The sequence below is a fragment of the Frigoribacterium sp. VKM Ac-2859 genome, assembly GCF_013204925.1.
Classification (GTDB): Bacteria; Actinomycetota; Actinomycetes; order Actinomycetales; family Microbacteriaceae; genus Frigoribacterium.
Genome location: NZ_JABMLC010000002.1, coordinates 1,116,936 through 1,230,728, shown reverse-complemented (window position 1 = coordinate 1,230,728; position 113,793 = coordinate 1,116,936). Strand labels below are relative to the sequence as shown.

At 71.6% G+C, this 113,793-nt stretch carries 108 protein-coding genes and 6 tRNA genes (2 of these 114 running past the window's edge); 62 read left to right on the top strand and 52 right to left on the bottom strand.

Annotation, left to right across the window (positions count from 1 at the left end; all coding sequences use genetic code 11):
* From gnd to HQQ78_RS13610, 8 genes are all read left to right on the top strand, one after another.
* Positions 1–177, top strand: the 3' end of a protein-coding gene (gene gnd / locus HQQ78_RS13645) for a phosphogluconate dehydrogenase (NAD(+)-dependent, decarboxylating) (protein ID WP_056044222.1). The gene continues 711 nt to the left of window position 1, outside the view; the window shows 177 of its 888 coding nt (coding positions 712–888); its start codon lies beyond the left edge, outside the window; its stop codon occupies positions 175–177.
* A 17-nt stretch (positions 178–194) separates the two neighbouring features.
* Positions 195–1,439, top strand: coding sequence for a DNA replication/repair protein RecF (gene recF / locus HQQ78_RS13640; protein ID WP_173154049.1), 1,245 nt, complete (start codon positions 195–197; stop codon positions 1,437–1,439).
* The gene (locus HQQ78_RS13635) at positions 1,436–1,990 is read left to right on the top strand and encodes a DciA family protein (protein WP_173154046.1); all 555 of its coding nucleotides are present in this window, start codon (positions 1,436–1,438) and stop codon (positions 1,988–1,990) included. The genes recF and HQQ78_RS13635 overlap by 4 nt, the downstream gene beginning before the upstream one ends.
* Positions 1,991–2,156: 166 nt before the next feature.
* Entirely contained in the window at positions 2,157–4,130 is a 1,974-nt protein-coding gene (gene gyrB, locus HQQ78_RS13630; protein ID WP_056044219.1) for a DNA topoisomerase (ATP-hydrolyzing) subunit B, read from the top strand.
* A 77-nt stretch (positions 4,131–4,207) separates the two neighbouring features.
* Complete coding sequence (gyrA, locus tag HQQ78_RS13625; protein WP_056044217.1) at positions 4,208–6,895, top strand: DNA gyrase subunit A; 2,688 nt, start codon at positions 4,208–4,210, stop codon at positions 6,893–6,895.
* Positions 6,888–7,295, top strand: coding sequence for a DUF3566 domain-containing protein (locus HQQ78_RS13620; RefSeq protein WP_043595295.1), 408 nt, complete (start codon positions 6,888–6,890; stop codon positions 7,293–7,295). The genes gyrA and HQQ78_RS13620 overlap by 8 nt, the downstream gene beginning before the upstream one ends.
* A gap of 73 nt (positions 7,296–7,368) precedes the next feature.
* Positions 7,369–7,442, top strand: a tRNA-Ile gene (locus HQQ78_RS13615).
* An 83-nt stretch (positions 7,443–7,525) separates the two neighbouring features.
* Positions 7,526–7,598: transfer RNA gene (locus HQQ78_RS13610), tRNA-Ala, on the top strand.
* 246 nt (positions 7,599–7,844) lie between these two features.
* Here HQQ78_RS13610 and HQQ78_RS13605 read toward each other — a convergent pair.
* Entirely contained in the window at positions 7,845–8,381 is a 537-nt protein-coding gene (locus HQQ78_RS13605) for a hypothetical protein (RefSeq protein WP_173154043.1), read from the bottom strand.
* Positions 8,382–8,518: 137 nt separating this feature from the next.
* Here HQQ78_RS13605 and HQQ78_RS13600 point away from each other — a divergent pair, with 137 nt between their 5' ends.
* Positions 8,519–9,058: a peptidylprolyl isomerase gene (locus HQQ78_RS13600; protein ID WP_173154040.1), complete on the top strand. Its 540-nt coding sequence runs from the start codon at positions 8,519–8,521 to the stop codon at positions 9,056–9,058.
* Entirely contained in the window at positions 9,059–9,907 is an 849-nt protein-coding gene (locus tag HQQ78_RS13595; protein WP_173154037.1) for a rhomboid family intramembrane serine protease, read from the top strand. It abuts the gene before it with no gap.
* Positions 9,908–10,068: 161 nt separating this feature from the next.
* Here the strand turns inward: HQQ78_RS13595 and HQQ78_RS13590 are convergent, their stop codons facing one another.
* Positions 10,069–10,302 carry a cell division protein CrgA gene (locus tag HQQ78_RS13590; protein WP_043595289.1) on the bottom strand — a complete coding sequence of 78 codons (234 nt, stop codon included), beginning with the start codon at positions 10,300–10,302 and terminating at the stop codon, positions 10,069–10,071.
* A 152-nt stretch (positions 10,303–10,454) separates the two neighbouring features.
* Between HQQ78_RS13590 and HQQ78_RS13585 the strand changes: the two genes are divergently transcribed.
* Genes HQQ78_RS13585 through HQQ78_RS13575 form a run of 3 tightly spaced genes read left to right on the top strand, consistent with a single transcriptional unit; the run spans position 10,455 to position 12,030 of the window.
* On the top strand, positions 10,455–11,231 hold the full coding sequence (locus HQQ78_RS13585; protein WP_173154034.1) for a class E sortase: 777 nt from the start codon (positions 10,455–10,457) through the stop codon (positions 11,229–11,231).
* Positions 11,232–11,233: 2 nt separating this feature from the next.
* The gene (locus HQQ78_RS13580) at positions 11,234–11,395 is read left to right on the top strand and encodes a hypothetical protein (RefSeq protein WP_173154031.1); all 162 of its coding nucleotides are present in this window, start codon (positions 11,234–11,236) and stop codon (positions 11,393–11,395) included.
* On the top strand, positions 11,392–12,030 hold the full coding sequence (locus HQQ78_RS13575; RefSeq protein WP_123571112.1) for an aminodeoxychorismate/anthranilate synthase component II: 639 nt from the start codon (positions 11,392–11,394) through the stop codon (positions 12,028–12,030). The genes HQQ78_RS13580 and HQQ78_RS13575 overlap by 4 nt, the downstream gene beginning before the upstream one ends.
* A gap of 117 nt (positions 12,031–12,147) precedes the next feature.
* Here the strand turns inward: HQQ78_RS13575 and pknB are convergent, their stop codons facing one another.
* The 7 genes from pknB to HQQ78_RS13540 form a co-directional block, all read right to left on the bottom strand.
* Positions 12,148–13,854, bottom strand: coding sequence for a Stk1 family PASTA domain-containing Ser/Thr kinase (pknB, locus tag HQQ78_RS13570; protein ID WP_173154027.1), 1,707 nt, complete (start codon positions 13,852–13,854; stop codon positions 12,148–12,150).
* A gap of 155 nt (positions 13,855–14,009) precedes the next feature.
* Complete coding sequence (locus tag HQQ78_RS13565; protein WP_173154024.1) at positions 14,010–15,785, bottom strand: protein kinase; 1,776 nt, start codon at positions 15,783–15,785, stop codon at positions 14,010–14,012.
* On the bottom strand, positions 15,782–17,257 hold the full coding sequence (locus HQQ78_RS13560; protein WP_173154021.1) for a penicillin-binding protein 2: 1,476 nt from the start codon (positions 17,255–17,257) through the stop codon (positions 15,782–15,784). The genes HQQ78_RS13565 and HQQ78_RS13560 overlap by 4 nt, the downstream gene beginning before the upstream one ends.
* Positions 17,257–18,612 carry an FtsW/RodA/SpoVE family cell cycle protein gene (locus HQQ78_RS13555; protein WP_043595278.1) on the bottom strand — a complete coding sequence of 452 codons (1,356 nt, stop codon included), beginning with the start codon at positions 18,610–18,612 and terminating at the stop codon, positions 17,257–17,259. The genes HQQ78_RS13560 and HQQ78_RS13555 overlap by 1 nt, the downstream gene beginning before the upstream one ends.
* An 85-nt stretch (positions 18,613–18,697) precedes the next feature.
* Positions 18,698–19,945, bottom strand: coding sequence for a PP2C family serine/threonine-protein phosphatase (locus tag HQQ78_RS13550; protein WP_043595276.1), 1,248 nt, complete (start codon positions 19,943–19,945; stop codon positions 18,698–18,700).
* Positions 19,946–19,951: 6 nt separating this feature from the next.
* Positions 19,952–20,473, bottom strand: a complete 522-nt coding sequence (locus HQQ78_RS13545) for an FHA domain-containing protein (protein ID WP_043595274.1) — start codon at positions 20,471–20,473, stop codon at positions 19,952–19,954.
* Complete coding sequence (locus HQQ78_RS13540) at positions 20,470–21,183, bottom strand: DUF3662 and FHA domain-containing protein (protein WP_043595272.1); 714 nt, start codon at positions 21,181–21,183, stop codon at positions 20,470–20,472. The genes HQQ78_RS13545 and HQQ78_RS13540 overlap by 4 nt, the downstream gene beginning before the upstream one ends.
* A gap of 108 nt (positions 21,184–21,291) precedes the next feature.
* Between HQQ78_RS13540 and HQQ78_RS13535 the strand changes: the two genes are divergently transcribed.
* Positions 21,292–21,375: transfer RNA gene (locus tag HQQ78_RS13535), tRNA-Leu, on the top strand.
* Positions 21,376–21,469: 94 nt separating this feature from the next.
* Positions 21,470–22,069: a hypothetical protein gene (locus tag HQQ78_RS13530; protein ID WP_173154018.1), complete on the top strand. Its 600-nt coding sequence runs from the start codon at positions 21,470–21,472 to the stop codon at positions 22,067–22,069.
* A 32-nt stretch (positions 22,070–22,101) separates the two neighbouring features.
* Here the strand turns inward: HQQ78_RS13530 and HQQ78_RS13525 are convergent, their stop codons facing one another.
* The 10 genes from HQQ78_RS13525 to HQQ78_RS13480 all read right to left on the bottom strand — a co-directional run bounded on the left by HQQ78_RS13525 (position 22,102) and on the right by HQQ78_RS13480 (position 29,925).
* Positions 22,102–22,560 (bottom strand): hypothetical protein, encoded by a 459-nt coding sequence (locus tag HQQ78_RS13525; RefSeq protein WP_173154015.1) that lies wholly within the window; start codon positions 22,558–22,560, stop codon positions 22,102–22,104.
* Positions 22,557–23,048 carry a hypothetical protein gene (locus tag HQQ78_RS13520; RefSeq protein ID WP_173154012.1) on the bottom strand — a complete coding sequence of 164 codons (492 nt, stop codon included), beginning with the start codon at positions 23,046–23,048 and terminating at the stop codon, positions 22,557–22,559. Before HQQ78_RS13520 ends, HQQ78_RS13525 begins: the two co-directional genes overlap by 4 nt.
* A gap of 892 nt (positions 23,049–23,940) precedes the next feature.
* Entirely contained in the window at positions 23,941–24,465 is a 525-nt protein-coding gene (locus tag HQQ78_RS13515) for a T6SS immunity protein Tdi1 domain-containing protein (RefSeq protein WP_148053679.1), read from the bottom strand.
* A 54-nt stretch (positions 24,466–24,519) separates the two neighbouring features.
* Positions 24,520–25,002 carry a hypothetical protein gene (locus HQQ78_RS13510; protein WP_173154009.1) on the bottom strand — a complete coding sequence of 161 codons (483 nt, stop codon included), beginning with the start codon at positions 25,000–25,002 and terminating at the stop codon, positions 24,520–24,522.
* On the bottom strand, positions 24,992–27,430 hold the full coding sequence (locus HQQ78_RS13505; protein WP_173154006.1) for a DNA/RNA non-specific endonuclease: 2,439 nt from the start codon (positions 27,428–27,430) through the stop codon (positions 24,992–24,994). Before HQQ78_RS13505 ends, HQQ78_RS13510 begins: the two co-directional genes overlap by 11 nt.
* Positions 27,430–27,786, bottom strand: a complete 357-nt coding sequence (locus tag HQQ78_RS13500; RefSeq protein ID WP_173154003.1) for a DUF6507 family protein — start codon at positions 27,784–27,786, stop codon at positions 27,430–27,432. The genes HQQ78_RS13505 and HQQ78_RS13500 overlap by 1 nt, the downstream gene beginning before the upstream one ends.
* A complete protein-coding gene (locus HQQ78_RS13495) occupies positions 27,783–28,157 on the bottom strand; it encodes a hypothetical protein (protein WP_173154000.1) in 375 nt (124 codons plus the stop codon). Before HQQ78_RS13495 ends, HQQ78_RS13500 begins: the two co-directional genes overlap by 4 nt.
* 4 nt (positions 28,158–28,161) lie before the next feature.
* Positions 28,162–29,253 (bottom strand): DUF6177 family protein, encoded by a 1,092-nt coding sequence (locus HQQ78_RS13490; RefSeq protein ID WP_173153997.1) that lies wholly within the window; start codon positions 29,251–29,253, stop codon positions 28,162–28,164.
* Positions 29,254–29,262: 9 nt separating this feature from the next.
* Positions 29,263–29,571, bottom strand: a complete 309-nt coding sequence (locus HQQ78_RS13485; RefSeq protein ID WP_043595262.1) for a pore-forming ESAT-6 family protein — start codon at positions 29,569–29,571, stop codon at positions 29,263–29,265.
* Between the two features lie 12 nt (positions 29,572–29,583).
* Complete coding sequence (locus HQQ78_RS13480; protein WP_307785006.1) at positions 29,584–29,925, bottom strand: WXG100 family type VII secretion target; 342 nt, start codon at positions 29,923–29,925, stop codon at positions 29,584–29,586.
* A gap of 356 nt (positions 29,926–30,281) precedes the next feature.
* On the opposite strand from HQQ78_RS13480, the gene HQQ78_RS13475 reads away from it, so the two are divergent.
* Genes HQQ78_RS13475 through HQQ78_RS13450 form a run of 6 tightly spaced genes read left to right on the top strand, consistent with a single transcriptional unit; the run spans position 30,282 to position 38,355 of the window.
* Positions 30,282–31,205: an FHA domain-containing protein gene (locus HQQ78_RS13475; protein WP_173153994.1), complete on the top strand. Its 924-nt coding sequence runs from the start codon at positions 30,282–30,284 to the stop codon at positions 31,203–31,205.
* The gene (locus HQQ78_RS13470) at positions 31,202–31,531 is read left to right on the top strand and encodes a hypothetical protein (RefSeq protein WP_055975719.1); all 330 of its coding nucleotides are present in this window, start codon (positions 31,202–31,204) and stop codon (positions 31,529–31,531) included. The genes HQQ78_RS13475 and HQQ78_RS13470 overlap by 4 nt, the downstream gene beginning before the upstream one ends.
* Positions 31,528–32,850: an EsaB/YukD family protein gene (locus HQQ78_RS13465; RefSeq protein WP_173153991.1), complete on the top strand. Its 1,323-nt coding sequence runs from the start codon at positions 31,528–31,530 to the stop codon at positions 32,848–32,850. The genes HQQ78_RS13470 and HQQ78_RS13465 overlap by 4 nt, the downstream gene beginning before the upstream one ends.
* Positions 32,847–33,833 (top strand): hypothetical protein, encoded by a 987-nt coding sequence (locus tag HQQ78_RS13460; RefSeq protein ID WP_173153988.1) that lies wholly within the window; start codon positions 32,847–32,849, stop codon positions 33,831–33,833. The genes HQQ78_RS13465 and HQQ78_RS13460 overlap by 4 nt, the downstream gene beginning before the upstream one ends.
* On the top strand, positions 33,830–37,777 hold the full coding sequence (gene eccCa, locus HQQ78_RS13455; protein ID WP_159828335.1) for a type VII secretion protein EccCa: 3,948 nt from the start codon (positions 33,830–33,832) through the stop codon (positions 37,775–37,777). Before HQQ78_RS13460 ends, eccCa begins: the two co-directional genes overlap by 4 nt.
* Positions 37,774–38,355: a hypothetical protein gene (locus HQQ78_RS13450; RefSeq protein WP_173153985.1), complete on the top strand. Its 582-nt coding sequence runs from the start codon at positions 37,774–37,776 to the stop codon at positions 38,353–38,355. The genes eccCa and HQQ78_RS13450 overlap by 4 nt, the downstream gene beginning before the upstream one ends.
* 81 nt (positions 38,356–38,436) lie before the next feature.
* Here the strand turns inward: HQQ78_RS13450 and HQQ78_RS13445 are convergent, their stop codons facing one another.
* Positions 38,437–39,120 carry an SOS response-associated peptidase gene (locus HQQ78_RS13445; protein WP_173153982.1) on the bottom strand — a complete coding sequence of 228 codons (684 nt, stop codon included), beginning with the start codon at positions 39,118–39,120 and terminating at the stop codon, positions 38,437–38,439.
* A 94-nt stretch (positions 39,121–39,214) separates the two neighbouring features.
* On the opposite strand from HQQ78_RS13445, the gene HQQ78_RS13440 reads away from it, so the two are divergent.
* Positions 39,215–39,733 (top strand): universal stress protein, encoded by a 519-nt coding sequence (locus HQQ78_RS13440; RefSeq protein WP_173153980.1) that lies wholly within the window; start codon positions 39,215–39,217, stop codon positions 39,731–39,733.
* A gap of 130 nt (positions 39,734–39,863) precedes the next feature.
* Here the strand turns inward: HQQ78_RS13440 and HQQ78_RS13435 are convergent, their stop codons facing one another.
* Entirely contained in the window at positions 39,864–40,778 is a 915-nt protein-coding gene (locus HQQ78_RS13435; protein ID WP_043595247.1) for a cation diffusion facilitator family transporter, read from the bottom strand.
* Between the two features lie 239 nt (positions 40,779–41,017).
* Here HQQ78_RS13435 and HQQ78_RS13430 point away from each other — a divergent pair, with 239 nt between their 5' ends.
* Positions 41,018–41,926 (top strand): SDR family oxidoreductase, encoded by a 909-nt coding sequence (locus tag HQQ78_RS13430; RefSeq protein ID WP_173153978.1) that lies wholly within the window; start codon positions 41,018–41,020, stop codon positions 41,924–41,926.
* A gap of 75 nt (positions 41,927–42,001) precedes the next feature.
* On the opposite strand, the gene HQQ78_RS13425 is transcribed toward HQQ78_RS13430, so the two are convergent.
* The 4 genes from HQQ78_RS13425 to nucS all read right to left on the bottom strand — a co-directional run bounded on the left by HQQ78_RS13425 (position 42,002) and on the right by nucS (position 45,059).
* Positions 42,002–43,303, bottom strand: coding sequence for a CynX/NimT family MFS transporter (locus HQQ78_RS13425; RefSeq protein ID WP_233568433.1), 1,302 nt, complete (start codon positions 43,301–43,303; stop codon positions 42,002–42,004).
* Positions 43,300–43,977, bottom strand: a complete 678-nt coding sequence (locus HQQ78_RS13420; protein ID WP_056044155.1) for an HAD hydrolase-like protein — start codon at positions 43,975–43,977, stop codon at positions 43,300–43,302. The genes HQQ78_RS13425 and HQQ78_RS13420 overlap by 4 nt, the downstream gene beginning before the upstream one ends.
* 24 nt (positions 43,978–44,001) lie before the next feature.
* Positions 44,002–44,235: a hypothetical protein gene (locus HQQ78_RS13415; protein WP_173153976.1), complete on the bottom strand. Its 234-nt coding sequence runs from the start codon at positions 44,233–44,235 to the stop codon at positions 44,002–44,004.
* Positions 44,236–44,363: 128 nt separating this feature from the next.
* Positions 44,364–45,059: an endonuclease NucS gene (gene nucS / locus HQQ78_RS13410; protein ID WP_056044151.1), complete on the bottom strand. Its 696-nt coding sequence runs from the start codon at positions 45,057–45,059 to the stop codon at positions 44,364–44,366.
* Between the two features lie 135 nt (positions 45,060–45,194).
* On the opposite strand from nucS, the gene HQQ78_RS13405 reads away from it, so the two are divergent.
* Complete coding sequence (locus tag HQQ78_RS13405) at positions 45,195–45,857, top strand: hypothetical protein (protein WP_173153975.1); 663 nt, start codon at positions 45,195–45,197, stop codon at positions 45,855–45,857.
* A gap of 64 nt (positions 45,858–45,921) precedes the next feature.
* Positions 45,922–47,001 carry a LacI family DNA-binding transcriptional regulator gene (locus HQQ78_RS13400; RefSeq protein WP_173153973.1) on the top strand — a complete coding sequence of 360 codons (1,080 nt, stop codon included), beginning with the start codon at positions 45,922–45,924 and terminating at the stop codon, positions 46,999–47,001.
* 50 nt (positions 47,002–47,051) lie between these two features.
* Here HQQ78_RS13400 and HQQ78_RS13395 read toward each other — a convergent pair whose 3' ends face one another.
* Complete coding sequence (locus HQQ78_RS13395; RefSeq protein WP_173154951.1) at positions 47,052–48,386, bottom strand: MATE family efflux transporter; 1,335 nt, start codon at positions 48,384–48,386, stop codon at positions 47,052–47,054.
* 32 nt (positions 48,387–48,418) lie between these two features.
* Positions 48,419–49,684, bottom strand: a complete 1,266-nt coding sequence (locus HQQ78_RS13390) for a uracil-xanthine permease family protein (RefSeq protein WP_173153971.1) — start codon at positions 49,682–49,684, stop codon at positions 48,419–48,421.
* Positions 49,685–49,802: 118 nt separating this feature from the next.
* Between HQQ78_RS13390 and HQQ78_RS13385 the strand changes: the two genes are divergently transcribed.
* The gene (locus HQQ78_RS13385) at positions 49,803–51,767 is read left to right on the top strand and encodes a M13 family metallopeptidase (protein WP_123571136.1); all 1,965 of its coding nucleotides are present in this window, start codon (positions 49,803–49,805) and stop codon (positions 51,765–51,767) included.
* Positions 51,768–51,772: 5 nt separating this feature from the next.
* Entirely contained in the window at positions 51,773–52,678 is a 906-nt protein-coding gene (locus HQQ78_RS13380) for a serine hydrolase (RefSeq protein WP_173153969.1), read from the top strand.
* Positions 52,679–52,754: 76 nt separating this feature from the next.
* Here the strand turns inward: HQQ78_RS13380 and HQQ78_RS13375 are convergent, their stop codons facing one another.
* Positions 52,755–53,162, bottom strand: coding sequence for an NUDIX domain-containing protein (locus tag HQQ78_RS13375; RefSeq protein WP_173153966.1), 408 nt, complete (start codon positions 53,160–53,162; stop codon positions 52,755–52,757).
* Positions 53,163–53,217: 55 nt separating this feature from the next.
* Positions 53,218–54,504 carry a glutamyl-tRNA reductase gene (locus tag HQQ78_RS13370; RefSeq protein WP_173153963.1) on the bottom strand — a complete coding sequence of 429 codons (1,287 nt, stop codon included), beginning with the start codon at positions 54,502–54,504 and terminating at the stop codon, positions 53,218–53,220.
* Positions 54,505–54,657: 153 nt separating this feature from the next.
* On the opposite strand from HQQ78_RS13370, the gene HQQ78_RS13365 reads away from it, so the two are divergent.
* From HQQ78_RS13365 to hemL, 12 genes are all read left to right on the top strand, one after another.
* Positions 54,658–55,671 carry an NADP-dependent oxidoreductase gene (locus HQQ78_RS13365; RefSeq protein ID WP_056044134.1) on the top strand — a complete coding sequence of 338 codons (1,014 nt, stop codon included), beginning with the start codon at positions 54,658–54,660 and terminating at the stop codon, positions 55,669–55,671.
* A 121-nt stretch (positions 55,672–55,792) separates the two neighbouring features.
* Entirely contained in the window at positions 55,793–56,860 is a 1,068-nt protein-coding gene (hemE, locus tag HQQ78_RS13360) for a uroporphyrinogen decarboxylase (RefSeq protein ID WP_371740438.1), read from the top strand.
* Positions 56,857–58,221 (top strand): FAD-dependent oxidoreductase, encoded by a 1,365-nt coding sequence (locus HQQ78_RS13355; RefSeq protein ID WP_342211860.1) that lies wholly within the window; start codon positions 56,857–56,859, stop codon positions 58,219–58,221. The genes hemE and HQQ78_RS13355 overlap by 4 nt, the downstream gene beginning before the upstream one ends.
* Positions 58,222–58,338: 117 nt before the next feature.
* Positions 58,339–58,587, top strand: coding sequence for a hypothetical protein (locus HQQ78_RS13350; RefSeq protein WP_043595360.1), 249 nt, complete (start codon positions 58,339–58,341; stop codon positions 58,585–58,587).
* Positions 58,584–59,033: a phage holin family protein gene (locus HQQ78_RS13345; RefSeq protein WP_054147459.1), complete on the top strand. Its 450-nt coding sequence runs from the start codon at positions 58,584–58,586 to the stop codon at positions 59,031–59,033. Before HQQ78_RS13350 ends, HQQ78_RS13345 begins: the two co-directional genes overlap by 4 nt.
* 47 nt (positions 59,034–59,080) lie before the next feature.
* Positions 59,081–59,308 carry a DUF3618 domain-containing protein gene (locus HQQ78_RS13340; protein ID WP_043595223.1) on the top strand — a complete coding sequence of 76 codons (228 nt, stop codon included), beginning with the start codon at positions 59,081–59,083 and terminating at the stop codon, positions 59,306–59,308.
* Between the two features lie 112 nt (positions 59,309–59,420).
* The gene (gene hemQ, locus HQQ78_RS16015) at positions 59,421–60,194 is read left to right on the top strand and encodes a hydrogen peroxide-dependent heme synthase (protein WP_082460100.1); all 774 of its coding nucleotides are present in this window, start codon (positions 59,421–59,423) and stop codon (positions 60,192–60,194) included.
* On the top strand, positions 60,191–61,414 hold the full coding sequence (locus tag HQQ78_RS13330) for a ferrochelatase (protein ID WP_123571139.1): 1,224 nt from the start codon (positions 60,191–60,193) through the stop codon (positions 61,412–61,414). The genes hemQ and HQQ78_RS13330 overlap by 4 nt, the downstream gene beginning before the upstream one ends.
* A gap of 4 nt (positions 61,415–61,418) precedes the next feature.
* Positions 61,419–62,405 carry a hydroxymethylbilane synthase gene (gene hemC / locus HQQ78_RS13325; RefSeq protein WP_173153960.1) on the top strand — a complete coding sequence of 329 codons (987 nt, stop codon included), beginning with the start codon at positions 61,419–61,421 and terminating at the stop codon, positions 62,403–62,405.
* Positions 62,402–63,193: a uroporphyrinogen-III synthase gene (locus tag HQQ78_RS13320; protein ID WP_043595220.1), complete on the top strand. Its 792-nt coding sequence runs from the start codon at positions 62,402–62,404 to the stop codon at positions 63,191–63,193. The genes hemC and HQQ78_RS13320 overlap by 4 nt, the downstream gene beginning before the upstream one ends.
* Entirely contained in the window at positions 63,193–64,182 is a 990-nt protein-coding gene (gene hemB, locus HQQ78_RS13315; RefSeq protein ID WP_173153957.1) for a porphobilinogen synthase, read from the top strand. Before HQQ78_RS13320 ends, hemB begins: the two co-directional genes overlap by 1 nt.
* Entirely contained in the window at positions 64,182–65,525 is a 1,344-nt protein-coding gene (gene hemL / locus HQQ78_RS13310) for a glutamate-1-semialdehyde 2,1-aminomutase (RefSeq protein ID WP_173153953.1), read from the top strand. Before hemB ends, hemL begins: the two co-directional genes overlap by 1 nt.
* 130 nt (positions 65,526–65,655) lie before the next feature.
* Here the strand turns inward: hemL and HQQ78_RS13305 are convergent, their stop codons facing one another.
* From HQQ78_RS13305 to HQQ78_RS13280, 6 genes are all read right to left on the bottom strand, one after another.
* Positions 65,656–66,471, bottom strand: a complete 816-nt coding sequence (locus HQQ78_RS13305) for an ABC transporter ATP-binding protein (protein ID WP_371740440.1) — start codon at positions 66,469–66,471, stop codon at positions 65,656–65,658.
* A complete protein-coding gene (locus HQQ78_RS13300) occupies positions 66,468–67,157 on the bottom strand; it encodes a GntR family transcriptional regulator (RefSeq protein WP_123571143.1) in 690 nt (229 codons plus the stop codon). Before HQQ78_RS13300 ends, HQQ78_RS13305 begins: the two co-directional genes overlap by 4 nt.
* 149 nt (positions 67,158–67,306) lie before the next feature.
* Entirely contained in the window at positions 67,307–68,287 is a 981-nt protein-coding gene (locus HQQ78_RS13295) for an MDR family oxidoreductase (protein ID WP_173153950.1), read from the bottom strand.
* A gap of 24 nt (positions 68,288–68,311) precedes the next feature.
* Positions 68,312–69,709 carry an SPFH domain-containing protein gene (locus tag HQQ78_RS13290; protein ID WP_056044120.1) on the bottom strand — a complete coding sequence of 466 codons (1,398 nt, stop codon included), beginning with the start codon at positions 69,707–69,709 and terminating at the stop codon, positions 68,312–68,314.
* An 11-nt stretch (positions 69,710–69,720) separates the two neighbouring features.
* Complete coding sequence (locus HQQ78_RS13285; RefSeq protein ID WP_123571145.1) at positions 69,721–70,230, bottom strand: NfeD family protein; 510 nt, start codon at positions 70,228–70,230, stop codon at positions 69,721–69,723.
* 80 nt (positions 70,231–70,310) lie between these two features.
* The gene (locus tag HQQ78_RS13280; RefSeq protein WP_056044114.1) at positions 70,311–71,336 is read right to left on the bottom strand and encodes a 6-phosphofructokinase; all 1,026 of its coding nucleotides are present in this window, start codon (positions 71,334–71,336) and stop codon (positions 70,311–70,313) included.
* 142 nt (positions 71,337–71,478) lie between these two features.
* Here HQQ78_RS13280 and HQQ78_RS13275 point away from each other — a divergent pair, with 142 nt between their 5' ends.
* Complete coding sequence (locus HQQ78_RS13275) at positions 71,479–72,198, top strand: DUF4190 domain-containing protein (RefSeq protein WP_173153947.1); 720 nt, start codon at positions 71,479–71,481, stop codon at positions 72,196–72,198.
* Between the two features lie 82 nt (positions 72,199–72,280).
* Here HQQ78_RS13275 and HQQ78_RS13270 read toward each other — a convergent pair whose 3' ends face one another.
* Both HQQ78_RS13270 and HQQ78_RS13265 read right to left on the bottom strand, forming a co-directional pair.
* Entirely contained in the window at positions 72,281–72,766 is a 486-nt protein-coding gene (locus tag HQQ78_RS13270; protein ID WP_056044110.1) for a pyridoxamine 5'-phosphate oxidase family protein, read from the bottom strand.
* A 33-nt stretch (positions 72,767–72,799) separates the two neighbouring features.
* Positions 72,800–73,708, bottom strand: a complete 909-nt coding sequence (locus tag HQQ78_RS13265) for a rhodanese-related sulfurtransferase (protein ID WP_173153945.1) — start codon at positions 73,706–73,708, stop codon at positions 72,800–72,802.
* 101 nt (positions 73,709–73,809) lie between these two features.
* Here HQQ78_RS13265 and HQQ78_RS16455 point away from each other — a divergent pair, with 101 nt between their 5' ends.
* Positions 73,810–75,207: a GntR family transcriptional regulator gene (locus tag HQQ78_RS16455; protein WP_216844342.1), complete on the top strand. Its 1,398-nt coding sequence runs from the start codon at positions 73,810–73,812 to the stop codon at positions 75,205–75,207.
* Here HQQ78_RS16455 and HQQ78_RS13250 read toward each other — a convergent pair.
* On the bottom strand, positions 75,188–76,198 hold the full coding sequence (locus HQQ78_RS13250) for an LCP family protein (RefSeq protein WP_173153942.1): 1,011 nt from the start codon (positions 76,196–76,198) through the stop codon (positions 75,188–75,190). The two genes, HQQ78_RS16455 and HQQ78_RS13250, sit on opposite strands and share 20 nt — an antisense overlap.
* Positions 76,199–76,260: 62 nt before the next feature.
* A complete protein-coding gene (locus HQQ78_RS13245; RefSeq protein ID WP_254065143.1) occupies positions 76,261–76,998 on the bottom strand; it encodes a sugar transferase in 738 nt (245 codons plus the stop codon).
* Between the two features lie 121 nt (positions 76,999–77,119).
* Here HQQ78_RS13245 and HQQ78_RS13240 point away from each other — a divergent pair, with 121 nt between their 5' ends.
* On the top strand, positions 77,120–78,082 hold the full coding sequence (locus HQQ78_RS13240) for a DNA-3-methyladenine glycosylase (protein WP_173153936.1): 963 nt from the start codon (positions 77,120–77,122) through the stop codon (positions 78,080–78,082).
* 86 nt (positions 78,083–78,168) lie between these two features.
* Here the strand turns inward: HQQ78_RS13240 and HQQ78_RS13235 are convergent, their stop codons facing one another.
* Positions 78,169–78,639, bottom strand: a complete 471-nt coding sequence (locus HQQ78_RS13235; RefSeq protein ID WP_173153933.1) for a MarR family winged helix-turn-helix transcriptional regulator — start codon at positions 78,637–78,639, stop codon at positions 78,169–78,171.
* Between the two features lie 41 nt (positions 78,640–78,680).
* Here HQQ78_RS13235 and HQQ78_RS13230 point away from each other — a divergent pair, with 41 nt between their 5' ends.
* On the top strand, positions 78,681–82,301 hold the full coding sequence (locus tag HQQ78_RS13230; RefSeq protein WP_173153930.1) for a proline dehydrogenase family protein: 3,621 nt from the start codon (positions 78,681–78,683) through the stop codon (positions 82,299–82,301).
* A 101-nt stretch (positions 82,302–82,402) separates the two neighbouring features.
* Here the strand turns inward: HQQ78_RS13230 and HQQ78_RS13225 are convergent, their stop codons facing one another.
* Complete coding sequence (locus HQQ78_RS13225) at positions 82,403–82,840, bottom strand: Lrp/AsnC family transcriptional regulator (RefSeq protein WP_043593232.1); 438 nt, start codon at positions 82,838–82,840, stop codon at positions 82,403–82,405.
* 102 nt (positions 82,841–82,942) lie between these two features.
* On the opposite strand from HQQ78_RS13225, the gene ddaH reads away from it, so the two are divergent.
* Positions 82,943–83,821 carry a dimethylargininase gene (gene ddaH / locus HQQ78_RS13220; RefSeq protein WP_371740441.1) on the top strand — a complete coding sequence of 293 codons (879 nt, stop codon included), beginning with the start codon at positions 82,943–82,945 and terminating at the stop codon, positions 83,819–83,821.
* 68 nt (positions 83,822–83,889) lie between these two features.
* Here the strand turns inward: ddaH and HQQ78_RS13215 are convergent, their stop codons facing one another.
* From HQQ78_RS13215 to HQQ78_RS13200, 4 genes are all read right to left on the bottom strand, one after another.
* The gene (locus tag HQQ78_RS13215; RefSeq protein ID WP_173153927.1) at positions 83,890–85,407 is read right to left on the bottom strand and encodes a glycosyltransferase family 39 protein; all 1,518 of its coding nucleotides are present in this window, start codon (positions 85,405–85,407) and stop codon (positions 83,890–83,892) included.
* An 88-nt stretch (positions 85,408–85,495) separates the two neighbouring features.
* A tRNA-Phe gene (locus HQQ78_RS13210) sits at positions 85,496–85,568 on the bottom strand.
* Positions 85,569–85,604: 36 nt separating this feature from the next.
* A tRNA-Asp gene (locus tag HQQ78_RS13205) sits at positions 85,605–85,681 on the bottom strand.
* Positions 85,682–85,764: 83 nt separating this feature from the next.
* A tRNA-Glu gene (locus HQQ78_RS13200) sits at positions 85,765–85,840 on the bottom strand.
* Positions 85,841–86,177: 337 nt separating this feature from the next.
* Here HQQ78_RS13200 and HQQ78_RS13195 point away from each other — a divergent pair.
* Positions 86,178–87,464, top strand: coding sequence for a M23 family metallopeptidase (locus HQQ78_RS13195; RefSeq protein WP_173153923.1), 1,287 nt, complete (start codon positions 86,178–86,180; stop codon positions 87,462–87,464).
* An 82-nt stretch (positions 87,465–87,546) separates the two neighbouring features.
* On the opposite strand, the gene ppa is transcribed toward HQQ78_RS13195, so the two are convergent.
* Positions 87,547–88,038: an inorganic diphosphatase gene (gene ppa, locus HQQ78_RS13190; RefSeq protein WP_043593233.1), complete on the bottom strand. Its 492-nt coding sequence runs from the start codon at positions 88,036–88,038 to the stop codon at positions 87,547–87,549.
* Between the two features lie 71 nt (positions 88,039–88,109).
* Here ppa and tilS point away from each other — a divergent pair, with 71 nt between their 5' ends.
* From tilS to HQQ78_RS13115, 15 genes are all read left to right on the top strand, one after another.
* Positions 88,110–89,099 carry a tRNA lysidine(34) synthetase TilS gene (gene tilS / locus HQQ78_RS13185; protein WP_173153920.1) on the top strand — a complete coding sequence of 330 codons (990 nt, stop codon included), beginning with the start codon at positions 88,110–88,112 and terminating at the stop codon, positions 89,097–89,099.
* Between the two features lie 44 nt (positions 89,100–89,143).
* Positions 89,144–89,695, top strand: a complete 552-nt coding sequence (gene hpt, locus HQQ78_RS13180) for a hypoxanthine phosphoribosyltransferase (protein ID WP_056044086.1) — start codon at positions 89,144–89,146, stop codon at positions 89,693–89,695.
* Positions 89,696–89,820: 125 nt separating this feature from the next.
* Positions 89,821–91,812: an ATP-dependent zinc metalloprotease FtsH gene (ftsH, locus tag HQQ78_RS13175; protein ID WP_056044084.1), complete on the top strand. Its 1,992-nt coding sequence runs from the start codon at positions 89,821–89,823 to the stop codon at positions 91,810–91,812.
* Positions 91,813–92,473: 661 nt separating this feature from the next.
* The gene (gene folP / locus HQQ78_RS13170) at positions 92,474–93,307 is read left to right on the top strand and encodes a dihydropteroate synthase (protein ID WP_173154933.1); all 834 of its coding nucleotides are present in this window, start codon (positions 92,474–92,476) and stop codon (positions 93,305–93,307) included.
* A complete protein-coding gene (folB, locus tag HQQ78_RS13165; protein ID WP_371740442.1) occupies positions 93,304–93,795 on the top strand; it encodes a dihydroneopterin aldolase in 492 nt (163 codons plus the stop codon). The genes folP and folB overlap by 4 nt, the downstream gene beginning before the upstream one ends.
* Positions 93,792–94,505 (top strand): 2-amino-4-hydroxy-6-hydroxymethyldihydropteridine diphosphokinase, encoded by a 714-nt coding sequence (gene folK / locus HQQ78_RS13160; RefSeq protein ID WP_371740443.1) that lies wholly within the window; start codon positions 93,792–93,794, stop codon positions 94,503–94,505. Before folB ends, folK begins: the two co-directional genes overlap by 4 nt.
* Positions 94,502–94,978: a DUF3180 domain-containing protein gene (locus HQQ78_RS13155; RefSeq protein WP_173153917.1), complete on the top strand. Its 477-nt coding sequence runs from the start codon at positions 94,502–94,504 to the stop codon at positions 94,976–94,978. The genes folK and HQQ78_RS13155 overlap by 4 nt, the downstream gene beginning before the upstream one ends.
* 59 nt (positions 94,979–95,037) lie before the next feature.
* Positions 95,038–95,517, top strand: coding sequence for a PH domain-containing protein (locus HQQ78_RS13150; protein ID WP_056044081.1), 480 nt, complete (start codon positions 95,038–95,040; stop codon positions 95,515–95,517).
* A complete protein-coding gene (locus HQQ78_RS13145; protein WP_173153914.1) occupies positions 95,514–97,409 on the top strand; it encodes a PH domain-containing protein in 1,896 nt (631 codons plus the stop codon). Before HQQ78_RS13150 ends, HQQ78_RS13145 begins: the two co-directional genes overlap by 4 nt.
* Entirely contained in the window at positions 97,406–98,260 is an 855-nt protein-coding gene (locus HQQ78_RS13140) for a Rossmann-like and DUF2520 domain-containing protein (RefSeq protein ID WP_173153911.1), read from the top strand. The genes HQQ78_RS13145 and HQQ78_RS13140 overlap by 4 nt, the downstream gene beginning before the upstream one ends.
* 50 nt (positions 98,261–98,310) lie before the next feature.
* Entirely contained in the window at positions 98,311–99,831 is a 1,521-nt protein-coding gene (lysS, locus tag HQQ78_RS13135) for a lysine--tRNA ligase (protein ID WP_056044078.1), read from the top strand.
* 157 nt (positions 99,832–99,988) lie between these two features.
* Positions 99,989–100,261 (top strand): hypothetical protein, encoded by a 273-nt coding sequence (locus HQQ78_RS13130; RefSeq protein WP_082460094.1) that lies wholly within the window; start codon positions 99,989–99,991, stop codon positions 100,259–100,261.
* 401 nt (positions 100,262–100,662) lie between these two features.
* Positions 100,663–101,685, top strand: coding sequence for a sigma-70 family RNA polymerase sigma factor (locus HQQ78_RS13125; protein WP_056044073.1), 1,023 nt, complete (start codon positions 100,663–100,665; stop codon positions 101,683–101,685).
* A gap of 384 nt (positions 101,686–102,069) precedes the next feature.
* A complete protein-coding gene (locus HQQ78_RS13120; RefSeq protein ID WP_173153908.1) occupies positions 102,070–103,053 on the top strand; it encodes a hypothetical protein in 984 nt (327 codons plus the stop codon).
* A gap of 303 nt (positions 103,054–103,356) precedes the next feature.
* The gene (locus tag HQQ78_RS13115; RefSeq protein ID WP_173153905.1) at positions 103,357–104,208 is read left to right on the top strand and encodes a serine protein kinase RIO; all 852 of its coding nucleotides are present in this window, start codon (positions 103,357–103,359) and stop codon (positions 104,206–104,208) included.
* A 171-nt stretch (positions 104,209–104,379) separates the two neighbouring features.
* On the opposite strand, the gene HQQ78_RS13110 is transcribed toward HQQ78_RS13115, so the two are convergent.
* Positions 104,380–105,378 carry an NAD(+)/NADH kinase gene (locus HQQ78_RS13110; protein ID WP_082460093.1) on the bottom strand — a complete coding sequence of 333 codons (999 nt, stop codon included), beginning with the start codon at positions 105,376–105,378 and terminating at the stop codon, positions 104,380–104,382.
* Between the two features lie 195 nt (positions 105,379–105,573).
* Here HQQ78_RS13110 and HQQ78_RS13105 point away from each other — a divergent pair, with 195 nt between their 5' ends.
* The gene (locus HQQ78_RS13105) at positions 105,574–108,063 is read left to right on the top strand and encodes an ATP-dependent Clp protease ATP-binding subunit (protein WP_159828242.1); all 2,490 of its coding nucleotides are present in this window, start codon (positions 105,574–105,576) and stop codon (positions 108,061–108,063) included.
* Positions 108,064–108,216: 153 nt separating this feature from the next.
* Here HQQ78_RS13105 and HQQ78_RS13100 read toward each other — a convergent pair whose 3' ends face one another.
* Positions 108,217–108,759, bottom strand: a complete 543-nt coding sequence (locus HQQ78_RS13100) for a hypothetical protein (RefSeq protein WP_173153902.1) — start codon at positions 108,757–108,759, stop codon at positions 108,217–108,219.
* Positions 108,760–108,771: 12 nt separating this feature from the next.
* Complete coding sequence (locus tag HQQ78_RS13095; protein ID WP_173153899.1) at positions 108,772–109,905, bottom strand: ImmA/IrrE family metallo-endopeptidase; 1,134 nt, start codon at positions 109,903–109,905, stop codon at positions 108,772–108,774.
* A 209-nt stretch (positions 109,906–110,114) separates the two neighbouring features.
* On the opposite strand from HQQ78_RS13095, the gene HQQ78_RS13090 reads away from it, so the two are divergent.
* Positions 110,115–110,687 (top strand): amino-acid N-acetyltransferase, encoded by a 573-nt coding sequence (locus HQQ78_RS13090; protein WP_173153896.1) that lies wholly within the window; start codon positions 110,115–110,117, stop codon positions 110,685–110,687.
* Between the two features lie 123 nt (positions 110,688–110,810).
* Here the strand turns inward: HQQ78_RS13090 and HQQ78_RS13085 are convergent, their stop codons facing one another.
* The 3 genes from HQQ78_RS13085 to radA form a co-directional block, all read right to left on the bottom strand.
* The gene (locus HQQ78_RS13085) at positions 110,811–111,323 is read right to left on the bottom strand and encodes a dehydrogenase (protein WP_371740444.1); all 513 of its coding nucleotides are present in this window, start codon (positions 111,321–111,323) and stop codon (positions 110,811–110,813) included.
* A gap of 13 nt (positions 111,324–111,336) precedes the next feature.
* The gene (locus HQQ78_RS13080; protein ID WP_173153893.1) at positions 111,337–112,017 is read right to left on the bottom strand and encodes a hypothetical protein; all 681 of its coding nucleotides are present in this window, start codon (positions 112,015–112,017) and stop codon (positions 111,337–111,339) included.
* Positions 112,018–112,663: 646 nt separating this feature from the next.
* Positions 112,664–113,793, bottom strand: partial view of a DNA repair protein RadA gene (gene radA, locus HQQ78_RS13075; protein ID WP_173153890.1) — the 3' portion only. The gene runs 235 nt beyond the window's last position; only the last 1,130 of its 1,365 coding nucleotides appear in the window; the start codon falls outside the window, past its right edge; the stop codon is at positions 112,664–112,666.

The following is a 113,793-nucleotide window of genomic DNA, read 5'->3' as shown; positions in this document are numbered from 1 at the left end:
AGCGGCGAGGGTCGCTGGACCCTCGAAGAAGCCATCAACCACGCCGTGCCGATGCCGACGATCAGCGCGTCGATCTTCGCGCGCTTCGTCTCGCGTCAGGGCGAGGGTTCGCCGACGATGAAGGCCGTCGCCGCACTGCGCAACCAGTTCGGCGGCCACGCCGTCAAGAAGGCCTAGCGCCTCCACCGGCCCGCGTGCGAGTACTGCATCTCAGCCTGACGGACTTCCGCAACTACACGTCTGCCGAAGTCAGCCTCGCGCGCGGGCCGAACCTCTTCGTCGGCAGCAACGGCCAGGGGAAGACCAACCTAGTCGAGTCCCTGGGCTACCTGTCGAGTCTCGGATCCCACCGGGTGTCGTCGGATTCGGCTCTCATCCGCCAGGGCCGCGATTCGGCCGTCGTGCGGGCGCGATTGCTCGCCGACGAGCGCGAACTGCTGGCCGAGGTGCAGATCAACCGGTCGTCGCCGAACCGGGCGCAGGTCAACCGTGGGGCCATCAAGCCTCGCGAGCTTCCGCGCTACTTCACGAGCGTCCTCTTCGCTCCCGAGGACCTCGCGCTCGTCCGGGGCGAGCCGTCCGGCCGTCGACGCTTCCTCGACGAACTCCTGGTGGCCCGGTCGCCCCGGTTCGCCGGCGTGCAGACCGACTACGACCGGGTGCTCAGACAACGCAACACGCTCCTGAAGTCGGCCCGCGCCTCCGGGGTGAAGGCCGGTCAGCTCGGCACGCTCGACATCTGGGACGAACGTCTCGTGGCCCTCGGCAGCGAACTCGTCGTCGCGCGTGACCGGCTCGCGGCCGACCTGGCCCCCGAGGTGGCCCGTGCCTACGCGGCGGTGGCGGGCGCGGACCACGCCGCACACCTCTCGACGGTGCTGAGCATCCGGGGCGCGACACCCGACGACGAGACGACCGCGGCCGAGGGGCCGACCGAGTCCATCCCCGCCGACCAGGTGCCCAACGTCTTCCGTCAGGCGCTGGCCCGTGTCCGACCGACCGAGCTCGAGCGGGGGCTGACGCTCGTCGGGCCGCACCGCGACGACCTCTTCCTCTCGCTCAACGGGCTCCCCGCGCGCGGCTACGCCAGCCACGGCGAGTCCTGGTCGTTCGCCCTCGCGCTGAAGCTGGCCTCGGCCGCCGTGGTCCGGGTCGACTCGCCGACGGGCGACCCGGTGATCGTGCTCGACGACGTCTTCGCCGAACTCGACGGATCCCGTCGCGAACGTCTGGCCGACGCCGTCGCCGACTACGAGCAGGTCCTCATCACGGCGGCGGTCGAGGGCGACGTCCCCTCACGACTCAAGGCCCATACGGTCCGGATCGCCAAGGGGACGATCCTCGACGACGCCCCCGCCGTCGACGGTCCGGGCGACGACGCGGTCGTCACCGCGGTGGCCGGCGACGAGGGGCCCGGCGACGCCGAGGAGGCGCGGTGAGCGTCGACGACGCACCGCAGCTTCCGGCGTCCACGCCACCCGCGCCTCCTGAGCCCGAGGCGCAGCCCGACAGCGAGGCCCAACGGGTCTATCTGCGGTTCCGCCGGGTGTTCGGCGACCCCAACTCGCGGTCGCGCGACGCCCGGAAGCGCAAGTCGATCAAGTTGGGCTCCCCGAGCCAGCCGTTCGGCACGGGACGCGAGCCCCGGGGCATCGCCGACGTCCTCTCGGCCGTCACCAACGAACTCGGCTGGAACAGCCCGTTGGCCCAGTCCGAGCTGATGACCGCGTGGCCCGACATGGTGGGGGCGGAGCTGGCCGCGCACTCGGATCCGGTCTCGATCGACGACGGCACGTTGACCGTCCAGTGCGACTCGACGGCGTGGGCGACGCAACTGCGGCTGATGCGCACGCAGGTCACGACGACCATCGTGAAGAGGTACCCGGACGCGGGCATCCAGTCGGTGCGTTTCCTGGCACCCAACGCCCCGACCTGGAAACGCGGCCCCAGATCGGTTCCAGGGCGGGGCCCTCGCGATACTTATGGTTGACGAGGGTGAATCGTCCAAGTGCGGTGGGAAAATCCGTCTGAGGGCGGATTTCGCCCCGCGGCGGACAGGCCTGCGGTAGACTCGGAAGGTCGTCCGAGGGCCGCCCAGACAGCGGTCGCGACCGGTCGGCACATCTTCGTCCCGTCCGGCAGGAGCCCCCACGCACATGTCAGCTGATCCCACCGACGCCCAGCCCGACGACACCTACGGCGCCAGTGCGATCCAGGTCCTCGAGGGTCTCGAGGCCGTGCGCAAGCGTCCCGGCATGTACATCGGCTCGACGGGGCCCCGTGGTCTGCACCACCTGGTCTACGAGATCGTCGACAACTCGGTCGACGAGGCCCTGGCCGGCCACTGCGACCACATCGAGATCACCATGCGCGAGGACGGCGGCGTCCGCGTCGTCGACAACGGTCGCGGCATCCCGGTGGACGTCCACCCCGTCGAGGGTCGGTCGACCGTCGAGGTCGTCCTCACCGTGCTGCACGCCGGCGGCAAGTTCGGCGGCGGCGGTTACGCCGTGTCGGGTGGCCTGCACGGCGTCGGCAGCTCGGTCGTCAACGCCCTGTCCAGCGAACTCGACGTCGAGGTCCGCCGGCAGGGCAACGTCTACCGCCAGAGCTTCACCGACGGCGTGCCCGTCGCGCCGCTGGCCAAGGGCGAAGAGGACGACACGACCGGCACGACGATCACGTTCTGGCCCAACTCCGAGATCTTCGAGACCGTCGAGTTCGACTACGAGACGCTGCGCACCCGGTTCCAGCAGATGGCGTTCCTCAACAAGGGCCTCCGCATCGAGCTCAGCGACGAGCGCGTGCAAGAGGACGACGCCGAGCCCCGCCACGACGTCTTCCACTACGAGAAGGGCCTCGTCGACTACGTCGAGTACCTGAACACGACCAAGAAGGTCGAGACCGTCCACGACGACATCATCGCCTTCGAGCAGGAAGACACCGAGAAGAAGATCTCGCTCGAGGTCGCGATGCAGTGGAACACCTCGTACCAAGAGAGCGTCCACACCTACGCGAACACGATCAACACCCACGAGGGCGGTACGCACGAAGAGGGCTTCCGTGCAGCGCTGACCACGCTGATCAACCGTTACGCGCGCGAGAAGAACTTCCTCAAGGAGAAGGACGACAACCTCTCGGGCGACGACGTCCGCGAAGGCCTGACGGCCGTCATCTCGATCAAGCTCGGCGAGCCGCAGTTCGAGGGCCAGACGAAGACCAAGCTCGGCAACACCGAGGCCAAGTCGTTCGTGCAGAAGGTGGCCGGGTCGCAGCTGAACGACTGGTTCGACCGCAACCCCAAGCAGGCCGCCGAGATCGTCCGCAAGGGCATCCTCGCGTCGCAGGCCCGTCTGGCCGCGCGCAAGGCCCGTGAGCAGACCCGCCGCAAGGGCGTGCTCGAGTCGAACGGCATGCCCGGCAAGCTCAAGGACTGCCAGAGCAAGGACCCCTCGCGCAGCGAGATCTTCATCGTCGAGGGCGACTCGGCCGGTGGCTCGGCCGTCCAGGGCCGCAACCCCGAGACCCAGGCGATCCTCCCGCTGCGGGGCAAGATCCTCAACGTCGAGAAGGCCCGGCTCGACCGTGCCCTCGGCAACAACGAGGTGCAGGCCATGATCAAGGCCTTCGGCGCCGACATCGGAGAAGACTTCGATCCCGACAAGGCGAGGTACCACAAGATCGTCCTGATGGCCGATGCCGACGTCGACGGCCAGCACATCACGACGCTGTTGCTCACCCTGCTCTTCCGCTACATGCGGCCGCTGATCGACCTCGGCTACGTCTACCTGGCGCAGCCGCCGCTCTACAAGCTCAAGTGGAGCAACGCCAGCCACGAGTACGTGTACAGCGACGCCGAGCGCGACGCGGTGCTCGTGTCGGGTCGCGCGGCCGGCAAGCGCATCCCGAAGGAGAACGCGATCCAGCGTTACAAGGGCCTCGGCGAGATGGATTACAAAGAGCTGTGGGAGACCACGATGGACCCCGACACCCGCACGCTGCTGCAGGTGACGCTCGAGGACGCCGTGGCCGCGGACACCATCTTCGACACCCTGATGGGCGAGAACGTCGAGTCGCGCCGCAACTTCATCCAGCAGAACGCGAAAGACGTCCGCTTCCTCGACATCTGATGCGCGCCTCCGGCTGATCCGGAGCACGCCCGCGCCCCGACGAGCACCACGGGGCAGACCACGACAAACGGAGAATCATGGCCGACGAGCCGACAGACACCCCCGAGGGCACCGACGCCGAGGGTGCCCAGACCTTCGCCGAGGCACCGAAGCGCGACAGCATCGAGCAGGTCGACCTGCAGCTCGAGATGCAGCGTTCGTACCTCGACTACGCGATGAGCGTCATCGTCGGCCGGGCCCTGCCCGAGGTGCGAGACGGCCTCAAGCCCGTGCACCGCCGCGTCATCTACGCGATGTACGACGGTGGCTACCGCCCCGATCGCGCGTTCTCGAAGTGCTCGCGCGTGGTCGGCGACGTCATGGGCCAGTTCCACCCCCACGGTGACACGGCGATCTACGACGCGCTGGTGCGTCTCGTCCAGCCGTGGAGCCTGCGCTACCCGCTGGCGCTCGGCCAGGGCAACTTCGGCTCGCCCGGCAACGACGGCGCCGCCGCCCCGCGGTACACCGAGACCAAGATGGCCCCGCTCGCGCTCGAGATGGTGCGCGACATCGACGAGGACACCGTCGACTTCCAGGACAACTACGACGGTCGCACCCGCGAGCCGGCCATCCTGCCCAGCCGGTTCCCCAACCTGCTGGTCAACGGCTCGGTCGGCATCGCCGTCGGCATGGCGACCAACATCCCGCCGCACAACCTCCGCGAGGTCGCCTCGGGCGCACAGTGGTACCTCGAGAACCCCACCGCGACGCGTGAAGAGCTGCTCGAGGCGCTCATGCAGCGCGTCAAGGGCCCCGACTTCCCGACGGGGGCACAGATCCTCGGGGTCCGGGGCATCCAGGACGCCTACCGCACGGGCCGCGGTTCGATCACGATGCGTGCCGTCGTCAACGTCGAGGAGATCCAGGGTCGTACCTGCCTCGTCGTCACCGAGCTGCCCTACCAGGTCAACCCCGACAACCTCGCGATCAAGATCGCCGAGCTGGTCAAGGACGGCCGCATCGGCGGGATCGCCGACATCCGCGACGAGACCTCCGGTCGCACGGGTCAGCGCCTGGTCATCGTGCTCAAGCGCGACGCCGTCGCCAAGGTCGTGCTGAACAACCTCTACAAGCACACGAGCCTGCAAGAGAACTTCGGCGCGAACATGCTCGCGATCGTCGACGGCGTTCCCCGCACGCTCGCGCTCGACGGCTTCATCTCGGCGTGGGTCGACCACCAGATCGACGTCATCCAGCGCCGCACGCGTTTCCGTCTGAAGAAGGCCGAAGCCGACGCGCACATCCTGCGCGGCTACCTCAAGGCGCTCGACGCCCTCGACGAGGTCATCGCGCTCATCCGCCGGTCGCCGACCGTCGAGGAGGCGCGCGCGGGTCTCATGGACCTCCTCGACGTCGACGAGGTCCAGGCCTCGGCCATCCTCAACCTGCAGCTGCGTCGCCTGGCCGCCCTCGAGCGTCAGAAGATCCAGGACGACGCCGACAAGCTCGAGCGCGAGATCGCCGACTACCAGGACATCCTGGCCAAGCCGGAGCGTCAGCGCACCATCGTCAGCGACGAGCTCGCCGAGATCACCGACAAGTACGGCGACGACCGTCGCACCGAGATCATGTTCGGCTTCGACGGCGACATGAGCGTCGAAGACCTCATCCCCGAAGAAGAGATGGTCGTCACCATCACCCGGGGTGGCTACGTCAAGCGCACCCGCAGCGACAACTACCGCAGCCAGCACCGGGGCGGCAAGGGCGTCCGCGGAGCACAGCTGCGAGCCGACGACGTCGTGGACCACTTCTTCGTGACGACCACCCACCACTGGCTGCTGTTCCTCACGAACAAGGGTCGGGTCTACCGCGCCAAGACCTACGAGCTGCAGGAGGCCGGCCGAGACGCCAAGGGCCAGCACGTGGCCAACCTGCTCGCCATGCAGCCCGACGAACAGATCTCGCAGGTGCTCGACATCCGCGACTACGAGGTCGCGGACTACCTCGTGCTCGCCACCCGCGACGGCCTGATCAAGAAGACCTCGCTGACCGAGTACGACACGAACCGCACCGGCGGCATCATCGCGATCAACCTGCGCGACGACGACGAACTCGTCTCGGCTCTGCTGGTGGACGAGCACGACGACCTGTTGCTCGTCTCGCGTCACGGCATGTCGCTGCGTTTCACGGCCACCAACGAGTCGCTGCGCCCCATGGGCAGGTCGACCTCGGGCGTGAAGGGCATGACCTTCCGTGACGACGACACGCTGCTCAGCGCCTCCGTCGTCGGTGAAGAGGGCTACGTCTTCGTCGTCACCGAGGGCGGCTACGCCAAGCGCACGGCCGCCGACCAGTACCGCGTCCAGAACCGTGGCGGTCTCGGCATCAAGGTGGCGAAGCTCGCCGAGGCGCGGGGAGACCTCGCCGGTGCCCTGATCGTCGGCGAGGACGACGAGGTGCTGGTGGTGCTGTCCGGCGGCAAGGTGGTCCGCTCAGCCGTCTCCGAGGTGCCGGCCAAGGGCCGTGACACGATGGGCGTCGTCTTCGCCCGCTTCGCGAGCGACGATCGCATCATCGCCGTGGCCCGCAACAGTGAGCGCAATCTCGCGGCCGAGGTCGACGAGAGTGCGGACGCCGTGGCCGAGGCCGTAGTGTCTGTCGAGTCCGTCGAGTCCGTCGACGCCGACACCGAGATCCCCACGACCGACGTCACGTCGGTCGATGCCGAGTCGACCGACGACGAGGCCCCCGGAACCGCCGGAGAGGAAACGAACAATGAGTAGTGTCGCCGAGAGACTGCAGAAGAAGGCGAAACGACCGTCCGGCACCAAGCAGGTCCGTCTCAAGCTGGTCTACATCGACTTCTGGTCGGTCGTGAAGCTGGCTTTCCTGATCTCGGTCGCGATCGGCATCATCACGGTCGTCGCCACCTTCCTCATCTGGGCGATCCTGAACCAGACCGGCATCTTCGACGACCTCGACGCCCTGCTGCGGGACATCCTCGGCGACTCGAGCTTCTCGATCCAGGACACCTTCAACGTCGGCCAGATCATGCTCTTCTCGATCGTGGTGGCCATCCTCAACGTCGTCGTCGGCACGGTCCTCGGGGCCATCGTCGCCGTCCTCTACAACCTGAGCGTGCGCATCACCGGCGGTCTCCTCGTCGGATTCACCAACAACTGATCCACATTTCGAGTCGGTTGAACCCGCCGATTCGAGTTCGCCGTCGTGGTGCTGTAGGCTTTACGACGGTCCGGGGGCTATAGCTCAGGCGGTTAGAGCGCTTCGCTGATAACGAAGAGGTCATAGGTTCAAGTCCTATTAGCCCCACGCAGTACCGGTCTCACATCACGCGCGTCTCCTGACGCGCAGGGTGGTGAGATCGTGCTCGTTCCCCCGGTGACCGGGGGGTCGGGGCCTTAGCTCAGTTGGTAGAGCGCCTGCTTTGCAAGCAGGATGTCGGGAGTTCGATTCTCCCAGGCTCCACTGGATTGCCTTGCCCCTGTCCGCTGACTCCGTCAGCGGACAGGGGCAATTCTCTTGTGCTGGTCTGGGGGCCCTCCGGGCCCGTGTCGGCTTCGCCGACGTGCGTGCAACGTTGGGCCTTAGGCAGTGTCTGTGCTGGTGCTGGGGCTAGGGCCGGATCAGCGTCGAATGCTGCAGTCGTCGGGGGCAGGGACGACGAAGGGCCCGCCTCCGGGGAGGCGGGCCCTTCGTGGGGGGTGTGGGGGACTACGCCTTGGTGTCGGCGTCGTCGTCGGCGACCCAGAGCTCGTCGTCGGCACGAAGCGTCTGCACGGCCGCGAACACGAGGGCACCGAGAGCGACGACGCCCACGCCGATCAGCAGGACGCCGCCGACGCCGGGGCCCGACTTCTGCTGGCGCGGCACGTACTTCGCCGCGGCCTTCTTGCCCTGCTTCTTGGCGTTCTTCACGGCCTTCGCGACCTTCGGGTCGTTCGCGAGGTCGAGGTTGCCGAGAGCCGACGAGAACGCCGGGTAGACGTCGTGCTTCAGGCGGTCCTGAGCGACCGACGCGTAGTGCGAGCCGGTCGAGAGACCCTGCGAGACCACGGGGCGGACGTTCGAGTCCACCGCGTGCTTGATCTGGGGGACGACCTTCTTGTTCGCGATCTTGACGGCGTCGTCGCGGTAGCCGCCGATGACCTTGCCGGCGTGGTCGATCACGCCGCGCTGCTCACCCCACACCGCCACAGCGTGCTTCTTGAACTTCTTGAGTTCTTTCTTCTGCTTGCGTGACAGGGCCATGAACGTTCCTCCAACGAGTAGGCAGTGGAGCCAGAGTTGCTGGCCCGTCCCAGTGTGGCACGGAGGTTCCTGACAGGTCACGGAACGGTGCCTGGGGAGTCGCTGGTGCGTCGAGGTGGCTGTGGAAGAATGACGACATGTCAACGCACACCGCTGTCGCCACCCTCACCACCAACCACGGCACCATCAAGTTGAACCTCTTCGGCGACCACGCCCCGAAGACCGTCGCCAACTTCGTCGGTCTCGCCACCGGCACCAAAGAGTGGACCCACCCGGCCACCGGCAAGGTCAGCACCGACAAGCTCTACGACGGCGTCGTCTTCCACCGCATCATCAAGGACTTCATGCTGCAGGGCGGCGACCCGCTCGGCCAGGGCGTCGGCGGGCCCGGCTACCAGTTCGACGACGAGATCCACCCCGAGCTGAACTTCAACGCCCCCTACATCTTCGCGATGGCCAACGCCGGCTCGCGCGGCGGCAAGGGCACCAACGGTTCGCAGTTCTTCATCACGACGGTTCCGACCCCGTGGCTGCAGGGCAAGCACACCATCTTCGGCGAGGTCGCCGACGACGAGTCCAAGAAGGTCGTCGACGCGATCGAGGCCGTCAAGACCGACGCGCGCGACAAGCCCCTCGAGGACGTGGTGCTCGAGAGCGTCACCATCGACGAGGTCTAGGTGACCGATCCGCACGATCGCTCGAACTTCTGCTATCGGCACCCCGACCGGCAGAGCTTCGTCCTCTGCCAGAGGTGCGGTCGCACCATCTGTGGCGAGTGCCAGACGCCCGCCGCGGTGGGGGTCCACTGCCCGGAGTGCGTGAAGGAGGCGCGGGGCAACGCACCGCGCCTCCAACCGCAGGTGGTCGGTCGGGTCCGTAGCGCGTCTCGGCGAGGCGTCCCCGTCGTCACCTACGGCATCATCAGCGTGACCGTCGCGGTGTTCCTCTTGCAACTCGTGACCGGTACGGGCAACGGCGTGGTCACGCGGGCCCTGGCGTTCTACCCGCCGCTCGAGATCGTGCAGCCCTGGCGCGCCGTCACGACGATGTTCGTGCACGGGAGCGTCCTGCACATCCTCTTCAACATGTACTCGCTGTACATCTTCGGGGCAGAACTCGAACGTCAATTGGGGCGAGGTCGGTTCGCCGCCCTCTACTTCCTCTCGGGGATCGGCGGCTCGGCCGCTGTCGCCCTCCTGGCACCGGGAAGCTTCGTGGTCGGTGCCTCCGGGGCCATCTTCGGCCTCATGGCGGCGTTCTTCGTCATCGCCCGCAGCCTCGGTGGTCGCAGCATCCAGCTCCTGGTGCTGGTCGGCATCAACCTCGCGATCGGGTTCATCGTGCCCGGCATCGCGTGGCAGGCCCACCTCGGGGGCATCGTCGTGGGCGGGGCGATAGCGTTCCTGTTCTCGAAGACCCGTCACCGGTCGAAGCACGCCGTGCAGATCGCGGTGCTCGTCGCGATCGGCGTGATCGTCGTCGCGGTGCTCCTGGCCAGATCGGCCCAGCTGGTCGGGCTGTTCTAGACCACGCGGACGGTGAACGACGAGAGGCGGCTCCCCATCGGGGAGCCGCCTCTTCTCGTCGGCCGACGCGATCTCATCCGCCCGAGTTATCCACAGGAAAGTTATCCACAGGGTTTCCCACAATGGGGATAGTTACAGGCGTGTAAGTTCGAAGGTGCGTTCTAGCGCCACCGGGTGGTCATCAAGAACCCGATGAACATGATCCCGAAGCCGACCAAGATGTTCCACGAGCCGAGCGAAGCCACCGGGAGGGTGCTCTGGCTGACGTAGAACACCACGATCCAGGCGAGACCGACGAGCATGAAGCCGAACATGACCGGCTTGAACCACACGGGGTTCGGCGCGTCCTCTGCGGTGCGGGCGGGCTTCGTGCTGCGGTTCGTGTCTTTGGCCATGGCGCACAGTGTACCGTGAGGCCCTTTTCGGTCCTGGGAGGGTCGCCGCGTCCGTCCCCGGGTACGCCCGCGTTCTCCACATGCTCTCCACACGTTGTCCACCGGTGGTCGCCACAGTCTCCGGGGGAGCGGAGCCCGCCTAGAATCGAGTCATGACGGACCACGGGGGCGAGGCCCAGCTCTCGAGACGCACGAAACGTCGCCGTCGATCCCGCGCCTCCTTCGTCAGCGTCCTCGGAGAACTGCTCATCACGGCCGGCGTCCTGGTGCTGCTCTTCATCGGGTGGCAGCAGTGGTTCAACGACCTCGTCGTCGCCGACGCCCACAAGGGCGAGGCGGCACGGCTGAGCGAGCAGTTCGACCAGGCGGCGACTGCGGCCCCCGAGCCGTCGTCCGACGGCTCGTACGGTGAGCCGCCCGTGGGGGCGGCGCCCGGCGAGGCCGAGGAGTTCGCCAACTTCTACGTCCCTCGGTTCGGCGCCGACTACGCGGTCCCGATCGCCGGGGGGACGAGCACCGTGCGAACACTCAACAAGATCGGCATCGGTCACTACGACGAGACGCAGATGCCCGGCCAGGTCGGCAACTTCGGCATCGCCGCCCACCGGACCACCTACGGGGCGCCGTTCAACGAGATCGCCGACCTGCAAGAGGGCGACAAGATGTACGTCCAGACCCAGGACGGTTGGTTCACGTACTCGTTCCGCAACCTGCAGTACGTCCAGGCCACGCAGGTCTCGGTGCTGCAGCAGGTGCCCGACGCTCCCGACGTGTCGGCGACCTCGGGCGACCGCCTGATCACCCTGACGAGCTGCAATCCGATGTTCACCGCCCAAGAACGCATCGTCGCCTACGGTGTGTTCGACTCGTGGCAGCCGCTGTCGGCCGGCGTACCCGCCGAGCTCGCCGCTGCCGGAATCGGAGGCTGACCGTGTACGCCGCCCTCTGGCGCATCCTGCCCGGACCCTGGTGGGTCAGGCTCGTGCTCGTGCTCGTCCTGATCGCCGCCGTGCTGTTCGCCCTCGTCGAGTGGGTCTTCCCCTACGTCAACGAACTCCTGCCCACCCCCGACGTCACCGTGGAGCAACCATGACGCGCATCCTCGTCCTCGACAACTACGACAGCTTCGTCTACACGCTGAACGGGTACCTCCAGCAGTTGGGTGCCGAGACGGACGTCGTCCGCAACGACGCGTTCGACGCGGCCGACACCGCCGACCGCATCGCCGAGTACGACGCCGTGCTGCTGTCGCCCGGCCCGGGGACCCCCGCTGCCGCCGGCGTCTCCATCGACGTCGTGCACGCCGCGCTGGCGGCCGACAAGCCGCTGCTGGGCGTCTGCCTCGGGCACCAGGCCATCGCCGAGGCGCTGGGGGCCACCGTGACGCACGCCGACGAACTGATGCACGGCAAGACGTCGAAGGTCGAACACGACGACAGCGCGTTCTACGACGGGGTCCCGCAGCCGTTCACCGCGACGCGGTACCACTCGCTCGCCGTGGTGGACGAGACGGTGCCCGAGACGCTCGAGGTGACCTCGCGCACCACGGGCGGCGTCATCATGGGCCTGCAGCACCGTTCCGCGCCGGTCTACGGCGTGCAGTTCCACCCCGAGTCGGTGCTGACCCAGGGCGGTTACCAGATGATCGGCAACTGGTTGTCGGTCGCCGGTTTGCCGGGGGCAGCCGTGACGGCCCGGGGGCTCGACCCGCTCGTCGACCTGGGCTGAACGTCCGAGCCCGTCGTCCGGACGTCGAAGTCCGAGCGTCGTGCTCTCGGCGTCTCGCTCCGAGCGGCGAACTGGCTTCGTCGGACCTCGGCGTCGCTCCGTGGCTGTTGCGAGGGCTCAGCCGGTGCAGATGCGCAGGGTGACCGCCGAGCCCTGAGCCACGTCACCGGGCGGGACGCTCATGCCCGACACCGTCTCACCGGTGCAGCCGGGGTCGGCCTGCGGGGTGACCGCCAGACCGAGCTGGTCGCGCAGGGTCGTGATGGCTTCTTCCGACGGCTGGCGGGTGACGTCGGGAAGCTGCACGAGACCGTTGGACACCACGATGTCGACACCCGAGCCGAGGGCGACCTGGGCAGCCGCTGCCGGATCGGACGAGAGGACGGACCCCTCGGGAACGGTGGGCGAGTAGTCGGAGCTCTGCTGGCCCCGTTCGAGACCAGCATCGGTGATGGCCTGCCAAGCGGCGTCGACGGTCTGACCGGTGACCGACGGCATGGCGACGAGTTGGGGCCCCGACGAGACGGTCACCGTGACGGCGAATTCTTTCGGGACGGACGTGCCGGGCTCCGGATCGGTCGACACGATGTCGCCGGCGTCGATCGTCGGGCTGGTGGCGTCGGCACGGACGACCGTCAGGCCCAGGTCGTCGAGGCGGGCGGATCCGGTCTCGAAGCTGACCCCGACGAGGTCGGGGATGCGAGACGACTGGGCGTTGTCGACGGTGGGAGGCGTGAGGTTGACCACCCAGAAGACGACGGCGACGATGACGACGGCCACGAGCACGATGCCCGCCCAGATCCAGGCGACGGGCGGCCGGGTCTGCGTTCGTTGGGGCCGTCCGGTGTCGTCCGACTGCAGTTCTTTCAGCGCGGCCTCGCTGCCCGCATTCGCGTGCGGGTTGACGCCGAAGAGCGTGGAGCCGGCGTCGACCGCGTGCGGCCGGCGGGCCGGAGCACGACCGGCGCCCGCGGCTTCGAGGTCGTCGCGGAACTCGGCGGCGCTCTGGAAGCGGTCGAAGCGGTCTTTGGTGAGTGCGTGGAGGACGACGGCGTCGAGCGCCGGACTGACCTGCCGCTCGAGCGTGCTCGGGGGGACGGGAGGCTCGCTGACGTGACGGTAGGCGACCGCGACGGCACTGTCGCCGGTGAAGGGCGGCTTGCCCGTGAGCAACTCGAAGAGCATGACGCCGGTCGAGTAGAGGTCGGTGCGGGCGTCGACGGTCTCGCCGCGCGCCTGCTCGGGGCTGAAGTACTGCGCGGTGCCGAGGATGGCCGTCGTCTGCGCGACGGTGGCCGCCGAGTCGCTGATGGCGCGGGCGATGCCGAAGTCCATCACCTTGACCTGGCCCGAGTTGGTCAACATGACGTTGCCGGGCTTGATGTCGCGGTGGACCACGCCCGCCCGGTGCGAGTACTCGAGGGCCGTCAGCACGCCCGAGGTGACCCGGACGGCCTCGTCGGGGTCGAGTGGCCCTTCGGCGACGATGTCCTTGAGCAGACGCCCCTCGACGTACTCCATGACGATGAACGGGACGACCACGTCGAGCCCACGGCGGTCGCGGACGACCTCTTCGCCGGCGTCGAAGACCCGGACGATGGTCGGGTGGGCCATGCGGGCGGCGGCCTGGGCCTCTTGGCGGAACCTCGACCGGAAGGCCGGATCGGTCGCGAGGCTGGGCTTCATCAGCTTGACGGCGATCTTGCGGCCGAGTCGGACGTCGGTGCCGACGTGGACGTCGGCCATGCCACCGCGGCCGATCAGGTCACCGATCTGGTACCGGTTGGCGAGGAGATGGATGCTCTCTCTCACACCTTCAGCCACGCCTGTTCTCCCAACGACCCACCCCTGTCTGGCGACACGGTCGGAGCCAGTGTACCGGGGCGGTAGCCCCCGGACTGGGTACGGACCTAGGCCGAAGGGATGATTGTCAGGGCTTCGTGACCCCGGTCGTCTGCACGACCGGGGTCACGAAGATCTCATCGCGCTGGCGTCTCGGTGGGCTCAGGTTCGGCACTCGTGGCCGGGGCCGTCACCGTGATGGTGACTCCCGGCGACGGCTCGGACGCGATCTGACCGCAGTTGGCCACGTAGCTGACCGTGAGGTTGCCGGCGGCCGGGGCGGTCACCGTGAGGGACGTCGCGTTGGCACCGAGGCCCCCGGCCGACTGACCCGAGGTGTCGGTCCCGCCGGTGATCGTGTACGAGTAGCCCGTCAGCGAGTAACCGGTCGGGCACCCCGTGTAGGCGGGCCAGTTGATGGTGGCGGTGTCGCCGGCCTCGATCTGGCCCGGGGTGGCGGTGGGCGTCGAGGGCTGGGCAGGGGTCGGGGCCGCGCGGTAGATGTAGATCGTCACCGACGAGCCCTTCTCGAGGGCACCCGTCGGGTCGATGCTGGCGACGGTGCCGACCTGGTCGGGGCTCGGAGCGCTCGACCCGGCGTCGGCCGAGTCGACCTGCAGGCCGAGTTCTTCGAGGGAGGCGCGGGCAGCGGCCTCGGTCAGCCCCACGTAGTCACCCGAGGACACCGTCACGGACGTCGGGGTCGGGGTGGGCGTCGGAGTCGTCCGGGTCGGCGTCGGCGTGCTGCTCGAGGTCGTCGGCGCGGGTGCGGGATCGTCGGTGTTGCCGACCGCGAAGACGATGCCGACGACGAGGGCGATGACGGCCAGGACGGCGAGGACGATCAGCGGCCAGAACCACGGACTGCGCTTCTTCTCGTCGGGTTCGTCGTCGCCGTCGCGCAGGGCGTCGGGATCGGCCGAACCGGCCACGTAGCCCGCGGCAGCACCGCCGGCGGCGCTCTGGGCACGGGTGGCCATCGGATCGAACAGTTGCGTCGTGGCGTCCTGGGCGTTGAAGGCCTGGGTCGCCGTGTCGGCGGGCGTGGCGGCGACGGCGCCGATCGCCGGGACGGCGACGGTCGCCGCGGCCACGTCGCCGCGTCGGAGGGCCCGAGCGGCCTGGGCGAGGGCCGAGGCCGTCGCCGGCCGTTCGCCCGGCTTCTTGGCGATGCAGGACAGGACGAGACGACGCACGGGTTCGGAGACCGTCGACGGGAGGTCGGGCGGCTGTTCGTTGATCTGTGCCATCGCGATGGCGACCTGGGACTCGCCCGTGAAGGGGCGACGACCGGCCAGGGCCTCGTAGGCGACGATGCCGAGCGAGTAGATGTCGGTGCTGGGGGACGCCGGGTGGCCGCTCGCCTGCTCGGGCGAGAGGTACTGCACGGTGCCCATGACCTGGCCCGTGGCCGTCAGCGGAACCTGGTCGGCGATGCGCGCGATGCCGAAGTCGGTGATCTTCACCCGGCCGTCCGGGGTGACGAGCAGGTTGCCGGGCTTGATGTCGCGGTGCACGAGACCTGCGGCGTGGGCGGCCTGGAGGGCCGAGGCGGTCTGCGCGACGATGTCGAGGACCTTGTCGGTCGGCAGGACGCGGTCGCGTTCGAGGACCGTCGACATGGCCTCGCCGGGGACGAGCTCCATCACCAGGTAGGCGCTGCCCTCTTCTTCGCCGTAGTCGAAGACGTTCGCGATGCCCTCGTGGTTGACCAGGGCCGCGTGACGGGCCTCGGCGCGGAAGCGCTCGAGGAATCCGGGATCGCCCAGGTACTCGTCCTTGAGGATCTTGATGGCGACCGTGCGGCCGATGACGAGGTCGGTGGCTTCCCAGACCTCGCCCATGCCGCCGATGGCGACTCGGGTCGACAGCTGGTAACGCCCACCGAAGGTGACTCCGCCGGATGGTCTCATTTGTTCAGCACCGCCTCTAGTACTTTCTTCGCGATCGGTGACGCGACACTGTTGCCGAATGCGGACTGGCCCTGTCCGCCGCCGTTCTCGACGACGACCGCGACCGCGACCTCGGGGTCAGCAGCAGGCGCGAACCCGGTGAACCAGAGGGTGTACGGCTCGCCGGGGCCGTTCTCGGCCGTTCCTGTCTTGCCGGCGACGTCGACGCCGTCAATTCTTGCATTGCTCGCCGCACCGTTCGCGACGTCCTGCACCATCATGTCGGTCATCGTGGCCGCAGTCTGGGAGCTGATGGGCTTGCCGTACTCCGAGGGCGAGAAATCCTCGACCGGGCTCAGGTCGGGGTTCAGGACGCTCTCGATCAAGGTCGGGTTCATCTCGGTGCCGCCGTTGGCGATGGCGGACGAGACCATGGCCATCTGCAGGGGCGTCACGCGGTCGGAGCCCTGCCCGAAGGACTGCAGCATGAGGGTGGCGTCGTTGATGGCCTGGCCCTTGGAGTCCTCGATGGGGAACTGGCTCGGCGTGACGGCCTGGGGGACGCCGATGGAGTCGTCGCCGAAGCCGAACTTCTCGGCCTGATCCTGGAGGGCCTTCGCACCGAGGGCCTGGCCGAGCTGCGCCATGGGGATGTTGCACGACAGGCGGAGGGCGGTTGCGATGGTGGCCGTCTCGCCACCGCCGCAGCTCCCGCCCTCGGCGTTGTTGATGTTCGTGCTGGTGCCGGGCAGCGTCAGGGTCGACGGGTTGGGGAAGGCGCTGTCGGGCGTGTAGTCGCCGCTCTCGAGCGCAGCCGCCGTCGTGATCAGCTTGAAGGTCGACCCCGGTGCGTACAGGTCGCCCTGGATCGCCCGGTTCTGCAGCGGAGCCGAGGGGTCGGCGATCAGCGAGTCGTAGGCGTCGGTGACGGTCTGACGGTCGTGGCTGGCGAGCGGGTTGGGGTCGTAGCTGGGCTTCGAGACCATCGCGAGGATCTTGCCGGTCTTCGGGTCCATCGCGACGACCGAGCCCGAGTTCGAGCCGAGGGCGTCGTAGGCCGCCTGCTGGACGGTGGGGTCGAGGGTGAGGTTGACCGTGGCCCCCTCGGGGTCCTGACCCGTGAGCAGCGAGTTGACCTGGTCGAAGAACTGCGAGTTCGCATTGCCCGTGAGGTACCGGTTCATGGCGTCCTCGATGCCTCGGGATCCCTGACCCAGCGTGTAGTAGCCGGCGACGGGTGCGTAGAGGTCGGGCTGCGAGTAGGTGCGCTGGAACTCGTACTGGTCGTCGACGGGGGTCGACTGCGCGATCGCCTGGCCGCCGACCAGGATGGGACCGCGCTGTGCCGAGTAGCTGGCGAGCAGGGCCCGCGAGTTGCGGGCGTCGGCGTTCAGCGCGTCGGCCTGGAACGCCGTGATGTAGGTCGTCGAGAGGAAGAGCGCGACGAACATGGCGAGCACCACGTAGCTCACGCGTCGGAGTTCTTTGTTCATCAGCCGATCACCAGCCTCGGTTGGTTGCGCACGGAGTCGGACAGTCGCAGCAGCAGGGCCACGATGATCCAGTTGGCCACGAGCGACGAGCCGCCCGCGGCGAGGAAGGGAGCGGTGAGGCCCGTGAGCGGGATCACCCTCGTCACGCCACCCATGACCACGAAGACCTGCAGGGCCACGACGAAGGCGACGCCGACCCCGAGCATGCGACCGAAGTCGTCCTGACCCACGAAGCCGATGCGGAACCCGCGGGAGACGAGCAGGAGGTAGAGCGCGAGGATCGCGAAGAGCCCGGTGAGGCCGAGTTCTTCGCCGAGCGACGCGAAGATGTAGTCGCTCTCGGCGAGCGGGGTGGTCTGCGGACGGCCCTGACCCAGCCCCGTGCCGATCAGTCCGCCGTTCGCCAGGCCGAACAGACCCTGCACGAGCTGGAAGGACCCGCCGACGGCGTCGTACTCGGACTGGGCGAAGGGGTTGAGCCAGGCGGCGAAACGGCCCTGCACGTATCCCAGGAAGGTGCTGGCGATCAAGGCCCCTCCGAGGAAGAGGCCGACGCCGAGCACGATCCAGCTCGCGCGCCCCGTGCCCACGTAGATCATGACGAGGAACAGCCCGAAGTAGAGCAGCGAGGTGCCGAGGTCGCGCTGGAAGATCAGGACGCCCATGGCGACGAGCCAGACGATGAGGATCGGCCCGAGGTCGCGCGGCCGCGGGAACCGCATGCCCAGGATCTTGGGCCCCATGAGCGAGAGGTTGTCGCGGGCGGTGACGAGGTAGCCGGCGAAGAAGATGGCCAGCGTGATCTTGGCGATCTCGCCCGGCTGGAACGAGAACGGTCCGATGTCGATCCACACGCGGGCGTTCAGCCCCTCGCGGCCGATGCCCGGCAGGAGGGGCAGCAGCAGCAGCACGATCGACACGAACATCGCGATGTAGCGGTACCGCGACAGCACCCGGTAGTTGCGGATCACGAGCAGCACGGCGAGGGCGATCACCATCGCGAGGACGGTCCAGACCATCTGCTTGATGCCCAGCGCGCCCCAGCCCTCACGCCCCTCGGCCAGGTCGAGGCGGTAGATCATCGCGATGCCGATGCCGTTCAGGGTGACGGCGATCGGCATGACGAACGGGTCGGCCTCGCGGGCGACGACCCGCAGGACGACGTGGAAGATCAGGGCCAGGCCCAGCACCATCGAGCCGGCGATCAGCACCGTCGGGTCGACCTCGCCGGTCGCACCGAGCTGGACCAGCACCATCGCTCCGGCGGCGACGCCGCAGGCGATCAGCAGCATGAGCAGTTCGAGGTTGCGGAGGCGCGCGGGTTCGCGCAGGCGCAGCGAGATCGCCTGCGTCATGTTCGTGGGACGCGAGGCCTTCGCGGACGGCTTGCGCGCGCCTCCTACGCGACCGATGACCTCGGTCGCGTCACCACCGGGTGCGTCAGGGGTTGCTGGCATCGGCCAACCTCTCGACGATGGCCCTGGCGTCCGCGAGGGAACCGGCGTTGATGGTGTCCTCCACGGTGGTCTGCGTGTAGTTCGGCAGGTCGTCGACCTGGACGTCGGTGGTCTCGTAGACGCTCGAGAGGCCGATGGGCCCGAGGCTCTGTTGCACGCCCTTGTAGATGACGACCGTGCCGCGCTCTTCGCCCACGTAGTAGTGGTCTTGCGTCCACTGGTAGGTCAGCACGAGTCCGGCGACGAGCGCGGCGATCGCCACGACGAGGGCGGTCAGCCAGGTGATGCGGCGACGGCGGCGGCGACGTTTGTCTTCGGCGATGAGCTCGGCGAGGTACTCGTCGCTCTCGGGCTCGAAGTGGCTGTCTTCCGGCGTCGTGGCGACCTTGAGCGGGTGCAGCAGGATCGTCGGCAGACGGAGCTGCTTGCGCCCGGCGTCGCTGTCGAAGCTGAGGGGTGCGGCGGCCGACCCGACCGTGACGGGTTCGTCGAGTGCCGAGTCGCCCGACTCGTCGACGTCGACGATGACGACGGTCACGTTGTCGGGGGCGCCGTGGTCGAGGGTCTCTTTCACGAGGCGCCGGGCCGTCTGCTCGGCGTCGAGGCCCATGGCCATGGCCTTCTTGATGCGCTCCTCGGCGAGGTAGCTGCTCAGGCCGTCCGAGCAGATCAGCCAGCGGTCGCCGGGCTGCGTGCCGAGGGTCGCCGTGTCGATCTCGGGTGCCGCGTCGACGTCGCCGAGCACGCGCATCAGCACGCTGCGTCGCGGGTGCACCGCCGCTTCTTCTGGCGTAATGCGACCGCTGTCGACCAGGCGCTGCACGAAGGTGTGGTCGGCGGTGATCTGGCTGAGCTCGCCCTCGCGGAACAGGTAGATGCGTGAGTCGCCGATGTGGGCGATCGCCATGCTGTCACCGACGCGCAGCATGGCGCTGACGGTGGTGCCCATGCCGGTGAGCTCTTGGTGTTCGAAGACGGTCTCGGCCAGCAACTGGTTCGCGGCGATCAACGACGACTGCAGCGCGAACTCGGCGTCACCCGGCGAGGTGTAGACGCGGTCGGTCTCGCGGATCCGTCGGATCGCGATGGCCGAGGCCACGTCGCCGCCCGCGTGCCCGCCCATGCCGTCGGCGACGACGAAGAGCTGCGTGCCGGCGTAGCCGCTGTCTTGGTTGTTGGACCGGATCTTGCCCACGTTGGACAGAGCGGCACTCTTGGCGTGCGTCGTCATGAGGGCCTACCGCCGGAGCTCGAAGCTCGTCTGCCCGATCGTCACGGTCGCGCCCGTGGGCACGGGGGTGGGGACCGACACGCGCTCACCGGCGAGGAACGTGCCGTTGGTGGAGTCGAGGTCTTGCACGACCCAGCGGCCGTTCCAGAGCATGAGGCGCGCGTGGTGGGTCGAGGTGTAGTCGTCGCGGATCACGAGGTTGCTCTCTTGGGACCGCCCGATGGTGAGCGGCCCGTCGCCGAGGGGCATCTCGAGGCCGGCCTTGGCGCCCTTGGTGATGACCAGGCGCGTGGCGCGCCCGTCACCCTGAGGCGTCGGTGCCGGCGCGGCGGGCGCGGGACGCGGGGCGGGGGCAGGAGGCGCGGTGGCGGTCGAGCTCGCCTTGCCGGGTGTGGCGTCGGCGGGCATCTTGCGCGCCCGCTGCCCGAAGAGGTCGCTCCGCAGCGCGAACACGATCACGAAGACGAACAGCCACAGGACGGCCAGGAAGCCGAAGTGGAGCACCAACAGGGTGAGGGCTGAGGTCATCGTCGGCCACCCGTGGAGTCGGGCCCGTCGAAGGGGTCGGGCGTCGATGACTGGGGGAGCACGCGGAACACGATACGCGTACGACCGATCTGGATCACCGAATCGGGCTGCAGCGGCGCCTTGGTGAGGGGGTTGCCGTTGAGCTTCGAGCCGTTCGTCGAGCCGAGGTCGCGGACCTGGGCCCGCGAACCGTCCCACAGGATCTCGACGTGCTGACGGGAGGTACCGGTGTCTTGAACGGTGATGTCGGCGTCGCTGCCGCGGCCGATGATCGTGCGGGCACCGCTGAGCTCACGGCGCTTGCCGTCGATCTCGACGAACGGCTTCCACTGCACCTCGCCGCGCAGGTTGCGCGAGTCGACCGACATGATGCCGACGCTCAGCGAGTCGTCCTCGCGGAGGCGGATGCCGAGGGGCCCGGCGAACTGGTACCCCTGGGCGGTGGCGTGCCGCTGGGTGAGCTGCGTGAGCTCGTCGATCAGGGCCGGACCGATGCCGGACATCTTCTCGTAGTCGATGGGGGCGAGGCGCACCTGGAGCTCGTTGGGCACGAGGATGCGGTCACGCGAGACCACCGCGGCCTTGGTGTCGAGCTCACGGCGCAGCGCGTTCGTGATCTCGAGTGGTTGCACGCCCGAACGGAACGTCTTGGCGAAGGCGCCGTTGACGGCGCGCTCCAGCCCGCGTTCGAAGTTGTCGAGCAGTCCCATGGGTCTCCAGGTTCGGGGTCTCTGGTCGCCCGATCTTAGCCCGAACGAGTGAAAGGGACTCACCGGTGCTCTTTCGGACGTCCCACGCATGCTAAAGTCTACGAGTTCGCGCGAGTGGCGGAATTGGCAGACGCGCTGGCTTCAGGTGCCAGTGCTCGAAAGGGCGTGGGGGTTCAAGTCCCCCCTCGCGCACGAACGTGAAGGCTCACCTCCGGGTGGGCCTTCTCGCTTTCCCGGCTCTGGTCCCACCCGTCGCCGTCGGCCCGTGCAGTGGTTGTCTGGTGCGATGAGCCAGCAGAGCGCGGTCGTGTTCGAGTTCGCCGAGGTGCTCTTCGACGAGTTCCCGAAGGCCCCGTGGGTGCCCCGCAACCAGCGCATCGTCGTCGACTCCGACCGCCGCGTCGTGGGTCGCCGCGACGGCATCGTCGTCAGCGTCACCGACCTGCCCCCGGTGTACGCGCACGCCGACATCGGGCCGAAGATCAGCAGCATGCAGTCCTTCGTCACCGTCGGCGACCACGTCTCGTGGATCGTCCGGACCGTCGAGGGCACGCGCTTCACCTCGTCCGCCGACGGCCTCGACGAGGAGGCGCGGCTCGAGATCGCGAGGGACGCCACCCTCCACGGGTTCCTCGACGACCTCGAGTGCATGGTCATCACCGACCTGTCGGAGATGCGATTCGGACAGGACCGCGAACTGACGCGCTGCCGTCTCGAGGTGACCCGCGCCTCCGGGGGTCCGGTCGCCTGGGCGCTCGTCGTCGAGGGCACGGGGCACCGGATCGAGTCGGACACGGTCGAGGCCGCGGAGTTCGTCGGCCGGCAGCTCAACGACATCGCGATCGACGGCGACCCGCTCGCCCTCGAGGCCGTGCTGCCGCTGTGAGGCGTCTCGGCCCGATCAGCCCGTGAGGCCGGTCACGGAGAGCCTCCGGCCGATCGTGAGGCGATGACGGCGGCGAGCCAGCCAGGGATCGCCTCGGCGGGCCGTGGGTACGACTCGAGATCGTCGAGGTAGGCCTGGTCGTCGATCCAGGTGTGAGGAGCGCGGTGGTCGAAGTCGAACGAGGTGCCGAGCTTGCCGGCGGCGGTGACCCGGAAGCGGGCGCTGAACCACGATCCGACCTCGGCTCGGTACATGAGCCGTCGGAGGTCCGAGGCGGCGGCGCCCGCCTCGTCCGTGTCGGGACTGGACGACTCGTGGCCGGCCTCGTCGAAGAAACCCACGGATGCCACCCGGACACCCCCGACCTCGGAGAAGTCGAACTCCGCCCGGACGGAGCCTCGAGGCATCATGCGGTGGACGGCGAGACCCACCCGACGGAGGGCATCACGCTCGCTCGGCACGCCGCCGCCGACGTCGTCGTGTTCGCTCATCGCTCGGCCGTGCCGCCACCGTCGGCTCGGCCGACGAGGTCGTGGCGGGTCGGGGCGCCGGCGAGGATGGCGGCGAGCCAATCCGGGGTGTTCTCGGGAGTGCGGGGGAACTCGTCGAAGTCGGCTCGGTACGCCTCGGCGGCGAAGGGGCCCAGTTCGGGTTCGTTGTCGTAGTCGAATCGCGTGCGGAGTTTCCCTTCGGCAGTGACCGTGAACCAGGCGGTGAACCATGTTCCTGCCCCCGGCCTGTACATGGCCTCTCTGAGTTCACGGGCACGGAGGGTGGAGTCTCTCTTGCCCATGATGGAGTCGTACGTCCCGTCCGGGCGGTAGAGGCGCTTCTTTCCAGAGGAGACACCACCGGCGATGCTGATCTCGGCCTCGATGCGATCGAAGCCCGCAGCGATCTCGCCATGAAGAGCCAGACCGACCCCTCTCAGCGCAGAGCGCTCTTGCTCTAGCCCGGGTGGGTTCTCATGTCGTGTCATGACTCGGGTTCTCCCTTCGACTCGTGTGCCCGACCGCCGCCGACGACAGGCATGCCGTGGGGCTCCGAGTCGTGAGCGGACGGCACGGGCCCGAGCGCTCCTGAGTCCGCCAGTTCTCTCGAGGTCGTGAGGCATGCCTCGAGGTACGCATCGGGCGATGTGCCGCCTCCGACGAGGATCAGGGTCCCGCCCGTCGTCGACTGCGTGGTCGCGACCGACAGTCCCACCTCACGTGCACGAGGATGCGAGCGCGCGGACAAGAACGTGACGGGTCCGACTCGTGGCCACGAGCCCGGGCGCTGCAAGACGTCGAAATGGGTGTCGACGATCGCCCTGTCGAGGAGCTCGACCGCATCGGGATCCCAGATGGCCGCCAGGAGGTGCGTGATCTCGGTAGCGGAGCCGGCGAGGGGAAGATGGACGAGGTGCGAATCGTCACGGCCCTCGACTCGGAGCGTGACCGAGTTGCTCGGGCGCTTCGAGGACGCGACGGCGCTCGACGTGACGAAGCTCAACCGTGCGAAGGCGTCACCGACCGAGTCGATGCCCGGCGTGACGAAGGCGAGACGATGACCCCGCACGGGCAGGGGAGTGTCTCGGTCGTCGTGCTCGATCGCCGCCGCCACGAGGTCGGTCCACCCGCGGTCGTCATCGGGGACGGCACCTCCGTCGAGTGACGACCACGGAGCGTCGAAGACACCACCCAGACGGTGCAGAGCGCTGAGCGTCTGGCGCATCTTCGACGCGACGACTGCCGGCTCCTCGGGGCGAGGGCCCCACACGGCCCGCCAGGTGGGGGGACCGGCTCGCCAGCGTTCCGCCAAGCGCATGCTCTGGGCAGCGTCATCAGGGAACGAAGGTGACGTGGCGGCGAGCGTGTCATCGGTCTCGCTCACGGCAGTGGGCCCGCGACGGAGGAGATCAGGAGGACGTGCTCGCGCATGTCGACGACCTCGAGGGACGCAGCAGATCGTCGGCCTCCGAGGGCGAGCAGCGGGCTGAAACCGAAGCATTCGTCGGAGCGGGGCACCCCGAGACGCTCCCGCGCCTCCGGGAAGGGGCTCCAGTCGAAGTAGTCGGGGTCGGCCAGGAACGACTCGTAGCCGAGGATGACGAGGAGCGTCGAGAGCCTGTTGGCGATGATCCGGCTCGTGCCCCGTCGAAATTCGAGGAGGTGCGCTCGGCCGTCGAGCCAGACGACCAGGTCTCCGAGGGCGGACGACATCAGGGGCGTGGCCGCCGCGAATCGAGGTGCGACCTCGGCGAGGACGTCCTGCCACGCGGTGGGGTCGACGATGCGCAGGTACCCGTCAGCCGTCGCGCCCAGCCCGTGGTCACGCCACAGGGCCACGACGTCGTCGGGAAGACGCTCGACAGCGGCGTCGAGGCTGGCGGAGGACAGTGGAGGCCCTGGCATCAACGGCTGCGTCACGTGACTCCAGCCCTGTTGCGCGAGTCCATGTCTCGACTCTCAGAGGGGACCCTCGTCACGGCCGACGAGGTCGTGCCGGGTGGGCGCACCCGCGAGGATCGCGGCGAGCCACTCGGGCGTGTTCTCGGCAGTCCGGGGAAAATCCTCGAAGTCGGCACGATATTCCTCGGCACCGAAGTGACCTAGTTCGGGTTCGTTGTCGTAGTCGTACTGTGCGCTGAGTTTTCCGGCGGCCGTCACGGTGAAGACGGCGGTGAACCACGTGCCTGCCCCTGGCTTGTACATCAGGCGCCTCAGTCGACGAGCCGCTTCGAACGTGCGTCGCGCGGGAGCAGCCGACTCCTGGGAGCCGTCGGCTGCGAAGAGCAACGTCTCGCCGGCCATCACACCCCGAGCCATGCTTGTCTGCATGCGGATGCGGTCGGAACCCGAAGGAATCAGTGCAAGGAGCTGCGAACCCAGTTCTCTCAGTGCATCACGTTCTGCTTCGAGACCCGACTTCACCTTGTCGTCACCGGACATTGTCGTAGAACTCCTGTCGTAGCGGTTGACCGTGAGCCTGGATCTTGACTTGGACACCGGTCGGGACTGTGTTCGTGCCCTCGTACTCCGGAAGCACTTTGAGGTCGGCGGCGCCTCCGTCGGACGCGGTCAGGGCTTGCCGGAGTTCGCGTTCGAGGTTACCGAAGGAGTGGCCCCGGCCGCGATTGACCTCTCGGAGCATCGGCACGATGTTGATCTTCTCGCCGCCGCCGCCGAACATGTTGGCCAGGAGGTGGCCTCCCTCGTACCCGACACCGCCCTCCTTGCCGATGCGCTTCTGCACCGACTCGGACCGGTCGGCATCGCCGAGTTGGAGGTCGTCGAACTCGGCGAGCACCGTGCGGCTGGCGTGGTCCGTGACGTAGACGTGCTTGCCACCGACGACGTAGGTCGTGTCCGCGGCGGGCTGCATGAGGTCGTAGTTCAGGTTGCCCTTGCCGCCGTACTCGGTCTCGACGTGGACGATGCGACCTGTCGCGTCGGTCGAGAACACACCCCGGCCAGGCACCGTGTACGCCGTGTCCGGGGCGAGGACCTGACCGTGGGCGAACGGCTTCTCCTTCGTCGGCAGGTCGGAGCCCGAGACCGTCACGTGGTGCTCGACGGCCGGTGTGGCGTGCGGCGTCGGTTCGGTCGGGGTGGGCGTCCGGTCAGGGCCCGACAGGTCGAGCTCCCCGATGTCCGTGTCATGGCCGCCACCGGCTGACCGGTCAGGGGTTGCACCCGCGCCGTCGACGGGACCGTCGGCCCGACCGGGCTCGTCCGTCCCAGGGCCGTCCGCGCGACCTGCGTCGCTCGTCCCAGGGCCGTCGGCTCGACCTGCATCGCTCGATCCGGCACCGTCGGCCCGACCGGCATCGGACGCCCCGCCGCCGTCGCCACGTTCGAGCAGCGTCGTGCCGCCTGATCCGGGGTCGGCGGCGCGGGCGGCACCGGCGGCCGGGTCGGAGCCGGTGCCACCACCCGCGTGAGCGGACGCGTCGGCGTGCGTGGCGGACGCGGCTCGCGCCTCCTCGGCTGTTCGACCGAGGTCGCCGTAGTCGGCGAAGTCCTCGAGCTTCGACAGCGAGCCGAAGTCGACGGTCTCGCCCGCCTTCAGGGCGCCGGTGAGACCGGAGAACTCGACGTCGGTCATGCGCTCGAGGGCGGCCATCGTGTCGGTCAGACCGTCGAGGTCGTCGAGTTTCGACAGGCCGCCGGCGTGCTCGCCGAACTCCGCGACGAGGTCCTCGACCCGTGACAGGCCCTTCGGCAGGTGCGACGCGTCCTCCGCCACCTCGGCCAGCCGGCCGGTGAGGGTCGCCGCCCGGGCCGCGCCCGACCCGACCTTGAGGCCCGCTCCGACCTGGCCCGCACCCGGGATGAAGAACGAGGCGACGTTCGCCACCGCGAAGGTGCCGGCGGCGACCGGGTCCTCTTCCCACTGCTCGGGCGTGCCGACGATTCCGCCGACCATGCCGTCCATCGTCTGCTTGTAGTTGTCGCGGAGGCCGCGCAGCGATTCCGGTACGGCCGAGTCGGGCAGGTTCGCGAGGGCGGGCGCCACCGGGAAGGCCACCGTGATGGCGAGGGCGCCGAGACCGGTCAGCATGCCGGTCCACGCCTCGCCGGCGAACGACCAGTCGTGCTTCCAGCCGTTCGCGGCGTCGAAGCCGACGAGCGACACGGTGCCCTCGACGAAGCTGGTGCCGAACTCGACGAGTCCGTCGCCGACCGACTCCTGGCACGACCGCTCGCCCTTGCCCTGGGCACCCCACGGGTTGTCCTCGGCGAGGTCGAGCTGCTCACCCGTCACGGCGGTCTGCGGAGCCACGCAGAGGTCGTCACGCAGGGCGTTGACGGCGTTCTCGAACTCGACCCGGGCCGCGTCGATCTTCGCGATCTCGGCGTTGTACTGCGATTGCAGTTCGTTGTTGCGCTCGACCGACGGCGTGTGCTCGTTCCAGGGGATGGTCGTCTCGCCCTGACCCTCGGCCATGATCGGCACGCCACCGCTCATCTGACTGGCCTGGAAGAGCGGGTTGTCGGGGTCGTAGAAGTCGAGGGTGACGCCGCCGGAGACCGAGGCCCGGAAGGCGTTCGCCTCGGTGACCAGCTCTTTGATGCGTGCGACGGGTGCCGTGACCGCCTCGGCCAGCGTCTCGAGGAGGTCGGCCACCGTCGAGATCGTGCCGGCGACGGCCTCGGCATCGGTGCGCACCGGGTCCATCGAGGCGAACAGCTGTGGCCCCTCGGGCGCGGTGTACGACGCCGACAGTCCCGACCAGTCGGTCATCACTGCCTCGGCGTTCGTCGTCACCGCGGTGGCCGTCGACTTGTAGCTCGCCGCCGCCGACGCGATCGACTCCGGCACGATGTCGAGACCGAAGAACTCGGCCGGTTCGATCAGCGATCCCTTCGTGGCCATCAGCGGCCCCCCGCGAAGAAGCTGAGGTCGCCTGACTCGGCGGCCTGCACGGCGGCGGACTGCGTCTGCGCAGCCATCTCCTCGTCGCCGTTCACGTAGGCCAGCGTCGCGTCACCCGCCCCGGTCGCGCAGGCGAGGATGCGCGCATTGATGCCCTGCACACGGTTCGTCTCGGACGAGATCAGGTCGACGACGGCCACGGCCGACGACACGAGGATGTCGCTGCCCACGCCGGCGTTCAGCTCGCCCTGGGCGGTCTCGACGTCCGCGAAGGTGCCCGCGAACGTCTCGGCCGAGCCCTGCACCTTGGTGAGGACGGCCACCACGCCGTCGGGTTCGATGCTCCACGAGCTCATCGGTCGTCTCCTGTCGTCACGAGGGTGCCCTGCACGTCGTCGGCCAGGCGCCGGGCCAGCGCCTGGGTGAGCGGCCCGTCGAAGGGGCCGTAGGCCTCGGTCCACCAGCGATCGGTGGCCGGGCCGTCGGTGGTTCGGCCCGTGGGCCGGTCGGGGGACGCCGGGTCGGTGACCGGCAGTCCCAGACCGCGCCGCGCCTCCCGGGCGTCCTCGAGCTGCGTGCTGCGCAGCACGGCCAGGACCAGGCCCTCCTCCGACGCGATCTGGATGCCGCCGCCCTGCCAGAGGCGCCCGGCACCGAGTCCGCCGTCGACGGCCGCGGCCGCGGTCACGACCTCGACGGCCGTCACGGGCTCGGCGGAGAGGATCACGAACTCACGGGGCACGGCGCACCGCCGGAGGGAGGAGGGCGTCGGCGACGACACCCGGGCCGATCGCGTCGAGGGCCGCCGCGAAGCGCTGCCACCGGGTCGCGTCGGCACCGAACGGCACGACGAGCGAGGGGGTGCGGGCGTTGCCGGTCGTGGTCCCGCCGTGTTCGGCGGCGAAGGAGGCCGCGTCGAGCCCCAGGCGCCGCACGGCCCGCGCGCCGACCACCGCGGCGAGGGGCTGCGGCGTCGTCGGCCGGTAGGGCGTGATGGTCGCGTCGGCCGCGCCCCGCAGGCTCCACGCCGTCGCCAGCAGCACCTGCTGCTTCTCGGACAGGCTGCGCAGAGCCGAGGAGGCGCGGGTCGCGTCGTCGACGCCGGTCGCCTCGGGCAGCGCGAACAGCAGCCGGGTCTCCTCGGTCAGGCCGGTCTCGCTGCGCGCGATGCGGATCGTGCCGGTCCAGACCGTGCCGTCGGGCGCGGAGCCGGCGACGTGCACCCGGGAGTCCCGCGGCATGCGGGCCCGGGCCAGGGCCGTGATGCGACCGCGGTCCCAGACGGTGGCGGGGGGTTCGGAGGTGCCCCACACGGTGGGCGCGACGCCCGCGACGGCGGTGACCAGCGCCTCCGTCGTCGTGCCGGTCAGGGCCTCGGCCCTCGCCGCGTGGTGCACGGCCACGGAGAACTGCAGCCACGGACGCGTCGTCTCGACGGCCGGCTGGGGCAGGAGGGCGAACTCGTCGGCGGGCGCGGTCGCCCGCGCCGATCCGTCGACCGGGTCGCCGAGGGGATCGAGCAGGGCCTCGTCGTACGACGCCACCCGGGCACCGCCGACGGCGTGGCGCAGGTGGCCGTCGGCGTCCCGCACCAGCCAGGCCCCGGCGACGAGGCGCAGGGCCTGGTACAGCGCCCAGCTGAGCCGGGCGTCGTCGTGGGTGACGACGACGACGCGGACGCCGGAGCGGGTCGCGTCGGTGAGCAGGGCCTGCCGCCCCGAGGTCAGGCCGACGACGGGGGCGGTGCTGATCGTCGCGATCCACCCCGGCCCACTCGCGTCGGCGAGCGGGTGGGGCAGGGTCGTCGCCCGTGAGTCGCTCACGGGCCGGGCCTAGATGCCGTCGACGGCGGCCTTGGCCCGCTGCATGGCGGTCTGGGCCGACTCGTCGTTCGACGCGAGCGACTGGCGGAGCGTGTTGATGATCGTGCGCACCTCGGTGGCGACGCGGTTCCAGCGCTGCTCCTTGCCCGCGTACTCCTCGCTGGAGCCGTCGGCCTGGTAGTCCGCCATGGCGGTCTTGACGTCGGAGTCGCGCTGCGTGATGAGCGCCTCGAGGCGGCTGGCGACGGCGTTGAAGTTGTCCTGGGCGTTGCCGGAGGCTCCGAGGTCGAAGTCGCGGCGGTCGGTTGCGTTGGCCATGGTCGTTCCCCCTTATGCGCGCGATCCGCCGAAGCGGGCGCTCTCGAATCCGGCACCGGACTGGGCCGAGGTGGTCTCGTCGGCGATCTGCTGCTCACCCTCGACGAAGGCACGGTTCTGGCCCGTGATGCCGGTCAGCACCGAGGACAGAGCGGCGTTGAGCTCGACGGAGATGCCGTCGACCTCGCCCTTGAAGCGGTCGAAGGCGGCGCGGCCGGCTCCGTTGAAGCGGCCTTCGAGCGGCGCGGCCGCGTCGGCGAGCTGGCGGACCAGAGCGCCGAGGTCGTCGCCGGCCCCGCTCGTCTTCTGGCTCAGTTGCGTGAGGGTCTCGCTCCCCATGGCGAACTTCATCATGTCGTTCTCCCCTTGCTTCGATCTGATGGCGACCCGTCACGGGTCGACTCATGAGGAAATCACGATTCCGTCTCGATCGCCACCCGTCTGCGGGGTACATGTCGGGGGACCGAGGCGGGGGACGGGTGGGTGACGGCCCCGGAACGGGTGTCTCACCGGGGGACGTGGGGTCGGCTAGCCTGGGGCCGATCGTGCGCTCCGGGGACGCGGGCGGTCGCTCCTCGTCGGTCTCGACGACCTGGTCCGGCACCCCGCAGGCGAGAGGCGGAACCGTGGGCGCACTGGTCGGCGCGCGAAGCTGCGGACGCTGCGGACAACCGCTCGGTGCGGGCGCGACCTGGTGCTTCTGGTGCGGTGTGCGGATCGTCTCGGCGGCGACCGGCAGCGCCATCGGCACCTACTCGGGACTGCTCGCGGGCGTGCAGACGGCGACCCCGTCGCGGCGTCGCGGTGCGGTCGCCATCGACTGGGGCGTGCCCCTCGTCCTGTTCGGCGTCCTCGTCGTCGGTGTGGCCACGGGCGCCTCGTCCGCCACGGCCGGCGCGGCGCTCGTCCCCGTGCCCGTCGAGATCGCGGTGGTGGTGGTCGCCCTGGCCTTCGTGCTGCTCGACGTGGTGCTCTACGTGCGCGGAGGGCGCTCGGTGGGCCGGTTGGTCCTGTCCCTGCGCACGGTGGACGACCTGACCGGTCGCCCGCCGGCCGTGCTGAGGGTCGACCGCCGCGGACGCTTCAGCATCCGTCGTCAGGCGGTGACGGTCGACCTGCGGCGTGGCCGGGACCCCATGACGTCGTCGCCCCCGCTCGTGCAGAGGCCCGCTCTCCCCGTCGCGGCCTCCGCCCCGCTGCCGCTCCACCCGACCGACCCGCTCGACGCCGCGGGACGACCCGACGAGAACACCTTCGGGCGCACGGGCCAGGGCCGACCCACGACCACCGCGCCGTCGATCGTCCTCGAGCTCGACAGCGGCGAACGCCTCGACCTCGAGTCGACCCTGCTGATCGGCCGCGCCCCGGTCAACCGCGAGGGCGAGGAGCACCCGGTCTTCGCCTGGGCGGACCTCGCCCGCAGCCTCACCAAGACCCACGCCCTCTTCGCGTGGGAGGGGGCCGTGCTGTGGGTGACCGACCTCGGGTCGACGAACGGGTCCTCGCTCGTCGCGCCCGACGGGACGCGGCAGCCGCTCGTGGCGGGCCTGCGCGGGCCGGCCGCACCGGGATACGTCGTCGAGCTCGGCGAACGGACCCTCACCGTCCAACCGTCCGGGGTGGTGGACGCATGAGCGGGGACCGCGACGTCGTCCTGCTCGAGACCGTCAAGACGCACCGCGCCCGCCTGGTCTCGGCCCTCCTGTTCGGCGAACTCGACGAGCGTCGGCTCGTCAACGACAACGTCCGTCGGCTGATCGTCAGCCTGGTCATCGCTGCGGTCGCCTGCGCGGGCTGCGCCGGCACGTCCTTCGTGCTCTCGGTGCTGGCCGACCAGCGCGCGACCCAGTCGCAGACCACCGGAGGGTCAGGAGGCGCGGTGCCGGTCACCGGCTCGCCGTCGCCCTCTCCCGCGTCGACCGACGTCCCCGACCCCACCCCCACGACGGAGCCCCGATGACCGACTACACCCGGCTGACCATCGTCGGCACGGCGCGCAAGGCCGAGATGGTCGTGCCCGCCGACGAGCCGATCGGTGGTCTGATCCCGCGCCTCATGGAGCTCCTCGACGAGCGTCCCGGTGCCGTGTCGCGCCCGCTGACCCTCGTCCGCTCGACGGGGGAGCAGCTCGACACCTCTCTGTCGGTCGCCGAGCAGCGCATCGTCGACGGCGAGCTGCTCCGGCTGCTGCGCGAGGACGCCGCGCCCCCGCCGCCCGAGGTCGCGGACGTCACCGACGTGCTCGCCGAGTCGCTCGCCAGCCGACCGGGCCTGTGGACGCGACGGTCGCGCACGGCGACGGCGGCCGTCGCGATCGGACTGCTCTCGCTGGCGCTCTCGACGGTGCTGGCCAGGGCGTCCGACGTGGAGCCCGTCGGCACTCTCGCGACCGTCTACGGCTTGGCGGTCGTGGTCGCCCTCGTGTCCGGCCGGTTCGGCGGACGCTGGCTCGCCGTCGCCGCGACCTCGGTCGCCCTGGGGTGCGCGGCCCCCCTGGCGGTCGTGCTCGGGGCCGTCCCGGCCCTCGAGCTGCCGCCGGTCGACGTGGCGCTCGCCGTGATCGTGCTCGCCTGGGTCGCGCTGGCACTCGGAGCGGGCGCCGGTCTCGGCTCCCGGTCGGCGTGGTGGGGCGGCGTCCTCGGCGTCGTGCTCGGGGCCGTGCCGATCGTGCTGCGGTCCCTCGGCGTCCAGGACGCGGGGGCCGTGGGCGTCGGCGCCGTGCTCGCCGTCGTCGTCTGCGGCCTGCTGCCCTGGTTCGCCATGAGCGCCTCCGGCCTGACCGGTCTCGACGACCAGGTGGTCGACGGACGTCGGGGTCGCCGTGACGAGGTGCTGCTGACGGTCGGCGACGCCTACCGCACCCTGACCTGGTCGACCTTCGCGGTGGCGGGGCCCGTGGCCGTCACGGCCGTCTCGTCCGTCGGGTCGGCCGATCTCTGGCAGGTCGGTCTCGGGGTCGCCGTGGTGCTCGTCGTCGCGGCCCGCACCCGGGCCCTGCCGATCGCCGCCCAGGGCTGGGTGCTCTGGGCCGCCGCCCTGATCGGCCTGCTCGGGGGCCTGCTCGTCCAACCGCTTGCTCCCGGGTGGCTCGTGGTCGTCCTGTTCGCGGCCGGGGTCGTGGTCGCGGTCGTGGCCGGCGGCGTCGACCCGGTCGCCCACCAACGCGCCTCGCTGCGCCGCGTGGGCAACGCCGTCGAGGCCCTCGGCGTCGTGGCCCTGCTGCCCGTCCTGCTCGGGGTGTTCGGCGTCTACGCCGACCTGCTCGGGGCCTTCTCGTGAGCGCGTTCGACGCGTTCGTCCGGTCGGCGCCGCTGGCCCTGCTCGGCAGCGTGAGCGCCCGGGTGCACGAGGTGACGACGGTCGACGAGATCGTCCGGCGGCCGTTGCCGGTGTCGCGCCGCATCGGCTTCGTGCAGGCACGGGGCGGAGCCGGGGCGAGTTCGACCGCCGGTTACGTCGCCGCCCTGCTCGCCCGTCGCCGTCCCGGGCTCGTCCTCGGCGTGGACGCGTCGCGCGGCCCCCGCGGCATGCTGTGGCAGGCCGGCGCGCCGGTCGGTTCGAGCGCGGCACCGAGCTCGCGGAGGCGCACGGCACGCCGGTCGGTCGACGCCGTCGACGGTCTGCCCCGCACGCCCTCGGGCCTCTACGCCCTCTCGCTCGACCCCCGGGGCGAGTCCCGTGCCGTGGCCGCCGCGGCGGGCTGGTTCGACGAGGTCACCCCGATCAGCCGTTTCTTCGACCTCGTCGTGACCGACTGGGGAGTGCGCGACTGGCGTGCCGACCTCACCGACGTGGTGTCGGCCAGCCGGACGGTCTGCATCGTGGCCCGCGCCGATCGCCACGCCGCCGAGGAGGCCGCGGCCCTCGTGCCCGCGATCAAGGACCACCCCGACCGGCCCGACGTGGTCATCGCGCTGGTCGACGTCGGCGACGCCGGTCGCGCGGCCCCCGTCACGGTCGGCGACGACCCCACCGTGCCCGTCGTGCGCGTGCCCTACGACGCGGCCCGTTCCGGCGGTCGGCCGGTGTCGAGCGCCGCACTGGGCACGCGCACCCGCATCGCCTACGCCCGCCTCGCCGCCGCCCTGCTGCCCCTCGACGCCCCGTCGGTCCCGAGGGGCGCCCCGCCCGTCGGGGATCCCGGCCCGGCCCCGTCCGCGGCCGATCCCGGCCCGTCGGAACGTCGCCCCTCGGAACGCCGTCAGGCCCGGGGGCGGGACGCCCGCCCGGCCGTCACCGACGACCAGGAGGCCCGACGATGACCGTCAAGCTCGTCCACCGGCCCACGCGCATCACGCGACCCGTCCAGCCCGCCGAGCACGAGGACATCACCCCGCCGCCCCAGCTGGCCGACGGCAAGGTCGGCGGCGTGCCCGTGCAGGCCCTGCTCCCCGTCGTGGGCGCCCTCTCGAGCGTCGTGATGATCGTCGTCTACCGCGGCAGTTCGAACCCGCTCTTCCTGCTGGTCGGCGCCGTGCTGCTCATCGTCGCCCTGGTCGGCGGCCTCGCGGTCACCCTCAGCCAGCGGGGCAACGCGGCGCGGCAGCGGCGCCTGCAGCGCGAGCGCTACCTCGACTTCCTCGAGCGGCTGCGCTCGCGGATGCGCACGAAGGCCCGGGCCGTCCGGGCGACGGCGGCCGTGCTCGACCCCGAACCCGCCGCCCTGCTCGAGCTGGTGCGCGACCCCGCGCGACTCTGGGAACGCCGCCGCCAGCACGACGACTTCCTCTCGGTGCGGATCGGCGAGGGCGACCTGACCTGGTTCCCGATGTCCGTCCCCGAGGACCCGAACCCCGTGCAGCCGTTCGACCCGATCATGGCCAGCGAGGCCGAGTCCGTGGTCGAGCACCTCTCGACCGTGCGGGGCATGCCCATCACGGTCGACCTCGACCGAGCCGGGTCGGTCGCCGTGCTGGGCGACCGCGAGTCCGCGCTGCGGGTCGCCCGCTCGATGATCCTGCAGCTCGCCGCCCTGCACTCGCCCGACGACGTGCACCTGGCCGCGGCGTTCCCCGAGAGCGCGGCCGACGACTGGCGCGGATTCGACCTCGTCCCGCACGCCGTGGACGACTCGCTCTACGACGGACCGGTGCCGGCGCGACGGGTCGCGACCAGCGCCTCCTCGTTGCTCTCGGTCATCGGCGGCGAACTGGGCGACCGGGCACAAGAGGCCGCCACGACGAAGCGCTCGATCGGCACCACGGCGCGCACCGAGGGATCGCGCCTCGTCGTCTTCGTCGACGACTGGGGGCACGTCGCCTCGAGCATCCCGGTGCCCGACGCCGACCTCTCGCTGACCGACCTCGGCGTCACGACCGTCCACCTGCTGAGCGACCGCCTGCACGAGCCGTCCGACGTCACCCTGCGCATCACCGTCGAGGGCGACGAGGCGGTCGTGACGGACGCCCGCGTGGAGGACGACGGCCAGGTCCGCGTGCAGACGGCGACGATCGACGCCACGACCCCGCAGCTGTTCGAGGCCGTCGCCCGCACGCTCACCCCCCTGCGGCTCAGCCTGAGCAGGCAGGACGAGGTCGACTCGGCCCAGGCCGTCGAGATCACCGACCTGCTCGGCATCGACGACGTGACGACGCTGACGCCGGCGACCGCGTGGACGCCGCGCTCGCCGCGGGACTTCCTGCGCGTGCCGATCGGCATCGACGACTTCGGGGCGCCGGTCCTGCTCGACCTCAAGGAGTCCGCGCAGCTCGGCATGGGCCCGCACGGCATCTGCATCGGTGCGACCGGCTCGGGCAAGAGCGAGCTGCTGCGCACGCTCGTGCTCGGCCTCGCCCTGTCGCACTCGCCCGACGACCTCAGCATGGTCCTCGTCGACTACAAAGGAGGCGCGGCGTTCGCTCCGTTCGCGGGGTTGCCGCACGTCGCCGGGCTGATCGACAACCTGGCCGACGACGCGCAGCTCACCGAACGCGCCCGCGTCAGCATCCAGGGCGAGGTCGTGCGGCGTCAGGAGCAGCTGCGCGACGCCGGTGGGGCGTCGTCCATCAGCCACTACCGCGAGATGCGCGTGGGTCGCCCGGAGCTGCCGCCGATGCCCCACCTGTTCGTCGTCATCGACGAGTTCGGCGAGCTGCTCACGGCGGAGCCCGAGTTCGTCGACCTGCTGCTCACCATCGGTCGCATCGGGCGGTCGATCGGCGTGCACCTGCTGCTCTCGAGCCAGCGCATCGAGGCGGGCAAGTTGCGCGGCCTCGACACCTACCTCTCGTACCGGATCGGCCTGCGGACCTTCTCCGAGGCCGAGAGCTCGATCGTGCTCGACCGGCCGGACGCGTTCCACCTCCCCGCGGTCCCGGGGTTCGGCTTCCTCAAGGTCGACACCTCGGTGTACCGGAGGTTCCGTGCGGGTTACGTGTCGGGCCCCCTGCCGACCGAGGCCGCCCGCTCGCTGGCGGGCGACGACGTGCGGCCGACCGCGCTCCTGCTGCCGACCTTCAACGGCATCGCGGGCGGCGACGACGACGGCGGCGAGGACGAGCTCTCGCGGCCCGACGTCGGTCGCGCCGTCATCGACGAGGCCGTCGACCGTCTCATGGGCGGCGGCACCGACGTCGACCCGGTCTGGTTGCCGCCCCTGCCCGACCGGCTCGCGCTCTCGCGGGTGGTCGGAGCGGACCAGGCCGGCGGCCTGCGGGTGCCGATGGGACTGCTCGACGACCCGGCGCGGCAGCGGCAGGACCCGTGGCTGCTCGACCTCGCCCGGGCCGGTGGGCACGTCGCCGTGATCGGGGCGCCGCAGACCGGACGCAGCACGTTCCTCCGCACCCTCGTCGCCTCGCTGGCCCTGACGCACACCCCGCAGGAGGTCGGCATCTACGGCATGGACCTCACGGGCGGGGGGCTCGGCCGGATCGAGGGGTTCCCGCACGTCGGCGGCGTGGCGACGCGGGCGAGCAAGGACCGCCTCCTGCGCCTGCTCGAAGAACTGGCGGCCATGCTGACGACCCGGGAGCGCGTGTTCCGCGACCACGGGATCGACTCGCTGGCCATGCTGCGTCGGTTGCACGCCGCGGGCGAGGTGCCCGAGCTGATCTCGGCCGACGTGGTCCTCGTCGTCGACGGCACCGGTCAGCTGCGCGGGGACTTCGCCGAGCTCGAGACGGCGTTCGGCGACCTGCTGCTGCGCGGCGGCAGCTACGGCCTGCACGTCGTGCTCGGGATGACGCGGTGGAACGAACTGCGGATGGCGCAGCAACCGCTGGTAGGCACCCGGGTCGAGCTGCACCTGAACGATCCGGCGGACTCGGTGATCGGTCGCAAGCTGGCCCAGACCATCCGGGCCGACCAGGCCGGTCGGGCCCTGACCGACGACAACCTGTTCGCGCAGGTGGCGCTGCCGGTGCTGGACGACACGGACGACGACGAGGTCGGCGACGCCCTCGAGGCCCTCGCCCGCCGGTCGGCGTCGAGCTGGAACGGCCCCGCGGCGGCACCGATCCGCCTCCTGCCCACCGAGCTCTCGCCGGACGAGCTGCCCGACGCGCTGGACGAGCCCGAGGCGATCCCGTTCGGCCTGCGGCAGGACACGATGCAGCCGGTCGCCCTCGATCCGGGTGCCGACCAGCACCTGCTCGTGTTCGGCGACTCGAAGGCCGGCAAGTCGACCCTGCTGCGCGGACTGGTCCGCGGCTTCGTCGACCGGGCGACCCCGGACGAGCTCGTCGTGGCCCTGATGGACCTCCGCGGCGACCTGGTCGCCGAGGTGCCGGACGACTACCTGGGCGGTCATGCCTCGACCAGCACGGACGCCCGCGCGCTCGCCGTCGCCGTGGCCGACGAGCTCGCTAAGCGCCAGGCCGGCGACCGCGACGCCGGTCCGCGCATCGTGGTGGTGATCGACGACTACGACATCGTCGCCTCGGGGGGCACCGAGCCGCTCAAGCCGTTGCTGCCCTTCCTGCCCTCCGCCCGCGACCTCCGGCTGCACGTGTTGATCAGCAGGCCGGTCGCCGGCTCGGCGCGGGCGCTCTACGACCCGGCGCTGCAGACGCTGCGCGACACGGGTGGGTCGTCGTTCATCATGTCGGGCGAGCGCAGCGAGGGACCGATCGTGCCGCAGGTCTACGCCGAGCAGATGACCGCCGGTCGAGGCCGCCTGGTCCGTCGCGGCCAGGCGCCGCGCATCGTCCAGGTGGCCCGGTTCGAGGCCGACGGACGAGCCGACGTCGCCGGAGCGGGCTCGTGACCGGCCGGACGGTCGTCGTCGCGGGCGTCGCCGGGGGCGTCGGGACCACGACGGTCACGGCCCTGCTCTTCACCCAGCTCTCGGGGGAGTCGGTGCCCCGGCTGATCGACCACTCGGGTGGGGACCTCGGGACCCGGCTGACCGGGGGCGACGACGCGCCGCGGGTCGACCACGAGCTGACCCTGCACGACCTCGGCGCCCACGCCGACGGCGCACTCCTCGACCTGCTCGACGACACGAGCGTCTTCGGGGTCGTCGTGGCCCCGACGACCCCGGTCGGCTTCGCCGACGCCCAGCGGGTCCTCGCCCGCATCCGCGAGCGGCACGGGGTCGGCGGCCTGCGCCGGGTGATGCTCGTGGTCGTCGGCGTCTTCGGCGAGCACCGGACCACGCGCTCGAGCGAGGCACTGCAGAACGAGTTCGGCCGTCGATCGCTCGTCGTCGTCCCGCGCGACCCCGCCCTCGCGGCGGGTGGGCGCGTTCCGCTCAACCGGCTGACGCGGGAGTCCCGACGGGCCCAGGGCGAACTCGTGTCGTACCTGCGCGAACGGCTGGCGAGCCACCGCGACGCGCGCTGAGGCGCCGGACCGCGCCTCCGGACGGGACGCGAGTCGCGCCTCCGGACGGGACGCGAGCCGCGCCTCCTCGTCCGAGGGGCGTCAGCCCAAGGGCTCGATGAGGTGCGGGCCGTTGTTGCGGACGTTGTTCGCATCGCGGCTCACCTCGTGCTGCACGAGGTCGTGGGCGACCTCGAACGAGTCCCGGTCGAGCAGCGAGAGCAGCTCGTCGGCGTCGAGGCCCTCGCCCAGCCAGTCGTCGTACGAGTCGGGGGTGAGGCAGGCCGGCATCCGGTCGTGCACCTCGCCCGGTGCCACGTGGGCGTCGCGCGTGATGATCGTCGTCGAGAGCACCCAACGGTCGGGGTCGCCCTCGTCCTTCGCGGGATCGGGCCACGCGGTGACGAGGCCGGCCATGGCGAGCCCGGCGTCGGGCTGGTGCACGTAGTGCGGCTGCTTGCCGGTCTCGGTCACGACCCACTCGTAGTACCCCTGTGCGGGCACGATGCACCGGCTGCTCGCGAACGCCCGGCGGAACATGCCGCTGGTCGCCACGGTCTCGATGCGGGCGTTGATCGGCTGCGGACGCTTCTTCAGGTCGGGGTACCACGACGGCACGAATCCCCACCGGGCACCGGGCAGCTGCCTCTCGCCGTGCCGCTCCCGGACGACCGGCACGACGGTCGTCGGCGCGACGTTGAAGTCGTCGGGCAGGGGCCCCAGGCCGTCGAGCAGGCTCGGCAGCAGTTCGGACGTGGCCCGGGCAACGACGTAGCGACCGCACATGCCGACAGTCTGCTCTTCCGCGGAGGGGCGTGTCGGTGGTTCACTGTGGCCGTGGCGCCGCGTGGGACGGCGACACGGTGAGAGGGTGGTGACCATGTCCGACGAGCAGAACCCCGCGCGCGGCTTCGTCATCGCGGGCGTCGTGCCCAACTCTGGTGAGGCCGTCGTGGCGACCGCGGCCGACCTGGCGGCACGGTACGGCACCGGTCTGCTCTGCGTCTCGGTCGAGCCCGACCGGCTCGCCTTCGCCGAGGGCATCGACGGCACCGTCCTGTCGTACCCCCTCGACCCCGACGACTACACCGAGACGCTGTCCTTCGACGCCGACCTGGAGGCGCGGCTGCGGCCGGTCGCCTCGGCTCGCGGCGTGGAGCTGCGCACCTCGATCGTCGCCGGCGACCCCGCCCGGTGCCTGTCGCACCTGGCCGAGCAGCTCGACGCCCCGCTCATCGTCGTCGGCAGCCGCGAGGCCGGCCTGCGGGGCAGCGTCCGTGAGTTCTTCGCCGGCTCGGTCGCGCTGCACCTCAGCCACCGTCAGCACCGGCCGGTCGTCGTCGTGCCGCTCGCCCCCGTCCCCCGCAGCCAGACGCTGCCGTGGGAGGACGAGCTCTGACGCGAGGCCGCCGGTGACGGGCTCGTCGCCCGTGTCCCAGACGCGCCGAGTGGGCAGATCTGGTCCTTCCGCGGCTGGTGAGGGACCGGTTCTGCCCACTCGACCCGCGCCTCCGGGGGGAGGGGCCCGGTCAGGCGTGCGTCTCGCGCTCGTGCCCGGCGTGATCGGCCGGCTCGAGCTGGAACGTCGCGTGCTCGACCGAGAAGTGGGCGGCGAGGCACCGGTCGAGAGCGTCCAGGGTCTCGTCGACCTTCATGTCGCAGAACACCTCGCGCTCGACGACGACGTGCGCCGAGAAGACGGTCGCCCCGCTGGTGATCTGCCAGGCGTGGACGTCGTGTGCCGAGACGACGCCCGGGGTGTCGCCGATGTGCGTGCGGACCGACTCGAGGTCGATGTCGCCCGGAGCCGAGCCGAACAGCACCCGGATCGCCTCGCGCAGCAGTGACCAGGCCCGTGGCACGATCATCGCCGCGATGATCAGCGATCCGACCGAGTCGGCCTGCGTGAAGCCCGTGGTCAGCACGACGACGGCGGCCACGACGACGGCCGCCGAGCCGAGCAGGTCGCCGAGCACCTCGAGGTAGGCGCCGCGCATGTTGATCGAGTGCGTGGCCCCACCCCGCAGCACGAGCAGTGCCGCGACGTTCGTCGCCCCGCCGACCAGGCCGACGACCAGCATCGGCAGCCCGAGCACCTCGTGCCCGCCGACCGCCACGAGACGGGAGACGGCGGCGACGGCGACCGAGAGCGACACGGCGAGCAGCACGAGGCCGTTGACGAAGGCGGCGAAGACCTCGGCCCGGCGGTAGCCGTAGGTCTGTCGGCCGCTCGCGGGTCGGGCGGCGACGATCGTGGCCACGAGGGCGATGACCAACCCGGCCAGGTCGGAGAGCATGTGCCCCGAGTCGGCCAACAGCGCCAGGGAGCCCGAGAGCCAGGCGCCGACCAGCTGGGCGACGAGACCGAGGGCGATGATCGCGATCGCGAGGCGGAGCCGTCGTCCGTCGGCGGCGACGTGTCCGTGTCCGTGGTCGTGGCCCATGGGCGCCTCTCGTCGGGGTGGGGTGGGGTGGGGTGGCGATCGGCCCGGCGGGTCGGTCCGCCGGCGTTCCGAGCCGGCGTCGAATCTACCGGCGCCCGTCGGCGACGGCCATCGATCCGGGCAGTCGATAACGAGTCTCGATCCCTGCAACGACGCCGATCGGGGCCCACCGGGCGGACGAGGAGGCGCGGGTCGGCCCCGCCTGGGAGCCGCCCCCACCGCGCATGGTTCAGTGAGGCATGACCGACTCGACCGAGACCTCCTCCGCCTCCCTCGGGGAACCCGCCCGCGCCTCCTCGTCCCTCGTCGCCGTGACGGGTGCGACGGGCGCCGTGGGCGGCATCGTGGCCGCGCACCTGTCCGAGCGGGGCGTGCCGCTGCGGCTCGTCGTGCGCGACGCCACCCGGGCACCCCGACTCGACGGGGCCGAGGCCGAGGTCGCCGTCGCCACGTACGGCGACCGGGCGGCCTCCGTCGAGGCCCTGCGCGGGGTCGAGACGCTGTTCATGGTGTCCGCGGCGGAGGCCCCCGACCGCGTCGACCAGCACCGCTCGTTCGTCGACGCCGCCGTCGAGGCGGGCGTGCGGCACGTGGTCTACACGTCGTTCGCCGGTGCGTCGGCGGACTCGGTCTTCACGCTCGGGCGGGACCACTTCGCGACCGAGCAGCACATCCGTGAGTCGGGGCTGGCCTTCACGTTCCTGCGGGACAACTTCTACCTGGACTTCATCCCGCTGTTCGCGGACGAGCAGGGCGTGATCCGCGGCCCGGCCGGTGACGGGCGCGTGGCGGCGGTGGCCCGGGCCGACGTCGCGGCGGTGGCGGCCGTCGTGCTGCTCGACCACGAGTCGCACGCCGGGGCGACCTACGACCTCACCGGGTCGGAGGCGTTCACCCTGACCGAGGCGGCTGCACGCCTCACCGCCCTCGGCGGGCGGTCGTTCACGTTCGTGGACGAGACCGTCGACGAGGCCTACGAGTCCCGCCGCGTCTTCGAACCCGAGCCCTTCCAGGCGGACGCCTGGGTCAGCACCTACACGTCCATGGCCTCGGGCGAGGTGGCGCAGGTGACGTCGTCCGTGCGCGACCTGACCGGACGCGACCCGTTGACGCTCGAGGTGCTCTTCGCCGGGGGCGTCCAGCACTGACCCGGCCCGGGAGGCCGCCCGGTCGTCGGCCCGGCTGGCGGCCCGGCTGGCGGCCCGGCTGGCGGCCCGGCCGGCTCAGGGCACGCGTCGTGACGACAACACGCCGCTGACGCCGAGCACGACGACCGCCGCGGCGACGCCGATCATCGGGATCTGCCAGTTGCCGCTGACGTCGTGCAGTCCACCGATCGCGAGCGGCCCGAGCGCGGCGATCGCGTAACCGCCGCCCTGCACCAGGGCCGACAGTCGTCGTGCCTCGACGTCGGTCGACGCCATGCGCACGATGACGATGAAGATGATCGTGATGCCGCCGCCCTGCGCGGCCCCACCGAAGATCGACCAGAGCAGCCAGTGCTCGGGAGCGAAGAGCAGGCCGAGCGGCATGGCCGACCAGAAGACGGCGATCAGCCCGATGACGACCGCCGGCCGCACGCGCAGGGCGAGGAACGGCACCCCCAGCGCACCCACGACCGCGAGGATCTGGAAGACCGACGAACTCGCGCCGGCCGCCTCGCGGGTGAGGCCGACCTCGTCGCGCAGCAGCGTGGGCATCCAGGCCGTGAGCCCGTAGTAGCCGAACGCCTGCCCCGAGAAGGCCAGCGTCAGGCCCCAGGTCGTCCACCGACGCAGCAGCGGGGTCGCGCTGCGTCGTCGCTCGCGCGCGTCGACCTCGGCCTCGCCGGGCTCGACGACGTCGATGCCGCCCGTGAAGACGTCGGTCGCCGAGGAGGCGCGGTGCCGGTCGTCGACGTCGGCCTGCGACCCCGGCACCACGGCCACGCTGCCGCCCCGCACCGCGACGCGGGGGCCGACGGCGATCGACCAGACGACGGCGGCCAGGACGGCGAGCAGCCCCCAGGTGACGAGGGCGAGGGGCCAGCCGACGACCGAGGCGATCGGGGCCGTCGCGAGCGAGGTGATCATGGACCCGACGTTGAGGGCCGAGGTGTAGATGCCGGTGACGAAGCCGGCCCGCTCGGGGCTGAAGTCACGACGGATGACGACGGGCAGCACGACGTTGCCGATCGTGATGGCGACGCCGATCACGATCGTGCCCACGTAGAGCCACACCGTGCCGCCGGCCGTGCGCAGCAGCGTGCCGAGGAGCACGCCGGCGAGCCCCAGCGTGACGGCGCGCTCGGCGCCGATCCGGCCGATCAGGGCCGAGGCGAACGGGCTCGCCACGGCGAAGCAGAGCACGGGGATGCTGGTGAGCAGCCCGGCGACGACCGCCGTGAGGCCGAGGTCGGCGCTCATCTGGTCGAGCACGGGGGCCGGGGCCACGATCGGCCCGCGCATGTTGAGGGCGATCAGCACGATCGCGAGGGTGAGCAACCAGGCGGCGGGCGACCGCACCGCGGCCGCGGCCCGGGTCACGCGGCGCCGCGCAGCAGGGAGACGCCCAACAGGTCGGCCACCTCGTCGACGTCCGCCGCCACGGCGACCGCGCCGACGTACTCCTCGGGCTCGCCGTAGCCCCAACCGACGAGGATGGTGGGCACGCCGTGCACGGCCGCACCCTCGACGTCGTGGTGGCGGTCGCCGAGCAGGACGGGCCGCGAGAGGTCGGCCCCGCGGGCCCGCAGGCGCTTCAGGGCCTCTTCGACGACGTCGGCCTTGGTGTTGCGCACCTCGTCGTCGGACGCGCCGGTGATGACGTCGAGGTAGCGGTCGAGGCCGTGGGCCCGGAGGATGGCCGTGGCCGGGGTCTCGGGCTTCGAGGTCGCGGTCGAGGTGGGGATGCCGGCCGCGTGCACGGCCGCCATGAGGTCGGGCACCCCCGGGAAGACCTCGCCCTCGAGGGCGCCGTGGGCCAGGTAGTGCGCGCGGTAGAGCCGCATGGCGTCGACGAGGCGCTCGCCGTCGAGGCCGAGGCGCACCTCGAAGCTCTGCGGCAGGGGCGGGCCGACCCAGGCCATGAGGTCGGCGGGGGAGGGCACCGGCAGGCCGAGTTCGCCGATCGTGTGGGCGAGGCTGGCGGTGATCGCGGGCGCCGAGTCGGCGATGGTGCCGTCGAGGTCGTAGAGGACGGCCGTGTAGGGGAGAGTCATCACCCCCAGCTTACGGATCGGGGGTCAGCAGGGGACCGCTCGGAGTGGCCAGGTCGCGACGGCCGACACGGCGTCCCGGATCGCCGTCGCGTTCGCACCCGCACTCGTCGTGCTCGTCTTCGCGGTCGCGGTCGCGGTCGGGCTCCGACGCGTCGCGTCGAACGGGCGGTGGCGGACGTCGCGGCTGCTCGCGAGGGACCGGAAGACGGGGGTCGCCTCGCGTTCGGCGGCCAGGGTGTCGAAGATCGGTGAGGTCACGGGTTGCTCCTGCGGTCGAGGGGGGTCGAAGCAGAATATAACCCTGAAATGTGAGTGTCACAAGGGTTCGTGGGTCCACACCCGCTCGGGCCCGCACCCGCGTGGCCCCGCACCCTCGACGTTCGGCGTCAGAAGAGGCGGGAGTGCGAGTCGTCCAGCCCGCGCATGGCGTCGTAGTCGAGCAGGAGGGTGCGGATTCCCCGGTCGTGGGCCAGCGTGCGGGCCTGCGGTTTGATCTCTTGCGCGGCGAACACCCCGGTCACGGGGGCGAGATGTGGGTCGCGGTTCATCAGCTCGAGGTACCTCGTGAGCTGCTCGACCCCGTCGATGTCGCCTCGCCGCTTCAGTTCGACGGCCACCGCGGCGCCCTTCGCGTCGCGGGCCAGGATGTCGACCGGCCCGATGGCGGTCATGTACTCGCGGCGGACGAGGGTGTGGCCCTCGCCGAGCAGCTCGATCTGTTCGGCCAGCAACTTCTGCAGGTCGGCCTCGACGCCGTCCTTGGTCAACCCCGGGTCGACGCCCATCTCGTGGGACGAGTCGTGCAGCACCTCGTGGATCGACACCACCAGGAGGTCGGCCGTCTTGGCCTGGGTCACCTTCCACAGCTCGACGACGCCGGCCTCGCGTTGGTCGTCGTCGGGTTCGACCGTGCGGATGGTGCAGGGCGGGCTCATCCAGTTCAGGGGCTTGTAGCTGCCCCCGTCGGAGTGGACGAGCAGGCTGCCGTCGCTCTTGACCATCAGGAGGCGCGTGGCCAGGGGCAGGTGGGCGGACAGTCGACCGGCGTAGTCGACCGAGCAACGGGCAATGACGAGGCGCACCCGACGATCCTACGGGGCGACGCGAACGCGGCTCGGGCCCCTCGTTGACAAGTATGCATATGTGAAATACATTCATGACAGATGGTCGGCAGGACGGCCACCGAGACGCCTCCAGGAGGAACGATGCCCCACCCGATGCCCGCCACGACCCGGCCGCTGCGGACGACGACCCACGACACGGCCGAGCTGCTGCTCGTCGACCTGGCGACGGCGCGCTACGCGCCCGGCGACTCCCTCGACGTCGACACCATCGTGCGCGAGCACCGGGTCACCCCCGGCGAGGTGCACCTCGCCCTCTTCGAGCTGAGGCGCATGAAGGTCGTGGTGCGCGCCCCGTTCAGCGGTGCCCACGTCGTCGTCTGGCACCGGCGGTTCAACGAGGTGCTGCTGCGCGACCTGGTCCGCATGGTCTCCGTGGCGTCGACGACGGCGACGTCGCTCGAGCACGTCCCCGAGCCCGCCGTGCGCCGACCGGCCTGCACGGCCCACGGGCTGGCCCTGCCCGCGGACGTCGCCCACTTCCTCGACCTCGTCCGGGCGATCGTGCAGGTGCTCTCGCCGGCGGCCCGTCAGCACGTGCGCGACGACCTGCTGCTGCCGCTCGAGATCCTCTGCAGCGCGAGGGCCGTCGCGGTGCACGACATGCGGCCCGCCCTCGGCGAGACCGTCCGCGGCGCGATCGTCGACCTGATGGAGGCCGCCGAGCACTACGGCGACTGGACACAGCTGCCCGGTCTCGCGTCCGACTACGTCACGGCCCTGGGCGTCGACGAACCACCCGTGCGACCCGTCGACTGACGCCGCACCGACCGTCGCCGCTCACCCGGAGGCCGTCCGGCCCCGTCGGCTAGGCTGCGGCAGCATGAGCCGGGCAGAGGGCGACGTCGCCGCGAGGCCGACCCTCGCGTCGGTGGCGCGGGTCGCCGGGGTGAGCGCGAGCACCGCCTCCTTGGCCTTCAGCGGGACCGGCCCCGTCTCGGACGAGACCCGCGCGCGGGTGCTCGCGGCCGCCGACGAACTCGGCTACGCCGGGCCCGACCCCCGCGCGAGGTCGCTGCGGCGTGGGCGTTCCGGCATCGTCGGCGCCGTCCTCGAGTCCACCCTCAGCACGGCCTTCCGCGACCCGATCAACGTGGCCATGCTCGACGGCATCGCCGACGTCACGGGGCCGGCCGACAACTCGCTGCTGCTGCTGACCGAGACCGCGGGCGAGCGCTCCCGCCTGCTCGACGCCCCCGTGGACGCCGTCGTGCTGTTCGGCTGCAGCACCCGCCTCGACCAGTCCGTGTCGATCATGCGTCGGCGCGGCATCCCGGTGGTCTCGATCGAGGCCCCGCCGACCGAGGGCGTGCTCGACATCGCCGAGGACAACGTGGGCTCGTCCCGCCTGTTGGCGCAGCACCTGCACGACCTCGGCCACCGACGGGTCGCCGTCGTCGCGCTCGAGCTCGGCCCCGGTCGGTCGAGCGGCGACGGGGACGACGAACTCACCGACGCGCGCGTGGCCCGGGGCACCTCCTGGCCGACCCTCGAGCGGCTGCGCGGCACCCGCGAGGTCTTCCCGGGCGTGGGCGGCCTGGCCACCCGCGGCAGCTGGACGAGCGAGGGGCACCGCGCCGGCCTGCGCCTGCTCGACGTGCCCGAGGCCGAGCGGCCGACGGCGATCGTCGCCCAGAGCGACCTGCTCGCGTCGGGCGTCATCGCGGCGGCGGACGACCTGGGGCTGTCGGTGCCGGGCGACCTGAGCGTCGTCGGCTACGACGGCGTGCGCCTCGACGACCCGCGCGCCGCCGACCTCACGACGGTCGTCCAGCCCGCCGTCGAGAAGGGCCGCGCGGCCGGTCGCGCAGTGCTCGCACTCCTCGCCGGCGACCCCGTCGAGGGCACGACGTTCACGAGCGTCTTCCGGCCGGGGGCGACCACGGGTCCGCCCGCGCGCTGACGCCCGACCCCCGACGCCTCCTCGCCGACGCCGACCCACGACCCCCGGGTTCAGCCGGCGCCGACGACCATCCAGCGGTCCGACCGCGCCCGGAGGCCCAGCGTCACGGCGCGGATGCCGATGTAGCCCAGGCCGAAGGCCAGCCACAGGGCGACCGTGCCCCGCGCGTCCGGCCCGACCCGCGCCTCCAGAGGGATCAGGATCGCGAGGTAGACGACCGTGTTGACCACGCCGGCGAGGGCGAGGTAGCGGGCGTCGCCGGCGCCGAGGAGCACGCCGTCGAGCACGAAGACGAAGCCGGCCAGCGGGATGCCCACGGCCATCGCCAGCACGACCCGGGGCAGCAGGTCGCGCACCGCGTCGTCGCCGCTGAAGACGGGTGCGAGCAGCGGCGAGACCGCGGCCAGCAGCACGCCGAGCAGCAGACCGCCGCCGACCCCGAACAGCATCAGCCGGCGGGTGACGGCGCGCACCGCCTCGCGATCGCCCTGACCGAGCGCGTGGCCGACGAGGGCCTGGCCGGCGATGGCCAGCGCGTCGAGGGCGAACGCCAGCGTGCTGAACAGGGTGAGTGCGACCTGGATCGTCGCGAGCCCGGTCACCCCCGAGGAGGCGGCGGCCCAGACGGTCGCGATCATCGCGATCCGCAGGGACGCGTTGCGCACGAGCAGCCACGCGCCGGAGCGTGCCGTGCGACCGACGCCGGCCAGCCCCGGACGCAGCGGAGCCCCGACGGCCCGCGCGGCACGGACGGCGATCACCACGTACACGGCGGCCATGCCCCACTGCGCGACGACGGTGCCGGCCGCCGAGCCGGCGATCCCCCAGCCGAAGCCGTAGAGGAAGAGCGCGTTCAGGCCCGCGTTCGCCGCGAAGCCGACCGTGGCGACGACCAGTGGCGTCCTGGTGTCCTGCAGGCCGCGCAGCAGTCCGGTCGCCGCGATCACGAGCAGCATGCCGGGCAGGCCGAGCATCGACACGGTCAGGTAGGTCGCCGCGGCGTCGACGACGGCCGGGTCGGTGCCGAACAGGCCGACGAGGGGGCGGGCGACGAGTGCCCCGACCCCGGCGAGCACCACCCCGACCAGCAGCGCGAACCAGAGCCCGTCGACGCCGGCGCGGATCGCTCCGGGCCGGTCACCCGCGCCGAGCCGTCGGGCCACGGTCGGCGTCGTGGCGTAGGCCAGGAAGATCAGCAGGCCGAGGGCGGTCTGCAGCACGACGCTCGCGATGCCGAGCCCGGCGAGGGGCACCGTGCCCAGGTGCCCGACCATCGCGGTGTCGGTCAGCAGGAAGAGCGGTTCGGCGATCAGCGCGCCGAGCGCCGGCGCCGCGAGGGCGACGATGCGTCGGTCCCAGGGCGAACGGAGGCGCGAGGCCGTCACCGGGGACGGCTCGCCGCGGCGGCGTCCCACCGTCAGTCGGTGCCCCGGGCCCGACCCACGGCCGACATGAGGTGGTACACGACGATGGCCGCGACCGTGCCGAGGATGATGCCGCCGAAGCTCGCGCCCCCGAGGGCCAGGGTGAAGTCGGCGATGCCCATGATGAGCGCGACGCCGGCGGTCAGCTGGTTCTTCGGGCGGCTGAAGTCGACCCTGTTCTCGACCCAGATGCGGATGCCGATCACGCCGATGAGTCCGTAGAGCGCCGTCGTGACGCCGCCGAGCACCCCCGGCGGGATGGTGAAGATGACGGCGCCGATCTTGGGCGACAGCCCGAGCAGGATCGCCACGACGCCGGCGACCCAGTACGCGGCCGTCGAGAAGATGCGGGTGGCGCTCATCACGCCGATGTTCTCGCCGTAGGTGGTCGTCGCCGAGCCGCCGCCGAGGCCGGCGAGCACCGTGCTGAGGCCGTCGGCGAAGAGTGCCCGGCCGGTCAGCGGGTCGAGGTTGCGCTTCGTGAGCTGGCCGACGCCCTTGACGTGGCCGACGTTCTCGGCGATCAGGGCGAGCACGACGGGCAGGAAGCCGAGGTAGATCGGCAGCTGCCCGAGGTCGAAGGCGGGGGCCGTGAAGGTCGGCAGGCCCACCCACGGCGCGGCCGCGACGGCGCTGTAGTCGACGGCGCCCGCGATCACGGCGGCGACGTAGCCGACGACGACGCCGACGAAGATCGACAGGCGGCCGAGCAGGCCCTTGAAGAGCACGGCGCTCAGCACGACCGCGGCGAGCGTGATCAGGGCTATGCCCGGCGAGAGCGCGAAGTTGTCGCGGGCGGCCGGGGCCAGGTTGAAGCCGATGAGGGCGACGATCGAGCCGCTGACCACCGGGGGCAGCAGGGCGTCGATCCAGCGGGTGCCCGCGAGGTTCACGACCAGGCCGATCACCGCGAGCAGGGCGCCGACGACGATGATGCCGCTGAGCGCGAGGGGGATGCCGCCCACGTCGGTGGCGGCCGCGATCGGGGCGAGGAAGGCGAACGACGAGCCCAGGTAGCTGGGCAGGCGGTTCTTCGTGATGACGAGGAAGAGCAGGGTGCCGATGCCGGAGAAGAACAGCGTCGTACTCGGCGGGAACCCGGTGATGATCGGCACGAGGAAGGTCGCGCCGAACATCGCGACGACGTGCTGGCCGCCGAGGCCGATGGTGCGCGGCCAGCTGAGCCGCTCCTCCGGGGCCACGATCTCGGTCGGGTCGACCGTCTTGCCGTCGCCGTGCAGTGCCCAGGGGAGTGCCATGTCGAGAACTGTACTGGGGGTGCCGTTTCCTCCGTGTTTCCTGGGACGGCCTCGTCAGCCCGGGCCGCAGCGGGTCCGGCCCGGCCCGTCGTCGGGGGCCTCACCTAGGCTGACGGGCATGACCAGCGACGCACTGAGCAGCGGAATCCAGACCGACGAACTCGACCCGGCGGTCCGCCCGCAGGACGACCTCTTCCGGCACGTCAACGGCGCGTGGATCGACCGCACCGAGATCCCCGACGACAAGGCGCGCTACGGCTCCTTCTACCTGCTCGCCGAAGAGGCCGAGAAGGCCGTCCGCGAGATCGTGGTCGAGTCCCAGTCCGCCGAACCCGGCACCGAGGCCCGCAAGGTCGGCGACCTCTTCACCAGCTTCACCGACGAGGAGCGCATCGAGGCGCTCGGCGCCGCACCCCTCGAACCGCTCCTGGCCGAGGTCGAGACGGTCACCGACGTGACCTCGTTCACGCGCCTCCTGGGCTCGCTCGAGAAGCAGGGCATGCCGAGCTTCGTCCAGCTCTTCGTCGACAACGACCCGGGCGACCCCGAGCGGTACGTCGTCTTCGTCGAGCAGGGCGGCCTCGGCCTGCCCGACGAGTCCTACTACCGCGACGAGAAGTTCGAGTCGGTGCGGACCGCCTACCGGGCGTTCGTCGAGCAGATGCTCGGGCTCGCCGGCCTCGACGACGCCTCGGCCCGCGCCGACCGCGTGGTCGAGCTCGAGACCGCCCTCGCCACGCACCACTGGAGCAACGTCGCCACCCGCGACAGCGACAAGACCTACAACCTGCTGCCCTGGGCCGAGTTCGACGCGCTCGCCGAGGGCGTCGACCTCACGGCCTGGCGGGACGCCGTGGGCGGCCCGGCCGGCGTCTTCGACGAGCTCGTCGTGCGCGAGCCGTCGTTCGTCACCGGACTGGCCTCGCTGCTGACCGACGACCGCCTCGACGCCTGGAGCGACTGGCTGCGCTGGCAGATCGTCCGCTCCATGGCCGCCTACCTGTCGACGCCCTTCGTCGAGGCGAACTTCGGCTTCTACGGTCGCACCCTCACCGGCACACCCGTGCAGCGCGCCCGCTGGAAGCGCGGAGTCTCGCTGGTCGAGGGCGCCCTCGGCGAGGCCGTCGGACGCATCTACGTCGAGCGGCACTTCGCGCCCGAGGCCAAGACCGCGATGGACGTCCTCGTCGGCCACCTGGTCGAGGCCTACCGACAGAGCATCACGGGCCTCGAGTGGATGACCGACGAGACCCGAGCCCGGGCCCTCGACAAGCTCGAGAAGTTCACGCCCAAGATCGGTTTCCCCGAGAAATGGCGCGACTACTCGGCCTTGTCGATCGACCCCGCCGACCTGGTCGGCAACGTGCGGGCCACCGCCGCCTTCGGCTTCGACCGCGAGCTGGGCAAGATCGGCCAGCCGCTCGACCGCGACGAGTGGTTCATGACGCCGCAGACCATCAACGCGTACTACAACCCGGGCATGAACGAGATCGTGTTCCCCGCGGCGATCCTGCAGTTCCCGTTCTTCGACGAGACGCGCGACGCCGCCGCCAACTACGGAGCCATCGGTGCCGTGATCGGCCACGAGATCGGCCACGGCTTCGACGACCAGGGCTCGAAGTACGACGGCGACGGCAAGCTGACCGACTGGTGGACCCCCGCCGACCGCGAGGCGTTCGAGGAGCTGACCTCGTCGCTCATCGCCCAGTACGACGCCCTCGCCCCGAAGCAGGTGCCCGACCACCACGTCAACGGCGCCCTCACCATCGGCGAGAACATCGGCGACCTCGGCGGGCTCTCGATCGCCTGGAAGGCCTACCTCATCTCGCTCGACGGCAGCGAGCCGCCCGTGATCGACGGCCTGACCGGCGCCGAGCGGTTCTTCCTGAGCTGGGCCCAGGCCTGGCAGATCAAGCTGCGCGACGAAGAGGCGATCCGTCTCGTCTCAATCGACCCGCACTCGCCGAACGAGTTCCGGTGCAACCAGATCGTGCGCAACATCGACGAGTTCTACGAGACGTTCGGCGTCACCGAGAGCGACGCCCTGTGGCTGCCGGCCGAGGAGCGCGTCACCATTTGGTAGGTCAGGTGCCCGGCCGTCGGGCCCGACGGGAGAACGGCGACGGCGCCGACCACGAGCCGCGCCACGGTGGCGGGCGCGCGCTCGAGTCGTTCTCGGCGTCCTTCGCCGCCCTGGGCGACCTGGCGCTCGCGGGTGGGCAGGTCTCGGCCTCGGTCAGGGACCTCGACTCGCGGGCCGACCTGCTGAGCGTCGACGAGCACGTGGCGCTGCCGGTGGGCCAGCTCGGTGCCGTCCTGCTCCTGGTCGAGGTGTCGGCCCGCATCGAGGACGGCACGCTCCGCCCCCTCGACGAACTCGACCGGCCGGGCGACCCCGGCGACCAGGGGCCCGGTGGCCTCTGGCCCTACCTCCGCCGGACGAGCCTCCCGGTGACCGACGCGGCGACGCTCGTCGGGGCCTTCCGCGACGGGGCGGCGATCGACGCGCTCATCGGCCGGGTGGGCCTGGCCGCCGTGCGGGCGCGAGGTGAGTCGCTCGGTCTCACGAAGACGGCCCTCCTCGACGTCACCCGGTCGTCCCGCGGCCCCGACGACGCACCTGCGCTCGCCGTGGGCACGGCTCACGAACTCGGCGGCCTCATGGTGTCCCTCGCCCGCGGCGAAGTCGTCGACCGGGCCGTGTCGAACCGGGTGCTCGGCTGGCTGTCGCTGGGCGCCGACACGTCGCTCGTCGCGGCGCCGTTCGGTCTCGATCCGCTCGGGCACCGGCGGCTCGACCACGACCTGCAGATCGTCCACACGACCGGTGGCGACCCGGGGGTGCGCTCCGAGCTCGGCGTGCTCCGCGGGCCGCGCCGCAGCGTCGCGTACTGCGTGATCGTCACGTTCGACGACCTGACGCTCGCCCACCGCCTCCGGGCGCTCGAAGCCCTGCGGGCCGTGGGCACCGACGCCCTCGAGTACGTGCACTGAGCCGGGTGCCGAGCCGGGTGCCGCATCGAGCCGGGTGCCGCATCGAGCCGCGGCCCGGCCGTGCCCCCGCGCCGACTCAGTCGACCAGGTCGAGCCCCCGGAGGCGCTCGAGCGTCGCGACACCGGCCGGCGGGCACCGGCCCGCGTCGGCCGAGGTGACCCAGTGGACCGCGCCGACCTCGGCGGCGGGCGCCGGCTCGGGGCTCGTCGCCGCGAGCTCGGCCGCGAAGACCGTCATGGCGACCTGCCGACCCTCGGGCTCGCCGTGCGCCTGCGTCACGACGGTGAAGAGCTCGGCCACGGTCGTCGGGTCGAGTTCGACGCCGACCTCTTCGCGCGACTCCCGGACCAGCGCCTCGGCCGCGGTCTCGCCGGCCTCGAGCTTGCCGCCGGGCAGGTACAGCACGTCACGGCCGCGGGCGGTCACCATCAGCATCCGACGGTCACGGACGAGGGCGAGCGCGCTGACGACGATGGTGTCCATCAGGCCATCCTCGGGCACGACGACGTCGGCCCGGTGCGCCGGCGTCCGGGGGCGATCAGCCCGCCGAGGCCTGACGCTCGTCGTCGACCGCGCGCAACGGCGACGACGAGGAGGCGCGGCGCCCGTCGGTCACGCCGAAGAGCGCCTCGAGGCCGTCGCGGAACTCGTCGCCCCGGCCCTCTCGGGCCAGCTCGCGCGCCCGGACGGAGGGGGTGTGCAGCAGCACGCCGGCGAGGTGTCGCAGGGCCGATTCGGTGCGGTCGGACGAGTCCCCGCGCGACCGCGCGCGCTCGATCTCGGCGTCGAGCAGGTCGAAGACGTGCTTGCGCAGCGCGACGACGGACGGCGTGAGCGACTGTTCGGCGGCGACGGCCTGGAACTCGGCGGCCGCGGACGAGACGAGGGCGCGGGCGTCGTCGGCCGCGCTGAGCTGGGGCAGCGGCGCGTGCAGGCTGATGGTCTCGAGGTCGAGCAGTTCGACGCCCTCGACGCCGGCGACGAGCGGGTCGACGTTGCGGGGCAGCCCGAGGTCGATCACGAGGCGGCGGCCGCCGGGGAGGACGACGTCGCGGGTGACGACCGGCTCGGTGGTCGAGGTGCAGGTGATCAGCACGTCGCTCCAGGAGACGGCGGTGGCGAGGTCGTCGTACGGCGTCGCGGCGTGCTTGAGGCCGAACCACTCGGCGCGGCCCGAACCCGAGTAGACGGCGAGCTGGTCGGCGCCACGGTCGCGGAGAGCCGCGACGGTGGTGGCCGCGTACTGGCCGGTGCCCACGATGAGGACGCGCGCCTCGGACCAGTCGGTCACCCGTGAGGACGCCAGCTCGAGCGCGAGGCGCACGAGTGACCGACCCGCGCCTCCGACGTTGGTCTGGTTCTTGATGCCCCGGGAGGTCTGCGACGCCTTCTGGAAGAGGCGCTCGAGGTCGCGCGAGGTGGTGCCGTCGTGGCGGGCGCGCTCGAGCGAACGGCGCACCTGGCCCGAGATCTCGTCCTCGCCGACGACGACGGACTCGAGGCCCGAGCTGACGGCGAACAGGTGCTCGACGACCTCGTCGCCCGTGATGACCCGGACGCTGTCGCGCAGGTCGTCGGGCTCGACGCCGCTGGCGGTGCTCATGGTCTCGATCGTGGCCTCGACGGCCAGGGCGCTGCCGGCGGTGAGGGGCTCGTCGACGTCGAGGTACGCCTCGAACCGGTTGCAGGTCGCGAGCACGACCGCGCCGCTGACGAAGTCGCTGCCGTCGACCAGGGTGCCCGCCGCCGAGGGTGCGCCGATGCTCAGCCTCTCGAGGAGGTCGAAGCTGGCGTTCTGGTGGGACGCCGTGAGGCAGATGAGCACTGAGTGATCCTAACTCTGATCGGCGTTTTCGGCTGGGCGTTGACTCGACGTCGAGTGGCCGGGAATGCCACACGACGGTTGCAGCTTGCAACAACGGAGCCCGGGGCCGCATTCCGGCCGCCGGCCCGCACCGCATCGAACCAAGGAGACACCATGACCTCGACCACCAGCATCCAGTGGCAGCTCGTCGCCCGCCCGCACGGCGAGCCCACCCCCGACGACGTCGCCCGCGTCGAGGTGACCCTGCCCGAGCTCGGCGACGGCGAGGTCCGCGTGCAGAACGAGTTCCTGTCGGTCGACCCCTACATGCGCGGTCGCATGAACGACGTGAAGTCGTACGTCCCGCCCTTCGCCCTCGGCGAGACCATGACCGGCGGGGCCGTCGGCCGCGTCGTCGAGTCGCGTTCGGACGACCTGCCGGTCGGCACCGTCGTGCTGCACGAGCAGGGCTGGCGCGACGTGGCCCAGGGAGGCGCGGCCACGTTCCGTGCCGTGCAGCCCGTCGACGGCGTGCCCCTGTCGGCGTACCTGGGCGTGCTCGGCCTCACCGGCCTGACGGCGTACGTCGGCCTCACCGAGATCGCCGGCATCCGCGAGGGCGACGTCGTCTTCGTGTCGGGTGCCGCCGGGGCCGTCGGCACCATGGTCGGCCAGATCGCCCGCCTCAAGGGAGCCTCGCGCGTGATCGGCAGCGCCGGTTCGGCCGAGAAGGTCGAGCTGCTGACCTCGAAGTACGGCTTCGACGCCGCGTTCAACTACAAGGACGGCGACGTCTCCGAGCTGCTCGCCGAGGCCGCGCCCGACGGCATCGACCTCTACTTCGACAACGTCGGCGGCGACCACCTGTCGGCCGCCCTCGCCTCGTTCCGCACCGGCGGTCGTGCCGCACTCTGCGGCTCGATCGCGAACTACAACTCCACCGGCGCCCCGGTCGGCATCACGGGCATGACCAACATGGTCACCCGCGGTCTGACGATGAAGGGCTTCACGTTGGGCGACTACCGCCACCTCGCACCCGCGTTCCAGGCCGAGATGGGCCCCTGGCTCTCCGCCGGCGACGTCGTGTACGACGAGACCGTCGTCGAGGGTGTCGACAACGCGTTCGACGCCTTCACCGGGCTGATGCGCGGCGACAACGTCGGGAAGATGGTCGTCGCGGTCTCCTGACCCGCGCCTCCTCGTCCGCTCGCGCGTTCGAGGCGATCCGACCGGGACGGTCCCGCCGTGGCGGGGCCGGCCGCGGGTCGCCTCGACGCGACGTCCAGCGGGCGATGGGACAATCGACCACGTGACCCAGACCTCCGCCCTGCCCGAGCAGCACCCGCTGGCCGCCGGCCTCACGACGCGTTCACCGCTGGTCCGTGCCCTGCGCGGCGACCGGCCCGAGACGCTGCCGGTGTGGTTCATGCGCCAGGCGGGGCGCTCGCTTCCCGAGTACCGCGAGCTGCGCGTCGGCACCGCCATGCTCGACGCCTGCCTCACGCCCGACCTGGCGAGCGAGATCACGCTGCAGCCGGTCCGCCGTCACGGCGTCGACGCGGGCATCTTCTTCAGCGACATCGTCGTGCCGATCAAGCTGGCCGGCGTCTCGGTCGACATCGTCCCGGGTCGTGGTCCGGTGCTCGAGACGCCGATCCGCACGGCGGCCGACGTCGCGGCCCTGCGGCCGATCGACCCGGAGGCGCTGGCCCCGATCGCCGCGGGCGTCGCCCAGACCGTCGCGCAGCTGGGCAGCACGCCGCTGATCGGGTTCGCCGGCGCCCCCTTCACCCTCGCCGCCTACCTCGTCGAGGGCGGGCCGTCGAAGGACCACATGCGCGCCCGTGCCCTCATGCACGGCGATCCCGAGACATGGGACGCCCTGCTCACCTGGGCCGCGGACGTGACCGGCGCCTTCCTGCGGGCGCAGGTTCTCGCGGGGGCGAGCGCCGCCCAGTTGTTCGACTCGTGGGTCGGGTCGCTCTCGCTGGCCGACTACACCGCGCACGTCGCCCGCCACTCGGCCCGTGCCCTCTCGCACGTCGCCGACCTCGACGTGCCCCGCATCCACTTCGGAGTGGGCAGCGGCGAGGTGCTGGCCGCCATGCGCGACGTCGGCACCGACGCCGTCGGGGTCGACTGGCGCATCCCGCTCGACGAGGCCTCGCGTCGCCTCGGTGGCTCCACACCGGTGCAGGGCAACATCGACCCCGCCATGCTCCAGGCGCCGTGGGCCGTGCTCGAGGCGCACGTCCGCGACGTGGTCGAGCGTGGTCGGGCGGCCCCGGCGCACGTGCTCAACCTCGGCCACGGCGTCAGCCCCGACACCGACCCCGACGTGCTCACCCGCATCGTCGAGCTCGCGCACACGCTGTGACCCCGCCCGTCGTCACCCCGAGCGGCGTCGTCGACGTCGCCGTGGTGGGCGGCGGCATGGGCGGCATCGTGCTCGCCCGTGACCTGGCCGCCGCCGGGTTGGGCGTCGTGCTGTTCGAGGCATCCGACCGACTGGGCGGCGAGGTCTCGCGACACGTGGTCGCCGGCATCGCACTCGACGCCGGGGCCGAGAGCTTCGCGACCCGGGGCGGCACGGTCGCCGGTTTCGCCACCGAACTCGGCCTCGGCGACGACATCGTCCTGCCCGATCCCCGCGGAGCCTGGCTGCACGAGGCCGACGGCGAGTCATTCCCCATCCCGCGCACGGGGCTGCTCGGCATCCCCGGCGACCCGTCCGCCGCCGACGTGCGAGCCGTCGTCGGCGAGGCCGGCGTGACCCGCGCGCTCGCGGACGCCGACCTGCCCGCCGAGATCGGGGCCGAAGAAACCACCCTGGGGGGTCTCGTCAGGGCGCGCATGGGTGACGAGGTCGTCGACCGGCTCGTCAGTCCCATCGTCTCGGGCGTCCACTCGCTCCACCCCGACCTGCTCGCCGTCGACCGCGTGGCCCCCGGGCTGCGCTCGGCCCTCCAGCGCGAGGGCAGCCTCGCCGCCGCCGTGCTCGGACTGCGCGCCCTCGCCCCGGCCGGCTCGGCGGTGGCGGGCATCCGCGGCGGCCTCGCCCGGCTGGTCGACCCGATCGTCGCCGACCTCCAGCGGCACGGCGTCGACGTCCGCCTCGGCACCCGTGTGCGTTCGATCGACGAGACCGGCGTCGAGACCGCGGGCGGTGAGCACGTCCGGGCGAGACAGGTCGTGCTGGCCGTCGGGGACCACGACGCGGTGGCCCTGACGACCCGCGCCTCCTCGGTGCCGCCCGGAGCGATCACCCTCGCGACCCTCGTCGTCGACCGGTCGGAGCTCGACGCGGCGCCCCGGGGCACGGGCGTCCTCGTCGCCCCCGGCTCGACCGGACTCCGGGCCAAGGCCCTCACCCACGCGACCGTCAAATGGAGCTGGCTGGCCGAGCTCGCCGGGGGACGCCACGTGCTCCGGCTCAGCTTCGACTCGCCCGTCGTCGACCGCGACACACCCGACGCCGAGGTGCGGGACGCGGCGCTCGCCGACGCCTCGACCCTGCTCGGCGTCGACCTCGCCGCGCGCCACCTGGTCGGCTTCGGCCGGGCCACCTGGGACGCCCCGCGCCGGGCCGAGGCGGCGGTCGTCACCGAGCCCGTGGTCGAGGTCGTCCAGGCAGGAGGCGCGGTGGCGGGACGGGGGCTCGCCGCGATCATCGCCCACTCGCGTCGTCAGGCCGCCACCCTCGTGGCGGCGCTGTCGGCGCCCCCGTCCCGCGACTGAGGCCCCGGGGTCGGACCGCTTCGGTCCGGCGCGGGCGTCGGGCACCCGCCTCGGGCTACATTGGAGGGACGTGTGCGGCACATGCCGTCGCGCGTACGACCACGAATGGAGTCCCCCGTGCGAGGCAAACTGATCTTCGTCGCCGGAGCCGCTGTCGGATTCGTGCTGGGCGCCCGCGCCGGCCACGACCGGTACGAGCAGATCACCGAGAGGGCGTCCAAGGTCTGGAACAGCCGGGCCGTGCAGCGCCAGGTCGCCAAGGGCCAGGACTTCGCCGGTGCCAAGACGGCCGACGGCGTGGACGCCGTCGTCACCGGCATCACCCGGGGCATCTCCAAGGCCTTCGGCGGCGGCCGCAAGAAATGACCGACTCGACGCGCAGCGACAAGGTGAGGCACAAGACCAGGCCGCGGTCGCTCTTCGCCCTGGTGCAGGACGTCCCGACGCTGGTCACCGACCTGGTCAAGGGTGAGCTGGCCCTGCTCAAGTACGAGGTCATCGGCACGCTCAAGGCCTTCGGCATCGGTGCCGGCTTCCTGGTCGGGGCCCTGGTCTTCGTCTTCGCGATGCTCGGCGTCCTCCTGACCGGCATCGTCCTGCTGCTCGCCATCTGGCTTCCCGGCTGGGCGTCGGCACTCATCGTCGCCGGCGTGCTGTTGCTCGTCGCCGCCCTGCTCGCGTTCCTCGGGTACAAGGCGATCAAGAAGGGGCTCCCGGCGGTCCCCGAGAAGACCATCGCGAGCCTCAAGGCCGACCTCAAGGCCGTCAAGGGCGTGGGGTCGATCCCCGGCGCCCGCCTCGACGAGCGTTGACGCGCCTCCTCGACACCCCCACCCTTCCCGTTCCCGACAGGAGCACCGTGAGCGACAGCAGCGACATCCAGGCCCACATCGACCGCACGCGCGCCGAGCTCGCCGCGACCCTCAACGAACTCGAGGACAAGCTGAACGTGCCCAAGCAGTTGGGCATCGCCGGGCACCGCGCCAAGGCCTCGTTCGACCGCGACAAGACCCCGTGGCTCGCCGCCGCCGGGGCGGGAGCGCTGGCCGTCGCGGGCGTCGTCGTCGCGGTCGTCAAGCGCCGCTGACCGCTCGCCCGGCTCGCCGGTCGGCTCGACCGCCGGCGGGCACCGGGTGCCGTTCGCTCGACCGGGAGCAACCTGGTTGGGCTCCCAGCGTGCCGAGAGGGAGAATGGCTGCATGAGTTCCAGCGCCGACGCGGCAGCGCCCGTACTGCCGACGTCCGATTCATCCGCAGCACCCGTCCAGACCGAGTCCGACGACGCCGCGGCGAGCACACCGCCACCCGTCGAACGCCTCGGCTACACGCTCTGGGCCGTGCTGCGACGCGACCCGCAGAACCCCTACGCCCCCGAGCTCGACGACGTCCCGCAGCTCGACGCGGTCGTCGACGCCCTGGCGGGTCTCGGCGTGACCGTCCGTGGCTTCTACGACGTCAGCGCCCTGCGGGCCGACGCCGACATCATGATCTGGCTGCACGGCGAGGTGCCCGAGGCCGTCCAGTCGGCCTACCGGCAGCTGCTGCGCACCGACGTGCTGGGCGGCCTGCTGCCCACCTGGAACGCCATGGGCATGCACCGCGAGGCCGAGTTCTCGCGCAACCACAGCCCGGCCTTCATGCGGGGCAAGGCACCCGAGACCTGGTTGACGGTGTACCCGTTCGTGCGCAGCTACGAGTGGTACCTGCTGCCCGAGGCCGAGCGCCGTCAGATGCTCGCCGAGCACGGCAAGCAGGGCTCCGAGCACCGCGCGGTGCTGACGAACACCGTCGCCAGCTTCTCGCTCGGCGACTACGAGTGGATCCTCGCCCTCGAGGCTCCCGAGCTCGTGCAACTGGTCGACCTCATGCGCGACCTGCGCTACACCGAGGCCCGCCGCCACGTCCGCGAAGAGATCCCGTTCTTCACGGGCCGACGCATCCCCACCACCGACATCATCGAGGTCTTGTCGTGACCGACACCAGCAACATCACCAACGGGCAGCTCGTCCGCAACGCCACCCCCGCCGCGGCCTCCGGCCCCGAGCACGTCTCCGAGCCGACCGACTACGACGCCATCCTGCTGGCCGGCTTCGGCGGGCCCGAGGGGCAGGACGACGTCATCCCGTTCCTGCGCAACGTCACGCGCGGTCGGGGCATCCCCGAAGAGCGGCTCGAAGAGGTCGCGACGCACTACCGCCACTTCGGCGGCGTCAGCCCGATCAACGAGCACAACCGCGAGCTCAAGGCCGCCCTCGAGGCCGAGCTCGAGCGTCGCGGCATCGACCTGCCGGTCATCTGGGGCAACCGCAACTGGCAGCCCTACATGGCCGACGCCGTGCGCGAGGCCGACGAGCGCGGGTTCCGCAAGCTCATCGCGGTCGCGACCAGCGCCTACTCGTCCTACAGCTCGTGCCGCCAGTACCGCGAGGACTTCGCCATGGCGCTCGACGCCACCGGCCTCGAGGGCACCATGCAGATCGACAAGGTCCGCCAGTTCTTCGACCACCCCGGTTTCGTCCAGCCGTTCATCGACGGCGTGCGCGACGCGCTCGTCGCGGCTCGCGCCGAGAACGAGGGGCTCGACCTCTCGACCGAGGTCCAGGTGCTCTTCGCGACGCACTCGATCCCGTCGACCGACGCGGCCAAGAGCGGCCCCCAGGCGCGCGGCTTCGACGCCGACGGCGCCTACGCCGCCCAGCACAAGGCCGTCGCCGAGGTCGTCATGGCCGCGGCCGAGGCCGCCCTCGACCTCGACCTGCCCGAAGGGGGCGGCACCACCGTCCCCTGGCAGCTCGTCTACCAGTCGCGCAGCGGCCCGCCCTCGATGCCGTGGCTCGAGCCCGACATCAACGACGCCATCGACGACCTGGCCGGCGGTCCGACCCGCGCCGTCGTCATCGTGCCGCTCGGGTTCGTCAGTGACCACATGGAGGTCATGTGGGACCTCGACAACGAGGCGATGGAGACCAGCGAGAAGAACGGTTTCTGGGCGACGCGCACCCCGACGCCGGGCATCGACCCGAACTACGTCACCGGGCTCGTCGACCTCGTGCTCGAGCGTCGTGACGGCGTCCCCGCCGAGGACCGCCCCCACGTGACCGACCTCGGGCCCTGGTACGACGTCTGCCGTCCCGGCTGCTGCGAGAACGTGCGACTGGGCTTCAAGCCCGCCTTGTCCGGCCTGGTCCCCTGACCCCGTGGCGACCATCCGCATCGGAACTCGGGGCAGCGCGCTGGCCGTCGCCCAGTCGACCACCGTCGCCGACCGCATCGCGGCCGCGACCGGCCACGACGTCGAACTCGTCCGCATCAAGACCGAGGGGGACCGCTCGCAGGGCACCGGCGAGTCGCTGGCGTCGCTCGGGGGCACCGGCGTGTTCGCCAGCGCCCTGCGCGAGGCGCTCCTCGCGGACGAGTGCGACGCCCTCGTGCACTCGCTCAAAGACCTCCCCACCGCCACGCACCCCGGTCTCGTCATCGGGGCGACGCCCGGTCGGGCGGATGCCCGCGACGCCCTCTGCGCGCGCGACGGGCTGACCCTCGAAGGACTGCCCCAGGGTGCCCGCGTCGGCACGGGATCGCCGCGTCGTGCCGCCCAGCTGCTCTCGCGACGTCCCGACCTCGAGGTCGTCGACATCCGCGGCAACGTCGACACGCGGCTCGGTCGCGTCGGCGTCGACCTCGACGCCGTCCTGCTCAGCGCGGCGGGTCTCGGCCGCCTGGGACGCCTCGACGCGGCGACCGAACTGCTGGGGCTCGGCTTCTGGCCCAGTGCGCCCGGCCAGGGCTCGCTCGCCGTCGAGGTCCGCGAAGGCGACCCCGACGAGGCGCTCGCCCGCGGTCTGGCCGCCATCGAGGACGAAGAGACGCGCCTCGTGGTGACGGCCGAGCGAGCCGTGCTGGCCGGACTCGAGGCCGGTTGCGCGGCACCCGTCGGTGCCAGTGCCGTCGTCGACGCCGGGTTGCTGCTGCTCAGTGCGACCGTCTACAGCCCCGACGGCGGCCGACGCCTCAGCTCGTCGCACGCCGTCTCCCTCGACGACGGTCCGCTCGTCGCGCGCCTCGCCGACGTCCACGAGGTCGCCGGCCGTGTCGTCGACGAGCTGCTCGACTCCGGTGCGGCCGAGTTCGCCCCGTTGGGCGGCGGACCGGCCGGCGGTGACCCCCTGGGCAGCGCCTCGTGACCGCCGACAAGCCACTCAAGGGCGTGCGCGTCCTGGTGCCGCGCGGTGGCAAGTGGGGCGACGGGGTCGCGGCCTCGCTCCGGTCGCGCGGTGCCGCCCCGGTGATCGCCCCCCTCATCAACTTCGCCCCGGCCGAGACGCCCGAGCTGCTCGCCGCGGCCCTGGCCCGCCTCGAGTCCGGCGTCTACGAGTGGCTCGTCGTCACGAGTGCCACCACGGTCGACGTCCTGGTCGGCAACGGCATCCGGCCCCCTGCCTCGACCCGGGTCGCCGCGGTCGGCGAGACCACCGCCGCCGCCCTGAGCCTGGCGGGCATCCGCGTCGACTTCGTCCCCGAGGGCGACAACTCGGCCCGCGGACTCGTGAAGGAGTGGCCGGCCGACGAGGTCACCGGTCGCGTGCTCGTCCCGCAGTCCGACCTCGCCGAGCCGACCCTCGTCGCCGGGCTGTCGGCCCGCGGGTTCGACGCCGAGTTCGTCTCGGCGTACCGCACGGTGGGCGTGCCCGTCTCGGCCGAGGTGCGCGACGGCGTCGCCGACGGTTCGATCGGCGTCCTGCTCGTGACCTCGGGCAGCGTCGCCCGGCAGATCGCCGCCCAGCTGGCGCCCCTGCCCCCGCAGACCCTCGTCGCGTGCATCGGCCCGCGCACCGCCTTCGACGCCCGTGCCGCGGGGCTGCCCGTGCACCTGATCGCCGAGACCCGATCGGCGGCCGCCCTCGTCGAGGCCGTGGTGGACCACGCCCTCGACGGCCCGTCCGCCGGAACGCCCCCCACCGAGAAGGACTGATGTCCGAATTCCCCCGAGTGCGGCCCCGCCGCCTCCGCGCCACCCCCGCCCTGCGTCGTCTGACCGCCGAGACGCGCCTGCACCCCGCCGACCTCGTCCTGCCGATGTTCGTCCGCGAGGGCATCGACGAGCCCACCCCGATCTCGTCCATGCCGGGCGTCGTCCACCACAGCCTGTCGAGCCTGCCCCGGGCCGTCGAGCAGGCCGCCGAGGCCGGTGTGGGGGGCATCATGCTCTTCGGGGTGCCCCTCGAGAAGGACGCCGTCGGGTCGGGTGCGACCGACCCCGAGGGCATCCTCAACGTGGCCACCCGCGTGGCCGTCGACGCCGCCCAGGGCGCGCTGGTCGTGCAGACCGACCTCTGCCTCGACGAGTTCACCGACCACGGCCACTGCGGCGTCCTCGCCGCCGACGGCTCGGTCGACAACGACGCCACCCTGGTCCGCTACGACGAGATGGCGGTCGTCCAGGCCGAGGCCGGGTCCCAGCTGATCGGCATGAGCGGCATGATGGACGGTCAGATCGGTTCGGCCCGCGACGCCCTCGACGCGGCCGGCTTCGGCGGCACGGCACTGCTCGCGTACGCCGCCAAGTACGCGTCGGCCTTCTACGGCCCCTTCCGCGAGGCCGTCCAGTCGACGCTGGTCGGCGACCGCCGCACGTACCAGATGGACGCCGCCAACGGGCGCGAGGGCCTGCGCGAGGTCGACCTCGACATCGCCGAGGGCGCCGACGTCGTCATGGTCAAGCCGGCGATGAGCTACCTCGACGTCCTCGCCGAGACGGCCGCGACGAGCACCGTCCCGGTGTGGGCGTACCAGATCAGCGGTGAGTACGCGATGATCCACGCGGCCGCCGCGAACGGCTGGATCGACCTCGACGCGGCGTCGTACGAGAGCGTCCTGTCGATCAAGCGGGCGGGTGCGGACGCGATCCTGACGTACTGGGCCACCGAACTGGCCACGCGCCTCCAGAAGGAGCGGTTCTGATGACCGAGCAGAGCAACGACACCTACTTCACCCGGGCCAAGCGGTCCATCCCGGGCGGCGTCAACTCGCCCGTCCGTGCGTACGGCTCCGTCGGCGGGACGCCACGGTTCCTCGTGGGTGCCAAGGGCGCCTACGTCACCGACGCCGAGGGACGCGACTACGTCGACCTCGTCGCCTCATGGGGTCCGGCGATCCTCGGGCATACCCACCCCGAGGTGCTCGAGGCCGTCCAGCAGGCGGCCGCGCGCGGCCTGTCGTTCGGGGCCTCGACGCCCGCCGAGACCGAACTCGCCGAGCTGGTCCGCGAACGCGTCGCCGTCGGCGACCAGCGGCCGATCGGCAAGCTGCGCATGGTGTCCACCGGCACCGAGGCGACCATGACGGCCATCCGCCTCGCCCGCGGCTACACCGGTCGCGACCTGCTCGTGAAGTTCGCCGGGCACTACCACGGGCACTCCGACTCGCTGCTGGCCGAGGCCGGCTCGGGCGTCGCGACCCTGTCGATGCCCGGCTCGGCCGGCATCACGGCCGAGACCGCCGCCCAGACGCTCGTCCTTCCCTACAACGACCTCGACGCCGTGCGTGCGGCCTTCGACGAGCACGGCCCGCGCATCGCCGCCGTCATCGTCGAGGCCGCCGCCGCCAACATGGGCGTGCTCGCGCCGCAGCGGGGCTTCAACCGCAGCCTGTCCGAGATCACGCGACGCCACGGCTCGCTGCTGATCGTCGACGAGGTGCTCACCGGCTTCCGCGTGGGACGCGCGGGCTGGTGGGGTCTCGAGGCCGCTCGGGTCGTCCCGGACGGCGCCGGGTGGGAGCCCGACCTCATCACGTTCGGCAAGGTCATCGGCGGGGGCATGCCGCTCGCCGCCCTGGGCGGTCGCGCCGAGGTGATGGACTTCCTCGCCCCGCTGGGGCCGGTCTACCAGGCGGGCACGCTCAGCGGCAACCCGGTGGCCGTCGCCGCCGGCATCGCCACGCTCAGGCTCGCGACGCCCGAGGTCTACGCCCGGCTCGACACCGTCGCCGACCAGTTGTCGGCCGGCGTCTCCGCCGCCCTGTCCGCCGAGGGCGTCGAGCACAGCGTCCAGCGCGCCGGGTCGCTCTTCTCGTTCGCCTTCACGCCGACGGCACCGAACGACTACGACGACGTCCGCGCCCAGCAGTCCTGGCGCTACCCGCCGTTCTTCCACGCCATGCTCGACGCCGGGGTCAACCTGCCCCCGTCGGTGTTCGAGGCGTGGTTCGTCACGGCGGCCCACGACGACGACGTGGTGTCGCGCATCCTCGACGCCGTGCCCGCCGCGGCCAAGGCCGCCGCAGCAGCCGAGGCGCCGCACTAGCCACCCCGGCCGGCCCGCCGGAGCCCGGCCGGCTCTTCGGCCCCGCTGGGCCCGGTCCGGCTGGGCCCGGTCCGGCTGGGCCCGGTCCGGCTGGGCCCGGCCCGGCCCGGCGTGCCGGCACGGCCGGAGGTCAGCGGCGGCGGGCGCGGGCCGACCAGCGGCCGTCGGCCCGATCGACGACGAGCGGGTGGTCGAACGCGCCCGACACGAGCTCGGACGTCAGCACGTCGTCGGCCCGTCCGGTGGCGAAGACCCGACCGTCGCGCAGGAGCAGGGCGTGCGACGTGCTGCTCGGCAGGTCCTCGAGGTGATGGGTCACCGTCACGGAGGACATCGCGCGGTGGGTCGTGCGCAGCTCGTCGACGGTGTCGAGCAGGTGCTCCCGCGCCGCGACGTCGAGTCCCGTCGCCGGTTCGTCGAGCAGCAGCAGGGCCGGCTGCGACACCAGGGCACGGGCGATCAGCGCCCGACCGCGTTCGCCCTGGGACAGCACGCTCCACCGTGCCGAGAGGCGGGACGAGAGACCGACGCTCGCGACGAGGTCGACGACCCGCGCCTCCTGCTCGTCGGTGGGCACCCAGCGGGGCACCGGGTCGCTGCTGCCCGTGAAGCCGGTCAGCACGACCTCGCGAACGGTGGCGTCGCCGACCATGCGATGGCGCGGATCGACGTGGCCGATGTGGCGACGCAGCTCGCTCAGTTCGACCCGCCCGAGGCGGCGGCCGAGGACGTCGACCGTGCCCGCGGTCGGGTGGCCGAGCGCACCGCACAACGTCAGCAGCGTCGTCTTGCCGGCTCCGTTGGGGCCGATCAGCGCCCAGTGCTGGCCGGAGTCGACGCGCAACGACACGTCGTGCAGCAGATCACGACCGCCCCGGGTCACCCGTGCAGCGACGACGTCGAGCACGGGCGGCACCGGGGCGGCCACGGAGGGGGCGACGGTCACGCGCGGTAGATGCCCGCCTCGCGCACCTGGTCGAACAGGCCCTGCAGGCGTGCGGGCTGCTCGCGCACGACGGCGGCGGCCGCCGCGGCGTCGTCCGCCTTCACGGCGTCGCGGAACGCCACGGTGAAGGCGTGCGCCTGCGGGAAGTCGAAGATGCCGTTGGCCGACGGACGACGCAGGAGCAGCAGGAGGCGCGGGCCGGTGTTCGACCACAGTCGCGTCAGGGACTCGCTGTCGGCCGCGGCCAGAAGGATCTCGTTGGCCCGCACGAGGCCCGCGATGTCTTCTTCCTTCTTCGCCTTGAAGGCCTTGGCCCGGGTGTCGAGGAGGCCGACGACCTCGGCACGCTGAGCCTTGTCGAGCTTGGGCACGGCCCGCTCGACGAAGAGGGACCAGACGGCGTAACCGACGTCGACGGTGTCGACGAACTCGCCGTAGGACGGGTCGACGATGCGCGTGTAGCGGTTGGCCTCGATGTCGACCAGGGCCTGGTCGGCGAGCTTGGCGATCGCCTCGCGGACGGGAGTGCGAGAGACGCCCAGCCAGGCCACGAGCTGGTCGTCGTTCAGGCGCTCACCGAACTCGAGGGTGCCGTCGATGATCGCGGCGAACATCTTGTCGTAGACGACATCGCGCAACAGGCGGCGCGGGGCGGGCGTCTGGTCGTCGTTCTGGGGGATCGGCATCGGGGGCCTCCGTCGTGTCTGCGGTCAGGTGCCGACGGTCGACGGCGCTCGGCACCGCGGTCGGTCGGTTCGTCGACCCGGCCCTGAACCGGTCGCCGACATGTCGAGCATAAACCCGAGGGCTGAGTACGTATGGGTGATCCGGAGTTCTAGATGTGCGATCCGCCGACGCGCACGACCGTCCGCCCCCGGGTCCGGCCCGCCAGGATCGCCTCGCCGGCGTCCACCACGTCGGCCAGGGCGACCTCGCCGGTCATCGAGTCGAGGAGGTCGAGGTCGAGGTCCCGAGCCAGTCGGTCCCAGGCGCGCTGGCGCAGGTCGAGCGGTGCCTCCACCGAGTTCACGCCGGCCAGGGTCACGCCCCGCAGGATGAACGGCAGCACCGTCGTCGGCAGGTCGGCGCCCTGGGCGAGCCCGCAGGCCGTGACGGTGCCACCCCAGCGGGTCTGGGCCAGGACGGTGGCGAGGGTGTGGCTCCCGACCGAGTCGACGCCGCCGGCCCAGCGGGCCCGCTGCATCGGCTTCCCCGCCCCGGACAGTTCGTCGCGGTCGACCAGGGCCGAGGCCCCGAGCGAGCGGAGGTAGTCGCCCTGCTCGGCGAGGCGACCCGAGGAGGCGCTGACCGAGTACCCGAGGCGGCTCAACACCGCGATCGCCACCGATCCGACGCCTCCGGCCGCACCGGTCACCACGACGTCGCCGTCGTCGGGGCCGACGTCGCGTTCGAGTCGGAGGACGCTCAGCATCGCCGTGAAACCCGCCGTGCCGATGGCGGCGGCGCGCCGCCCGTCGATGCCCGGGGGGAGCAGGACGGTGCTGCCCGGGTCGACCACGACGCGTTCGGCGAAGCCGCCCGCCTTCGTCTCGCCGTGGCCCGCACCGTTGACCAGCACCTCGTCGCCCGGTACGAAACGTGACGACCCCGAGGACGCCACGACGCCGACCAGGTCGATGCCGGGCACGAGAGGATCGACCCGGGCGACCCCGGGGTCACCGCGCAGGGCGAGACCGTCCTTGTAGTTGATGCCGGACCAGGTGACGTCGACGACGACGTCACCCGGCCCGGCGACCGGCTCGTCAAGCTCTCGGAGCTCGGCGGCCCTGTCCTTCTCGACCACGATCGCACGCATGCGACCGAGGTTACGCGGGTGCGGTCAGACGCGATCGACGGGGCCGGACGCCCCCGCCTTGCCCCCGAGGAACCCGCCCAGCGCACTGACGAGGTCGAGCCCCGTCGTGGCCTTCACGACGTCCTGCAGCTGCGTCATGTTGTTGGCGACCGACTTGGTCAGCTCGTTGGCACCGTCGGTCGACACCACCGTCAGGGCGTCGATGTTGCCCATCGGCGCCGCCATCTCGCGGGCGATCTCGGGCAGGCGCGAGATGACCTGCGAGGCGAGTGCCGCCTGGCCGAACTTGCCCTGCGCCTCGGCCAGCGCGTCCACGGCCTCGGCCTCGGCGAGACCCTTGGCCTTGATCGCCGCGGCCTCGGCGCGACCGGCGGCCTCGACGGCCGCGGCCTCGTTCTCGGCCGCGTTGCGGGCGGCGTCGGCGAGCTGGGTGCGGCGGAACGCCTCGGCCTCGACGGCGGCGTTGGCGGCGTCGCGCTCGGCCTCGGCGTTCTGCACGGACGCGTAGGCCGCGGCCTCGGCGGGCTGGCGCACCTCGATGTTGAGTCGCTCCTGGTTGACCTTGGCCTGCTCGGCCACGGCGATGCTCTCTTGTTCGGCGACCAGCTTGTCTTGCATGGCCCGGGCGAGCTCACCGGCGGCGGCGGCCTCGGCCTGGGCCCGGTCGGTCTCGGCCTTGATCTGGGCCTGGCGGACGTCGAGCTGCAGCTGACGCTCGGCCGTCTGCTGCGTGTTGCCGATGCGGGCCAGGGCGGCGATGCGCTCGGCCTCGGCCTCGGCCACGTCGGCGTTCTGCTTGGCGACGGCCGCCTCGGCGCGACCACGGTCGGCGAGGTAGGTGCTGCCCGGCGTCTCGATCTCGCGGATGTTCATGGTCTCGATCTGGAGGCCGAGCTCGGCGAGTTCGCCCTTGGTCTCGTTCACGGCGTCGGCGGCGAGGCGCGAGAAGTTCTTGACCAGGTCGTCGACCGGCTGGCCGCCGATGAGACCGCGGATCGACCCCTCGAGCGACTGCTGCACGATGACCGGGAGCTGCTGCTGCTGCAGCAGGTAGCGCTGGGCGGCGCGGCGCACCCCGTCTTCGGTGCCGGTCACCTTGAAGTTGACCGTGGCCTTCACGGCGGTGCGGATGTAGTTGGCGTCGATCGCCTGCACCTCGACCGGGGTCTGGTACTGCTCGAGCGACAGCTTGAAGCCCTCTTGGAAGATCGGCCAGACGAAGGTGCGGCCACCGATGATGACCTTCTGCGGGCTGGAGATGCCCCCGCCCTCGGACCGTTCGGCGCCACGGCCGACCACGATCAGGGCCTCGTTCGGCGGGACGCGACGGACGCGGCTGGCGACGAACGACAGCAGGGCGAGCACGATGACGACGGCGACGACGATGGCGACGACGCTGACGTTGGAGGAGATGAAGTCCACGGGGCTTCCTTTCAGTTGGTCTGGGGATCACGTGACGCGGAGGTCTCGCCGGCGTCGAGCGCCTCGACCTGCACGCGTGGGCCGTTCTCGGCCACGACGCGGACGCGGACGCCGCGCTCGATGCGCGCGTCGCTGGTCGCGAGCCGCCGCTCGAGCTCGCGGACGTCGTCGAGCCGGACCTCGCCGCCGGCCGGGCCGGTGGCCTCGGTCGTGACGCCGACGAACCCGACGGGCGACCAGTGCCCCCCGCTCTCGCGGCGCGTCACGCGGCGGACGACGAGCTGGATCAGCACGAGGGCGACGAGGGCCATGCCGACGGCGACGGCGTAGGTCCACCCCGCGGCGAGGTCGGTCTGCGACGTGACGACCCCGGCGAGCCCGAAGATGGCCAGGGCCGCGCCCAGGGCGACGCCCGAGACGAGCCCGTCGCCGACGTCGAAGACGTCGAGCAGGTCGCCCACGACGATGCTGACGAGCAGGAGCAGGAGTCCGATCGCCCCCACCACGATGAACGTGATCATGCGTCGAGCCTGTCAGACTCCGGCCGGGCGCACATCGCCTGTGCGACGGACCCCGACCACCGCCCACCGGCGGCCGCGCCTCAGCCGAAGAGGATCGCGGCCTCGTCGTAGCGGTGCTGCGGGACGACCTTGAGGCTGTCGAGGGCCTCCTCGAACGAGACGTGGACGATCTCGGTGCCCCGCAGGGCGACCATGCGCCCCCAGCGACCCTCGACCACCGCATCGCTCGCCGCCATGCCGAGTCGCGTGGCGAGCACGCGGTCGTAGGACGTGGGCGTGCCGCCGCGTTGGATGTGCCCCAACGTCGTGGCGCGGGTCTCGATGCCCGTGCGCTCCTCGATGACGGGGGCGAGTCGCTCGCCGATCCCGCCGAGGCGCGGGCGGCCGAAGGCGTCCAGGCCGCGCTCGGAGTGCACGTCGCTCTCGTGGTCGGGCACGAAGCCCTCGGCGACGACCACCAGCGGTGCGCGACCCCGGTCGTAGGCCGACTGCACCCATTCGACGATCTGGTCCATGCTGGTCGCCTGCTCGGGGATGAGGATCGCGTGGGCACCGGCGGCCATGCCCGAGTGCAGGGCGATCCAGCCCACGTGCCGGCCCATGACCTCGGCGACCATGCAGCGGCTGTGCGAGTCGCCGGTGGTGCGCAGGCGGTCCATGGCGTCGGTGGCGATCTGGACCGCGGTGTCGAAGCCGAAGGTGTAGTCGGTCGCCCCGAGGTCGTTGTCGACGGTCTTGGGCACGCCGACGATCTTGAGCCCCGCGTCCGTCAGGCGCTTGGCGGCGGCCAGGGTGCCCTCGCCGCCGATGGCGATCATGGCGTCGATGCCGAAGCGCTCCATGTTCTCGGCGATGCGGTCGACGCCGCCGTCGCCCTCGAACGGGTTCGTGCGGCTCGTCCCGAGGATCGTGCCGCCCTGTTTCGCGATGCCCTGGATCTCTTTGCGGGTGAGGGGCATCACGTCGCCGTCGACGACGCCTCGCCAGCCGTCGCGGAAGCCGACGAACTCTTGTCCGTGGATCTGCGTGCCCTTGAGCACGGCACCGCGGATGACCGCGTTGAGACCGGGGCAGTCGCCACCGCTGGTGAGGATTCCGATTCGCATCGAGGGGCTCCATCGCATCGAAGGGCCCGATCGACGGGCCGAGGTCGAGACCCATCATGGACCACGAGGAGGCGCAGCACCTGTCCACGGGCCCGGTCACCGCCCTGCCGGTCGCGCAGGCGGCCGTACTACCCTCGCCTGCATGAGCAACGAGCAGCCGGGGCGTCCGCCGTCGCCGTGGGCCCGGTTCGCCCGACCCGCGCCGACCGAGCCCGACCGGGGCGAGTTCCCGTTCGGTCCGCCTCGCCCGGTGCACCCCGAGGCGGGCGTGGCCGATCGCGGTTGGCCGCTCGACCCCTCCGGCGCACCGTCGATGCCCGCCACGCGACAGCAGCAGCCGTTCTTCCCCCAGCCCGCGGCGTCGCAGCCCCCCTCGTCGCAGCCCGTCGGCCAGCAGCCCGTCGGCCAGCAGGCCGCCGCGCCGACGTGGGACTCCGACGGTCGTCAGGTCTGGGCGCCGCCGCCCGGTCCCGTGCCCGAGACCGGCTCCGCGCCCCACGCCCGGCCCGAGAACGCAGGCCTGGGCTCGTACTTCTTCCCCGCCGACGACGACTGGTCGTCGGCGCCGCCCCGCACCGACGACGAGGGCCGCGGTCTCGCGATCGCGTCGATCGTCTTCGGCGTCTTCTTCGCGCCCCTCGGCCTGGTGTTCGGCATCGTGGCGGCGCGACGCGCCCGAGCCGCCGGCCGCCCGGCCACCCTCGCGCTGACCGGCATGGTCGTCGCCTCGATCGTCATCGTCCTGAGCCTCGTGTACGCGATCGCGGCACTCGACTACTACTCGCAACTCGCGACGACCTGTGCCCAGCTCGGTCCCGGCGACTACGTGAACGGCGACGGTCGGACCGTCACCTGCGGGTGACCGGGGCAGGCACGGACCACGACGGGACGCGCGCCGCCGGGGGCGCGGGCCGTCGAGGACGACCCGCGCCGCGCCTCCTCGGCTAGAGCGAGACGGTGCCGGTGTCGGCGACGTTCTTCGGGTGTCCGCCGGTCACGGCGGCCTTGGCGTACTTGAACAGGGTGACGGCCTTGGGCTCGTTGCTGACCCAGTACTCGGCCGTGTCGACGTCGACCTCGAGCAGTGCGACGGTCGGGTCCTCGCGGCCCTTGTCGAACCAGGCCTCGGCCCCGGTCGTCCACAGTTCGTCGATCAGCCCGGAGTCCTTGACGATCGAGGCCTTGCCCGCGAGCGACAGGTAGCCCTTGCCGGTCTCGACGGCGACGTTCACCTGCGGGTGCGCCTTGACGTCGTCGACCTTGGGGGAGGGGTCGCGCGTGAAGAAGTACACCTTGCCGTCGAAGTCGCGATCGACGATCGCGAGGGGCCGGCTCACGAGGTGGCCGTGGCTGCTCTGCGTGGTGAGGATGCCGATGCGGCCCGCGTCGAGGACCTCGCCGATCTTCTTGATGTCGTTGGTCTCAGTCATGCCGGGGACCCTACGCCGGAGCCTCGACCGAGGTCACAGCACCGGAGGTCCGCCGCCGGTCACGGAGGAGGAGGCGCGGTGCCGGTCGCAGGTCACGTCGCCTCGTGCACCGCACCCGTCGCAGGCGACCAGTTGCCGTCGGCACTGCACCTCGACGCAGTTCTGCATGCGGCTGGTCGCGGTGCCGCAGACCTCGCAGCGACCGATCACGGCCGCGTGGTCGCTGAACTCGACCGACCCGCGACCGTCGAAGACGTAGAGCGAACCGTCCCACAGGCCGTCGTCGCCGAAGCGCTCGCCGTAGCGCACGACACCCCCGTCGAGTTGGTAGACCCGCGAGAACCCCCGCGACGTCATGAGGGACGACAGCACCTCGCAGCGCACGCCGCCCGTGCAGTAGGTGACGACGGGCTCGTCCTTGAGGTGGTCGTAGCGCCCGCTGTCGAGTTCGGCCACGAAGTCGCGGGTCGTGGCCACGTCGGGCACCACGGCGCCTCGGAACCGACCGATGCGTGACTCGTACTCGTTGCGCCCGTCGAAGAAGGTGACCTGCTCACGGTCGACGAGTTCGTGGAGTTCGTCGGGGGACAGCCGCTCACCGGTGCCCACCACGCCGGACCCGTCGACCTGCAGTTCGTCGGGCGCGCCGAACGTCACGATCTCGTCGCGCACCTTGACCGACAGGCGGGGGAAGTCGTCGCCGGTGCCCTCGCTCCACTTGACGTCGAGCTCGGCCAGGGCCGGGTGCTGCCGGGTCTTCTTGAGCCAGCGCTTGACGTCGGGCAGGTCGCCTCCGAGCGTGCCGTTGAGGCCCTGGTGGGACACGAGGACGCGCCCGCGCAGGTGCAGGGACTCGGCGAGGTCGCGCTGCCACAGACGCATCGCCTCGGGATCGCCGAGCGGTGTGAAGGCATAGAACAACACGATCTTCGGGGTCGCCACCAGGAGATCCTAGGGGCAGGCCGGTCGGGGAGCGTCGTACGCCTGAGGCATGCATGCCTTATGCTGGTACCCGGAATTCCAGACACCGACGAAAGGCGACGATGCCCGTCCCGACCCCCGCCCGTCCGGTCATCCCTCGGCGCCTGCAGAAGGACGCCGTCTTCGAGTACCTGGTCGAGGCGATCCTCGACGGCACGCTGCGACCGGGCGAGCGTCTGCGAGACGCCGACTGCGAGACGTGGCTCGGTGTCTCGCGGACGCCGATCCGGGTCGCCATCGCGAAGCTCGAGCAGGTGCGACTGGCCGAGATCTCGGCCCGGAGGGCGACGAGCGTCGTGGTCCCTCGCCGCGAGGTCGCCGTCGACCTCCTGGCGGTCGGGTGCGCCCTGCTCGCGGCCGTCGTGGCGTCGGCGGGTCACGACGAACGAACCGGGCTCGATCGACGCCTGTCGGGCCTCGTCGACGACTGCCGCGCTCGTTCCTCCTCGGCCGACGGTTCCGTCGAGGAGGTCGACGCGGTCGGCGACTCCTGGGCGGCGGTGTGGTCGGCCGTCGACGACCACGTGTTCGGCCGCCTCGCCGTCCGACACGCGCGACGTCTGACGCTGCCCCTGCGCCATCACCTCCGAGAGCTGTCCGCCGACGATCTCGACGTCGTCGCCGACGTGTTCGTCGAGGTTCGTCGGTCACTCGGCGGCGGGCTGGTCGACGCCGCGGCCGAGGGGTGCGAACGGGTCACCTCGAGGCTCGACCCGCCCGACGTCGCCCGGGACGGGGCGTCCGATCCGCTCGGGGCGTCCGCCGTCGTCGAGGACCGTCGCGTCCTCCCCCGGGGTGACGACGTCGCGAGGGCCGGCGCCCGCGCGACCCTCGTCCGACCACGCCTCAGCGACGACGTCTACCGGATGATCCTCGTCGCGATCCTGGACGGCACCCTGACGCCCGGCGAGAGGCTCGCCGACGACGAACTCACCACCTGGCTGGGCGTCTCGCGGACTCCCGTCCGTTCCGCTCTCGAGCGGCTCGACGAGAGGGGCCTCGTCGACATGGCTCCGAACTGCTACACGCGGGTCGCTCGCCCCGAGGTCGCCGACGTCGTCGCCGCCCGCGACCTGTACGCACGACTCGTGTCGTGGTCGGCCGATCGACACCCGACGGGCGGCAGCGCCGACCGGGCCGAGATCGCGGCGGTGACGAGCCGACTGCTCCCCTTGGCGACGAGGTCCGAAGGGGCCCCGGCGACCCTGACGACCCTGACCTGCCTGGGTGCCACCATCAGGCGACTCGCCTCGGTCGAACGATCACCGGCGCTGTCCCGCGAACTCGACATCCTCGAGCCCCGTCTGGCCCATGGGGTGATCTCGTGCGGATTCGGACTGCCGCCGAGCTCGTGGCGGACGTTCTCGGATGCCGTGCGGGTGTCGACCGGTGCGACGGGTGGCGGCTGGGGCCCGGCAGCGGCCGCTCTGATCCGTTCGCTCAGCCCGCAGGGGGGCTGAGCGCCTCGAGGTCGTCGTCGGCGAACGCCCGACGGAGGTCGTCGAGCACCGAGTCGTCGACGACGACGATCGATTGCCCGTCGGGTGACGTGCCGGTGCCCGAGACGGGCATCGTGAAGGACGTCACGTCGGACGGTCGGAGCTGCCTCAACGAGAGGCCGAGACCGATCATGTCGCTCGTGGTCCACGAGCTGTCCACCCCGATGTGACCGGCGGTGGTCTCGACGAACGCCGAGACGCGCGCCGGATCGGTCAGGGTGCGCGTGCTGACCAGGCGGTCGGTGATGGCGGCCACCAGGGCTCGTTGATTGCGCATGCGCTGGAAGTCGCCGTCGGCGAAGGCGTAGCGCTCGCGCACGTACTCGAGAGCGCTCGGACCGTCGAGGGTGACGGCTCCCTCGGCGAAGACGCGATCTCCTCGACGGAACTCGACGTCGTTCTGCACGGTCACGGCACCCAACGTCGCGACGATCGATTCGACGCCGCCGAAGTCGACGACGGCGGCGTGGTCGATGCGTGCGCCCGTCAACGCCTCGATCGTCCGGGTCTGGAGCGGGACGCCGCCCCAGGCCAGGGCGGCGTTGACCTTGGCCTGGCCGTGGCCCGGCACCTCGACCCAAGTGTCGCGAGGGATCGACACGAGCTCGACGGAGTGACGGTCCGCGGCGATGTGGGCGACCATGATCGTGTCCGCCCGTCGCGGCCCGGAGCCCCCGAGATCGCGGTCGTCGACGGGCTCGCGGCTGTCCGACCCGAGGAGCAGCAGGTTGACGGAGCCGTCGGTGGCGGGGGCGGGACGGCCCGCGTAGTCGGTCAGGGTGCCGACGTCGTCGAGGGCGTCCTCGGCCGACCGGATCGTGCTGAGACCGAAGATCGCCAGTGCCCCGATCCCCGTGATCACGACGCCGACCAGCACGAGCAGGCTCGTCATGGCGAGACGGTGGCGTCGGAAGAACGAGCGGCGTCGTCTGCGGGCACGGTGGTCGGTCATGGTGGCTCCGCTTCGGGGGTCTGGTCGGCGGTCGGGTCCGGGGAACGCTTGCCGCGTCTCGCTCAGTACGCGCCGGAGGGCCGGACTACGGCGCCGATCGTCTGCACGAGCAACCGCGCATCGGTCGTCGGCGTCCAGCCGTGGACGTAGCCGAGGTCGACGTCGAGCCCGGCGTCCCAGTCGAGGTCGGAGCGGCCCCCCACCTGCCACGGGCCGGTCAGCCCCGGCAGCACCGTCAGGCGCTGGCGGGCGCGGCTGCAGTACTGGGAGACCTCTCGCGGCAGGGCCGGGCGCGGCCCGACCAGGCTCATGTCGCCCCGCAGCACGTTCACCAGCTGCGGCAGCTCGTCGAGCGAGTGCCTGCGGAGCACGCGGCCGACCCGGGTCACACGCGGATCGACGCGGAGCTTGAAGAGCGGCCCGTCGGCGTCGTTCGCCTCGGGCATGATCGCGACGGCCCGATCGGAGTCGGCCATCGATCGGAACTTCAGCATCTCGAAGGTCCGGCCGTCGAGCCCACAGCGTTCTTGGCGGTAGAGGACCGGGCCGCGGCTGTCGAGTCGCACCGCCAGGGCGACGAGGGCGAGCGCGGGGGCGAGGGTGGTCAGAGCGGCGACGGCCCCGACCACGTCGATCGCCCGCTTGGCCCGACGGGCGGCGGCCCGCCGGACCGGGGGAGCGGCCGGGGCGACGTCGGGACCGTGGGCATCGCCCTGGTGGTGGCGGTTCGGTCGGCCGGGCACGGAGGAGGTGACGCGGGCACCTGCGGGTGCGGACAGGGGTCTCGTGGTGATCGTCATCGGGTCTGCTCGGTGTCTCTCGTCTCGTGCACGGGCGGCGGATGGCCGACGCATAAAATATCACACAGACATGAGCCATGACGCAAGAGGGGTTGTCGGCGGGAGCGTCTACCATCGCGACATGGATCAGCTCGAGCGCACGGGGGCCGCTCCCGACGCGGACGACCGACGGCTCGGGACGGTCTACTCGTCGGCACGCCCGGTGGACGTGCGGGCCACCCTGCGGCCCCTGGGTCGCGGCTCGGGCGATCCCTCGTTCCGGGTCGACGGCGACCGGACGTGGCTCGCCCTGCGCACCCCGGCGGGCGAGGCGACGCTCTGCGTGTCGGCGAGCCGCGCCTCCTCGTCCGTCCGCGCCGACGCGTGGGGGCCGGGAGCCGCCTGGGCGATCGAGCACGTGCCCGAGCTGCTGGGCCGCGGCGACGACTGGTCGGGGCTCGACGTCACGACGAACGAGTTCCTGGCCGACGCCCGTCGGCGGCAACCGGGGCTCCGGCTGACCCGCACCAACCTCGTGCTGCAGGCCGTCGTCCCGGCGATCCTCGAGCAGAAGGTCACGAGCGTCGAGGCCTGGCGTGCGTGGCGGCAGCTCGTGCGTCGACACGGCACGCCGGCGCCGGGTCCGGCACCCGAGGGGCTCGTCGTGCCGCCGGACGCCCAGGGCTGGCGCCGCATCCCCAGCTGGGAGTGGCACCGGGCCGGCGTCGGGCCGCAGCGATCGGCGACCGTCATGAGGGTCTGTGCGGTGGCGCCGGCACTAGAACGCACGCTCGCCGTCGGTCGGGGTGGCGACGAGGTCGCGACGCGCCTCCGGTCGATCCCCGGCGTGGGCGTCTGGACCGCCGCCGAGACGACGCAGCGTGCGCACGGCGACCCCGACAGCCCCAGCGTGGGCGACTACCACCTGCCCGCCGTGGTCGGATGGGCGCTCATCGGCCGTCCCGTGGACGACGACGGCATGCTCGAGCTGCTCGAGCCGTGGCGCGGCCACCGTGAACGCGTCATGCGGTTGATCACGGGCAGCGGCTTCTCGAAGCCGAGGTTCGGCCCGCGCATGACCATCCAGGACCACCGCTTCCACTGACGCGGCCGGCACGGCCGAGAGGGCCGAGACCGCCGAGGTGGCCGCGACGACCGCGCGTCCGCGTCGGGACGCAGAGGAGGCGCGGGTCAGGCCTGGGCGTCGGGCGACGCGTCCGTGCCGATCGCCTCGAGCACGCGACCCGAGAACGCCCGGACGACCTCGGCGTCCGTCTCGAGCACGTCCGCGAAGTACCTCTTGATGGCGGCCGTGTGCCCCCGGGTCGCCGCGAGCATGGCCCGGCGGCCGTCAGGCGTCAGCTCGACCCAGGTGCCCCGCGCATCGGAGGCGCACTCGGTGCGGCGCACCAGCCCTCGGCGCTCCATGCGGGTGACCTGGTGGCTGACCCGGCTCTTCTCCCAGCCGATCTGCTCGGCGATGTCCCGCACGCGCGAGCGTCGGTCGCTGCTCCGGCCCAGGCCGACGAGGATCTCGTACTCGGGGGCGGACACGCCCGAATCGCTCTGCAGACGGAGCTCGAGGGCCCGGTCGAGGCGCCGTCTCATGGCGTAGAAGGAGTCCCAGACGACCCACTCCTCGTCGGTGAGTTCGTCGGCCATTCGCCCAGTGTAGGGACGGTGGCGCGGCATATCCTCGACCCATGTCCGATGTGCACGCCGACGAAGTCACGCAGCAGACCGTCGAGACAGCCCGCCGCTGGTGGGACGCCGCGCGTGCCGTCCCGGTGCAGGGTCCGGCCGCCCGTCTGACCGAGGTGCTGCGCGACCCCCGCGGCCTCGACTTCGCCCGCGACTTCGCCGACCGCGTCGTCCGCCCTGGGGACGACCGGGCGGGCGCATCGGCCCTCGAGTCGCTCAGCCGACGCACGCCGGCCCTGCTGCCCTGGCACCTCCGGGCGGCCATCTCGTTCGGTGGGGGCTTCGGCCCGATCGCACCCAAGCCGATCATGCCGGTCGCGCGGCGGACGCTGCGCCACATGGTCGGGCACCTGCTCGTCGACGCGCCACCCGAGAAGCTCGAGCAGGCCCTCACGGGTCTGCGCGGCGACGGCGTCCGGCTCGACGTCACCGCCTGGGGGCCCACGGTGTCGGGACCGACCCAGGCCGAGCGCCGGGTCGCCGCGGTCCGGGCCCTGATCGAGCGGCCCGACGTCGAGCGCGTCACGACGACCGTCCGCGAGCTCGTCGGCCCGACCTCGCCCTGGGCCTTCGACGAGACGAGCGACCTCGCCGAGTCGAGGCTCCGGCCCCTGGTCGAGCTGGCGGCGTCGACGGGCACGCTCCTCACCCTCGGCGTCGACCGGCACGCCGACGTCGACCTCACGATCGACGTCTTCACGCGACTGCTCGACCGACCCGGGCTCGAGGCGGTGACGGCGGGCATCGTCGTCCAGTCGTACGTCCCCGAGGCGCTCGACTCGCTGAGGTTGCTCACCGACTGGGCCCGTGACCGCGTCGAACGGGGCGGCGCGCCGATCTCGGTCCGGCTGGTGAAGGGCGGGTCGCGACTCGACGAGATCGTCGACGCCCGCCTGCACGACTGGCCCGTCGTCACCTTCGAGGCCAAGCACGAGACCGACGCGAGCCACCTCCGGCTGGTCGAGTTCGCGCTGAGGCCCGAGAACGCCGCGGTCGCCCGGGTCGGCCTCGCCGGGCACGACGTCTTCGACCTGGCCCATGCCGTCACGGTCGCCCGTCGCCACGGCACCGACCACCTGCTCGACGTCGAGATGTGGCTGGGGGCCGCACCCGGGCTCGTCGAGGCCGTCCGCTCCGAGCTCGGGTCACTCGTCCTCCTGGTGCCGGTGACCGTCTCCGGCGAGTTCGACTCCGCCGTGCGACACCTGGTGGGCCGGCTCGACGCGCTCGCCGACCCCGAGGGATTCCTCTCGAGCGCCCTCGACGTCGACCACGAGGCGGCGTTCGCGCGAGAGGCTCGCAGGCACGACCGCGCCGTGGCGGCCGTCGGCGATCTGCCCTCCGTGCCCCGGCGCCGTCGAGACCGGTCGGGCCCGCTCGACGAGGGCCCCGACCACGTCGTCGACTTCGTGGCCGAGGCCGACACCGATCCTTCGCTCGACGGCAACCGGAGGTGGGCCCGAGGTGTGCTCGGGCGCGCCCGTCGGTCGGTCGCCGGCATCGAGACCGCCGACGCGGCCCCCTCACTCGGGGCCGCCTCCTCGGACGACGGCGCCCTCGACGACGACTCCCTCGAGGCGATGGTGACCCGCGCCTCCTCGGCCGGCGGGGCCTGGGGCGGCCAAGACCCCGAGACCCGCGCCGAGCTGCTCGACCTGGCGGGCCGCGAGCTCGCCCTGCGGCGTTCGCGCCTGGTCGAGGTGTCCGTCAGCGAGTCCGGTTCGACCCTGTCCGAGGCCGACCACGAGGTCGGTGCGGCCGTCGACTCGGCCCACCGTCTGGCCGTCCTGACCCGAGGGCTCGCGGCGGTCGACACGGCCGAGCACCGGCCCCCGCGGCTGACGGTCGTCGTGCCCGACCTCGTCACGCCCGTCGCCGGAACGGTCGAAGGAGTGCTCGCGGCGTTCGGCGCCGGCAGCGCGGTCGTCGTCTTGTTGCCCCGGAGCCGGCGGCGGGCGGTCGCCGTCGTCGCGGAGGCGCTCTGGGCGGTCGGCGTCCCGGACTCGCTCCTGGCCCTCGTCGTCGCGGACGACCCCGACCACGAACGCGCCCTGCTGACGCACCCGCTGGTCGACCGGGTGGTCGCGCACGGGGCGGTCGAGACGGCCGTCGGCCTCCGTGACGTACGCCACGACCTCGACCTCGCCGTGCGGACCCGGGGGGTCACCTCGCTCGTCGTCACCCCGTCGGCCGACCTCGAGCTCGCCGCCGCCGACGTCGTCGCCAGCGTCGTCGACCACGCCGGCCGTGGTCACGGAGCCCTCGACCTGGTGCTGGCCGTCGGGTCCGTCGGTCACGGTGAGACGTTCCGTCGCCTGCTGCGCGAGGCCTTCGAGGCGGTCGTCGTGGGTCCGGCCGACGACGTCGCCACCGTGATGGGCCCGCTCGCCTCCACCCCGACCGGGTCCGAGCTCGACGTCCTGACCGTGCTCGGCCCCGGCGAGTCGTGGCTGCTCGAGCCGCGTCTCCTCGACGAGACCGGGGCCCTCTGCTCGCCGGGCGTGCGCGACGGCGTCGACGCCCGCGGTGCCTTCGCCTCCCGCTCGCACGAGGTCCCCGTCGTCGGCCTCGTCCCGGTCGAGACCCTGGCCGAGGCGATCGCGGTGCAGAACGCCGAGAACGGCGGTGACGTGGCGGGTCTGCACTCCCTCGACGTCGACGAGATCGACGAGTGGCTGCACACCGTGCGGGCCGGAGACCTCGTCGTCGGCGGTCCGACGACGGGCGCCCGGGTCCGGCGCAGGCCCCCCGGCGGATGGGGTCGACGGGCGATCGGTCGGGGTCTCAAGCCCGGCGGCCCGAACGCCCTGATCGGCCAGGGGGCCTGGCGCCACCGTCCCCACGAGCCGCGCCCCTCGCTGCGCCTGCACGACGTCTCCGAGGGGGTCACCCGTCTCGTCGACGCGGCCCGACCCACCCTCTCGTTCGAGCAGTTCGACTCGCTGCGGACGGCCGTCGAGAGCGACCAGCGCGCCTGGCAGTCCGAGTTCGGCCTGGCCCGTGACGTCACCGGCCTCGTCGTCCAGCGCAACGTGCTCCGCTACCGTCCGCACCCCGTCACGCTGCGACTCTCCGCGGGGGCCGATCCGACGGCTCTCGTCCGGCTCGTCGCCGCCGGGGCACGGGCGGGGTCGATCCTGACCATCAGTTCGGCCGTGCCGCTGCCGGCGGGTCTCGTGCACCTGTGGCGCGCCTCCTCGTCGCCGGTGCGGGTGCGCGACGTCGTCGTCGAGAGCGACGAGGCGTTCGTCGCGCGGGCGGCCGCGGGGGCGCTGCAGGGCCCCACGGCCGAGGTGGCCGGCCCGGACGTGCTCGACCTGCTGGCCGAGGCAGCCGGGGGCGAGCGGGCCTCCACCGAGGAGGCGCGGGTCGACGACTCGAGACCGGCTCCGTCACCCGAGGCGGTCGCGGCCTACCGCGGCCTGCGCATCCGGACGATCGGCGGAGATCCCGCCGCGCTGGCCCGGGCCCTGCGGGGCAGCCCCGACGTCACGATCTCGTCGGGCGAGGTGACCGAGGAGGGGCGGATCGAACTGCTGACGTTCCTGCGAGAGCAGTCGGTCTCGCTGACGGCACACCGGTACGGACGCCTCGACCCCACGCTGGCCGACCTGCGACTCTGACCGGCCTGCGGGTCGGGCCCGATCTGCGAGTCAGGCCCGATCTGCGAGTCGGGCCGACCTGCGAGCCGCCCGACCTGAGCCTCCGACCGCAGGGCCGTGCCTCAGGCCGAGCGGCGGCTGATGAGCTTCGAGAGCACGATCGCGCTGCGGGTGTGGTCGACGTTCGGGGCGTTGCGCACGCGTTCGAGGGCCTCCTCGAGCGACGGGATGTCGCGGCTGCGCATGTGGACGATGGCGTCGGCGCTGCCGGTCACCGTCCCGGCGTCGACGACCTCGGGGACCGTGCCGAGGATGCGCTGCAGTTCTTGGGGCGAGACGGTGCCACGGCAGAACAGCTCGACGTAGGCCTCGGTGCCGAGCCCGTCGACGGCGGGGTCGACCTGCACGGTGAACCCCTTGATGACCCCGTCGGCGACGAGGCGGTCGACGCGGCGCTTCACCGCCGAGGCGCTGAGGCCGACCGAGGCGCCGATGTCGCCGTACCCTGCGCGGGCGTTCTGGCGCAGGAGGTCGATGATGCCGTAGTCGAGATTGTCCACCACGGCATCGTACGCCCGAATGCTGCACCAGAGCTGACAAATACGCAAGAAAAGTGCGTGAGAGCTCGGCCTCGTGCGCGCCCACGATGTGACACTGATCCGGTGAGCCTGACGATCGAACCCACCGACCTGCCCGATGCGACCGCCGTGGGGGCCTCGTCCCGCGTGGCCAGCCACCGCACCATCTTGATGTGTCGGCCCGAGCACTTCACCGTCAGCTACAAGATCAACCCGTGGATGGACCCCACCACGCCGACCGACACCTCGCTGGCGCTGGCCCAGTGGCAGACCCTCTACGACACCTACGTCGGCCTGGGGTTCGACGTCGAGCTTATCGACCCCGAACCGGGTCTGCCGGACATGGTCTACGCGGCCAACGGCGGCTTCGTCCTCGACGGCGTCGCCTTCGGCGCGCGCTTCACCTACCCCGAGCGCCAGGCCGAGGGCCCGGCCTACATGCGGTGGTTCGCCTCGGCGGGTTTCGAGGTCGCCGAGCCCTCCGAGACCAACGAGGGCGAAGGGGACTTCCTGCTGGTCGGTGACGTCATCCTGGCCGGCACGGGCTTCCGCAGCGACTCGAGCTCGCACGACGAGATCGGTCGCGTCTTCGGGCGCGAGGTCGTCAGCCTCACCCTGGTGAACCCGAGCTTCTACCACCTCGACACCGCCATCGCCGTGCTCGACCCCGAGCCGGTGGACGGCCGCCACACCATCGCGTACCTCGAGAGCGCGTTCGACGACGCGTCGCTCGCGATCCTGCGGCAGCGCTTCCCCGACGCGATCCTCGTCAGCGAGGAGGACGCCGCCATCCTCGGCCTGAACTCGTACTCGGACGGCCACAACGTCGTGATCGCCGCCCGGGCGACCGGCTTCGAGCGTCAGCTGCGCGAGCGCGGCTACAACCCGATCGGCGTCGACCTGTCCGAGCTGCTGCTCGGCGGCGGCGGCGTCAAGTGCTGCACCCTCGAGCTGCGTCGCTGAGCGTCAGGCCTGAGCGTCAGGCCTGAGCGTCAGGCCTGAGCGTCAGGCCTGACCGTCAAGCCTGACCGTCAAGCCGGCGGTCGCGCGAAAAGGTAGACGACGCTGCGACCGGTGCGGTGCTCCTGTCGGATCTCGTACCCCTGGTCGCGGAGCTGCCGCAGGTCGGCCTCGCTGAGGACGTCGACGGAGAGCCGCGCGATCCAGAGGCGGTCGACCGACGACAGCCGGTCGGCCAGTTCGACGGCGTCGTCCTCGTCGTCGAGACGCAGGGTGACGTCCGAGTACGAGCCCGACGGCAGGCCCGAGCGGACGTAGGCCACGTCGTCGAGCTCGGCGAATCGATCCGGGTAGGCGTACATCGCCTGGCGGGGTCGCGTCGACACGGTGCCGGTCGCGTCGAGCAGGAACGCGTCGCCCGGGCGCGCCTGGCTCTCGATGTAGCTCGAGAGCTGCGAGAGGTCGCTGCCGCCGCCCTTGCCGGTCGGCAGTCGCTGCAGCACGTACGTCGGCACCGAGGCCGCCACCAGCAGGGCGACGAGGGCGATGCTGATCCAGCGCCGTCGGAAGCCGGTGACGGCCACGGCCAGCAGCAGGCACATGCCGGGTGCCGAGAAGGTCACCAGCCTCGACGTGTACACGGGCGACAGGACGAGCCCCAGTGCGAGCAGCAGTCCGGCGGGCAACGCGACCCAGAGCGCGCCGAGCAACACCACGCTGCCGGGCGTCCGCGAGCGGTCGCGGAGACGGGTGCCGAGCAGGATGAGCAGGACCGCCGAGACCACGGCGAAGGCCAGGCCCGTGACGAACCACGGTTCGACCAGGACCGTCCACCAGGTGACGTCGGCCCCCGTCGACGGATCGGCCACCCCCAGGAGGCGCGAGCGCTCGGCGAGGACCGTCCCGATGACCGGCGAGGTCACGAACAACGCCGCCCCGGTCGAGACGGACCAGCCGAGGAGGCGGTGGCGGGCTCCGCGACGCCGGCGCTGTGCCGGCGCCAGCAGCAGGAAGACGCCGTGCACCACGATGATCAGGCCGAGGGGGACGAAGGTCGCGATCGACCCGGCGAGGACCGCGCCGTACCCGATCCACCAGCGTCGGCGGTGACGCCGGGAGGCCACGAGCAGCAGCACGGTCACCCAGACGGCCAGGGCGACCGACAGGGCGTAGGGCCGGGCCTCGGCGGCCTCGAGCGTGAAGCGGGGCAGCACCGCGAAGACCGCGGCGGCCAGCAGCGCGGTGCGACGGGTCGTCAGCATCCGCGTCAGGACGAGCACCCCGGCCGCCCCGGCCCCGACGAAGACGGCCGACGGGAACCTCGTGGCCACCTCGGCCTCGCCGAAGGCGCCGACCCAGAAGTGCATGAGGAGGTAGTAGACCGTGTGCACCGCGTCGCGCTGGTGCACGAACGCCAGCAACTCGCCGAGGGGGAGGCGCGCCACCTGCAGCGTCGTCGCCTCGTCGCTCCAGTACGAGGGCACCCAGCTGAACACGGCCCCGAGCAGCAGTGCCGCGAGTCCGGCGACGAGCGGGTCGAGCCAGCGGCTGCGGAGGGAGACGACCGCGGGGTCGTGGCCGATGCTCACGAGACGGTCCCACCAGGGGCCATGCCGCGGTACCCACCAGCGGCCATGCCGTTAAACGAGTCAGGCCCCGCCTGAGCGGGGCCTTCTGTGGCTGGACACGGCATCGATCCGTGGACCTTTCGATTTTCAGTCGAACGCTCTACCAACTGAGCTACCCAGCCGTGAGGGCCCGAAGCCCCCAGGCGATGAACTCGCCTTGGCGACCCTGACCGGACTTGAACCGGCGACCTCCGCCGTGACAGGGCGGCGCGCTAACCAACTGCGCTACAGGGCCAAACTTGCTGCTGTGACACAGCGTACTCGATGTTCTGTTGTGATTGGTGCAGGTGATGCCTCGGTGCTGTCTTGCAGTGGTGCTGGTGACCCCAACGGGATTCGAACCCGTGCTGCCGCCGTGAAAGGGCGGTGTCCTAGGCCACTAAACGATGGGGCCGTGTCCGAGGACGTCATAGCAACCGATCACAGAGCATACGGATGATCGCGGGGAAAAGCAAAACGAGGGTGACGGCGGGTTCTGCGCGCGCCTCCTCGTCCCCTGTCGTGGTCGGGCGACACGCTCGCCACTCCGCCTCGGCTGCCCCGCGATCACCGACTCGACGGCTAGTTTCAAGTCGTTCTTGAGAGTTCGGGGTCGACCGTCGGTCGACCGCCCGGCGGCGTCGCGTCCGCGGCGCTGTACGGGACCGGGCGTCGGCGATACCGTGTCCTGCACGGCGACCCCGGCGCGACAGGTCGGGCTCGATGCCGTCACGACGAATCGGAACCACTCGATGACCTCCACCCGCCGCACCGGGCGCCCGCGCCTCGCGAGCCTCACCTCGGGCCCGCTCGCTCCGTCGTCGCGCCTGGCCCGCATCGTCGTGACCGTGGCGGCCGCGTCCCTGCTGCTCACCGCCGGCGTCGTCGGACTGCCCGCGTCGTCGGCCACCGCCGCGTCCTACCCGTCGTGGGAGGACGTGCAGAAGGCCCGCGGCGACGAGACCGCGAAGCAGGCCGAGATCACCAACCTCGAGGGCATCCTCACCCAGATGCAGGCTGATCTCGACGCCGCGAACACCGAGGCCGAGAAGCGCGGGGACGAGCTGCAGAAGGCTCAGTCCGCCTACGACGACGCCCAGTACAAGACCGCCCAGCTGCAGTCGCAGGCCGACTCCGCCGACCAGGTCGCCGAGGCCAGCGAAGAGCGGGCGGGGCAACTCGCCGCGCAGCTCGGTCGCTCCGGTGGCACGAACGGCGTCAGCGGCACCTTGATCGCCGACCCGGGTGAGGCCGGGCAGCTGCTCTACAAGCTCGGTGCGATGAGCAAGCTCACCGAGCAGGCCGACGGGATCTACGCGCAGGCCACGCAGGACCGCAACACCGCACAGGGGCTCAGCGACCAGGCCGCCGTCGCCGAGGCCGCCCTCGCCGTGCTGGCCGACGAGGCACAGCAGGCCCTCGCCGATGCGAACGACGCCGCCCAGGCCGCGAGCGACGCCCTCGCCGCACAGCAGGAGAACCAGGCGCGGCTCCAGGCCCAGCTCGAGACCCTGAAGACCAACGTCGACCACACCGAGGCCGAGTACCAGAAGGGCGTCGAGGAGTCACGGGCCGCCGCTGCCGCCGCGGCGGCGGCGACCAACGGCACGGCCCTCGGGGTCGTCTCGCCCCAGGGCTGGACGCGCCCCGCCGGCGGCAACATCTCGAGCGGCTTCGGCATGCGCGTCAACCCGGTGACGCACGCGTACATCCTGCACGCGGGCACCGACCTCGCCGCGGGTTGCAACACGCCCATCTACGCCGCGACCGCGGGCGTCGTCAGCTATGCCGGCTGGTACGGCGGCTACGGCAACTTCGTGCTGATCGACCACGGCAACGGCGTCACGACCGGGTACGGCCACCAGCCGAACGGCGGCATCATGGTCAGCGTCGGACAGGCGGTCGGCACCGGCCAGCAGATCGGGCACGTCGGCTCGACCGGCAACTCGACCGGCTGCCACCTGCACTTCGAGACCCGCGTCGGCGGCGTCGCGCAGAACCCGCAGCCGTTCATGGCGGACCGCGGCATCCGCCTCTAGGCGCCGTCTCCGCGTTCCGGCACGACGAAGGGCCCGACACCACGTGGTGTCGGGCCCTTCGTCGTACCGGGGTGCGGGGAGGTCAGTGCCCCTCGTCGGCCAGCTTCGTGATGCCGGCCTCGACGATGGCCTCGGCCTCGGCGGCGTCGCCCCAGCCCTCGGTCTTGACCCACTTGCCGGGCTCGAGGTCTTTGTAGTGCTCGAAGAAGTGCTCGATCTCCTTGCGGAGGTACTCGGGCACGTCGGTGACGTCCTGGATGTGCTCCCAGCGCGGGTCCTTCGCGGGGACGGCGATGACCTTGGCGTCGCTGCCGCCGTCGTCGGTCATGTTGAAGACGCCGACCGGGCGCACCTTGACCCCGACGCCCGGGAAGAGCGGGTAGTCGAGCAGCACGAGCACGTCGACGGGGTCGCCGTCGAGGCCGAGCGTGTTCTCGAAGAAGCCGTAGTCGGTCGGGTAGACGAACCCGGTGAACAGGACGCGGTCGAGGTAGACGCGACCGGTCTCGTGGTCGACCTCGTACTTGTTGCGGCTGCCTTTGGGGATCTCGATCACGGCGTCGTACGCGGCCATGGGTGTGCTCCTTGCGATGCGTCGTTGGGGGGTCCGACCCGACGGGTCGGCGGTGTCGCTAACGTTACAAGATGCCCGACAGACCCCGCCTGACCCCCGCGACGGCCGACGTCCGACGAGCCGTGCGCGCCTCCTTGTCCGGTCACGACGAGGGCGACCTCGTGCTCGTGGCCCTCAGCGGCGGGCCGGACTCCCTCGCGCTCGCCGCGGGGCTCGCCTTCGAGGCGCCGCGTGCGGGGCTGCGCGCCGGGGCGGTCGTCGTCGACCACGACCTGCAGGGCGACTCGCGCTCCGTCGCGGCCCGCGCGGCCGAGCAGGCTCGCGGCCTCGGACTCGACCCCGTCGTCGTCCGGGTCTCGGTGGGCACCGAGGGCGGTCCCGAGGCGGCGGCCCGCACGGCCCGCTACGACGCGCTGTCGTCCGTCGCCTCCGAGCAGGGTGCCCGCACCGTGCTGCTCGGCCACACCCGCGACGACCAGGCCGAGACGGTGCTGCTCGGCCTCACCCGGGGCAGCGGTGCGACGAGCCTGAGCGGCATGGAGGCGCGCTCGGGCCTGTACGCCCGCCCCCTGTTGGTCGTCGGTCGCTCGACCACGGCGGCGGCCTGCACCGACGCCGGCCTCGAGGCCTGGGCCGATCCGCACAACGACGACCCGACCTTCACGCGGGTGCGACTGCGGCGGACCGTCCTGCCGATGCTCGAGCGCGAGCTGGGCCCGGGCATCACCGAGGCGCTCGCGCGGACGGCGGACGCGCTGCGCGAGGACTCGTCCGCCCTCGACCACTTCGCCGACGAACTGGCCGAGGAGGTGGCCGACCACGCCGAGGCGGGCATCTCGCTCGACGTCCGGGGGCTCGCCGCGAACCCGGCGGCCCTGCGTCAGCGACTGATCCGGCTCGCGGTGCAGAGCGAGTTCGGCGTCTCGCTGAGCCGCGTCCAGACCCTCGAGGTCGCCCGGCTGGTGACCGACTGGCACGGGCAGGGGGCGGTGTCGCTGCCGGGCATTACAGTGGAACGCACCGGAGGCGCGCTGCACTTCTCGGCGACCGGCGCCTCCTGAGATCCCCCCTCGGCACCCCACGACCCCAGGAGCACGACACCACCATGGAACTCAGCGACATCGAGGCCGACCTGACCAGCGTGCTCTACACCGAAGAGCAGATCCACGCCAAGATCGCCGAGGTCGCCCGGCAGGTCGAGGCCGACTACGCCGGCCGCGAGCCGCTGCTGGTGGGCGTCCTCAAGGGCGCGGTCATGGTCATGGCCGACTTCTCGCGCGAGCTCAAGCTGGCCTCGGCGATGGACTGGATGGCCGTCTCGTCGTACGGCTCCGGCACCAAGTCGTCGGGCGTCGTGCGCATCCTCAAAGACCTCGACAGCGACCTGCACGGCCGCGACGTCATCATCGTCGAGGACATCATCGACTCGGGCCTCACGCTGTCGTGGCTGCTCGAGAACCTGCAGAAGCGCGGCGCGGCGTCGGTCGAGATCTTCGCGCTGTTCCGCAAGCCGGCCGCCGCCAAGGTCGCCGTCGACGTCAAGTACGTCGGCTTCGAGATCCCGAACGACTTCGTCATCGGCTACGGCCTCGACTACGACGAGAAGTACCGCAACCTCCGCGGTGTCGGGGTGCTCGCCCCGCACGTCTACAGCTAGCGGTCCGCTCCCGGGCGGGGCCGATCAAGCCCTCGGCGAACACCCATCCAGGGCATAGCAGCCCCGATGTACCCTTTTGCTCACGTTCTTCCTGCAGAAAGGTGTCGGGCGTCGCCCGTACTGACATGGACTTCAAGAAACTCTTCCGCGGTCCGATCATCTACATCGTGATCGCGGTCATCGGCATCGGCATCGGGTGGAGCCTCATCAGCGGGGCGGGAACGACGCAGATCTCGACCCAGAAGGGCCTCGAGGCGATCCAGGCCGACAAGGTCAAGTCGGCGACGATCTTCAGCAACGAGCAGCGCGTCGACCTCGTCCTGAAGGACGGCGACAAGGCCGAGCAGTTCTACTACGCGACGCCGCGTGGCTCCGAGGTCGTCGACGCCGTCACCGACGCGAACCTCGAGAACTTCGACGACACCGTCACGCAGACCAGCTGGTTCATGTCGCTGCTCAGCATCCTGCTGCCGTTCTTGATCATCGGCGTCATCTTCTGGTTCTTGCTCTCGTCCATGCAGGGCGGCGGCAGCAAGGTCATGCAGTTCGGCAAGTCCAAGGCCAAGCTCGCCTCGAAAGAGACCCCGCAGGTGATGTTCACCGACGTCGCCGGGGCCGACGAGGCCATCGAAGAGCTCGAAGAGATCAAAGAGTTCCTGAAAGAGCCCGCCAAGTTCCAGGCCGTCGGCGCCCGCATCCCGAAGGGCGTGCTGCTCTACGGCCCTCCCGGCACCGGCAAGACCCTGCTCGCCCGCGCCGTCGCCGGCGAGGCCGGCGTCCCCTTCTTCTCGATCTCGGGGTCCGACTTCGTCGAGATGTTCGTCGGCGTCGGCGCCAGCCGCGTCCGCGACCTCTTCGAGCAGGCCAAGCAGAACAGCCCGGCGATCATCTTCGTCGACGAGATCGACGCCGTCGGTCGTCACCGCGGCGCCGGCATCGGCGGCGGCAACGACGAGCGCGAGCAGACCCTCAACCAGCTGCTGGTCGAGATGGACGGCTTCGACGTCAAGACCAACGTCATCCTGATCGCGGCGACCAACCGCCCCGACGTGCTCGACCCGGCCCTGCTGCGCCCCGGCCGCTTCGACCGCCAGATCGGCGTCGACGCTCCGGGTCTCGACGGCCGCCGGCAGATCCTCGAGGTCCACGGCAAGGGCAAGCCCCTCGCCGCCTCGGTCAACCTCGAGGTGCTGGCCCGCAAGACCCCCGGGTTCACGGGTGCCGACCTGGCCAACGTCCTCAACGAGGCCGCCCTGCTCACCGCCCGTTCCAACGCGCAGCTGATCGACAACCGTGCCCTCGACGAGGCGGTGGACCGCGTCATGGCCGGCCCGCAGCGCCGCAGCCGCATCATGAACGACCACGAGAAGCTCATCACCGCGTACCACGAGGGTGGCCACGCCCTCGCCGCCGCGGCCATGCGCCACACCGACCCCGTGACCAAGATCACGATCCTGCCCCGCGGTCGGGCCCTGGGCTACACGATGGTCCTGCCCCTCGAGGACAAGTACTCGGTCACCCGCAACGAGCTGCTCGACCAGCTCACGTACGCCATGGGCGGCCGTGTCGCCGAAGAGCTCGTCTTCCACGACCCGACCACCGGTGCCTCGAACGACATCGAGAAGGCCACGGCGACCGCCCGCAAGATGGTCACCGAGTACGGCATGAGCAACAAGGTGGGCTCGGTCAAGCTCGGCCAGGCCTCCGGCGAGATGATGATGGGCCGCGACGGAAGCTCGCGCGACTACTCGGAGAACATCGCCGAGACGGTCGACGCCGAGGTCCGCGTGCTGCTCGAGCAGGCGCACGACGAGGCATGGGAGGTCATCAACGACAACCGCGACGTGCTCGACTTCCTCGCCCGCGAGTTGCTCGAGAAAGAGACCCTCGACCACGACGAGCTCGCGGAGATCTTCAAGGACGTCCGCAAGCTGCCCGAGCGCCCGCAGTGGCTCTCGAGCGACAAGCGTCCGGTGTCCGACCGCCCGGCGATCCCGATGCCGACGAAGTCGCCCGTCGACGCCGAAGCCGTCGACGGGGGCGTCGACTCCGAGCCGACGACCAAGCCGGCCCGCACGCGCCCACCCCGCACGACGCCCGGCATCGCCACGGCCTGACGCACGATCGGCCCGACCGGCTGCGCCCAGGCGCAGCCGGTCGATAGCCTGAGGGCTCGTCCCGAGCACCGAACGGAGGTACCGCTTCGTGACCGACCCGTCCCGCGGCACCCCCGCCACGTCCGGTGACGACGGACGTCCGCCCGCTGCGGCTCACGAGGTCGGCGCCGTGCCGTCGAAGCGACCTCGCGGTCGGGAGCGCTACCCGGCCGACGTCGTCGTGGACGCGCCCCCGGCCTCCGCCCGGGCAGCCGCCGACGAGCTCGCCGTGGGCCCGATCACGCAAGGACGTCTCGTCCTGGCGCAGAACGAGACCGCGGCCGTCCGTCCCCCGGCCCAGCTGCCGCCCGTCACGCACACGCCGGCGACCACGTCCGCGACGAGCCTCCCCGCCGAGGCACCCGCCCCCGCGGTCCGCTCCGGACGTCGGCTGGTGGCCGGCGGTCGGTTCGAGGGGCCGCTGCACGAGCGCTCGTTCGACGACGCCGACCCCGTGCTCGAGGCGCGGCCACGACCCGATCGGCAGCGCGCCGGTTCGCACGCAGCACCCGCGGTGCGTGACCGGGTCGCGACCGGCCCGGGGTCGCACGCCGCGCCTCCTGCCCCGGTTCTCCGCCGGTCGCGCGACCGATCCGGTGCTCGCCGGCCCGGCCCGCAGGTGATGGGCGTGCTCAACGTGACGCCCGACTCGTTCAGCGACGGCGGTCGTCACCTCGACCTGGACGCCGCCCTGGCCCATGCCCGCGCCCTCGTCGCGCAGGGGGCCGACATCGTCGACGTGGGCGGCGAATCGACCCGGCCCGGTGCCTCTCGGGTCGAGCCCGCGGACGAGCTGCGCCGGGTGCTGCCGGTCGTGCGAGAACTCGCGGCCGAGGGGGTGCGCGTCAGCATCGACACGATGAACGCGTCGACCGCCGCCGCCGCGCTCGAGGCCGGTGCCGAGATCGTCAACGACGTGTCGGGGGGCCTCGCCGACGTCGACATGGCCCGGGTCGCCGCCGAGAGCGGCCGCACCTTCGTGGTCATGCACTGGCGAGGTCGACTCGACGGCTCGGGCCAGGCACCCGCCGCGGCGTCACGCGACTACGACGGCCACGTCGTCGGCACCGTCGCCGACGAGCTCGCCGCGCGGGTCGACGACCTCGTGGCCCGCGGCGTCGACCCGTCCGCGATCGTGCTCGACCCCGGGCTGGGGTTCTCCAAGGACGCCACCCAGAACTGGCAGCTGCTCGCCCACCTCGACGTGGTCGGCCGGCTCGGCCTGCCCGTGCTCGTCGCCGCGTCGCGCAAGCGGTTCCTGGCCGACCTCCTGCCCGAGGGGGCGCCGCCCACCGACCGCGACCCCGCGACCGCCGTGATCAGCGTGCTGGCGGCCCAGGCCGACGTCTGGGGCGTGCGCGTCCACGACGTCGCCGGCACCCGCGTCGCCCTCGACGTGCTGCAGGCCTGGACCGAGGCCGCGGTGGCTCCCCGCCGACCGGCGAGGCACGCGTGACCGGCGTCGAGAGCGGGCCCGACGGCCTGCCCGCGCGCGAGCCCGAGTCGGTCCCCGAGCACGAGCCCGAGTCGGTCCCCGAGCACGAGACGGTCGGCGGGCCCGTGCCGGTCCTCCGGGCGACCGGCCTCGACGTGCTGCGCCTCAGCGGCGTCCGGGCGACCGGCCACCACGGCGTCTTCGACCACGAGCGCCGCGACGGGCAGGAGTTCGTCGTCGACGTCGTCGTGCACCTCGACACCACCCCGGCGGCGTCCGGGGACGACCTCGGCGAGACCGTGCACTACGGCGTCCTGGCCGAAGAACTCGTGGCCGCCGTCGAGCGCGACCCGGTCGACCTGATCGAGACCCTCGCCGAGCGCCTCGCCGGCGTCGTGCTCGCGCACCGTGCGGCGGTATCCACCGAGGTGACCGTGCACAAGCCGGGCGCCCCGATCACCGTGCCCTTCGGCGACGTGTCGATCACCATCAGCCGGGAGCGCGCGTGAGCGGCCCGAGCACGAGCGACCCGACCGCGGGCGCGCCGAGCACGGCCGCGACGAGCACGGCCGCGACGAGCACGGCCGCGCCGCGCGTCCGGCGTGCGGTGATCGCCCTCGGCTCGAACCTCGGCGACCGTGACACCCTGCTGCGCGAGGCCGTCCGGGCCGTCGACGTGACCCCCGGCATCACGGTCGTCGCGGCCTCCGCGCCCGTGTCGTCGACCGCCGTCACGCTCGACGGCCTCGATCCGGGCAAGCCGACCTACCTCAACGCCGTGCTGCTCGCCGACGTCACGCTCGACGACGACGCCCTGCTCGACGCGCTGCAGGCGATCGAGGCCACGCACGGGCGCACCCGCGAGGTGCGCTGGGGCGACCGGACCCTCGACCTCGACGTCGTCGCCCTCGACGACGAGCGCATCGACACCGAGCGCCTGCAGGTGCCGCACCCCCGCGCCGCCGAGCGCGCGTTCGTGCTCGAGCCCTGGCTCGAGCTGGACCCGGAGGCGCGGCTCGCCGGAGCCGGGCGGGTCGCCGACCTGGCGTCCCGACTCACCGAGCGCACCCGTCCCGTGCCGGGAGCGACCTCGCTGCTCGACCCCGCGCCCGAGCCCCCGCTGCTCGACCCCGCGTCCGAGCCCCCGCTGCTCGAGCCCACGTCCGACCACGGGTCCGCGCACGACCCGACCACCGACCCCAGCCCAGGAGCCCCGTGAAGCACACCCGCCCCTCCACCCTGGTCGGCCTGATCATCGTGGCCGTGGCCGCCGGCTTCGTCCTCGACTCGGTGTTGGTCGCCATGCGTCAGCCCTCGATCGTGCTGCCCTTCGCGCTCGGCCTCGTGCTGCTCGGCATCGGCGGCGTCGTCGTCTCGATGGCCGTGCCCGTGCACCGGGTCGCGACCGGGTCGAGCAAGGAACGCGTCGACCCCTACTACGCGACCCGCGTGCTGCTGCTGGCCAAGGCGAGCAGCCTGGCCGGTGCCCTGTTCGGCGGCTTCGCCGGGGGAGTCCTGCTGTTCGTCCTGTCCCGTGACGTGGGGGTCGCTGTAGGCTCGCTCGTGCCCGCGATCGTCGCCGTCGTCGGCGGTGCGGGGCTGCTGGTGGCCGGCATCGTCGCCGAGCGCATGTGCACCGTCCCGCCCGCCGACGACGAGCACGGCCAGGGCTCGGGCACACAGGCGGTCTGACCGCCTGCGGTCCCACCACCACCGCCGACCGACCGCTGCCGACCGGAAGAGACGCCGACATGGACCGACTCGACATCCCCGACGCCGAGTGGAACCGCGTCTCGCCCAAGTACGTCTGGCCCGAGCTGATCGGCTACCTCGTCACCGGTCTGATCGTGGCCGGTGCCACCGTGCCGCTCTGGCTGATCGGTCAGTGGTGGACCTACGCGATCACCGCCGTCGTGGTGGTCGTCACCGTCGTGGTCGCCGCCCTGACCCCCCGTCGCGTCCGGGCGATCGGCTACCAGCTGCGCGAGGACGACCTGCTGCTGCGCAAGGGCATCCTGTACCTGCGGGTCGTGGCCGTGCCCTACGGGCGCATGCAGCTCATCGACATCAACCGGGGCCCGGTCGTCCGGGCACTCGGCCTCAGCGACCTGAAGTTCGTCACCGCGGCCGCGGCGTCGGCCGTGACGATCCCGGGCGTCCCCGCCGACGAGGCCGAGCGGCTGCGCGACCGCCTCGTCGAGCTGGCCGAATCGCGTCGGGCCGGCCTGTGAGCGACCCCCGCACCGGGGCGGACGGCGGCGGGGGCCGACCCGCGCCTCCGGACGTCGCCGCGCTCACCGACGGCGAGTGGCACCGCCTGCACCCGGCCACCCCACTGCTCAAGGGCGGCATCGCCCTGGCCGCGGTGCTCGTCATCCTGTTCAACAACGCGCGCGAGTACGTGGTCGAACTGTTCGTGCCCGGCGGTCGGCGGGGTGACGAGGGCGACCCGTTCGGGTACGTCGTCGACAAGGGCTGGCTGGGCCTGTTGCTGCTCGCCGTGGTCGTCGTGATCGCCCTGTTCGTGGGCGGGTTCTGGTTGTCGTGGCGCATGCACACCTTCCGGGTGGGCGAGGACGTCGTCGAGGTCCGCAGCGGCATCGTGTTCCGCACGAACCGGCGGGCGCGGCTCGACCGCATCCAGGGCATCAACATCCAGCGTCCGCTGCTGGCCCGCGTCTTCGGCGCCGCCAAGCTCGAGGTCACCCAAGCCGGGCAGGACGCCAACGTCACCCTCGCCTACCTGCGGTCGGCGTCGGCGGACGACCTGCGCCGCGAGATCCTGCGGCGCGCGGGCGGGGCGCAGCAGACGCACGCCCCGGCCCCGAGCGCGCCCGGTGCGCCGGACGATGCGCGAGGCGCGGGCACGGGCGATGCGACGGACCCGGCCGCCGTCGCCGGGACCTCGACCCCCCGTCGGACCGACGCCCCCGCCCCGCACCGGCAGGGCTTCGGCGGTCTGGTCGAGCAGCGCGCCCACGAGTTCCTCGCACCCGAGCTCGACCCCGACGAGGCACCGCCCCAGTCGGTCGTGGCCCTCTCGCCCGGTCGCCTCATCGGTTCGACCGTCCTGAGCGGTTACACGCTGTTCCTCCTGGCAGCCGTCGTGGCGATCGTGATCAGCGTGGTCACGACGGGCGAGTGGTTCCTGCTCTTCGTGCTGCTGCCGGCCGTGCTCGGCTCGGGCGGGTTCTACGTCAACCGCATCACGAAGTCGCTGCGCTACACGATCGCCGGCACGCGCGACGGGGTCCGCATCGGCTACGGCCTGTTCTCGACCTCGAACGAGACGCTGCCGCCCGGCCGCATCCACTCGATCAAGGTCAGCCAACCGCTGCTCTGGCGCCCGTTCGGCTGGTGGGACGTCAAGATCAACCGCGCCTCGCGTTCGAGCACCAAGGGCGCCGCCGGGCAGGAGAACACGACGATCCTGCCGGTCGGCGACGAGGACGACGTCCGCCGCGTCCTCGAACTCGTCCTGCCCGAGCTGGTCGGCGTGGCCGCCGTGGGCGTCGCCGCCGAGGAGGCGCGGGCCGGGGCGCCCGCACCGGCCGACGCCCCCGAGGCGGTCGCCTCCGCGGCGGTCCCGGTGGCCGACGGCTCCGCGACCGGCGAGGCCGCGCCTCCTGCCGTCGGGGGTGAGGGGGTCGCTGACGAGACGTCCGTGACCGGCGCTGCCGCGCCTCCTGCCGTCCGCGACGCCGTCGAGGCGACGACCGAGCACACCCTGTCGCTCGTCGAGGGCGGGCTGAGGTCGAGCGGCACCGACGGCGGTTTCACCGTGTCTCCGCGTCGGGCCGCCGTGCTGCGCTGGTTCTCGTGGCGGCGCAACGGGTTCCGCTCGGCGCCGGGTGCGCTGTTGCTGCGCAAGGGCGCGATCTGGCGCCAGCTCGTCATCGTGCCGCTGCCCCGGGTGCAGAGCGTCGGCCTGGTGCAGGGTCCGTTGCGCCGCCGGCTGCGGCTCGCCACCGTGCACCTGCACACCGTCCAGGGGCCGATCGTGGCCGAGATCGGCGCGCTCGACCAGGACGACGCCCTCGGCTTCTTCACGACCGCCGGTCGCGAGGCCGTCGCCGCCGCCCATGCCGACCGCACCCACCGCTGGAGCGAGGAGACCCCGTGACCGACCCGTCGACCGGCGGCTCCTCCCTCGGCGGCTCGTCCCTCGGTGGCCCACGCGACGCACCGCGCGACCCCCGGCCGACCGCGCGCGGCTCCGACCGGCGCAGCGGCCGTCTCGGCGTCGGCATCGTCGGCGCCGGCCGGGTCGGACCCGTGCTCGGTGCCGCGCTCGCCGCCGCCGGTCACGCGATCGTCGGCATCTCGGCCGTGTCCGAGCGCAGCCGCGACCGGGCCGAGGCGATCCTGCCGGGCGTGCCCCTGTTGACCGTGCCCGAGATCGTCGAGCGCAGCGAACTCGTCCTGCTCGCCGTCCCCGACGACCAGCTGGCCGACCTCGTCCAAGGCCTGGCCGCGACGGGCACCTGGCAGCCCGGCCAGCTCGTCGTGCACACCTCGCCCCGGCACGGGCTCGAGGTGCTCCGGCCCGCCCTCTCGTCGGGGGCGATCCCGCTGGCGATCCACCCGGCCCTCGCCTTCACGGGCACGACCATCGACCTCGTACGGCTGCGCGACGCCTGGTGCGCCGTCACCGCGCCGACCCCCGTCCAGCCGATCGGCCAGGCGCTCGTCGTCGAGATGGGGGCCGAGCCCGTCATCGTGGCCGAGGCCGACCGGGCGCGATACGCCGAGGCCATCGCGACGGCCACCGAGTTCTCGGCCGCGATCGTCGCGCAGTCGGTCGGACTGCTGACCGAGCTGGGCCTGCCCGAGCCGGGCAGGCTGCTCGCGCCGCTGATGCGGTCGGCCATGGACGCAGCCCTCGGCGAGGCCGGGGGCGCGGCCGGCCCCGGTACCATCGACATGGCCTCGTTCGACGACGGCCCCACCGCGTTCGGTGACCCGCGCGCCTGACCCGGCCCGCGCCTCCCGCCCCCCTCCACCACCCCAGGAGCACCTGACACATGACCGCCGCGCCCGACCCGACCACCACCCCCGACGACGAGGCGGCCACCGCCGCGCGCGAGGCGTCGGAGCAGAAGCAGGTGCGGCTCGACAAGCGCGCCCGCCTGCTCGAGGCCGGCGTCGAGGCGTACCCGGTCGGCGTGCCGATCACCGACACGATCGGTGCGGTCCGAGCCCGGTACGCCGAGCTCGAGACCGACAGCCGCTCGGGTGACGTCGTCGGGCTGGCCGGTCGCGTCGTGCACGCCCGCAACACGGGCAAGCTCTGCTTCGCCGCGCTCCAGGCGGGCGACGGCAGCCGCATCCAGGCCATGGTCTCGCTCGCCGAGGTCGGCGAGCAGCGCCTCGCCGACTGGAAAGAGCTCGTCGACCTGGGCGACCACGTCTTCGTCAAGGGCGAGGTCATCTCGTCCCGTCGCGGCGAGCTGTCGATCATGGTCGGCGAGTGGTCGATCGCGGCCAAGGCGATCCTGCCGCTGCCGAACCTGCACTCCGAGCTCAGCGAGGAGACGCGCGTGCGTCAGCGCTACCTCGACCTGATCGTGCGCGACCAGGCCCGCGCCACCGTCCGCGCCCGGGCCGCCGCGGTCTCGTCGCTGCGCCGCACCTTCGACTCGTACGAGTACCTCGAGGTCGAGACGCCCATGCTGCAGACCATGCACGGCGGTGCCGCGGCCCGACCGTTCCAGACGCACAGCAACGCCTTCGACACCGAGCTCTACCTGCGCATCGCGCCCGAACTGTTCCTCAAGAGGGCCGTCGTCGGCGGCATCGACCGCGTCTTCGAGATCAACCGCAACTTCCGCAACGAGGGCGCCGACTCGACGCACTCGCCCGAGTTCGCGATGGTCGAGGCGTACCAGGCCTACGGCGACTACGACCAGATGGCCCGCCTGACCCAAGAGCTCGTGCAGAACGCCGCCATGGCCGTCTCCGGCTCGCACCTCGTCACCCTCGCCGACGGCACCGAGTACGACCTCGGCGGCGAGTGGGCCCGCGTGCCGATGTACGAGTCGCTCAGCGAGGCCGCCGGAGTCGAGATCACCCCGTCGACCACCGTCGCCGACCTGCAGGCGCTCGCCGCCACCGTCGACCTGGTCGTGCCGCACGAGACCCACGGCAAGCTCGTCGAAGAGCTCTGGGAGCACTTCGTCAAGCCGTCGCTCGACCGCCCGACCTTCGTGGTCGACTTCCCGGTCGACACGAGCCCGCTCGTCCGCCAGCACCGCTCGAAGCCCGGCGTCGTCGAGAAGTGGGACCTCTACGTCCGCGGCTTCGAACTCGCCACCGCGTACTCCGAGCTGGTCGACCCGGTGATCCAGCGCGAGCGCTTCGTCGAGCAGGCCGCCCTCTCGGCCCGCGGCGACGCCGAGGCCATGCGCCTCGACGACGACTTCCTCACCGCACTCGAGCACGGCATGCCGCCGAGCGGCGGCATGGGCATGGGCATCGACCGCCTCCTGATGGCGATCACGGGCCTCGGCATCCGCGAGACGATCCTCTTCCCGCTGGTCAAGTAGCGCCCGCGCCCGCGCCCGCGCTCGCGTTCGCGCGGGGGTGCGGACGCTCGCGCGTCGGGTGCAGGAGGCGCGGTGTCGGTCGGGCACCGCGCCTCCGTCGTCTCGGCGTCGAGAGGTGCACGTGGTTTTCCCCGGGAGGGCGACGTACCCTGGTCGGGTGCCTGAGTCCCTTGCCGGAGCCATCGTCTTCTCCGTGACGCCCACCATCCTCGTGGGCCTCATCTTCTGGTTCATCGTCCGGGCACTGCTGCGCTCCGACCGCACCGAGCGGGCCGCCTACGCCAAGGTCGAGGCCGAAGAGCGCGCCCGGGCCGAGGCCGAAGAGCGCGCCGAGTCGCGTGAGCTGTCCGGCCGCGCCGGCGCGACCGGCACCTCGGGCCTGTCCGACCGGTCGGATCTGTCCGACCGCTCGGGCCGCCGCACGGTCTAGTCAGGCCTCTCCCGCCACCGGGTGGGTCGCCGAGGGGTGCGCCGGTGACGGGCGCGCCGGTGACGCGGGCGTCCTCAGGTCACGGCACCGCGCCTCCTGGGCTCGCGGTGCCGTTCGTCGTACCCCGACAGATCGGCCGCCGTGTTTCCGGTGAGCGACCTGGGAATGTGTACCCCCGGCGTGATAGCGACCGCCTATACCCGTTCCGGGCTGCTGTCAAACGTCGTTCGCCTTCGTACCCCGTCGGCGTCGAAACTCTGGACGTGCGCTCGGAGTAGTCCCGTCAGGGCCTGCACCAGCTTTTTTCCGCACGCCCCCGCACGCCAGACTCGAAGTACGCCGACGAGCTTCACGAACTAATCGACGCGACACCAGGTCAGTACTCGAGCAGGGAGAGAACGATGACGACCACTTCCGTCACCACGCGCAACACCACCACAGCCACCGACGACACCGAGGTCGAGGTCCTGTCGCAGGTCCGAGGGGCCTCCACCGACCAGGTCGGCGACTACCTCCGCCACATCGGCCGCATGCCGCTGCTCGACGCAGCGGAAGAGACCGAGATCGCCCGCCGCATCGAGGTCGGCCTGTTCGCCGGCGAGAAGCTCAAAGAGCTGCAGGCCGCCGACGCGGTCAAGAAGAACCGCACCAAGGCCCACGCCGAGATGCTCCGCGACCTCCGCTGGCTGCAGCACGACGGCGAGCGTGCGAAGGACCGCATGATCACCGCGAACCTCCGCCTCGTCGTCAGCATCGCCAAGCGCTACACGCAGCGCGGCCTGCCCTTCATGGACGTCATCCAGGAGGGCAACCTCGGCCTCGTCCGTGCCGTCGAGAAGTTCGACTACACGCAGGGCTACAAGTTCTCGACCTATGCCACGTGGTGGATCCGCCAGGCCATCGCCCGTGGCCTCGCCGACAAGGCGCGCGCCATCCGCATCCCGGTGCACACGGTCGAGCGCATCAACCGCATCTCGCGGGCCGAGCGTGACCTGACCGTCGACCTGGGCCGTGCGCCCACCGTCGACGAGGTGGCCGAAGAGGTCGCCATGGACGTCGCCGACCTCATCGAGCTGAAGTCCCGTTCGCACGAGCCGGTGTCGATCCACACCGTCGTCGGCGATGCGGAAGACAGCGAACTGGGCGACTTCATCGAGGACGAAGAGACCCCGTCGCCCACGCAGGCCACCGAGAGCTCGCTGCTCAACCGCGACATGCACGCCCTCGTGGCGACGTTGCCCGAAGACGAGGCGCGCGTCATCCGCATGCGCTTCGGCCTCGACGACGACCAGCCGATGACCCTCGACGAGATCTCGAAGCGCGTCCACTCGTCGCGCCAGGCCGTCTCGCGCGTCGAGAGCCGTGCCCGCCTCCGCATGTTCGCGAAGGCCGTGAGCCAGGACCTCCAGCTCTACCTGCAGTAGGTCGCAGGCCGCACCACGTCAGGGCCGTCGCCCGGGTCACCCCGGGCGGCGGCCCTTCGTCGTGCCCGCGCGGTCGCGTCGTGTCTCGTGCCGTGCCGTGCCGTGGTGTCCCGCACCGCGCCTCCTCGGAGCCGCGAGTGGGCAGAACACGCTCTTCGGGGCTCCCCGAGCAGCATCTTCTGTCCACTCGCCGCCGATCGGTCTCGTCAGCCGGAGGCCACTTCCGCCGAGTGGGCAGATCTTGCCCTTCGCGGGGTCGGGAGCAGCATCTTCTGCCCGTTCGGGCCGTGCGGCGCCTGGTCCCCAGAGGCGACGCGTTCGCACGGATCCCGAAGCGACGACATCAGGAGGTGCGGGTCGCGTTCCGGCGGGCACTCTCGACGAGTGCCGCGCATCGTCGTCCCCCTCCCGCTCGCCGATCGCCCCTTCGCCGTCGACGAGGCCCACCGTGCCGGTCTCGGCATCGGGCGACTCCGAGGGCCGGATCTCGCGGCACCGCACCGCGGTGTGCGGTACGTCGTCGACGGGCACCCCGATCCCGACGACGTCCCGCGCGACCTCGCGGTCAGGGCCCGCGACGTGCTGCCCGTCATGCTCGACGACTGGCGGTTCTCCCGCGTGACGGCTCTGGGCCTGTGGGGTCTTCCCGTGCCGTGGTGGGTCCGCGACGGCAGAGAACCACTCCACGTCACCTCGATCGAGGGGCGCGGCCCGCGACGGCCTGGTGTCGCCACGCATCGGGCAGGGGCGGCCGCCTCCCGGGCCGACCCGACGGACCGTCGTGCACGATTCGGTCCGTCCGACCGGCCCCCGATGTCGCGGGTCGACGGTCTGCCGGTCGACGAGCCGGTGACGGCGTGGGTGGAGTGCGGGTCGCTGCTGTCGCTCACCGACCTCGTCCGGGCCGGAGATGCGTTGGCCGGCTGCTGGTCCCCCCACGTGGCTGCTCGGGAACGACCGGTCGCGCAACTCGAGCGTGCGCTCCACGACGCCCGGGGTCGGCGTGGCGTCGCCCGTGTCCGAGAGGCCTTCGAACTCGTCCGACCCGGGGTCGAGTCGCCGAAGGAGACCGAGCTCCGCCTGCTCCTGACCCGGGCGGGGCTCCCGGAGCCCGAGATCAACGTGCGCACGTACGACGACCGTGGGCGCTACCTCGGCAAGCCGGACCTCCGGTACGCGTGGTGCGGGGTGGCCGTCGAGTACGAGGGTGACGAGCACCGCCGCGACCCCGGGCGCTTCCGACAGGACATCCTGCGCCGCGAGAGATTCGCCGACGCCGGTTGGCGCACCGTCCGGTGCACGGACGACGATCTCCGCGGCCGCCGGGCCGACGAACTCGTCGCCCGCGTGCGTCGCCTGCTGTCGTGACTCGGCCGAGTGGGCAGAAGATGCGCTTCGTTTCCGTCCGAAGAGCATCTTCTGCCCACTCGACCGGCAGGGGACCGAGAGAAACGACCGTCGACAGGGGAGGCGCGGGGAGGTACCGTGGGCGGACCAGGGCCACGAGGTGGCCGGGCCACGAGACACTCCACGAGAGGGGTGATGAGCATGACTGCCGTCAACGCATGCCACGCGTACCCCACTCACCCCGAGACCCTCCGCCCGTAGCGACAGCCGCGCGACGCTCGTCGCGCCCGCCGGGACGGTCTCACGCCTCCCCTGGAGCACCGCTTGTCCTTCTCCGACGATTTCGTCGTCCCCACCTTCTCCACCGTCGACCCCGACTCCGACGCCGACCAGCGCTGGTCCACCTGGCCGGCCGCCACCCCCACCGAACGCGGGCCCCGGCCCTGGCCCGCCTGGGTCGTGACCTCCGCGGCCGCGATCGACACCGAGCTCGGCGTCGTCAAGACCGGCAAGGAGGCCGACGTCCACCTGATCGACCGAGCCGTGCCGACGGACGTCGTGCTGCGCGCCGGTGACGGAGCCCGCGCCTCCTTGCTGGCAGCGAAGCGGTACCGCGGGCCCGAGCAGAGCGACTTCCACCGTTCGTCGGAGTACCGGGAGGGCCGACGGGTCCGCAACACCCGCGACGGCCGGGCGATGGCTCGCGGCTCGGCGCACGGCCGCCGGGTGCAGGCCGGGCTCTGGGCCGCGGCCGAGTTCGACGCGCTCTGCCGAATGAACTCCCTCGGCGTCGCCGTGCCGTACCCGGTGCAGATCAGCGGCACCGAGATCCTGATGGAGTTCATCGGGCACGGCGCCGAGGCCGCCCCACGCCTCGCCCAGGTCAAGGACGACGGCGCCATGCTGTGGCCGCTGTTCGAGCAGGTGCACGAGATCGTGATCGGCTTCGCCCGGGCCGGTTTCGCGCACGGGGACCTCTCGCCGTACAACCTGCTCGTGCACGACGGGCGCGTGGTCGCCATCGACGTGCCCCAGCTGGTCGACGTCGCGAGCAACCCGACCGGCGTCGAGCTGCTCGAACGCGACTGCCGCAACGTCTGCGCCTGGTTCGCCCGGCGCGGGTTCGTCCGCGACCCCGAGCAGGTCTTCGCCGAGGCGCTGGGCGAGGTGTACTAGGCCGGGGCCGCGCCGAACCCGCCCGCGTTCGTGACGACTGCCCCCGGCCGCACGACGGCGGCAGAGCGCAGGAGGCGCGGCGCGCGATCACCGCGCACCGCGCCTCCTGAAGGCAGGTGCGTCGGCGCCCGGGGCTGATGCCCCTGGGCAGCGGCAGCGGCAGCGGCCGCGTCAGTGCAGGGGGCTGATGCCGGTGACGGCGGTGTCGTCGTCGTGGGCGACGCCGGCGAGGCCGCCGGCGCGTTCGGCTCGCTCGCGGAAGCGGGCCCGGACGTCGGTGGGGACGAGCTCGAGCAGCTGGTCCTCGCGCAGAGGCAGGTCGAGCAGGCTGAGCTTCAGGCGGCCCTTGCGACCGTGTCGGTCGGCGTCCAGCCGGATGACTTGGCCGGCGTCGCGCCGCAACACGAGCCTGATGACGCAGCCCTCGCTGACGTCGGCGACCACGCGCCCGTCGACCTCGAGCGCGGCCGAGTGCGTGCCGTCGCCGATCTCGAAGCGCAACTTCTCTCGCGGGCCGAGGACGACCGAGCGGTCGATGCCCGACATCGGCGCCACCGGGGTGACCACGACGGCCGCGATCGCGGGGGACAGGATCGGCCCGCCCGCGGCGTAGTTGTAGGCGGTCGACCCGGCGGGGGTCGCCGCCACGATCGCGTCGGCCTTGTAGTAGCCGTAGGGCGTCTCGTCGAGGACGAGGTCGGCCGAGACGACGCCCTCGCCCGGACGGCGGGCCACCGAGACGTCGTTGAAGGCCAGGTAGGTGTTCTCGAAGCCGGACGCCGAGTGCGTGACCTCGAGGGCGTGGTGCGCCTCGAGCGAGAACTGCTTCTGGCCGACGCGGTCGAGCGCCTCGGGCAGTTCGTGCGGCTCGACCTCGACCAGGAACCCCACGTTGCCGTAGTTGACCCCGAGCACGGGTACGGGACGTTCGGCGACGAGCCGCATCGCGCCCAACATCGTGCCGTCGCCGCCGAGGGCCACCACGACGGTGACGCGCTCGCGGAAGGTGCGCTCGTCGACCAGCTCGACGCCGTCGCCGACCCGTGCCGCGTCGGAGGTCATGGCGACCAGGTGAGCCTGTGAGCGGGTCGTCCAGCCGCGGATGATCTCGACGCTGTCGAGCACCGACTTCGTGGGGTGCGGAACGAGGCCGACCGTGAACTTGCCCATGGACGCGAGGCTAGCCGCCACCCCTGTCAGCGCGCCCCGTCAGCCCGCCTGCGCACTGCTCTATGCCCCCAGCGAACAGGGGCAGATTAAGCCGCGGGGCCTGGTTACTCTCTCTGTAAACCGGTGCCGAACCCTGCGGGCGCCAGATGCACATTCGGTGGCGACAACCACCCCGCCACCTAGGGAGCAAAGAAGATGTTCGAGAGATTCACCGACCGTGCCCGTCGCGTCGTCGTCCTCGCCCAAGAAGAGGCGAAGATGCTGAACCACAACTACATCGGCACCGAGCACATCCTGCTCGGTCTGATCCACGAGGGCGAAGGCGTCGCCGCCAAGGCCCTCGAGTCGCTGGGCATCTCGCTCGACGCCGTACGCGAGCAGGTGCAAGACATCATCGGCCAGGGCCAGCAGCAGCCGACCGGCCACATCCCCTTCACGCCTCGTGCGAAGAAGGTCCTCGAGCTGAGCCTGCGCGAGGCGCTGCAGCTCGGCCACAACTACATCGGCACCGAGCACATCCTGCTCGGCCTCATCCGCGAGGGTGAAGGAGTCGCCGCCCAGGTGCTCGTGAAGCTCGGCGCCGACCTCAACCGGGTCCGCCAGCAGGTCATCCAGCTCCTCTCCGGCTACCAGGGGAAAGAGGCGGTGGCCGTGGGTGGCGAACAGACCCAGGGCGCGCAGGGCGGCAGCCAGGTGCTCGACCAGTTCGGTCGCAACCTGACGCAGGCCGCGCGCGACAACAAGCTCGACCCGGTCATCGGGCGCGAGAAAGAGATGGAGCGGGTCATGCAGATCCTCTCCCGTCGCTCCAAGAACAACCCCGTCCTGATCGGTGAGCCCGGCGTCGGCAAGACCGCCGTCGTCGAGGGCCTGGCCCAGGCGATCGTCAAGGGCGAGGTCCCCGAGACGCTGAAGGACAAGCAGCTCTACTCGCTCGACCTCGGCTCGCTCATCGCCGGCAGCCGCTACCGCGGTGACTTCGAGGAGCGCCTGAAGAAGGTCACCAAAGAGATCCGCACGCGCGGCGACATCATCGTCTTCATCGACGAGATCCACACCCTCGTGGGTGCGGGTGCCGCCGAGGGTGCCATCGACGCCGCGTCGATCCTCAAGCCGCTGCTCGCCCGTGGCGAGCTGCAGACGATCGGTGCGACCACGCTCGACGAGTACCGCAAGCACTTCGAGAAGGACGCCGCCCTCGAGCGCCGCTTCCAGCCCGTGCAGGTCAACGAGCCCTCGCTGCCCCACGCGATCAACATCCTCAAGGGGCTGCGCGACAAGTACGAGGCCTTCCACAAGGTGTCCATCACCGACGGTGCCATCGTGGCGGCGGCGAACCTCGCCGACCGTTACGTCAGCGACCGCTTCCTGCCCGACAAGGCCATCGACCTGATCGACGAGGCCGGCGCCCGCCTGCGTCTGTCGATCCTGTCCGCACCGCCCGAGCTGCGCGAGTTCGACGAGCGCATCGCCGGTGTCCGCGGCCAGAAAGAGGGCGCGATCGAGGACCAGGACTTCGAGAAGGCCGCCTCGCTGCGCGACGAGGAGAAGAAGCTGCTCGGTGAGCGCCTCCGTCTCGAGAAGACGTGGCGTTCGGGCGAGGCCGGAGCCGGCGGAACCGTCGACGAGGGCATCATCGCCGAGGTCCTGGCCCAGGCCACGGGCATCCCGGTCTTCAAGCTCACCGAAGAAGAGACCTCGCGTCTCGTCTTCATGGAGAAGGCCCTGCACCAGCGCGTCATCGGTCAGGAGCAGGCCATCGCGGCCCTCTCGAAGACCATCCGCCGCACGCGTGCCGGCCTGAAGGACCCCAAGCGTCCCTCCGGTTCGTTCATCTTCGCCGGGCCCACCGGTGTCGGCAAGACCGAGCTGGCCAAGGCGCTCGCCGAGTTCCTGTTCGACGACGAGGGCGCGCTGATCTCGCTCGACATGTCCGAATACGGCGAGAAGCACACCGTCTCGCGTCTGTTCGGTGCCCCTCCCGGGTTCGTCGGCTTCGAAGAGGGCGGGCAGCTGACCGAGAAGGTCCGCCGCAAGCCGTTCTCCGTGGTGCTGTTCGACGAGATCGAGAAGGCCCACCCCGACATCTTCAACTCGCTGTTGCAGGTGCTCGAAGAGGGTCGTCTCACCGACGGTCAGGGTCGCGTCGTCGACTTCAAGAACACGGTCATCATCATGACGACCAACCTCGGCACGAAGGACATCACCGGCGGCCCCGTCGGCTTCCAGATCGAGGGCGACACGGCGACCTCCTACGAGCGCATGCGTTCGAAGGTCACCGAAGAGCTCAAGAAGCACTTCAAGCCCGAGTTCCTGAACCGCGTCGACGAGACGATCGTGTTCCCGCAGCTCAACCAAGAAGAGCTGCTGCAGATCGTCGACCTGTTCGTCAAGCGCCTGTCCGACCGTCTGCTCGACCGCGACATGACGGCCGTGCTCTCGCAGTCCGCGAAGGAGCGTCTCATCGAGATCGGGTTCGACCCGTCGCTCGGTGCCCGGCCGCTGCGTCGTGCCATCCAGCACGAGGTCGAGGACCGTCTGTCCGAGCGCATCCTGCAGGGTGAGCTCAACGCGGGCGACCACGTCCAGGTCGACTTCGTCGACGGAGAGTTCACCTTCGCCACCTCGCGTCAGCCGGGTCGCGAAGAGGTCCTCGTGGGCGACGCCCCCGAGCTCGAGAGCTAGGCGCGAGACCAGCACGACGGCAACACCGGCACGACAGCACTACCGAAGGAGGCGCGGGTCGCCTTCGACGCCCGGGGCGGTCTTCCACTGTGGAGGCCGCCCTTCGGCGTACCCGGGGCCGGGTCGCGAACGCGTCGCTAGTGATCCGACGTCTCAGGCGGCGGAGCACCACGCAAAGTAGGTGTGTGCCTCTTTCGGGGAATCCAGAAGGCGACGTGGGTGGCGGCGAAGGGCCGTGACGTGCTGCCACGCGTTTTGCGCGGTCAGCCGTCTACTTCGAACGGCGAGTCTCAAAAGCTGACACGTCGAATACGTGATTACCTCCAGGGTCCGCGCCAAGTCGCGGGCCGCTTGGTCATCGGTTACGAAGACATCGCCGGAAGCGCGGTTACTGATGATCGCCAAGGCTTCTGCTTCGCCCAGGTGTTTCTTCGGTGGATCACCGGGGCCAGCCATCCGAGCGCGGAATGACCTGGCATCCGTGATCTCACGTGATGTCTGCAGTGTCAGCGGCTCTCCGAACGTGTCGGCCAACATTTTCATGGAGTGGAGTCCTGGCTGCCGAGCGCTCTCACGGCACTCCTCTGACACGGCGTGCGTCCACGCCGAGCGACCTCGAACCAACTCGTCGAGAAGATCCAGTCGCCCGATCAGCGCGAAGTTGACGAGGACGGTGTTGTCCGGAAAGAGCAGCATGGTCAGGTCAGGTCAGTCGCCGACGCCAAGCAGATGAGCGAGATCGTCAAGCGACCCAGCCTCCGCCGGGGGCGGAGCGAGTTCTCGTGCAACCTCGTCTTCACCGTCACCGAGCATCCAGGCCAGCGACGCCGCGCGAAGCATGCCCGCCTCGACGCCTTGCCGGTGGGCTGTGACGAGGTGTGTCGGGAACCGGCGCGTCGACGCCTCCTGCATTCTTTCCGTGATCTCGTCGTGGGCACCCTGCCTGAGGATCTGTGCGTGGGCCCGCAAGAACCGTTGTGTCGGCGCCGACAGTAACCGATCAAGCTCCGGGCGCAGGAGGCCGAGACTCTTGAGACGGGTCCTCAGTGAGCTCGTCGACACACCCAGATCCCAGAGGAGTCCTGCGACGTGTGCCACGGGGACGTTGTTCCAATCCGTGCCCTGCATGACAGCTGAGGGCATGAGGAGTTCTGCCGCGAATGCGTTTGCCGCGTGCTCGTGCTGGGTGGCGTGAGGATCGACGACGTCGATCGGTGCGAGCGTGCTCTGAGCGATGTGTCCTAATTCATGAGCCAGGGACCAGTTCTGGAAGAACCAGTTGCTCGTGTTGCCAATGACGACCACGTGCCGTTGTCCGACTGCGAGGGAGTAGCCGTTGCCGGCCCCCTCGACTCGAATAACGTCGATGCCGAAGGTGTTCTCGATTGCTGGTGCCAGACCTCGGACGAAGTTCGGTCCGCTCGAGAGCGTCAAGGCTGACCGAGCCTGCGCTGGGGACGAAGGGGTGGAGTGCGGGCCTTGTGCCGACGACGATGCCGCCATGCCTGCCACTTGTTCATACAGCAGGGCGACGTTCGCGATGGTAGGCCGCGCCTGCTGCCAATCAGGGCTGTCGTGGGTCATCGTCTCGTGGTCGAAGGTGTGGCGTGCTGCGACGCGCACCTCGAAAGGGTCGGGCTCGCCGGTTGCGAGCCAGTGCACCGACGTCCTGAGCTGTGTCGCGATCTCAACGAGTTCTCGAATGCCGAATCCCCTCGCATTGCTCAACGAGCGCGACAGTGCGTCGGGGGTCATACCAACGGACTGGGCCAGTTCACGTTGAGTCAGTGTCGGCTCGGACGCAGCCATCAGGGCGCGTATGCGGTTGCCGATCGTGTCCATGGGGATCACGGTAGACGAGTATTGGTAATTTCCCAACGAGTCCTCCTCTGTGTCGGAACATTGTCGATCGCCGAGTTGTGCGGAGTTCGGGCCATGTGATGGTCTGTGGATCAGGAGACCGAGATCGGCTCCAGGGACGAGGCGATGACGCGTCGCTAGGCTGGGCGGCGGCCCGCGCCTCCTCGGGTCGTGGTCTTCGAGGGAGTCCCATGTCAGACGCGGCAGACGCGCCCACCGGTGCCGACGGACTCGTCGGTGCCGACCGGCACGGCATCACGGTGCGGAACGCGGTCGTGCGTGACGTGCCGCACATCCAGCGGCTGTGCGAGCCGTTCGTGCAGAAGCGCATCCTGCTGGGCAAGGACCTCGTGACGCTGTACGGCGACGTCCAGGAGTTCCAGATCGCGGTCGGGCCCGACGGGGTGCCGATCGGCTGCGGCGCGCTGCACGTCATGTGGGACGACCTGGCCGAGGTGCGCACGCTCGCCCTCGACGCCGCATGGATCCGCAAGGGGGTCGGCCACCGCCTCCTCGAGTCGCTCGAAGGGGCGGCCCGCCGGCTCGAGATCGGCCGACTGTTCTGCCTGACGTTCGAGGTCGACTTCTTCGAGAAGCACGGCTACCTCAACGTCGGCGACGAGGGGCTCGTGCCGCCGGACGTCTACGGCGAGCTCGTGCGCTCGACCGACGAGGGCGTGGCGGAGTTCCTCGACCTGGCGCGGGTGAAGCCGAACACGCTCGGCAACTCACGGATGCTCAAGGCGCTGCCCGCCGCGCTGTAGTCGCTCGCGCGCGAGCCCACGATCACCGTGGCCGGTCGAGTGGTCCCGAATCGTCCCTTGATGCGCTGGGAAGGACGATTCGGGACCACTCGACCCGCGCCTCCTGGACTCGGGGGCTTCTCGCTAGCCGAGGGCCTTGAGGAGGTCTTCCGGGTTGGCGGCCATGGTGTGCGGGCCGGCAATGTCGAAGAAGACTTGCTCGATGACGTCGAGGTGGGCCTCGAGGAAGGCGCGCAGCGAGAGCGCGTCGTAGAGCATGACCTGGCGGTTGGGGTCGTCGGGGACCATCGCGGCGTAGGTGTCGTCCGACGAGAAGAGCAGCAGGATGCGCTTGTCGGTGTTCTCGCGTCCGAAGACGCGGACCTGGTCGCCTTCGTCGGGGAGGGCTCCGTCGTCGGGGCCGCCGGTCGAGGGTGCGACGTCGGCGGCGGTGTCGTTCGTGGCGCTCGCGTCGCTCGGCAGGACGAGCTTCGGGACGACGACCACGTCGTGACGCAGGGCGAAGGCGACGGCGGCGGCGTCCTGCGCGGCGAGGGCCAGCTCGAGCGACTCGGAGCGGAAGGTGCCGTTGCGGTCGTCCGGGTCGACGGGCTCGCGGGGGTCGGTGGGCTCGGAGGAGGGGGTGGCTGCGTTCACGGGTGGGTCACTGTCAGTTCAGGATCATCTGGGCGGTGTCGGCGGAGGTGATGTCGCCGACCGAGACGGCGAGGCGGTAGGTCGCACCGCCGCCGGTGACGGGCGTGCGCGAGGTCGACTCGCAGGTGTCGGCGGACGAGCGCGTGCGGTCCCAGGCGATGGGGGGAGTGCTGAGGGTCTGACCGGCGGTGAGCGTGACGACCTGGTTGGTGCCGTTGACCTGGCAGTCCTTCGACGACCAGTACTGCTCTTCGCCGCTCGAGATGACGAGGGTCTGCTGGGCCGAGCCGAGGTCGATCGAGCAGTCCGAGCGACCCGAGTTGGTGATCGTCATCGAGATCTGCGGCAGCTCGGTGGCGGCGTAGCTCGTCTTGTCGGTGACCGGCTTCAACTCGATGCTGCGGGTCGAGCAGGCCGGGGCGTCGGAGGCGCCCTCGGTCGAGGTGTCGGCCGGGTCGGCGGTGGCGTCGGCCGCGGGGGCGGTCTCGGTGGGGGCCGGTTCGCTGGGGGCGGTGTCGGCCGGGGGCGCGGAGGTCGTCGCGGCGGCACCGGGTTCTGCCGAGCCGGACCCGGGGCGGACGACGATCAACACGATGATGACCACGACCGCGATCAGACCGAGCGCGAGCACCGCGCGACGACGCCAGTAGACCGAGGGCGGTTGCGGCCCGACCGGGTTCTTGAACGTCGACATGGGCACAGGTTAAGGGCCGGTCAGGGGGTTGGCCGGGACCAGCGCGGCGTGTGGGCTGAGAATCCGCGTGGAGCGGGGTGCAGGTGCCTGGTGAGGCCGCCGATCCGGGTGTACCCCGGTGCGGGGGATGTTGGGTGCGGGCGGGTCATGTCGGGTGGGGGCGGGTGCTCGGGAGGTCGGGAGGTGGGGGCCGAGTGGGCAGGAGATGCTGCTCGTGTGCGGGGGAGGAGCATCTTCTGCCCACTCGGGCCCTCATCTCGTGCGGGCCGGGCCGGTGGGTGCGGCTCTGGTTCCGGAGGCGCGGGTCGAGTGGTCGCGGATCGTCCGCCGGGTGCGTCGGAAGGACGGTTCGGGACCACTCGACGGGCTGGTGCTCGTGTGCGGGCGTGCAGGTGTGCAGGCGTCGCGGCCGTCGAGTGGGCAGAAGGTGCTCGTCGGGTTGGTGGGAGCAGCACCTTCTGCCCACTCGCACCCGGTGTCGGATGTCCGGGACCGTGCGTCCGCCGGGCCGGGCCGGGCCCGGCCCGTGGCCCGGGTCAGGAATCACGGGACGCGTCAGCACACCCGAGTCGGCCTCGGGTCACGAGGCGCGGGTCGGGCCGAGAGACGCGGGTGTCTCGGGTAAGGAGGCGCGGGCCGGGTCGGCTCAGAAGGCCCGGTCGAGCTCGCGGTCGCGTTCGGAGCCCGCGGCGCTGAACGCCCGGCGGAGCGCTTCGCGCAGGTTGCCCGATTCGGCGTCGACGAGCTGGGTGAAGCCGAGGCGTCGGGCTTCGGAGGCGCGTTGTTTGGGCGAGGAGACGGGACGGATCTCGCCGGCGAGGCTGATCTCGCCGACGGCGGCCATGGTCTGGGGGAAGGGTTTCTCGCGGCTGGCGCTGGCGAGGGCGAGGGCGATGGCGAGGTCGGCGCCGGGTTCGGTGATCTTGATGCCGCCGACGGTGCTGACGTAGACGTCGGCGTCCCCGAGGCGGATGCCGGCGCGGCGTTCGAGCACGGCGAGCAGCATGGCGACTCGGGACGAGTCGACGCCGTTGACGACGCGGCGGGGTTGGGGTGTCGAGCTGGCGACGATGAGAGCCTGGACCTCGACGGGCAGGGCGCGGCGGCCTTCCATGGCGACGGTGATGCAGGTGCCGCTGACGGGGGTGCCGTTGCGGGACATGAAGAGGCCGCTGGGGTCGGCGACCTCGGCGATGCCGTCGCCGGTCATCTCGAAGCAGCCGACCTCGTCGGTGGGGCCGAAGCGGTTCTTGTGGGCGCGGATGAAGCGGAGCGCCGTCTGGCGGTCGCCTTCGAACTGGCAGACGACGTCGACGAGGTGTTCGAGCAGGCGGGGGCCGGCGATGGTGCCGTCTTTGGTGACGTGGCCGACGAGCAGGACGGGCAGGTTGCGGTCTTTGCTGACGCGGATCAGGGTCGAGGCGACCTCGCGCACCTGGGAGGTGCCGCCGGCGATGCCGTCGATGGTCGACGACGAGACGGTCTGCACCGAGTCGACGATGACGAGTTGGGGGTCGACCTGGTCGATCTGGCCGAGGATGACCGAGAGGTCGACCTCGGCGGCGAGGAAGAGGTTGTCGTGCATGGCGCCGGTGCGTTGGGCGCGGAGGCGGACCTGGGAGGCGCTCTCTTCGGCGGTGACGTAGAGGACGCGGGCGCCGGTGGTGGCGGCGCGGGAGGCGACCTCGAGCAGCAGGGTGGACTTGCCGACGCCGGGTTCACCGCTGAGCAGGATGGCGGCGCCGGGGACGATGCCACCGCCGAGGACGCGGTCGA

Coding starts and splice junctions, on each gene's coding strand:
- gyrB (WP_056044219.1), top strand. CDS start 2,157: ATGTCAGCTGATCCCACCGACGCCCAGCCCGACGACACCTACGGCGCC.
- gyrA (WP_056044217.1), top strand. CDS start 4,208: ATGGCCGACGAGCCGACAGACACCCCCGAGGGCACCGACGCCGAGGGT.
- HQQ78_RS13620 (WP_043595295.1), top strand. CDS start 6,888: ATGAGTAGTGTCGCCGAGAGACTGCAGAAGAAGGCGAAACGACCGTCC.
- HQQ78_RS13605 (WP_173154043.1), bottom strand. CDS start 8,381: ATGGCCCTGTCACGCAAGCAGAAGAAAGAACTCAAGAAGTTCAAGAAG.
- HQQ78_RS13600 (WP_173154040.1), top strand. CDS start 8,519: ATGTCAACGCACACCGCTGTCGCCACCCTCACCACCAACCACGGCACC.
- HQQ78_RS13590 (WP_043595289.1), bottom strand. CDS start 10,302: ATGGCCAAAGACACGAACCGCAGCACGAAGCCCGCCCGCACCGCAGAG.
- HQQ78_RS13585 (WP_173154034.1), top strand. CDS start 10,455: ATGACGGACCACGGGGGCGAGGCCCAGCTCTCGAGACGCACGAAACGT.
- HQQ78_RS13575 (WP_123571112.1), top strand. CDS start 11,392: ATGACGCGCATCCTCGTCCTCGACAACTACGACAGCTTCGTCTACACG.
- HQQ78_RS13565 (WP_173154024.1), bottom strand. CDS start 15,785: ATGAGACCATCCGGCGGAGTCACCTTCGGTGGGCGTTACCAGCTGTCG.
- HQQ78_RS13560 (WP_173154021.1), bottom strand. CDS start 17,257: ATGAACAAAGAACTCCGACGCGTGAGCTACGTGGTGCTCGCCATGTTC.
- HQQ78_RS13555 (WP_043595278.1), bottom strand. CDS start 18,612: ATGACGCAGGCGATCTCGCTGCGCCTGCGCGAACCCGCGCGCCTCCGC.
- HQQ78_RS13550 (WP_043595276.1), bottom strand. CDS start 19,945: ATGACGACGCACGCCAAGAGTGCCGCTCTGTCCAACGTGGGCAAGATC.
- HQQ78_RS13545 (WP_043595274.1), bottom strand. CDS start 20,473: ATGACCTCAGCCCTCACCCTGTTGGTGCTCCACTTCGGCTTCCTGGCC.
- HQQ78_RS13540 (WP_043595272.1), bottom strand. CDS start 21,183: ATGGGACTGCTCGACAACTTCGAACGCGGGCTGGAGCGCGCCGTCAAC.
- HQQ78_RS13530 (WP_173154018.1), top strand. CDS start 21,470: ATGAGCCAGCAGAGCGCGGTCGTGTTCGAGTTCGCCGAGGTGCTCTTC.
- HQQ78_RS13525 (WP_173154015.1), bottom strand. CDS start 22,560: ATGAGCGAACACGACGACGTCGGCGGCGGCGTGCCGAGCGAGCGTGAT.
- HQQ78_RS13520 (WP_173154012.1), bottom strand. CDS start 23,048: ATGACACGACATGAGAACCCACCCGGGCTAGAGCAAGAGCGCTCTGCG.
- HQQ78_RS13515 (WP_148053679.1), bottom strand. CDS start 24,465: ATGCCAGGGCCTCCACTGTCCTCCGCCAGCCTCGACGCCGCTGTCGAG.
- HQQ78_RS13510 (WP_173154009.1), bottom strand. CDS start 25,002: ATGTCCGGTGACGACAAGGTGAAGTCGGGTCTCGAAGCAGAACGTGAT.
- HQQ78_RS13505 (WP_173154006.1), bottom strand. CDS start 27,430: ATGGCCACGAAGGGATCGCTGATCGAACCGGCCGAGTTCTTCGGTCTC.
- HQQ78_RS13500 (WP_173154003.1), bottom strand. CDS start 27,786: ATGAGCTCGTGGAGCATCGAACCCGACGGCGTGGTGGCCGTCCTCACC.
- HQQ78_RS13485 (WP_043595262.1), bottom strand. CDS start 29,571: ATGGCCAACGCAACCGACCGCCGCGACTTCGACCTCGGAGCCTCCGGC.
- HQQ78_RS13480 (WP_307785006.1), bottom strand. CDS start 29,925: ATGATGAAGTTCGCCATGGGGAGCGAGACCCTCACGCAACTGAGCCAG.
- HQQ78_RS13470 (WP_055975719.1), top strand. CDS start 31,202: ATGAGCGGGGACCGCGACGTCGTCCTGCTCGAGACCGTCAAGACGCAC.
- HQQ78_RS13465 (WP_173153991.1), top strand. CDS start 31,528: ATGACCGACTACACCCGGCTGACCATCGTCGGCACGGCGCGCAAGGCC.
- eccCa (WP_159828335.1), top strand. CDS start 33,830: ATGACCGTCAAGCTCGTCCACCGGCCCACGCGCATCACGCGACCCGTC.
- HQQ78_RS13445 (WP_173153982.1), bottom strand. CDS start 39,120: ATGTGCGGTCGCTACGTCGTTGCCCGGGCCACGTCCGAACTGCTGCCG.
- HQQ78_RS13440 (WP_173153980.1), top strand. CDS start 39,215: ATGTCCGACGAGCAGAACCCCGCGCGCGGCTTCGTCATCGCGGGCGTC.
- HQQ78_RS13435 (WP_043595247.1), bottom strand. CDS start 40,778: ATGGGCCACGACCACGGACACGGACACGTCGCCGCCGACGGACGACGG.
- HQQ78_RS13430 (WP_173153978.1), top strand. CDS start 41,018: ATGACCGACTCGACCGAGACCTCCTCCGCCTCCCTCGGGGAACCCGCC.
- HQQ78_RS13420 (WP_056044155.1), bottom strand. CDS start 43,977: ATGACTCTCCCCTACACGGCCGTCCTCTACGACCTCGACGGCACCATC.
- HQQ78_RS13405 (WP_173153975.1), top strand. CDS start 45,195: ATGCCCGCCACGACCCGGCCGCTGCGGACGACGACCCACGACACGGCC.
- HQQ78_RS13400 (WP_173153973.1), top strand. CDS start 45,922: ATGAGCCGGGCAGAGGGCGACGTCGCCGCGAGGCCGACCCTCGCGTCG.
- HQQ78_RS13390 (WP_173153971.1), bottom strand. CDS start 49,684: ATGGCACTCCCCTGGGCACTGCACGGCGACGGCAAGACGGTCGACCCG.
- HQQ78_RS13385 (WP_123571136.1), top strand. CDS start 49,803: ATGACCAGCGACGCACTGAGCAGCGGAATCCAGACCGACGAACTCGAC.
- HQQ78_RS13375 (WP_173153966.1), bottom strand. CDS start 53,162: ATGGACACCATCGTCGTCAGCGCGCTCGCCCTCGTCCGTGACCGTCGG.
- HQQ78_RS13365 (WP_056044134.1), top strand. CDS start 54,658: ATGACCTCGACCACCAGCATCCAGTGGCAGCTCGTCGCCCGCCCGCAC.
- HQQ78_RS13345 (WP_054147459.1), top strand. CDS start 58,584: ATGACCGACTCGACGCGCAGCGACAAGGTGAGGCACAAGACCAGGCCG.
- hemQ (WP_082460100.1), top strand. CDS start 59,421: ATGAGTTCCAGCGCCGACGCGGCAGCGCCCGTACTGCCGACGTCCGAT.
- hemB (WP_173153957.1), top strand. CDS start 63,193: ATGTCCGAATTCCCCCGAGTGCGGCCCCGCCGCCTCCGCGCCACCCCC.
- hemL (WP_173153953.1), top strand. CDS start 64,182: ATGACCGAGCAGAGCAACGACACCTACTTCACCCGGGCCAAGCGGTCC.
- HQQ78_RS13300 (WP_123571143.1), bottom strand. CDS start 67,157: ATGCCGATCCCCCAGAACGACGACCAGACGCCCGCCCCGCGCCGCCTG.
- HQQ78_RS13295 (WP_173153950.1), bottom strand. CDS start 68,287: ATGCGTGCGATCGTGGTCGAGAAGGACAGGGCCGCCGAGCTCCGAGAG.
- HQQ78_RS13285 (WP_123571145.1), bottom strand. CDS start 70,230: ATGATCACGTTCATCGTGGTGGGGGCGATCGGACTCCTGCTCCTGCTC.
- HQQ78_RS13280 (WP_056044114.1), bottom strand. CDS start 71,336: ATGCGAATCGGAATCCTCACCAGCGGTGGCGACTGCCCCGGTCTCAAC.
- HQQ78_RS13275 (WP_173153947.1), top strand. CDS start 71,479: ATGAGCAACGAGCAGCCGGGGCGTCCGCCGTCGCCGTGGGCCCGGTTC.
- HQQ78_RS13270 (WP_056044110.1), bottom strand. CDS start 72,766: ATGACTGAGACCAACGACATCAAGAAGATCGGCGAGGTCCTCGACGCG.
- HQQ78_RS16455 (WP_216844342.1), top strand. CDS start 73,810: ATGCCCGTCCCGACCCCCGCCCGTCCGGTCATCCCTCGGCGCCTGCAG.
- HQQ78_RS13250 (WP_173153942.1), bottom strand. CDS start 76,198: ATGACCGACCACCGTGCCCGCAGACGACGCCGCTCGTTCTTCCGACGC.
- HQQ78_RS13245 (WP_254065143.1), bottom strand. CDS start 76,998: ATGACGATCACCACGAGACCCCTGTCCGCACCCGCAGGTGCCCGCGTC.
- HQQ78_RS13240 (WP_173153936.1), top strand. CDS start 77,120: ATGGATCAGCTCGAGCGCACGGGGGCCGCTCCCGACGCGGACGACCGA.
- HQQ78_RS13235 (WP_173153933.1), bottom strand. CDS start 78,639: ATGGCCGACGAACTCACCGACGAGGAGTGGGTCGTCTGGGACTCCTTC.
- HQQ78_RS13230 (WP_173153930.1), top strand. CDS start 78,681: ATGTCCGATGTGCACGCCGACGAAGTCACGCAGCAGACCGTCGAGACA.
- HQQ78_RS13195 (WP_173153923.1), top strand. CDS start 86,178: ATGACCTCCACCCGCCGCACCGGGCGCCCGCGCCTCGCGAGCCTCACC.
- ppa (WP_043593233.1), bottom strand. CDS start 88,038: ATGGCCGCGTACGACGCCGTGATCGAGATCCCCAAAGGCAGCCGCAAC.
- tilS (WP_173153920.1), top strand. CDS start 88,110: ATGCCCGACAGACCCCGCCTGACCCCCGCGACGGCCGACGTCCGACGA.
- hpt (WP_056044086.1), top strand. CDS start 89,144: ATGGAACTCAGCGACATCGAGGCCGACCTGACCAGCGTGCTCTACACC.
- ftsH (WP_056044084.1), top strand. CDS start 89,821: ATGGACTTCAAGAAACTCTTCCGCGGTCCGATCATCTACATCGTGATC.
- folP (WP_173154933.1), top strand. CDS start 92,474: ATGGGCGTGCTCAACGTGACGCCCGACTCGTTCAGCGACGGCGGTCGT.
- HQQ78_RS13150 (WP_056044081.1), top strand. CDS start 95,038: ATGGACCGACTCGACATCCCCGACGCCGAGTGGAACCGCGTCTCGCCC.
- lysS (WP_056044078.1), top strand. CDS start 98,311: ATGACCGCCGCGCCCGACCCGACCACCACCCCCGACGACGAGGCGGCC.
- HQQ78_RS13125 (WP_056044073.1), top strand. CDS start 100,663: ATGACGACCACTTCCGTCACCACGCGCAACACCACCACAGCCACCGAC.
- HQQ78_RS13110 (WP_082460093.1), bottom strand. CDS start 105,378: ATGGGCAAGTTCACGGTCGGCCTCGTTCCGCACCCCACGAAGTCGGTG.
- HQQ78_RS13105 (WP_159828242.1), top strand. CDS start 105,574: ATGTTCGAGAGATTCACCGACCGTGCCCGTCGCGTCGTCGTCCTCGCC.
- HQQ78_RS13100 (WP_173153902.1), bottom strand. CDS start 108,759: ATGCTGCTCTTTCCGGACAACACCGTCCTCGTCAACTTCGCGCTGATC.
- HQQ78_RS13095 (WP_173153899.1), bottom strand. CDS start 109,905: ATGGACACGATCGGCAACCGCATACGCGCCCTGATGGCTGCGTCCGAG.
- HQQ78_RS13090 (WP_173153896.1), top strand. CDS start 110,115: ATGTCAGACGCGGCAGACGCGCCCACCGGTGCCGACGGACTCGTCGGT.
- HQQ78_RS13080 (WP_173153893.1), bottom strand. CDS start 112,017: ATGTCGACGTTCAAGAACCCGGTCGGGCCGCAACCGCCCTCGGTCTAC.